This is a genomic window from Streptomyces kanasensis (assembly GCF_043077165.1).
Lineage (GTDB): Bacteria > Actinomycetota > Actinomycetes > Streptomycetales > Streptomycetaceae > Streptomyces > Streptomyces changanensis.
The window spans coordinates 498,111-599,316 of sequence record NZ_JBIBSF010000001.1 but is presented as its reverse complement, the minus strand read 5'-3'; the positions used below and the strand labels follow the sequence as shown (position 1 = coordinate 599,316).

Here is a 101,206-nt window from a genome sequence, read left to right as displayed (position 1 = left end):
GATTGGGGGTTTTGGGGTGGGTCGCGCAATTGTCCCCGCGGCCCCCCCACCCCGGGGGGTACTCGGGCCCCCCGCTACCCCCCCGCCCCCCGGGGGGGGGGGGGGCGCCGGGGGCCCCCCCGCCCCCGTACCCTCCCCCTCACCGGCCCGAACCGGCCGCACCGATCCCCACCGGCCGCACCGATCCCCACCGGCCGTACCGGTCCCCACCGGGTCCGTCCCCCACGCCCGCCGCCGTGCCCCGACACCTGCCGCCGTACTCCGGCACCCGCAGCCCTCCGCCCCCTCGGCCCCCACCCCGCCCGTGCCGCCTCCGTACCCCCGCGGTTCCGTCACGCCGCCCCGCTCGTGAAGGCCACATGCCGCACCTCCCCGCCGACGACTCCCCGGACGCCCCGGCCACCTTCGACGCGGCGCTCCGGCAGGCCCTCCGCCTGCGCGGTCTGCCCCTGCAACGCGTGTGCGACCGCCTGGCCGAGCGCGGCATACGGATCAGCCCCGCCACGCTCAGCCACTGGCAGCGCGGCCGCAGCCTGCCCGAACGCCCCCAGTCCCTCCGGGCCGTGCGGAAGCTGGAGGAGATCCTGGCCGTGCCCCGCGGCCACCTCGTCGGACTCCTCCAGCCCCACCGGCCGCGGGGGAGGGCGCGCACCAGCGGCCAGGACGTCACCGCCTCGCGCCGTGTCTTCGCCCCGGGTTCCGAGGTGGAGCGGGCCCTCGGCGCCGCGTTCGCGCTCTTCAACCGGGACATCGCCCCGCTCTCCATCCACGAGGCGGTCCACGTGGCCGAGGACCGCTGCATCCGCCGCCTGTCCGTCACCCAGGTGCTCCGCGCCATCTGCGACGGCCCGGACCGGCTGACCCTCGTGCACCAGGTCGACGAGGGCGTGCCGCCGGAGCTCGACTTCACCGTCCACTGCGGCACGCTCGGCTCGGTGCGCACGGAAGGGCCCCTGCGGTGCGTGGTCGCCGACATCCTGCTGGGGCGGCCCCTGCGGCGCGGCGAGACCGCCGTCGTCCGCTACGACGTCGACTTCCCGTCGGGGCCCGCCGCCAGCTCGTTCTACGAACGCCGCGTCCGCACCAACCTGCGTGAGTACCTGCTGCACGTCTCCTTCGCCCCCGGAGCGGTGCCGGCGACGTGCCACAAGTACTACCGGCGCCGGACCGACGCCCCGCAGGAGCAGGTCGCCCGCCTCGTCGTCGACGCCTCGCGGGCCGCCCACCTGTATCCGGCGAAGTGCACCCCCGGCGTCCACGGCATGCACTGGACCTGGCCGCCCGGCCCCGACGGCGACACCGGCTGATCCCTGCCCGCCCGGAGCCGGGTCGTGTACGTGCTCGGGCTGTCCGTGCGGACGTCTCCGGGCGCAGCGCGCCCACGGGGGAGCGAGTGGGGGCGGAACTCCCAATTGGTCCAGACCTATTGACCGCATTGGTTCATACCAATAGCCTCCCTGCCGTGTGAGTGTCATGGCACGACCAACAGGGCGGACCACCGGCAGTTCGACGCCGACAGGTCCGACCGCCGACAGGTCGGACCGCCACCGGGTCCGACCGAACAGATTTCCACGAACGACACGGGCGGCCGCCATCGCGGGCCCGCCGCCCGGACCCCTCACGGAACCGACACTCGAAGGGAGACGCCTTGAGATCCCCCACCGCCGGACGCCCGTGGACACGGGCCACGGCGCTGCTCGCCTGCCTGGTCCTCCCGCTCGCCGCCATGGTCGGCCTCGCCGCACCGGCGCAGGCCGCCGACGCCCAGGCGACGTACCGGAAGACCCAGGACTGGGGCGGCGGCTTCACCGGCCAATGGACCGTCAAGAACACCGGCACCACCGCCATCAACGGCTGGACCGTCTCCTGGGACTTCCCTGCCGGCACCTCCGTCACGTCCGCCTGGGACGCCACCGTCGCCGGCTCCGGCACCCGATGGACCGCGAGGAACGCCTCGTACAACGGCACCCTCGCGCCCGGTGCCAGCGTCTCCTTCGGCTTCAACGGCACCGGAAGCGGCGGCGCGGACCCGACGGGCTGCGCCCTGAACGGCGCTTCCTGCGACGGCTCGGGCACCCCCGGCGACGCCCCGCCGTCCGCCCCCGGCACGCCCACCGCCGGGACCGTCACCGACACCGCGGTGACCCTCACGTGGACGGCCGCCACCGACGACAAGGGCGTGAAGAACTACGACGTGTACCGCGGTTCCACCAAGGTGGCCACGGTCACGGCCACCGGCTACACCGACACCGGACTCTCGCCGGGCACCACGTACGGGTACAGCGTCCGCGCCCGCGACACGGCGGACCAGGTCGGTCCCGCGGGCGGCACCCTGACGGTGACCACCACGGGCGGCGGCGACGGCGGCGCCCGCTTCGTCCAGGCCGCGCCCTACCTGTACCTCGGTTGGGGCAACCCGCCGAACGCCACCGAGGTCATGAGGGCCACGGGCACCAAGTGGTTCACTATGGCCTTCATCCTCGCCCAGAACGGCTGCAACCCCGCGTGGGACGGTCAGCGCCCCCTCACCGGCGGCGTCGACGAGTCCACCATCAGGGCGATCCGCGCGGCCGGCGGCGACGTCGTCCCGTCCATCGGCGGCTGGAGCGGCAACAAGCTGGGCCCCAACTGCTCCACCCCCGAGGCCCTGGCCGGCGCCTACCAGAAGGTGATCGACGCCTACGGCCTGAAGGCGATCGACGTCGACATCGAGAACACCGACGAGTTCGAGAACGCCGCCGTCCAGGACCGCATCCTCACCGCCCTGAAGATCGTCAAGCGCGACAACCCCGGCCTGCGGACGATCCTGACCTTCCCGACCCTCGTCAGCGGCCCCGACTCCTGGGGCGACCGCCTCGTCGAGCGCGCCCACGCCCTCGACGCGGACATCGACAACTTCACCATCATGCCGTTCAACTTCGGCGGTGGAGCCGACATGTACGGCAGCACCGTCACCGCCACCGAGGGCCTCAAGGACAAGCTGGTGTCCGTCTTCGGCTGGAACGACGCGGAGGCCTACGCCCACATCGGCATCTCCGGCATGAACGGCAGCAGCGACACCGGAGAGGTGACCACCCCCCGGATCTGGACCCAGATCCGCGACTGGGCGAACGCCCACCACATCGGCCGCCTGGCCTTCTGGTCGGTCAACCGCGACCGGCCGAACTGGGAGTTCACCGCCATCACCGCCGGTTTCACCGGCTGACGGGGACCGCCACCCCCCACCCGCGCGGCGCCCCCGGCCCTGGCCGGGGGCGCCGTCCCCGCTCCGTCCCGTTCCGCGCGTGGTCGCCGTCCGTCCCGCCTGCCCGTCGGTGGCCGATGGCGGCCGGGCGTCACCGGTCCCGCGCCACGGGCCCTCGCCTCACCGGCCCTGTGCCGCCGGCTCCTGTCCGTCGGGTGCCGTCCGGCTCTCCGCCGCCTGGCAGACGACCTCGTCCCGCGGGGTGTAGCGCGTGCGGAACGGCTCGCGCCGGACCTCCCGGCCGTCCTGGACGAACACCCGGTCCACGGTCACGTCGAAGCCCTCCAGCGGGGTCTGCGGTACGCACGCCTCGTCGGCGCTGACCTTCTTCGCCGGCTGCTGCACACGAGTGCGCGGGCCCTTCACCGCCTTGACCTCGTCGTACTTCTTCGTCCCGAGGAAGGTGACGGTCACGGAGGTGTCCGTGGCCTCGGCGCGGATGGCCATCGCGTGCCCGGAGTCGTTGCGGAAGCGGAGGTCGAGGTGGCCCCACGCGACCGTCGCCTCGCGGCCCTCCGGGTAGCGCTCGATGTAGAAGGAGTGCGCGCCGTACTCGACGGGCTCCAGTCCGGCGAAGAACATCGCGTTGAAGACGGTGGTGGCCACGGTGGAGACGCCGCCCCCGGCCGCCTTCGTGTACTTGTCGTCGAGGATGATGACGCCCTCCGTGAACCCGTTGGCCTCGGTGCGCTCGCCGACGGTCCGGTTGAGGCTCCAGGTCTCGCCCGGCAGCACCACCGAGCCGTCGATGAGTTCCGCTGCCCGGCCGATGTTCCTGGTGCGGTACGCGGCCCGCTCGAAGCCCACGGTGAAGGACGACATCTCCTCCTTCAGGCCCAGTTCGGAGGCGTTCTCACGGGTCACGGCCGGCCGCGTGACCCGCGCGGGCAGCTCACCGGTACGGGCGTCGGCACCCGACCGGGTCAGCAGGGGCAGGACCGCCCCGCTCAGCGCCCCGGGCGTCACCCGCCGGCCGACCTTGCCGTCGGCGGCCACGACGACCCGCTCGCCGTCGAGCCGCAGGACGGCGTTCTCGGGAGGGCCGGTCAGGGCGGAGACCGGGCGGGCCACCTCCGGGGCCGCCAGCAGGCCCTTGCCGTCGAGCCGGGGGACCAGCCGGCCGGCGGCGTCCGGCCGCATCTCCAGGTGCGCGCCGACGACGGTCGGGGTGATCGTGACGCGCTCGCCGGCCAGGGTGAGGGTGATCGGCGCCGACATGGCCGGGCGGGCGAACTCGCGCATCGCCCGCCGCGTCTCCTGAGCGGTCACCTTCGGGTCGGTCCGCCGGCTCGGCAGCACCGTCACGGGCCCGGCCTTCTCCGCGGGGAACGCGTCCGTCAGCGGGGCGACCGCCGCGTCGACGTCCAGGGCGTACCCGGTGCGGGCGGGGACCTCCCGGGCCTTGCCCTCGTCGAAGACCACCGCGCCGTCGCGTACCGTCCGGTCCAGCGACCCCGCCAATGTGGTCAGGGCGTCGCGGGCCTGGTCCTCGTCGACCCGCACCACCGGCTCGACCCGCCGACCCGAGCGGAAGAGCCCGCCGATCACCGCGGCCGGATCCGCGCCGGAACGCGCGACCTGATCGACGGAGCGGGGGACATCGAAGGAGAGGCCTGCCCGGCGCGGGTCCACCACGGCGTCGCGGTCACCGACCCGCACGACGAGGGGGCGCGAGGCGGGTGCCGACAGCTGCTGCTCGACCTTGTGGACGGCCTCCGCCCGGGTCAGCCCCCCGACCTCCACCCCGCCGATCGTGGTCCCCCCGTCGATCTCACCGCCGCCGAGGAACAGCCCGGCGGCATACAGCCCGCCGACGCCGACGGCGAGCGCGCCGCCCGTCCAGGCGGCGGGCCGTGCGGGACGTATCGGGCGGCGGTGCATGGGTCTCCCTGGGGTCGGTGGCGGCGCCTGCGCGGTGACACGGGCGGGGCGAGGGGGAGGAGCGGGAGGGGAGGGGGAGGTGGTGGCGGGCCGGCTCCGTCAGGCAAGTCGCCCAAAGTAGCAACAACCGGGCCCGCGCGGTATGCCCTGGATCACGCCGATCCGGCTGGAAACCGACGCCTCTGCTCGCCGTTCGCCCCGCCCGGGCAGTCCCTACCGGCCGCGCCCGCCGCCGTACCCGCCCGCCGCCGTACCCGCCCACGCCGTACCCGCCCACGCCGTACCCGCCCGCCGCCGTACCCGCCCGCCGCCGTACCCGCCCACGCCGTACCCGCCCACGCCGTACCCGCCCACGCCGTGCCCGCCGCCGCGCCGCTGACGCCGTGCACCGCGGGCGGAATGTCGCCCCCACCCGCGGCCCGCCCGCGGGGCGGCGGGTGCGGAGCCGGGGCGGTGCCTCCGGGCGAGGCGGGCGCCGGCCGTGCCGGTAGGGTCCCGCCGGGACGGGGGCGACGACTGCGGGAGGACCCATGGCGAACGGCGCGCCGACCGATGACGGCGACGACGGGCGGCTCGTGGTCCGGCGCGCGCCGGGGGAAGCGGCCGCGGCGGTGCTGTTCCTGCACGGCGGGCGGGCCGACGCGCTCGACGCCCCGCGCCCGCTCGACCTCCCCGCCCTGCGCCTGCGCCCCTTCGCCTCCGCCGTGCTGCGCGCCACGCGCGGGGACGCCGTCGCCGTCGCCGGCGTGCGCTACCGCCACCGCGGCTGGAACGGCTCCCGTGAGGACGCCCTCCTGGACGCCCGCCGCGCCCTGGCGGAGCTGCACCGGCGCGCCGGGCCGGTACCCGTCGTGCTCGTCGGGCACTCCATGGGTGGCCGGGCCGCCCTGCGCCTGGCGGGTGACCGGTACGTGCGCGGCGTCGTCGCCCTCGCTCCCTGGTGTCCGCCCGGCGAGCCGGTGGCCCAGCTGCGAGGTCGGCACGTCGTCGTCCTCCACGACGAGCGGGACCGCGTCACCGCCGCCCGCGGCTCCTGGGAGCTGGTGCGCCGGTCGCGGCAGGCGGGCGCCGGCGCGGTCGGCGTCTCCATGCCGCGGGGCGGACACGCCATGCTGCGCGACGCCGGTGCGTGGCACCGGCTCACCACCGAGGCGGCGCTCGGCATGCTCGGCCTGGGCCCCTGCCCCGGCGGCCTCCTCCGACCGGACCCCGCCGCGGACGTGCCCGTCCCGGCCGACCGGCTCGCGCGCTGAGCGCACCGCACGCGGCACGCGGCCCGGACCGCGCCGGGCGGTCCGGGCCGGGTGGGGCGGGTGTGCGGTCGGGTCACGCGGAGGGGCCCACGTCCAGGTCCTCCGGGGTGCCCCCGGTCGGGGCGTCGGCGTCCCGGGCCGCGCTCTCGCCCCGCTCCCGGGCGGGCTCCCCGCGCCGCTCCTCCTCCGGGGTGACGCCCTCTTCACCGGGGACGCGCTCCCGGGGCGCCGCCTTCTCGTCCCGCGACTTCTCGGGCTGGTTCACGACGGACTCCTCTGGTCTGATGGGCGTCTTGCGACGACGCCTCACGGGCGGATGACGGCACGGACGCAGCCGTCGGTCTTCTTCTTGAACAGGTCGTACGCCGTCGGCGCCTCGTCGAGGGACACGGTGTGCGTGGCCAGGTGGGCCGTGTCCAGCTCCCCGGCCGCCAGGCGGTCCAGGAGCATCGGGATGTACCGCTGGCCGTGCATCTGCGCGCCCCGCACGGTGAGTCCCTTGTTGACGACCGCGCCGAGCGGGAACTTGTCGACCGCGCCCGCGAACACACCGAGGATGAAGACGGTTCCCCCCTTCCGGCAGGCGTGGACGGCCTCCCGGACGGCGGTCGGCCGGTCGGTCTGGAGCCGGAGCTGCTGCTTTACCTGGTCGTACACGTGCAGGGGGCCGGTGCTGTGGGCCTCCATGCCGACCGCCTCGATGCACACGTCGGGCCCTCGGCCACCGGTGCGCTCGCGCAGCTCGGCGGCGACGTCGGTCGTGGAGTAGTCGATCGTCTCCGCGCCGGCGTACCGCTCCGCCATGGCCAGCCGCTCGGGGATCCGGTCGATCGAGATGACGCGTTCGGCGCCCAGCAAGGCCGCCGCCCTGGCCGCCATCTGCCCGACCGCGCCGCACCCCCACACCGCCACCACGTCGCCCGGCTGCACCCCGCCGAGGTGGGCGCCCATCCATCCGGTGGGCACGGAGTCCGACACGAACAGGGCGCTGACGTCGTCGATCGCGTCGGGCACGGGGAACGCCCCGTAGTCGGCGAACGGGACGCGCACGTACTCGGCGTGGCTGCCGCGCAGTCCGCCCATGGCGTGCGAGTAACCGAAGATGCCGGCTGACTCGTAGCCGAACATGGCCTGCCCGATGCCGGGGTTGGTGTTGGTGTTGTCGCACAGGGACCACAGGTCGTTGGCGCAGTACCAGCACCGGCCGCATCCGACGAACGAGCAGACGACGACCCGGTCGCCCACCTTGTGGCGCCGCACCCCGGGCCCCGTCTCCACGACCTCGCCGACGAACTCGTGGCCGATGACGTCCCCGGCCCGCATCGCCGGGATGTACCCGCCGATCAGGTGCAGGTCCGACCCGCACGTCGTCCCGGCGACGAGCCGGACGATCACGTCCTGGTCGTTGCGCAGTTCAGGGTCGGGAACCCGCTCCACCGACAGCTTGTTCACGCCTTCCCAGCACAGCGCCTTCACAGCACGCCCTCCCCGCCCGACCTGCGCGTCACCAGTCCGACCAGGCGGCCGCCCGGTGTGTCCCGCGTGGTGGGCGCGTCGGGCTCCAACACCTCACCCGCCTCCAGCAGTGCCTTCGCGTCGCGCAGCGCCCGGCGCACGTCCTGGCGCGGGTCGTCGCCGGCGAGCCGTGCCACGGGGGACGCGGCCGCGGGCGGCGTGCCCCCGCGCAGGCGCGCGGCCAGCTCCGTGCCCCGCCCGCCGGGAGCCGGGCGGGTGCGCACCTCGATCCGGTCCGCGTACCGCCGCAGGGGCTCCGGCGGGTCACCCGGGTCGATCTCCTCGGGCGGCCGGTTGACGGTGACCGTCAGCCACCGGTCGCCGCCTTCCGTCCGGTCCGCCGACCGGGCGGTAGCCCGGCGCCACAGCGCCACCGAGCCCGCGGTGGCGGCCGTGGCGGCCGTGGCGGTCAGGAGCCGGTGCCGGGTACTGCTCATACGATGCCTCCAGGGGGCGGGAGCCGGGGGCGCGCGGGCCACCGGCCCGGCAAGCCGGATCACCGGCGGGGCCGCGGCCGCGCGCGGCGGGTCGTTCCCGGCGTCGGGTACCCCGGTTCACCGGGGCGCAACGGCCGCGCCCGGCCCGGTTCCGACGGCACCGCGACGGCGTCCGCCGCTGCGGGGGCACGGCCCGCGCGGGCCGCTGTCGGCCCGCGGTGCCCGTCCGTGGTTCCCGTCCGCGAGCCGTCTGCGAGCCGTCCGCGGTGCCCGTCCGCGAAGCGGTCCGAGGGGGGCGTCCCGGCAGGGTCGGGGCGTGACCTGCGTGGCGGGAGTGACGGCGGGGAAAACGGCACCCATGTCCACCACCCATGATCACGGGCAGCCGCTCGAACGCGCCCTGACCACCCCCCTGCTCTACTTCTTCATCCTGGGTGACGTCCTCGGCGCCGGGGTCTACGTCCTGATCGGCCAGGTCGCCGCCGACTCGGGCGGCGCCGTCTGGGTGCCGCTCGCCGTCGCCCTGGGCCTCGCCCTGCTCACCGCCGCCTCGTACGCCGAGCTCGCGACGAAGTACCCGCGGGCCGGCGGGGCGTCGCACTACGTCACCCGCGCCTACGGGCCCTTCGCCGGATTCGTCGCCGGGTTCTGCATGCTGGCCGCGGGGATCGTCTCCGTCGCGGCGCTCGCCCGGGGTTTCGCCGGCGACTACCTCTCGGCCTTCGCCACCGTGCCGGTCGCGGTCGTCGCCGTGCTGTTCCTGGCGGCCCTCGCCCTGCTGAACGCCCGCGGCATCCGCGAGTCCACCCGCGCCAACGTCGTCGCCACCCTCATCGAGGTGGGCGGCCTGGCGATCATCATCGCCCTCGGCGCCTGGCTGCTGCTGCGCGGCGACGGCGATCCGGGCCGGCTCACCCGGCTCGGTACGGCCGGGCAGGGCGCGGTGGCGTCCGTGCTGAGCGGCGCGGTCCTCGCCTACTACTCCTTCGTCGGTTTCGAGACGTCCGTCAACGTCGCCGAGGAGACCCGCGACCCGCGCCGCTCCTACCCGCGCGCCCTCTTCGGCGCACTCGCCACGGCCGGCGCCGTCTACGTCCTCGTCGGCATCGCCGCGTCCGCCGCCGTACCGACCGACACGCTGGCGACGTCCAGCGGCCCCCTGCTCGAAGTGGTCAAGGCAGCGGGCGGCGTGCCGGTGTGGCTGTTCAGCGCCATCGCGCTGGTCGCCGTCGCCAACGGCGCGCTGCTCACCGGCATCATGTCCTCGCGCCTCGCGTACGGCATGGCCCGCGACGGCCTGCTGCCCTCCCCGCTCGGCAGGGTCCTGCCCCGCCGGCGCACACCGTGGGTGGCCATCGCGGTCACCACCGTCCTGTCGATGTTGCTGGCGCTCACGGGCGGTGTCGCCACTCTCGCCTCCACCCTGGTGCTGCTCCTGCTGGTGGTCTTCTTCCTGGTGAACACCGCCGCCCTGGTCCTGCGCCGCGACCCCGGCACGCCGGGCCACTTCCGCGCACCGGTCGTCCTCCCGGCGCTCGGCGCCCTCTCGTGCGTCGTGCTCGCCACCCGCATCGAGGGGGAGGTGTGGGCGCGGGGCCTGCTCGTGCTGGCCGTCGGTGTCGTCCTCGGCGCGTCCGCCTCGCGCCGGCGCGAGGCTCGCGCCCAGGCGGGTCGGTCCGCGACTCCACCGCGGACGACGTGACGCGGACCGGGTGACCTCGATCCACGCGGTGTGACCCGGCCGGGGAAGCGCGGTGCCCCGGGCCGGTCGGCGTGGCCTCGGTTCGGTGGTGCGCCCGGACCGGGGGTGGCCGGCCCGGCCGGGGGTGCACCGGGGGTCGAGGGTGCGCCCCGGCCTGTGATGCGTGGCTGTGGGGCCGGGGGCGTGCCCCGGGGCCGCGGCGTGGCCCCCGGGCCCGTACGGCGTGCGCTCCGGCCCGGGCGGCGGTCCGGCGGGGCCGACGGGTCCCCGTCCACGTCCCCGTCTTCGAGACCGTCCCCGGACGGCCCGGGGGCGGGGATCCACACAGAGAAGTGCGGTGCCGGACGTCCGTCCGCCGGCACCGCACCCCTTCCCGCAACGCGGGCGTTTCCCGTGTGGCGCGATCAGCGCCCCGACTGGTCGCGTACTTCGGCGACCGTGTCCTGGCCCGCCCGGCGCAGCCCCTGGGCGGTGTCCTGCCCGGCCGTCTGCGCCTGCTCCTTGGTCGTCCCCACGGCGTCCTGCGCCGTCGACTTCACGGACTCCACGGCCTGCGTCACGGGCTCGCGCATGTCCTCCTTGACCTCCTGCGCGACCTGGGTGGCCTGCTGCTTCACCGGCCCCAGCAGCTCGTCGGAGTGTTCCCGCAGCTGCTGTCCGACGCGCTCCTCGGCGCTGGTGGCCGGCAGCAGCGCCGCGGCGAGCATGCCGGCGCCGAAGGCGATGAGGCCCGCGGCGAGCGGGCTGCCCTGCGTCTGCCGCCTGGCCTGCTCGGGAGCCTGCTGGAGGGCTTCGCCCGCCCGGCTCGTGGTCTCCTGCACGGACCGCGCGACGCTTCCGGCCGTCTGGCCCGCGCTGTCGGCGATCCCGTGTGCGGACTCCGCCATGCCGCCGGCGGTGTCGCGGGTCGTGCCCATCACACGCTCCTTCACTCCGGTGAACCGGTCGCGGGCCGAGCCCGCCTTGCGCCGTACGACCCTGCCCGGGGTCACCTTGTCGGCCAGCAGGTCCACGCTGCGGGCCAGGTGGGCCCGGCGGTACTCGACGTCGGTCCTCAGTTCCTGGGGTGTCGCGCCCATCGGGCGTCCTCCTTCAGGCTCTCCATGGTCTGCTCGGGCTTGAGGTTGACGGTGCGCATCCGCTTGCGGCCGGTCGTGTAGAGCACGGCGCCCACCACGGCCCACAGGGCGGTGACGATCAGCGCGGCCCACGCCAGGTCCATCACGTTCCCCAGCGCGAAGATCAGCGTGAGGCTGCCCAGGAGGAGCACCAGGTGGCCCGCGTATCCGGCGCCACCGAGCATGCCCATGGCCTTGCCGGCCTTGGTGGACTCCTCCTTGATCTCCGCCTTCGCCAGTTCGATCTCGTCACGGACCAGCTGCGAGACGTCCGCGCTGATGTCGCTGATCAGATCACCGATCGAGGTGTCGCTCGCGGTGGCGGGCGGCGGCTGGAGGTCGCGGACGCGCAACCGGTCGTCGTGCTCGTACAGTGCGGTCATCGCAGGCCCCCCTCACCCGGGTAGGGGGTGTTCGGGGAGGACGGCGGGACCGGGGGCACGACGGGGGGAGCCACGGGCGGAGGGGCGGGTGCGGTCGGCGTCGTCGGTGTCACCGGCGGCGATCCGGTCGGCGTCCCGAGGCCACTGGGCGGCGGCGGGTACGGGGCCGGCGTCTCCTGGAGGGCCCCCGAGGATCCGGTGGTCCCCGTCGGACCGGCCGTCCCCGACGGTCCATCGGAGGCCGAAGAGCCGGCGGCGCTGACGCCCTTGCCGGCGCGGGCGACGACGAAGCCGGCCAGCGCGGCTCCCGCGAGGAACACCCCCGGCCGACGCCGTGCGAAGTCGCGCAGGTCGTCGACGAGCCCGTCGGGCCCGCGGTCCTCCAGACGGGAGGCGACCTGGTGACCGCCGTCGGATATCTGCCGCACCACGCCGCCGACGCCGGAGTCCGGCTTGCCGTGGTCGCTCATCTCACGCAGCTCGTCGGCGAGTCGACGCACGTTGTCGGCGAGCCGCCGGGTCTGGGTGTGCGCCTGCTCCTGGAGCTGGCCCCGCAGTTCTCCGACGACGTCGCGCGCCTGCGTCGTGGCCTCGTGAGCGACACCGGCAGCCTGCTCCTTCGCGGTACCGGCGACCTCTGCGGCCTTCTCGCCGACCAGCCCGGCGCTTTCGGCCGCCTTGTCCTGTGCCGTACGCGCTGCCGCGCGGGGCGCGCTGTCCTCGCGGCGCCCTGGCTCTTCGAAGCCGCTCATGAATCCTCCCGAAATGGAATGGATTGGGTTGCGTTCCACCTCCGCGTACCCGAATCCGGGCGAGCCATCGGTACGAACTGCCACCGGTTCCGCGCACCGGGCGAGAGCCGGGGACAAACCGGGCCGAAACCGAAAGCGGTCCGCCCGGGCCGGGCGGAAACCGCTCGGCGGAAGAGCCGACGTCCCACCGGAGAGCAGGCCGGCGAGGTCTTCGGAGCGGAAACGGAATCCGATCCCGGGCAGTCGGCCTAGCCGTGTTCGCGGGGGGTAATCGGCGAGGTGAACTGAACGCCGGGCGGCGCCGCGCCCCCGCGGAGTCCCGGCAGAGAGGCGGTTCGATCATGATGGCTACGCACCGTGCGCCGATGACGGCTCGCTCCCGCGTCCAGCAGGCCGCGCTCCTGGTGGGGGCGGTGTTCCTGCTGCTGGGCATCCTGGGGTTCATCCCCGGTGTCACCACGGACTACGACTCGCTCAAGTTCGCCTCGCACGACTCCACCGCGAAGCTGTTGGGCGTCTTCCAGGTGTCGATCCTGCACAACATCGTGCACCTGCTGTTCGGCGTCGCGGGCATCCTCATGTCCCGCGCGGCCTCCACCGCCCGCACGTACCTGATCGGCGGAGGGGTGATCTACCTGGTGCTGTGGCTGTACGGGCTGATCATCGACCACGACAGCAGCGCGAACTTCGTGCCGGTCAACAACGCCGACAACTGGCTGCACCTGGTGCTCGGCCTCGCCATGATCGCCCTGGGCGTCGCCCTGACCCGCCGTTCCCGGACCGACCTGTGATGACCGAGGTGACCCGTACATGACCCTGTCGATCGCGGAGCAGAGCGTCGAGCAGCTCGGCGGCGAGGCGAGCGTCCTGGCGCGTCAGCGCCGGGACCACGCCGAACTCGAACGCCTGATGCGACGGTACGAATCGGGCGGCGCATCGTCCGACGAGCGGCAGCGCGTCCTCCGTGACCTCGTCCAGCTCACCTTCAGCCACGCCTTCGCCGAGGAGACCGTGCTGTGGCCCGCGCTGCGCCGCCTCGCACCCGACGGCGAGGCGCTGACCGCGCGGGTCGAGGACGAGCACCAACGGATCAACGACCTCGTCACCGAGATGGAGCGGATCGGCGCGGACGACCCGCTCCACGACGAACTCGCCGCCGAGGCGTTCGCCCTGATCCGGCAGGACATCCGCGACGAGGAGGACCTCCTCCTGCCCCGCCTGCAGGAACTCCTCGACCGGGCCAGGCTGCGCCGGCTCGGCTCGGCCTGGGAGACCGTGCGCCGCACCGCTCCCACCCGGCCGCACCCCGCCGTGCCGCGCAGGCCCCCGGGCAACGCCCTCCTCGGCGTACCGCTGAGCGCCTTCGACCGGGCGCGCGAGCTGCTGCCCGCCGGCGTCGGCTCCCCGGCCGGCAGGAGGTTCGCCGTGGCGGCGGTCTGCCTGGGCGCCGCCTGGGCCCTCACCCGCGCCGCCCGCCGGCGCCACCGCTGATCGCGCCGCCCGTCCGCGCCCGCCGACCCGCCGGACCCGGCTCGCGCGGCACGTACCCGTGCGGCAGGCGCACGTACGGCTCGTCTCCCTACGGCGAGCAGGACGGGCACCGCGATCGGCACCACCCACCCACCAGGCAACAACCCACCAGGCCTACCCGGGGGACACCACCACCCTTGGGGCCTGTCTTGCGGATCGTGCCGGGCTCGCGGCGTCCGGCACCGCGCCTCGCCGCGTCGTCTCGGTCGCCCGTGCTCCGCAGTGACTCCCTCCTCCGCCTTCGCGAGCCACAGCACCGGACGCCGCTCCCTGATCCGGCCCGATCCACACCCGACAGGCTCCAGGCCGGACGCCCGGGGCCGCCACGCACGGGGAGTGCGGGGCGGCCCCGGGCGTCAGGTGCACGGGCCGGCGTGGCGGTCAGCGGGTCCGGTCGTCGTCCGGCTCCACGGCGGGGCCGTCCTCCACGACGTGCATCGCGGCCTCCTCGGCGCCGGCGGCTCCCGCGTCGATGCCCTGGTCCTCAGCGATGAGCTCCTTGGTGGTGTCCGGGCGCGCGCCCTCGTCGGGCGCGGTCAGCCGACCGGCGCGCGCACCGCCCGCCTCGGGGTCCACCAGCTCGCCGTCGCCACCCGGCAGGTCGCCCAGGCCGTCACCCGGCTGCGGCTCCACGTCCGGGACCTCCTGCTCCAGGCGCTGGTCAAGCGTCTCGCCCTCGCGCTGCTCGGCCGCCGTCGTCCCGTGCTTGGTGACGCCGAGCGGCCGCTCCGGGGGTGAGTACCCCTCGTCCAGCATGTCGTCGTACGTCCGCTCGTCCACAGCGTCCTGGAGGTCGAGCGGCGCCCCGTCCTCCTGCTCCTCGTTGGTACCGGTGGGCTGGTAGACGTCGTCCGCCATCTGGTCGTCACCCATGTCGCCTCCTCCTTGCTCGGGTCGCGCAGCGGTGTGCCCGCGTCACCCGGGTTTCCTCGAAAGGCCAGATCAACCCCGTTCCGGGAGGGACGCCCGGGGCCGTACGGCATCAGGGTGGCGGGATCGGGTGGTGGGTCGGGCGGTGGTCCGGGGCGGGTCGGGGCGGTGGTCACGCGGGGCGACCGGGTGGCCGGACCTGCGACACGCGCCACCCTGCCCTCCGGCCCGGCGGCACCGACCTAGGGTGGGCTGCCGCCCGCCCACGCGGCCGCGGCCGCGGCGCCTCGGCCCGGCCGCCCGGCCGCCCGGATGGCTGCGGCGGCGCACGGCGTGGTCGGCGAGGAGGTGGCACGGTGGACCGACGGCAGCTGCCGGGGAGCCGCCCGCCCGTGGGCGCCCTGGTACGGCCGGCGCTGGTGGTGGGCGGGTTCCTGGCCGCGTACTACACGCTGCCGTTGGACGGCGGTTCCGGCGCCGCCGGCGTGGTGGCCCTGGGGGCCGGTCTCGTGGCCGTGGTGGCGCTCTTCGCCTGGCACCTGCGCGCCGCCGCCACCTCGCGGCACCCCGTGCTGCGGGCGGTCGAGGCGGTCGGCAGCACCGTGGCCCTCCTGCTGCTGCTCTTCTCCGCCTCGTACCACGTGATGGAGCTCGCGCGGTCCGGCAGCTTCACGGAGCACCTGAGCCGCACGGACGCGCTCTACTACACGCTGACCGTCTTCAGCACGGTCGGCCTGGGGGACATCACGCCGGTGTCACCCCGGGCCCGGGTGCTCACCATGGTGCAGATGGTGGCCGGTCTGGTCTTCGTCGCCCTCGCGGGACGGCTCGCCGTGCACGCCGCGCGCGGCGGGGTGCGGCGCCGTCCCGGCCCGGCGACCGCCACCCCTCCGGACGGCGTGCCGCGACCACCCGACTGAGGTGGCCGCTTTGCCCTCCCCACCGGCCCCGGGCCGGCGGTGACGGGCCGTTCGACCTGGGCGGGGCCGGCGGGGGGCCTCCTACGATGTCCGGGGCCGTGAGAAGGAGGGCGCATGGGCGTCGGGTGGGACGCGTACGGGCGGGCCGGACGCGCACAGCGGTGGTCGGCGCGGCTCGCGCTGGCCGCCGCCGCGCTGGCGGCGTTGCTGCCTCTGCTCCAGGGGGGCCTCGGCGGGATCCTGTTGCTGCTCTGCGCGGCGGCCGCCACCGCCGTCGGGGCCGCCGCCGTCTGGTGGGCGCTGACGACGCGCGGTACCGCCCGCGCGGCCGCCGCGGCGCTGGCGGTGGCCGCGCCGCTCGCCGTCGTCGGCCTGTTCGCGGTGGCAGGGATGCTGCGGACGGTCGTCGTGTGCCTCGCCCTGTGGTCGCTGGCCGTCTGGGCCGGGCGGTACGCGCTGCGCAGCACCGGGCTGCGGCCGCCGCGGGTCCGGGAGCACCGCACCCCGCCGCCCCGCCGGCCCGTCGTCTTCATGAACCCGCGGTCCGGTGGTGGCAAGGTGGAGCGGCTGGGGCTCCGGGTGACGGCCGAGCGGCTCGGCGCCCGCGTCGTGCTGCTCGACCACGAAGCGCACCAGGACGTCGCCGCGTTGGCGCGCGAGGCCCTGGCACAGGGCGCGGACCTGCTGGGCGTGGCGGGCGGCGACGGCACGCAGGCGCTGGTGGCGGGCGTGGCCGCCGAGCACGGCGTGCCGCTGCTGGTCGTCCCGGCGGGGACCCGCAACCACTTCGCGATGGACCTCGGCCTCGACCGTGACGACCCGGCGGCCTGTCTCGACGCGCTCCGCGACGGCGTCGAACTGCGTGTGGACCTCGGGTTCGCCGGCGACCGGCCCTTCGTCAACAACGTCTCCTTCGGCGTCTACGCGGCGGTCGTGCAGAGCCCCGCGTACCGCGACGACAAGGTCGGTACCGTGCTCGACATGCTGCCCGACCTCCTCACCGGGGAGGGCGGGCCGCGGCTGACCGCCCACGCGGGTGACACCGTCCTGACCGACCCGCAGGCGCTGCTCGTCAGCAACAACCCCTACCGCAGGGACGACCCGTTCGGCCTGGGCCGCCGCGAGCGCCTGGACGCCGGGACGCTCGGTGTCCTCGGCGTGCGGGTGGACGGGCCCGTCGCGGCCGCCGGGCTGCTGCTGGACCCACAGGGCAGCGGCATCACGGTGACCACCGCCCGGGAGGTCGTCGTGCACGCCGGGATCCCGGGCGCCGCGACCGGCGCCGCGAGCGGGACCGGCGCCGCGAGCGAGACCGGGCCCGAGCCCCGGCCCGAGGCCGGGACCGCATCCGGAATCGAGGCGGGGGTCGACGGCGAGGCCCTGGTACTGCCCTCCCCGGTGCGCTGCCGGACCGCGCCCGGCGCGCTGCGGGTCCGCGTACCGCGCCACCGGCCCGGCGTCCCCGAGGCACAGCCCCCGCTCGACTGGCGCCGCCTGCGCAAGCTCGCCGCCGCGGTGGGCCGCACGGCGGCGGGACGCCCCGGCCCCGTCCCGCCACGGTGACGGGGCGCCCGCCCCGGCCCGCGCCCGCCCGAGGTGCGGACGCCGGGGGAGCGGCGGAAGCTGGGGGACGCGGCCCCGGCGCGGCCCGCGCCGAGCGCACCCCGCGGAAGGAAGGCCCATGGCGAAGGACGACGGCCTGAGCAAGGGCGACGAGGTCACCTGGCGCAGCCACGGACAGACCGTCCCCGGCAAGGTCAAGAAGAAGATCACGAAGCGGACGGAGGCGTCGGGCCGCACCGTCGACGCCTCGAAGGACGACCCGCAGTACGAGGTGGAGAGCGAGAAGTCCGGCCGCACCGCGGTGCACCGCCCCGACGCCCTGCACAAGAAGCGCCGCAGGTCCTGACCCACCCGGCACACCGCCCGGAACCCGGTACACCGCCCGGAACCGGCCCCCGGTGCACCGCGCGGCTCCGGCCCGGGGCACCGCCCGGGGGCAGCCCGAGGCGGCACGGCCCGGAACCCACCCGGCACACCGCCCGGAACCCGGTACACCGCCCGGAACCGGCCCCCGGTGCACCGCGCGGCTCCGGCCCGGGGCAGCACCCGAGGTCGGGAGCGGAGCACCGGACCGGAACCGTCCCGGTCCCGCCGGCGTCACTGGTGGGGTCCGCCGCCTCGGGCGGGCCCCACCATCGGGAGGACCGAGATGAACCGGACGCGCGTCGTACGAGCGTGTTCCGCGGCCGCCGCCGTGCTGACCCTCGTGGCGGTGACGGGCTGCCAGGACGAACCGCGCCCGGCGCCCGACACCTCCCGGTCCCGGGCAGCCGCGCCGCCGGCCCCGTCCGCGACGCAGCCGGCGGCCTCCGCCTCCCCGGATGCGCCCCCGTCCCGGGCGGCCCCCTCGTCCCCGGCGTCGGGGGACGGCCGGCGCTCGCTCGTCGACGCGCGCGTGGCGGGCGGCCTGCACAAGCTGACCGGCGCGGGGGCCCTGCGGGACGTCCCCGTCGACCCGGGGGAGATGCGTGACGGGATGACGCTGGTCGCCGGCCACTACCGCGCCCCCGGCGAGCAGGGACCGCCCGTCCTCTTCGAGGGCGTCGACGGCGTGCCCGAGGACACCGCCGTACGCCGCGAGCACCTGTTCCGGGGCATGCTGGAACACCTCCGGTGGGAGCCGGAGTCGGGGCAGCCCCTCGCCGAGCCGCTGGACCCGGGGCCGTTGGGCGGCTCGGTCGAGTGCCTGCTCGCCTCCCTCGGCGAGGACGGCGACGTCGTCTGCGGATGGGCCGACGAGGGCACCGCGGCGGTGGCCCTCTTCCGCGGCAGTACCCCCGCCGCCGCGGGGAAGCTCTTCGTCCGGATGCGCGCCGACCTGGAACGTCGCGGCTGACCACCCGCCGGCCCGGCCGGCCCGTGCGGACACAGCCCTCCCGGCTGACCACCCGCCGGCCCGGCCCCGCGGAGCCGGCCGCCCCCGACGACACCCGCAGCCCGCCGTCGTCACCGACCCACAGGACCCGGCACCCCCGGCCCGTCCCGGCGGGCGGGCCCACATCCCCTGGAGCCGTCGGCACAGCAGCGCACGGACGAGGTCCTGCCCCGTCGCCCCCCGGTGCCCGGCGCCCCGCGGCCACCCGCCGCACGGCTCCGTCCGGCCGAGCGGCTCACCGCCCACCCCCCGCCCCCGAGACGACCGGTCAGTCGCGCGGTGCGTCAGGCCCCTTGAACGTGTCCGGTATCGGGAGGGGGGCCCAGCGGGAGACGGGCCAGGCGACGGCGAAGGCCCGGCCCACCACGTTCTCCACGGGGACGAAACCGCCGCCCGGCTCGTGGACGTGGGCGCGCGAGTCCCGGGAGTCGTCGCGGTGGTCGCCCATCACCCACAGGTGGCCGGCGGGCACGGTGACCGTGCCCACGGGAGCGTCGTCGCACGGCGTGGCACCCGGATGGAGGTACGGCTCGTCGAGGGCGGCGCCGTTGACCCGCAGCGGCCGGCCGCGCTCGCACGTCACGGTGTCACCCGCCACGGCGATCACCCGCTTGATCAGGTTCCGTTCGTCCGGCGGGGCCGTCAGCCCCACGAAGCCCAGGGCCGTCCGTACCCCGTGCACCAGGGCGCCGTCCGTCTCGTGCGGCTCCTCGGGGAGCCAGCCGCCGGGATCGCGGAAGACCACGACCTGCCCCCGCTGCGGCGTCCAGCCGAACCACGGGGTGAACTTGTCCACCAGGACCCGGTCGTCCAGCCGCAGGGTGTTCTCCATCGACCCCGAGGGGATGGAGAAGGGCTGCACCCCGAACGTCTTGATCCCGAGCGACAGGAGGAGGGCGACACCGACCAGGACCGGTAACTCCTTCCACCACGGCCGCCGCGCCCCGCTCCCGCGCCGACGCCGGCCGCCCGGGACACCCCCGGCCGCCGCTCCCGCTCCGCCGCCGGTGCCGCCTCCCTCACCACCGGTACCGCCGGCCCCGCCTGCCGCACCACCGGTACCGCTCTCGCCGCCCTGGGCGTGCGTGCCGCCGCTCCCGTGGTCCGCTGCCTTCTCGTGCTCGGCGGTGGTCATCGCCGGCCCCCCGTCTGGTCGTCTCCGGGGGCCGTGACCAACACCCCGTTCTCTACACGTCCCAGGGCGAACGGGAGTTCCCCTCCGGGCCGTCGACCACTCCGCGGGGTGGCAGGAGGTGTTCCTCACGGTCGTGGGCGCGCCCCGGGGGGGGGGGGGGGGGGCCCGCCCGCCGCGCGGGGGCCCCGCACTGGGCGAGGGCCCGCGGGGGGGGGTGGCGCCCCCCCCCGACGGCGACGACCCCCACCACGCCCCCGCGCGGGGGGGGGCCCCCCCGGGGCCCCCCCCCCCCCCGGGGGGGGGGGGGGGGGGGCCCCCCCGGGGGGGCCCGGCGGGGGGGGGGGGGGGGGGGGCCCACGACCGGAGACCGGGGAACCCGTCAGAGGGCGAGCTCCGGCTTGTAGTGGTCCAGCCACAGCGCGAGGTCCACGACCCGCTCCAGGCGCAGGCGGTGGCCCCACTCCAGCTGTTCGGCCGGGGTGTCGAGGCACGGCTTGACGAGCCGCTCGTCGGCCAGCATGCGGACCTGCTCCAGGGACATGGCGTCGCGGGCCATCGCCTGCAGGCCGCGGTTGTAGTCGGGGTGGTGGGTGGCCGGGTAGTGGTTCTTGGGCCGGTACAGCACCGAGTCCGGCGCGTATCCGGCGCCCGCCGCCCTCAGCAGGCTCTTCTCCCGGCCGTCGAAGCTCTTCAGCGACCAGGGGGTGGTGAACGCGTACTCCACCAGGCGGTGGTCGCAGTACGGGACGCGCACCTCCAGGCCCTGCGCCATGCTCAGCCGGTCCTTGCGGTGCAGGAGCTGGCGCAGCCACCGCGTGAGCGAGACGTGCTGCATCACGCGCTGGCGGTGCTCGGCCGGCGTCTCGTCGCCGAGGTGCGGGACGGCGTCGAGGGCGGCGCGGTAGGTGTTCTCGCGGAACTCCGTGAGTCCCAGGCGCAGGTCCGGGTTCATCGGCATCGCGGCCTCGTCCCCGGTGACGAGCAGCCAGGGGAAGGTCTCCGCGGCCAGCGCCTTCGGGTTGTGGAACCACGGGTAGCCGCCGAAGACCTCGTCGGCCGCCTCACCGGAGAGGGCCACGGTCGAGTGCTTGCGGATCTCGCCGAAGAGCAGGTACAGCGAGGTGTCCATGTCGCCGACGCCGATCGGCGAGTCACGGGCGACGACGACGGCCTTGCGGTGCTCGGGGTCGAGGAGCGCCCGCGGGTCGAGGATCACGGTGCTGTGGTCGGTCCCGATGAACGCGCCCGCCTCGTTGGCGAACGGCGTGTCGTGCCCGGTGCGCAGCACGTCGCCGGTGAACTCCTCCGCCTGGTCGCTGTAGTCGACCGCGTACGAGCGGATGCGGGCGTCCTCGCCCTCGCGCCGGCGCAGCTCGTCGGCGAGGAGGCCGGTGAGGACGGTGGAGTCCAGACCGCCGGACATCAGGCTGCACAGGGGGACGTCGGCCTCCAGCTGGCTGCGGGCGGCCGCGCCGACCAGCTCGCGCACCCGCTCGACGGTGGCGTCCTGGTCGTCGCCGTGCGGGTGGGCCCGCAGTTCCCAGTAGCGGCGCTCGCGGACGCCGCCCCGGTCCAGGACGAGGATCCCGCCCGGCTCGACCTCCCGGACTCCGGACCACACGGTGGGGCCGGTGTTGAACAGCAGGCTGTACGCCTCCCGCAGGCCGTCGGCGTCGACGCGGGGCCGGATCTCGGGGTGGGCGAAGAGGGCCTTGGGCTCGGACCCGAAGGCCAGGCCCCCGTCGACGGCGGCCCAGAACAGCGGCTTGACGCCGAGCCGGTCACGCACCAGGACCAGCCGCTGCTCGCGCTCGTCCCAGATGCCGAAGGCGAACATGCCCTCCAGGTGGTCGGCCATCCCCTCGCCCCACTGGGCGTAGGCGCGGAGCACGACCTCGGTGTCGCTGCGGGTGTGGAAGGTGTGGCCGAGGCCGCGCAGCTCCGCGCGGAGCTCGTGGTGGTTGTAGACCTCGCCGCTGTAGGTGAGGACGGTGGTCGGGTCCTGCGGCCGGTCCAGCATCGGCTGGACGCCGCCGGCGATGTCGATGACGGCCAGGCGCCGGTGTCCGATGGCGGCGTGCTCGCCGGTCCAGACACCTCCCGCGTCGGGCCCGCGGGGGGTGAGGGTGGCGGTCATGGCCTCGATGACGGGCTTCTCACGCCGGGCGTCGCGGTGGAAGGAGACGTAGCCGGTGATTCCACACATGGGGGGTGACTCCTGGTTCTGGGGCGTTCAGGGGTACTCGTGGGGTCGGAGCATCGGGGATCGTGGGCGGAGGCGGGCCTGGCATCAGGGGCCGGGGCACCGGGGGGTCGGGGGCGGCATGCTCAGGGGCGCGCGGCGGGCGCCGCGCCGGAGGCCGGGTCGGCCTCCGACCCTCCCTGGGGACTGGCCTTGGGATCGGGTGAGGAGGCGGATCGGCCTCCCCGTACGGAGATGAGGGGGACGGCGGCGCAGGCGGCGACGGCGGCCAGGACGAGCCCGGCGCGGACGCCGCCCTCCGCGCCGGCCAGGCCCCAGGCCGCGGTGGCCAGGGCCGGCCCCACGGTGAAGCCCGCGCTGCGCGACAGCTGCATCGTCGACGCGATGGTGGCGGTCCGCTCCCGGGGGGCGGAGCTCATGACGAGCGCTTGCGTCGGGCCGCCGTTGAGGCCCATGCCGACGCCCGCCAGCGCCAGCCGCCACGCCATGTCCGGCAGGGTCCAGCCGTCGCCCAGGGGAACGAGGAGGAGCAGCCCGGCGGCGGTGAGGCAGGCGCCGACGACCGCCACGGGCCGGGCACCGTAGCGGTCGGCGAGGCGTCCGCCGACGGGCCCCGCCACGCCCATGCCGAGCGGGAACGCCAGCAGGGCCAGTCCCGTCGCGGTGGCGCTGAAGCCGCTGTCCCGCTGGAGGTGCAGGGCGGTGACGTAGTGCATGGCGGCGAAGGCCGCCGCGAGCGCCAGGACGGCGCCGTGCGCCGGGTAGGAGCGGGACGCGCTGATCGCGGCGGTCACGGGGCGGCCGCTCGGGCCGCGCGCCCACCACCACAGCGGCGGCAACGCGGCGAGGGCGAGCAGCAGCCATGCCCGGTCGTCGTAGGCGAGGGTCAGCGACAGCAGGAGGAACGTCACGCCGGAGGCGACCAGCACCGTGTCGGCGAGCGCCCTGCGGTCGAGCGCGCGCAGCCGCCCGTCCTTCGGCATGGCCCGCCACGCCACGAAGAGCGCGAGCAGACAGAACGGGATCTTGACCAGGAACACGGCCCGCCAGCCCAGGTGGTCCAGGAGCAGTCCGCCCACCGCCGGGCCGGTCACCGCGCCGAGGGGGCCGAGCGTCGCCGGGACGCTCATGGCCCGACCGCGTGCCTCGGGCCGCACGGAGCGGATCGCCAGGACCGGCATGAGCACGAACAGTACGGCGCCGAACGCCCCCTGGGCGATGCGCGCCGCGATCAGCCAGGACGCCCAAGGGGCGAGTGCGGCCAGCGCGCTGCAGAGGGCGAAGCCACCGGCCGACACGAGCAGCGCGGATCGCGTGCCCACGCCGTCGAGCCACCGCCCGACGGGCAGCAGCAGCGCCACCACCGGTAGTTGGTAACCGAGGACGGCCCACTGCGCCGTCGCGGCCGACACGTCCAGGCTCTCCGATATCGCCGCCAGGGCGATGTTGACGATGTTCATGTCGAGCATCGCCACGAACGACAGCATGCCCGCCACGGCCACCAGGAGCCAGCGATCGCCGGGTTCCGGTATGTGACCGGGCGCTTCCGAACCCGCACGGTGCTCTGACACCCTCGGCCCTCCCCCATCTGTCCGGGCCGCCGGACGACGGCCCCATCTCAGGAGTCGGGGGAGAACCGGAGGGAGTTCCCGGCGCTCCACGGAAATTCCGTGACGTCCGAAAACCATGGGTCGGACGGCTCAACTCGAAGGTGGGCCGGGTCGGTTGCCTTCGGTATGGGGGTCAGCAGCGGCGCAGGCCGTGCGCGGACGGGTCGGCGTCGAGAGAGGACGGCGTGTGCACCGCGGAGGCGGGAACGAAACCGGAGGTTCCGCGGTCGTCACCGTTGGTCGTGTACCAGGTGTGGTTGCCGCCCGCGTGCAGGCAGCCCGGCGTCCAGGAGTCGAACCGGCTGTAGGTGGCGCGGAGTGTCCACCCGCCGGCTGTCCGTTCGGTCCGGGTGGCTGCGGATCGAGGCCGTGGCCGGTTCCGTGGCAGGATGATCGCCGCCGCCCGGCCCGCACCCACGCGGGACCGCACCAGCGGACGCACCACCGGCGCGCACGCCGGCCCGCCCCGCGGGCATCGCCGGTGTCCGCCGACGCGGACGGCGGCACGCGCGGACCGTGGCGCGGGGGTGGTGGCGCGCCGGACGGTGGCACGCAGGGTGGACGGACGCGAGCGCCGGCTCGGGGGAAGGACGCGCGGGGACATGGACGACGGCGGCGACGCGTACCGCAAGGCCGGCTACGACCTGAGCCACGGCATGTGGCTGGAGAAGGACGGGGACGCCGAGGGCGCGCGGGTCGCCTACCAACGAGCCGTCGACTCCGGGTGTCCCGGGCCCGCGGCGATGGCCGCGACCAACCTCGGTGCCCTGCTCGCCACCCACGGTGACCCCGACGGCGCCGTCACCGCCTACCGGGCGGCCGTCGACTCCGGCCATCCGGACGCCGCCCCGCTGGCCGCCACCAACCTCGGCTCCCTCCTGCACCGGCGCGGGGACACCGACGGCGCACGGGCCGCCTACCGCGCGGCCGTCGACTCCGGCCACCCCGACGCCGCTCCCCGGGCCGCCGCCCTGCTGGGCAACCTGCTGGTCGGACTGGGCGACATGGACGGCGCCCGTGAGGCGCTGCGCACGGCGATGGACTCCGGCCACCCCGAGGAGGCTCCGGGCGCCGCGTTCGCGCTTGGTTACGTCCTCAAGCGGCAGGGGCACCTGGAGGAGGCGCGGGCGGCGTACCAGCGGGCGATCGACTCCGGCCACCCCGAGGCGGGCTCCATGTCCGCCGCGAACCTCGGCTTCCTGCTGAAGGAGCAGGGCGACGTCGAGGGCGCCCGGGCCGCCTACCGGCGGGCCGTCGACTTCGGCCACCGGGACCTCGCCCCGCGTGCCGCCCTCGACCTCGGTCTCCTGCTGGCCGCGCACGGCGACGTCGAGGGGGCCCGGGCGGCGCTCGGTACGGCTGTCGACTCCGGCCACCCGTACGCCGCCGGGCAGGCGCGCCGGCTCCTGGCGGACCTCGGCTGACGGGCCGCCGCCCGGCTGCCTGTCGGTCCGTCAAGCGGGCTGCCCGAGGCCGCCGACCGGCGCGCGTCCGTCAGGCCCGCCCGCCGCCCGGCGAGGTGAGGGTGGTGAGGTCCTCCGCGGTCCCCACGGCTGCGGACACCGGCTCGGTGAGGCGGTCGGCGGCGGTGGTGCGTGCCGACAGCCCCAGCCCGTCGGGCGAGTCGGCCTGGACCGGGACCACCGGTCCGAGCATGAGCCCGCCGCCCATGGCCAGGACGGCCGCGACCCGCCGTCCACCGACCCGCATACTGCTGCCTGTCACCTGGGGAACTCCTCTCCGGACGCCGCCCGCACGGCGGCTGGTCAGTCGGTGAGGCTCCCACCCGCGGCCCGCCGGCGTCCGCGTTTCCGCACCGCCGTCGCCCGGATGGATGTACGGACGTCGGTACGGGCCCTGCCGCGCGCTCCTCGTGCGCGCCAGTGCCGCCCCGGCGCACGCGCCGGGGCGCGGTGCGCGCGCCCCGGGCTGCCCGAACGGGCGCCGCACGGGTGGCGACCGCTCGGATGACGGACCGTCAGGGAGCGGTGGGTGGTTCGGACGCGTACGCGCGGTGGAGGAGGTCCACGAAGGACGGGGCCGCCGGCAGTTCCACGGCGCCGATCCGGTGGACCGGGACGCCCGGCGTCCACGAGTTCATGACGACGGCCCCGGCCAGCGCGGGCAGGTCGGCGGCGGTGACCTCCTGCCGGCGCTGCGGGACGCCGAGCCGACGCAGGGCGCGCCGCAGCACGCCCATCGTCGTGCCGTGCAGCATGTCGGCCACGGGCCACACCACCGACGTGCCGTCCCAGAACGCCAGGTTCCAGATCGTCGCCTCGCTGAGCCGGCCCCGCCGGTCGAGGAAGAGGGCGTCGTCGAAGCCCTGTGCGGCGGCCCGGCGGAGCAGGTGCGTCTTGGCCGGTTCGCCCACGTGCTTGACCGTCGGCAGGAAGCGCTCGTGCGTCACCGGCACCAGCGACAGCGGGCCGGCGGGTCCGTGTGCCGGCGGCCCGGTACGGACCAGCAGCGCGGGCGTCTCGTCCGGGTCGGCGACGGTGAACTCGCCCGCGGGGGAGTGGACCGTGGCGGTCAGCGAGACGTCCGCGGGCCCCGCCTCCAGGGCGGTCCGCAGGTGGGACCGGACCGTCGCGTCGGGCAGCGCCCTGCCGAACAGCTCCAGGGAAGCCGACCGCAGCCGTTCCAGATGGAGGTCGAGGCCGCGGATCCGACCGCCGCGCACCTGGGCGGCGGTGAAGTGCGCGTACCCGGCGAAGGCGAGCGGCGCCAGCTCCGCGGCGGTCGAGGCGCGGCCGTCGCGGTGCACGGCGAACGCCGTCGTGGACGTCATGGATCACTCCTGGTCTGTGAGGGGTGTGAGGGGTGTGAGGGGTGGGGGAGAGGGGGCGGTGGGGGCAGGGGTGCGGGACCGGCGGTGGAATTCCCGCGGCCCGAGCCGACGTTAGGGCTTCACACTGGTGCGAAGGTCAAGGCGGGGAAGGCAGGGGCCATGCTGATCGGGGAGCTGTCCCGGCGGACCGGAGTGGGCACGCGGCTGTTGCGCTACTACGAGGCGCAGGGGCTGCTCACCTCGGTCCGGCGCGGCAACGGGTACCGCGACTACGACGAGGACGCCGTGCCCACCGTCCGGCAGGTGCGCGCGCTGCTCGCCGCCGGGCTCTCCACGGAGGTGATCCGCACGGTCCTGCCCTGCGCCCGGGGTGAGGGGCCGGGTCTGGGCTTCGACTGGTGCGCCGGGATCCGGGACGTCCTGCACGGCGAGCTGGCGGCCGCGGACGCACGCATCGACGCCCTCCGCCGCAGCCGCGGCACGCTCGCCGGCTACCTGGAGCACCCCTGACGCACCGCGCGGCGTAGCCTGGAGGAGTACTCGGGGACCGATCCTCTCCCGGGGAGGCGGACGACATGACAGCCATCGTCAGCAGGAACTTCGACGCCGCCGATGAGACCCGTCCCTTCGAGGACGGCAAGGGCAGGCTGGACCTGATCACCACCGGGCAGGGACCCGTCGGACGCGCCGTCTTCGAACCCGGCTGGCGGTGGACCGAGCACGTCAGGCCGCTCGCCGGTACCGACAGCTGCCAGGCGTCGCACACCGGCTACGTGGTCAGCGGCCGGATGCGGATCGTCATGGACGGCGGCGGTGAGAGCGCCGAGGTGGGGCCCGGCGACTTCTTCACGGTCGAGCCCGGCCACGACGCCTGGGTGCTGGGGGACGAACCCTGCGTCGCCCTGGACTGGACGGGCTTCGGCGACTACGCCCGGTCCGCCGACTGACCTCCCACCCGCCGGCGCCCACCCGCTGGCACCCACCCGTCGGTGTCCGGCCCGATGGCACCTACCCGTCGGTGTCCGGCCCGATGGCACCTGTCTGCCGCCGTCCGGCCCACTGGACCCGTCTGCCGCCGTCCGGCCCGCTGGCACCTGCCCGTCGGTGTCCGGCCCGCTGAGCGCACCCGCCCGCCGACGCCCGCCCGCCGACGCCCGCCCGCACCCGGATCCGATCCCGCCGTCGCCCGCCGTCGCCCGCCGACGCCCGCCCGCGGATCGCCCATCGTGCCCGCCCGCGCCGGCCCGCGCCCGCCCCCCGCCGGGTCGCGCCGGCGCACGTCGGCCGACGCCCGTCGGCACCCCCGGCCGCGGGCCGGCCCGGTCGGTCCCGCTCTGCGACCACCGTGTTACCTTGCCGTGGCCAGTCGAACTCAGTACCTGCGGTACCTGGGTCAGGGAATCCGGTGTGAATCCGGAACTGACGCGCAGCGGTGAGGGTGACGGGCGCGGCAGCACGAGCCACTGGGCACCGACCGGCCCGGGAAGGCGCCGCGTCCGGTCGACCCCGAGTCCGAAGACCTGCTGGCGCCCGTTACGGACGGCCCCGCGCATGGGCCACGAACCGAGGACGCCCCGTGCCCCTGCCACGCCAGCACCGCCTGCCCGCCGCCCTGCTCTGCGGCGCCCTGCTGCTCACCGGATGCGCCGGCGGCGCATCCGGCCCGTCCGCGTCCGCCTCCGGCGCGGCGGCCCGCTCCCTCGACAACTGCGGGCGTCAGGTGGAGGTCCACGGCGGCGGTCCCCGCCGGGCCGTGTCCCTGAACCAGGGCACCACCGAGACGCTGCTCTCCCTCGGCCTGGCCGACCGCATGGCCGGCACCGCCACCTGGACCGACCCGGTGATGAAGGGGCTGGAGAAGGAGAACGCCCGCGTCCGGCGGCTGGCGGAGAACAACCCCTCGTTCGAGCGGGTCCTCGACACCGAACCGGACTTCGTCGCCGCCTCCTTCGCCTCCACCCTCGGCACCGGCGGCGTCGCGACCCGCGACCAGTTCGAGAAGCTGGGCGTTCCGACGTACCTCTCCCCGGCGGACTGCGCGGGCAAGGACAACTCCGGCGGCGGTGACGGCGTGCGGACCGCGCCGCTCACCATGGAGACCATCCACCGGGAGGTGCGCGACCTCGCCCGCGTCTTCGGCGTCGAGGAACGCGGCGAGCAGCTCGTCGAGCGGCTCGACGCCCGCACCGCCGCGGCGAAGAAGGGCCTCGACGAGTCGGACGTCACCCTCATGTACTGGTTCGCCAACGCCGAGTCCCCGTACATGGCGGGCTGCTGCGGCGCGCCCGGCATCATCACCCGCACGCTCGGCGCGAAGAACGTCCTCGACGACACCACCGAGGAGTGGCCGCAGGTCAGTTGGGAGACCGTGGCCGACCGGGACCCCGACGTGCTCGTCATCGGCGACCTCACCCGCCGGTCGCAGACCGCGGAGAGCGCGAGCAAGAAGATCGCGTTCCTGGAGTCGAACCCGGTCACCAGGAACATGGAGGCCGTCAAGCACAAGCGGTACGTGCTGCTCAGCGGCCAGGCCATGAACCCGACGATCCGCACCGTGGAGGGGATCGAGCAGGTCGCCGCCGCGATCCGCCGGTTCGGGTTGTCCCGGTGACCGCCGCCCTGCTGCGCTCGGCGGCGGGGCTCGCGGTGCTCGCCGTCTCCGTCGCCCTCACCATCACCGTCGGCCCCGCCGACCTCGGCGTCGCCGACGTGTGGTCCGTCGTCGCCTCGCACCTCGGCGGCGCCCCCTCCGGGCTGTCCCCGATCCGCGACGGCATCGTGTGGAACCTGCGGCTGCCCCGCACCCTGCTGGCCGCCGTGTGCGGGGCCGGGCTCGCCGTGTGCGGCGCCGTCATGCAGTCGCTGCTGCGCAACCCGCTCGCCGACCCCTTCGTCCTCGGCGTCTCCTCCGGCGCCTCCACCGGCGCCGTGCTCGTCGTGGTCCTCGGCGCGGGTGGCGGCGCGCTGTCGCTCTCCGCGGGTGCCTTCGCCGGCGCGGTCTGCTCCTTCGCCCTGATGTTGCTGCTGAGCCACGTCCTGGGCGGCACCACCGACCGGGTCGTCCTCTCCGGTGTCGCCGCGATGCAGCTCTTCTCCGCGCTGACCTCCTTCGTCGTCGTCACCTCCGCCGACGCGGAGACCACCCGCGGCGTGCTGTTCTGGCTGCTCGGCTCGCTCGGCGGCGCCGGCTGGGACGACGTGTGGCTGTGCGCGGCCGTCCTCGCCGCGTGCCTCGCCGTCTGTCTGGCCCACGGCAGGACCCTCGACGCGTTCGCCTTCGGGCAGGACGCCGCGGCGTCCCTCGGCGTGCACGTCGGCCGCACCCGCCTCGTCCTGCTGTGCGCCACCGCGCTCCTCACCGCCGCCCTGGTCAGCGCGGCCGGCGCGATCGGCTTCGTCGGCCTGGTGCTGCCCCACGCCGCCCGGGCCATCGTCGGCCCCGGGCACGCCCGGCTGCTGCCCGCCACCGCCCTGGGCGGGGCCGTCTTCCTGGTGTGGATCGACACCCTCGCCCGTACCGTCCTCGAACCCCAGGAGGTGCCGGTGGGCGTCATGACGTCCCTGCTGGGCGTACCGGCCTTCGTCCTCGTGCTGTACCGGACCCGGAGGGCCGCCCGGTGACCCTCGCAGCCGACCGCGTCACCCGCACCGCCGGGGGCCGGCTGATCCTCGACGGCGTCAGCCTCGCCCCCGAGCCCGGCGGCGTCACCGGGCTCCTCGGGCCCAACGGCTCCGGCAAGTCCACGCTGCTGCGGCTGCTCGCCGGGGTCCTCGCGCCCGCATCGGGCGTCGTCACCCTCGACGGGCTGCCGCTGCCCGCCCTGCGCCGCAGGGACGTCGCCCGGCGCGTCGCCGTCGTGGAGCAGCAGTCGGACACCCTCGTCGAGTTGACCGTCGCCGACGTCGTCCGCCTCGGCCGCATCCCGCACCGCCGCGCCTGGACGCCGCCCGTGCCCGCCGACGAGGAAGCCGTGCGGACGGCTCTGGAACGCACCGGCCTCACCGACCGGGCGCACCAGTCGTGGCACACCCTGTCCGGCGGGGAGAGGCAGCGCGTCCAGATCGCCCGGGCACTCGCGCAGGAACCGAGGGAGCTCCTCCTCGACGAGCCGACCAACCACCTCGACATCCAGCACCAGCTCGACCTGCTGGACCTCGTCGCCGCCCTGCCCGTCACCAGCGTCGTCGCCCTGCACGACCTCAACCTCGCGGCGATGTACTGCGACCGGGTCGCCGTCCTCGCCCACGGCCGGGTCGTGGCCGCCGGCACGCCCGGCGAGGTACTGACCGAGGCGCTCGTCGCCGACGTCTACGGGGTGCGCGCCGAGATCACCGTCCCGGCGGACGGCGACCGCCCCCACGTCCGCGTCCTCGGCACCCTCACGCGCGGCCGCTGAGCGGCCCCCGGTGGCGAGCTGCCGCTCATGGGCGGTCGATCACGGGCCGCCGGTCACGAGCGGTGGTCACGAGCGGTGGGTCAGGGGACGTCGGCGGCGGGTGGACGCGGGGGCAGCGCCCAGCGGATCGTCCCGACCACGGCCCGGCCCGAGGCGCGCACGGCGGTCCGCTCCAGCAGCGGCAGGGACGGCAGGCCGAGCGGAGCGCGTGCCCACGGCGGCAGGAGCGACACGGCGTTCACCGCCAGCAGCGCGTACGGCGCCCGGGCGGCCCACGGCAGCGGCGGGTGCAGGAGCAGGAACCGGGCCGCCTCCCGCGCCTCCTCCGAAGCGGTCAGCTCCGGCCGGTACGCGGCCATCCGCTCGGCCAGCGCCGCCCGGCTCCGCGGCGGGTCCGGCACGCCCAGCGCGGCGGCCACGCGCGCCGTGTCGGCGACGTACGCGTCGCAGCCGTCCGGGTCCAGCGGGTGGGCCCCGTAGCACTGGTGCGCGGTGAGGAAGCTGTCCACCTCGGCGACGTGGACCCACTCCAGCAGGTGCGGATCCGCGGCGTGGTAGGCGGCGCCCCCGGTGGTCCGCCCGCGTACCGCCTCGTGCACTGCCCGCACCCGGTCGACCGCCCGCTGGGCGTCCCGCGCGGTGCCGTACGTCGTGACCGCCAGGAAGGTGCTGGTGCGCTGGAGCCGCCCCCACGGGTCCCCCCGGTAGCCGGAGTGGGCCGCCACCGCCGCCATGGCGAGCGGGTGCAGGGACTGGAGCAGCAGCGCCCGCAGCCCGCCGACGAACATCGAGGCGTCGCCGTGGACGGTTCGCACCGGGCGGTCCGGACCGAACCAGCGCGGCCCCGGCGTGCCGTGGATCCGCGCGCGGTTGGCCTCGCCCTCAGGCCCCGCGACGCGGGTGAAGAGGGCGCGACCGAGTCTCTCCCGCCCGCCCACGAGCCCGGGCACGCAGACGTTCATGCGTCAAGTATCCAACTTTCCGCCTCCACCCGAGGTGCGGCGGGGGCTCACCCGAGCGGCGGAGGGGACTCGTCCCAGCAGGTGACGCCGCGCTGCCGCGGTCGATGCGACGGTCGGTGCATGATCGTTGGGGCAGGGAAGACGGGGGCGCCCCGGCGCCCGTGGGGGCCGCGCCGGGTGGCCCGGGCCACGATGGTGTGGGCGGTGCTGTACGCCGGTTTCGGCCTGGCGTGCGCGCTGAGCGGGACGCCGCCGCTCCACCTGGGCAGCGACCCGGGACCCTCGGCGCTGGGCTGGGGGGTCGCGGGGGTGGGGGCGCTGGCGGCCCTGACCTGTGGCGCGGTGACGCGGTACGGACCGCGGCCTGCGACGCGGGTGCTGCTGTGGGTGCTCTGCGTGCCGGCCGGGACGGCCGCCTTCGGCCTGCTGATGGACGTCATCACCCTGGTGTTCGGTCAGGGGGTGGACAACGGCGTGGCCGCGGCGCACCACGCGCTGGCGGCGGCCGGAGTCCTGCTGCTCGCGGCCACTGCCCGGTCCCGGCCCGTCCGCCGCGTGCCCGACGCGGCCGTCGCACGGGCCCCTTCCGCCGCCTCGGGGCCGGTCCAGCTCGCCGCCTGTGCCGGGACGATGGCGTTTCTCCCCTACGCGGCGATGAAGCTCGTCTGGGCGTCCGGCGGCACCTTCGCCGGGATGACCGGCGAGGAGATGCGCGCCGTCTCCCGGCGCAACGGTGCGTCAGGAGCATGGCTCACCCTGGAGTCCTGGGGCCTGGACGCCACCGTGCTGCTGGCCGCGCTCGGCACCTTCCTGCTGTGGGGCCTGGTCCGTCCGTGGGGCCAGGTCTTCCCGCGCTGGACGCTGTGGCTGCGCGACCGCCGCGTCCCCCGCTGGCTCCTCCTGGCCCCGGCCTTGACGGGCGCCGCCACCCTGGCTCCGTACGGGGTCTTCGGTGTCGGCTACGTGGCCCTTGCCACGGCCGGCGTGGTGACGATACGGCGGGGCGACTTCCACTCCTCGAGTGATGCGCTGCTGGTCGCCTGGATCGGCATGACCGCGTTCGCCGTCTACGGAGCCGCACTGACTGTCGCTGCCCGCTCGTACTGGCTCAGGACCCCTTCTCGTCCGACACGATCCACGGCCGCGGTGCACGCTGCCCCGCGACCCGAGCAGTGAGCACACATGCCGACGGTCACCTGATCGACGACTTCCGTCAGGGCGCCCGACGGGGCGGATTGGGTCGGCGCACCACGAGGAACACGAACCCCATGGAATCCACGGACAAGCACGAGCAGCAGCCGCGAACCGCCACCGAGGAGGTCCTGCACGAGTTCGAGGAGGCGGAACTCCGTCTCGACGACGGGCAGGCGGACGAGGACGACGGCGAGGCCGCCGACTCCCTGACCCCCAGCCCGACCGCCCAGGAGTCGGTCCGCCCGGACCACGGGGGTCGCCCCGACGCCGGTTCCTGACCACGCCGGGGCGGGCGCCGGGCACGGTGCCCGCCCCGGCGCCGGCCGGGCGCGCCTTGGACGGGCGGGGGCCGCAGGGCGGAAAGTGGTGGGCGACGCCGGGCGACGGGCCCCGGCACCCGCGGTCACGCCGCTCCCGACCCCGTGGAGGCCCACCCGATGACACCCCGATCCCGCCCGCGCAGGCGCCCGGGCGCCGCCCGGACGGCCGGCCTCCTCGCCCTCGCCGTCCTCCTTCCGGCGTGCGGACCGGGTGCGGCGGGCGATCACGCCCCCGCCGCCACGCCCACCCCCGCCCGCACGTCCGCGGCCCCCGGGTCGCCGGGCGCCGCGGCGGCCACCGCCGACCGCGCGTTCCGCGACCTCCAGCGCCGGTTCGACGCGCGCCTCGGCGTCCACGCGGTCGACACCGGCACCGGGCGCGAGGTCGCCTTCCGGGCCGACGACCGGTTCGCGTACGCCTCGACGTTCAAGGCGCTGGCCGTCGGCGCCCTCCTGCGCGAACGGGGACTCGACGGCCTCGACGAGGTGGTCCGCTACTCGCGGGACGACCTGGTCGGCCACTCGCCCGCCACCGAGGGCGCCGTCGGGACCGGGATGAGCCTGCGCGACCTCTGCGCCGCCGCCCTGCGGTACAGCGACAACACGGCGGCCAACCTCCTCTTCGACGCCCTCGGCGGCCCCGAGGGCCTGGAGCGGAAGCTGAAGGCCCTGGGGGACGACGTGATCGAGATGAACCGTCGCGAGACCGACCTCAGCGAAGGCAGGCCGGGCGACGTCCGCGACACCAGTACCCCGCGCGCCATGGCCCGCGACCTGCGGGCCTTCCTGCTCGGCGACGCGCTGGGGCCCGCCGAACGCGCACAGCTGCGGACGTGGATGGCGACCAACACCACCGGCGCCACCCTCGTGCGCGCCGGGGTGCCCGCCGGCTGGGCGGTCGCCGACAAGAGCGGCACCGCCGGGTACGGCGGGCGCAACGACATCGCGGTGGTGTGGCCGGCCGGCGGCCGCGCCCCCCTGGTCATCGCCGTCATGTCCAGCCGCGACCGGAAGGGCGCGGAACGCCGCGACGAGCTCGTCGCCCAGGCGGCGGCCGCGGCCGTGCGGGCCCTCGGGCGGTGACCGGTGCCCGCACGGCCCCCGCCGGCGACCGCCGTGAGGGGCGGTCCCGGCCGCATACAGGACCGCTCCTTCACACACACGGGGAACCCCGGGCCGGCCACCTCGGGGCGGCGGCCGCCCCGGGCCGGCGGGCACGGCCGGGTACCCCGGACCGACGGGCGCCCGGCCCGGTCACCCCGGACCGGGCGGCGTACGCACCGGGGTGGGTACGCCACCCCTGCCGCCCCCGACGCGTCAGCACCCGCCGCGCCGGTATCCCGCCCGACCCGGTCTCCGGCTGCCCCGTCCCCGCGACCCCGCGACCCCGGTACCCCGCCGACCCGGTGGGACGGCGGCGCGGCGGGTTTGATCACCCGCCTTCCGGGACACCCGGGGTGCGTCCGTTTCGACGCTCTCGGTCACCCGGCCCCACGCGGGTGACCACCGCCCGGAGGAGCCAGGCATGGCCGTACGGCAGCACGTGATCAAGCGCCCGCCGGCAGCGGTGTGGGACGTGCTCAGCGACCGGGACAGGTACTGCGAGTGGGTCGTCGGGACGCACGACACCGAACCGCTGGAGGGCGACTGGCCCGAGGTCGGCTCGTCCCTGCGGTACACCGTCGCGCTCGGCCCCGCCCGCTTCGCGGGCTCCACGGTCGTCCGCAGGGTGGAACCGCCGCGCCGGCTGGAGCTGGAGGTGAAGAGCGAACCCACCGGCACCGCCCGCGTCGCCATCGAGATCGCCCCCTGGGGCGACGAGACCCTGGTCGTCGTCGACGAGCACCCCCTGCGGGGACCCGGCGCGCGCCTGCACAACGCCGTCTTCGACGCGCTCCTCCAGCTCCGCCACCGCCGCATGCTCCGCCGCCTCGCCGAGGTCGTCGAGGGCACCAGCCCCGCACCCGCCTGACCACATCCCGCGCCACCACACCCCGCACCACACCGCCTCACCGCCCCCCGCCCCCGAATCGCCGGACCACCGCGCGGAAGGACCCCTCATGCCCGACGCCGTCGTCATCGGAGCCGGGCCCAACGGGCTTGTCGCCGCCAACCTCCTGGCCGACCGGGGCTGGACGGTCGACGTCCTGGAAGCCCAGGACGCACCCGGCGGCGCCGTCCGCAGCGACCGCGGCGTCCACCCGGACCACGTCAACGACCTGTTCAGCTCCTTCTACCCGCTCGCCGCCGCGTCCCCGGTCATCCGCGGCCTGCGCCTGCACGAGTACGGGCTGACCTGGAGCCACGCACCGGCCGTCGTCGCCCACCCGCTCACGGACGGGCGCTGCGCCGTGCTGGAACGCGACCCGGACCGCACCGCCGAGGACCTGGAGCGCTTCGCCCCCGGCGACGGCGACGCCTGGCGGGAGCTGTGCGCGCTGTGGGACCGGGTGGGCGCCGACGCGCTGGGTGCCCTGTTCACCCCCTTCCCGCCCGTGCGGTCCGGACTGCGCCTCGCCGCCCGGTTGCGCGGTCCCGACGGCCTGCGCCTGCTGCGGACCGCCCTGCTGCCCGCGCGGCGCATGGGCGAGGAGACGTTCGCCGGGGACGGCGGGCGGCTGCTGCTCGCGGGGAACGCCCTGCACGCCGACCTGTCCCCGGAGACGGCGCTCGGCGGCGGCTTCGGCTGGCTCATGTGCATGCTCGGCCAGACGGTGGGCTTCCCCGTCCCCACCGGCGGCGCGGGCGCCCTCACCGACGCCCTGGTCCGCCGCCTGGCCGACCGCGGCGTGACCGTGCGGTGCGGACGGCGCGTCACCGAGGTCGTCGTCCGCGACGGGCGGGCCCACGGCGTGCGCACCGCCGACGGCGAGACCGTCACGGCACGCCGGGGCGTCCTCGCCGACGTGCCCGCGCCCGCCCTCTACGGCGAGCTGGTCGCCTGGGAGCACCTGCCGGACCGCGTCCGCGACGACGTGCGCCGCTTCCAGTGGGACTTCGCGACGGTGAAGGTCGACTGGGCCCTGGACCGGCCCGTGCCCTGGGCCACCGAAGGACCAGCGCGCGCCGGGACGGTCCACCTCGCCGACGGCGTCGACGAACTGACCCGCTTCGCCGCGCAGATCGCCATGGGCCTCGTCCCCGACCGGCCGTTCCTCCTCTTCGGCCAGATGACCACGGCCGACCCCTCCCGTTCGCCCGCCGGTACCGAGTCGGCCTGGGCGTACACCCACGTGCCCCGCACCATCACCGGCGACGCGGGGCCCGACGGGATCACCAGCGCCTGGACACCCGACGACGGGCAGCGCATGGCGGATCGGATCGAGGCGGTGGTGGAGCGGTTCGCGCCCGGCTTCCGCGGCACGGTACGGGCCCGCCGGGTCCTCACCCCGCTCACGCTGGAGGCCCTGGACGCCAACCTGCGCGGGGGCGCCGTCAACGGCGGCACGACCGCGCTCCACCAGCAGCTGGTGTTCCGCCCCGTCCCCGGCACCGGCCGTCCCGAGACCCCCGTGCGGGGCCTGTACCTCGCCTCCGCCTCCGCCCACCCGGGCGGCGGCGTGCACGGCGCGCCGGGCGCGAACGCGGCGCGGGCCGCCCTGCACGCGAGCGGCCCGCCGTTCGCGGCCCTGCTGTCGGCGGGACAACGCCTCCTGACGGGCCGCGGCGGAACGCCTGACGGGCCGTCGCCCGACGCCTGACCGGCCGGTCTGGACGCCGCACCCGTGGCGGGCCGCGCCCTCGCGGGCCGCCCGTGCGCGACTCCCCGAGGAGGGGCCGCGCCTCCCGCCGGCCCGTCCGGGTCCGCCGTGCCCACCGCCGTGGACCGCGCCTACCGCCGCCGCGTCCGGCGCACGGCCCCGGCGGTCGCCGCGGCCAGTACGGTCACCCCGGTGAGCCGCCGCCCCGCGGTGCGTCCCGCGCCGTGCCAGCCGTCCCGCGTGGAGCCGGGCCCGGGCGGCGGCGCGTACAGGGTGCCCGCGCTCTGCGGGGCGCTCCCCCCGCGTACGAAGTGGGTCCGGTCCACCTTGACGGCGAGGGCCCGCCCCAGTGGGCCGGGCGCGACCGTGGCGGCCAGCCGCACCGCGTGCCCGGCCGAGCCCACGACCACCTCGTCCCGTGGCCTGCGCACGGCGCCCCGGACGGCCCGGGCGACCCGTTCCGGCGTGTACACCGGCGGCATCGCGCGCACCTCGCGGCCGCTGCGGTTGGCCACGTGCCGGAAGAACGGCGTGTCCACGGTCGGCGGCAGCACGGTGCAGACGTGCACGTCCCGCACGCCCTCCAAGCGCAGCTCCTGCCGCAGGCAGGCGTCGAACGCCCGCAGGGCGTGCTTCGACATCGTGTAGGCGCTGTTGTACGGCGAACCCGTCAGTCCCAGTACCGACGCCACGTCGACCAGGACGCCGGCGCCCTGCGCCCGCATGAGCGGCAGCGCGGCGCGTGCCGCGTTCACGCACCCGACGACGTTCACGTCCAGGACCCGGCGCACGTCCTCGGGCGGTACGTCCTCCACGGCGCCGAAGACGGCGACCGCGGCGGCGCTCACCCACACGTCGACGCGCCCGAACTCGGCGACCGCGCGCCGGGCGAGCGCCGCCACGGCCGCCGCGTCGGACACGTCCGTCGGCTGGACCACCGCGCGGGTCCCCCGGTGCGCACGGCACTCCCGCGCGGCCGCCTCCAGCGCCTCCGCTCCCCGGGCGGCCAGCACGAGCGAGGCGCCCCGCCGGGCGAAGTCCAGGGCGACCGCGCGGCCGATGCCGCTGGACGCCCCGGTGATCACGACGACCAGACCCTTGGTGTGCACGCGTACCTCCCGTGCCGGCTCTCGACGGTCATGGCCCGTCCCGGAGTACCCGCACCCGTCCGCCCCACTCACCCCGCCTCCCGCGCCCCGTCCCCGGTCCCGCCGGCCGACGCGCTCTCGGCCATGTACGCCGACCACACCCGCACCGCGGGCCCGTCCGCACGCCCGCCGGAACCGTCCGTGCCGGAACCGCCCGCATCCGAAACGCCCGTTTCGGACGGCTCCGTTTCCGCGCTCTCCGCACCGGTGTTCTCCACGGACCCCGGCCCCCCGGAACCATCCGCTCCGGTCAGCGGGAGCAGTCCCCCGCCGTCCGGGCGGGTGCGGAAGACGGTGACCGCCGTCGACAGCTCGTCGCCGTAGCCGACGAACCACGCCGCGGGCGACCGGTCCCCGGCCCCCGTGCGGCCCGCCGCGATCGGCCCGAGGGCGCCCAGCGTGCCCGGGTCCACCGCGTCCACCGCCACGTCACGCAGCCCGCGCGCCACCTCCCGCGCGACGCCCGGGTCGAGCACCTGCCGGGCGGGCGGCCGCTCCAGACCCTCCACAGGCACGCCCCGGTACGTCGCCGCGGTCACCGAGTACGGGTCGGCGCGCCGCCCGCCGGAGGCGAACGTGGCGTACGCCCCGGCCATCCGGATCGCGCTCGGCGTGGACGTGCCGAGCGCGAACGCCGGCTCCAGCGGCGCCATGCTGCGCGGCAGCAGGCCCGCGCCGACCGCGACGTCCCGCACTCCGGCCGGCCCCACCGCCTCCCCGAGCCGCAGGAACACCTCCGGGTCACCCCGGACCAGCGCCCGGCGCAGCGCGAGGGCCCGGCGCGGCGTCTCGTCGCCCACCAGGCCCCGCTGCAGGGCCGCCGCCGCGACGAAGGGCGTGAAGGCGGATCCGGCGGGGACGCCCGCCGTGTCGGCGTTGTTGGAGAAGTGCCGGGTCGCGTCCGGGCCCCCGTACAGCGCCAGCACGGCCCCGTCACCCGGCCGCACCGACGCCGCGCCGAACTGCACCACACCGTTCGCCCCCCGCGCCCCGCCGTCTGCGCCGCCCGCCAGCCCGGCCGTGGCCGGGGCCGCGTCCTCGACGGCCCGCCGCAGCCGCTCCACCGCCGCCCGGTCGAAGGTCGTGCGGATCCGGTACCCGCCGCGCCCGAGCGCCTCGGGGGTGAGCCCCGTCCGGTTGCGCAGGTCCTTGTCGGCCGCGTCGACCAGGTAGCCGACCTGCCCCGCCAGGCCGTTCGCCACCGGCCTGGGCCGCGGCTCGGGGAACACGGTGAGGGCGGCCCGCTCCGCGCGCGTCATCAGCCCGAGCTCCACCTGACGGTCCAGCACGTACCGCCACCGCGCCTCCGCCCGTCGCCGGTGCGCCTCGCCCAGCGCGGGGTCGTACAGGTCACCGCCCTTCAGCAGCGCGGCGAGCAGGGCGCTGCGGGAGGGGTCCAGGTTCCGCGCGTCGGTGCCGTAGTACGCCACGGCGGCGGCCTGCACGCCGTACGCGCCGCGCCCGAACCAGCTGGTGTTGAGGTACCCCTGGAGGATCTCGTCCTTGGACAGTGCCCGCGACAGCTTCACCGACAGGCACAGTTCCCGCAGCTTCCGGGACGCCGTCCGCTCCTGCGTGAGGTACGTGTTCTTCACGTACTGCTGGGTGATCGTCGACCCGCCCTGCAGTTCGCCGCCCCCGGCCGTGGCGACGACGGCGCGGGCCAGGCCGCGCACGGAGAAGCCGGGGTCGCTGTAGAAGGTCGCGTTCTCCGTGGCGATCACGGCGTCGCGCAGCGGTCGCGGGACGTCGGACAGCGGGACGTTCTGCCGGTTGACCGGCCCGACGCTCACCATCTGCGTGCCGTCCGCCCAGTAGTAGACGGTGGCCTCGGACCGCGCCTCGGCGTTGACGTCGGGGATCGGGGTCGTCGCGTACACCCACCCGGCCAGCCCGGCGACCGCCGTCAGGCCCAGCAGCACGAGGCCCAGCCACTGCCGCCACGACGGCACGAACCGTGCGGGGCCGCGGCGCCCCCGGCGCGGGTAGTCGAGACGGACGCGTGTCACGGTGGGGGCCTCCTCGGTGCGGTGGAGCGGCTGCGTCCTCTCCTACGGGGTGCGCCGGCCGCCCGTTCACCAGCACCCGCCGACCCGAGCCGGCCGCCCGTTCACCAGCGCCGCCCCGACCCGAGCCGGCCGCCCATACGGGCGTGGTTCACTCCGCGTCCAGGCCGGCCAGCCACGACGCGACGGTCCGCGCCAGGGGCAGGCCCGTCTCCAGCTCCACGAAGCCGAACTGGCCACCCTGGTTGCACTCCAGGAACCACCACACGCCGTCCTCGTCCTCGGCGAAGTCGAAGGCCCCGTAGGCGAGTCGGGCCGTCGCCGTGTACGCGCGCACGGCGCCCGCGATGCGCTCCGGCACCGCCAAGGGCTCCCAGCCGTGGCCGCTGTCGCCGTACCGCCCGTCCACCTGGCCGGGAGCCGACCGCTTGCGCGCGGCGAACAGCCGCCCGCCCACCGCCGTCAGCCGCACGTCGGCCCGCCGGGGGACGTACCGCTGGAGCAGGGTCGGCGCGGCGGCGACGGCGGAGAAGTCCGCGTCCGGCCCCACCAGCGCGGTCGGCACGAGCAGTCCCGGCTCCTCGCGCGGCGGCCCGGACAGGGTCTTCACCACCACCCGCCGGTGACGGGCGGCGAACTGCTCGGCCGCCCGGGGGAACGTCGTCACCACCGTCGGGGGCACGGCGAAACCGCTCCCGTGCGCCACCCGCAGCTGCCACGGCTTGAGCCGGGCCCGCTCGGCCGCGGCCGGATGGTTCATCCAGCGGGCGGCCGTGGCCGAGAGCATCCCGTACAGGGCCTGGCCGGTCTCGGCGGTGAGCCAGGCGGACGCCCCCGGCGCCCGCGCGGCGGGCGCGCCCGGTCTGCGCACCCACACGCCGCGCACCGCCGCCGTGCCGACCAGGCGCCCGTCCACCGACAGGTGGCCGTGGAAGTCACCGCGCGCGTACTCGGCGCAGAGCGCGACCCGGCCCGGCAGGTCGGCGGGGTCGAACCGCACCAGGGGGACGCCCAGGGCGCCCAGTTCGGCGACCACGAGGTCCGCCGTGACGTCCTCCTCGCAGGTCAGCACCAGTACCGTCATGGCGGACGCCGGCCGGTCAGTCGTCGAAGTGCGTCTGGGAGCCGGCCGTCGACGTCGTCGTGCCGGCCGCCCGCAGCACCTCCGGGTCGGTCACGGCGGGCCGTCCGTCGGGCAGGACGTTCAGCTGGAGCGCGGCGTCGTACGCGTACGGCGGGGCGGTGCCGGCCCCGGCTCCGGCCGGCACGGCGTACCGCAGGGCGAACGGTCGTCCCATGGCTTCTTCCCGATCCCTTCGTCGACCACCGGTGGGTACCGGTGAGTACGGGCCGGGGGCGTGGGAAGCTCACCACGATCCGTGACCCCGGCCCCACCGGATGCGGCGGGGCCGGGGTCACGGGCGTTGCGCGGAACCGGTCAGAACGTGAGGTTCCAGGCGTCGATCCGGCCGGAGTCCTGCGTGGCGACGTCGCGCACGCGCAGCTTCCACGCACCGGCGGCGACCTCCGCCGAGGCGTTCACGGTGTACGTCTTGACGACGTCGTCGCCGCTGTCGCCGTTCGCGAAGTCCTCCAGCAGGTACACCGTGCCGTCCGGGGCGACCAGCGACAGGACGAGGTCGCCGCGGTAGGTGTGCTTGACGTCCACGCCGACCTTGAGGGCGGCCGGGGCGTTGCCGCTCACGCCGGTGACGCTGATCGGGCTCTCCACCGTGCCGTTGTCGGCGATCGCGACGTCGGCGGTGTTCTCGAAGTACGTGCCCGGTGTCGGCGTCGAACCGCCGACGGCCTTCAGCGCGTCGGTCTGGCCCTCGCCGAAGAAGCCGTTCTTCGCGGTCGTGCCCGTGCACCGGCTGTCGGACGGGCAGGCGGTGTCGGTCGCCTGCGAGGCGAGGCGGGCCCGGAGGTCGGCCGGGGTGAACGACGGGTTCACGCTGGCCAGCAGCGCGGCGACGCCGGCCACGTGCGGGGAGGCCATCGACGTGCCGTTCATGTTGCCGTACTTGCCGCCCGGCAGCGTGGAGTAGACGCCGCTGGAGCCGTCGCCGCCCGGCGCCGCGACGTCGATGACGTCACGCCCGAAGTTCGAGTACGAGGCCTTCACGTTGCCGCGGCCCATGGCGGCGACGGTCACGACGCCCGGCAGTTCGGTGGGGATGTCGACGCAGGCGTTGGTGATCCTGCGGCTCACCGGGGTCGAGTCGTTGGGGCTCGACGTGTCGGTGGTCTTGTTGGCGAGGTCGTAGTTCGAGTTGCCCGCCGCGGCGACCTGGAGGGAACCCTTGCCCTCGGCGTACGCCTGGGCGCGCCGGACGCCCTCGATGATGGCGGCCTGGTCGGCGTCGTCCGGGCAGTTGAACATCCACGGGTCGGTGTAGTAGCTGTTGTTCGTGACCCGGAAGCCGTGGTCGCCCGCCCACATGAAGCCGCAGATGGTGTTCTCGGCGAAGAACATCGACGTCGTGGGCTCCGCGATGCGGACGGAGGAGATCCGCACGCCCGGCGCGACGCCGATGACGCCCTTGCCGTTCTTCGCGGCGGCGATGGTGCCCGCCACGTGCGTGCCGTGGGTGCCGACGTCGCGCCACGCACCGGCCCGCGTGTCGGCCCGGCCGTAGGCGCAGGAGACCGAGTCGGCGGCGTTGAAGTTCGGGGCGATGTCCTGGTGCAGGTCGTCGACGCCGGTGTCCAGGACGCCGACCTTCACGGTGGCGGAGCCGGTGGTGACGGCCCAGGCCTGGTCGGCCTTGATCTGGGTCATGTCCCAGCGGTTGGACTCGGTGAGCGTCGTCGCGCTCTGCGTGGGGGCGGGCGGCAGCGCCGGGGCGTACGCGTCGGCGGGCACGTCCGACGTGCGGGTCGCGCCGACCTGCTGGACGCCGCTGACGCCGCGCATCGTCGTGGCGAACGTCGCGGAGGCGGAGTGCGCGACGACGACGCCGATGGCGTCGTAGTGCGCGAAGACCGTGCCGCCGTTGCCGGTGACGGCGGCGCGCACCGCGGAGGTGTCGCCGGGCGCCGTGATCACCAGGTAGGCGCGGGTTCCCGCGGCCCAGGCGCCGGTGGGCGCCGTCACGGCGGTCGGCGTGGCCGCCGCGGCCTGCGGAGCGGCGGCGGCGGGGGCCGCGGGTGTCGCGAGGGCGACGGCCGCGCCGAGGGCGACGGCGGCGGCCGAGCGTCTGAGCCCGGCGGATATGTGGGGAAGCATGTGTCCTCCGAAGGCCCGGCGACACGGGAGGCGTCGGGCGGGCCGGGATGAAGAAGTGGTCGAGCCGCAAGATCTCAGATGTGAGCACGTCAAGGGAAGTACCGTTTCGCCACCGGTTGTTCGCCCTCCGGACGGACATAGTCGACCGAAGTGCGGCAAAGGAGGGCCGAATCGGCACGCGGTCTCACCACACGGCACCCCCGCCGCGGCGGCAGGTCCCCGTCGAGGGGTACGGGCGCGCCCTCGCCGGCCCCGCCGCCCCGACCGACCACCCGCCCGCCGCCCACCTGCCCCGCCCACCGCTCGCCCGACCACCTGCCCCGCCGGCCGCTCTCCCGCCGCCCGCTCGCCCGCCGCCCACCCCCGCCGACAGCCCCCGTCGCCCCGGCCGCCTCAGCCGGCTGACGTCACCTCGGCCGCCAGCGCCGCCCGCAGCCAGTCGTCGGTGGCGCCGAACGTCGGCTCGGGCGACGCGGCCAGCTCCGCGGTCAGCCGCCAGAAGCGGTCGACGCCCGGGTGCGCGAGCTCGTCGAGGTAGACGGTGAGGCGGCGCCGGAACGCGGGTGTGTCACGGAGGCCGCGCGCGCCGGCGTGGGCCGCCACGAAGGCGTCGACCGCCCCGCCGGACGGCTGTCGCGCCGCCCGCAGTTCGGGAGCCGCCGCCGCGTACACCTCGGCGAGGGCCTCGTACAGCACGGCGGGCCGGCAGGCGCCGCCGGGATCACCCGGCACCGTCCGGCACACGGTGACCGCGCCCGCCGCGTCCGCCGCGAGGGCGTTGAGCCGCGCGAGCGCCAGTACCTGGGCGGGCGTCGGTTCCGCGGGCGGCTGCGGGACCGCCGCGTCGGAGATGGCCGAGAACAGTCGCGCGGGCAGCCGCGGCGGGAGGACCCGCCGGAGGAATCGCGCCACCGGCGCCGTGCTGGGCGGAGTGCTCAACGAACCCACCAGGCGCAGCCGTTCGGCCCGCTCCCCGGCGGGGCTCTCCTGGAGCAGCCGCAGCGCCGCCTCCCGCCAGCGCAGCGCCACCATGCGGGAGCCCACGTCCCGCAGGTGCCCCGCGATGACGTCGTCCAGCGCGCCCTCCCGCTCCAGGACCCGGCCGACGTCCGCGACCGGCACGTCGAGGCCGCGCAGCGAGCGGATCAGGCGCAGCCTGTCGAGTGCCCCGGGCCCGTACCGCCGGTGGCCGCCCGCGCTGCGGCCCTCCTCCGGCAGCAGGCCGAGGTCCGAGTAGTAGCGCACGGTCTTCACGGTGACGCCCGCCCGCTCGGCGAGCTCGCCGATGCTCCACGTCCCCTCGACGGACATCTGCGGACCTCCTGACCTGGGGCGTCGGTGTCCCTCACCGTACCGGGGCGGGTCGCCGCGCCACCGGCGTACCGGGGCGCCCGCCCGGCGGCCGGACGGCGGGCCGCGCCGGGCGCGCCGGGGGACGCGCCGGTCCCCGCATCCCTGAAATCGCCACCGAACGGTCGAAATATCGCGCTCGCATATGCCTTTCCGATTACCCGGCCCGCATTTGCCCATAGCACACTTCGGGCTCCGGGTGGGATTATATTGACAGTGCAGTTAGCGGTACGGGTTAATGGAGACGAATGGCTTCAAAGCGCGGCTCGTCGTTCTCGCGCGAGGGGGGATCGAGCCGCTCCGCTACCGGAGTCGGCGAGGTTGCCACGGTGTTGTGACAGCCCGGCCGCGAGCTCGAATCCGGTCGTGGGCCGCACGGCACGTGCGCGGAGAATGGTGGACCGGGATTTCCTTCGGAGGGACATCGATGCCCCATCTCGACTCTTTCACGATTCCGGAATTTCATCTTCCATTTGAGAACTCGAAGGACCCGGCGGCCGACCGCGCCAACGCAGAGGCGACCGCCTGGGCCGTGGACCGGGGGCTGATCGACGGCGCCTGGGAACAGTTCGCCGGCATCGGCTTCGGGCACCTGACGGCCCGGGTCGACCGCGGCGCGCCGTACGAGCGCATCGTGCTGCTCTCCGAGTGGATGGCCTGGTCGTTCGTCCTGGACGACCAACACGACCTGCTCATCAGGGAGGGACGCCTCGACGCCTGGCAGCCGGTCTCCGACGCGATCACCCGCCATGTGCGGGGCGAGCGTTCGAGCCGCCCGGGCGCGGCCCCGCACAGCGCGCTGCTCGACACCTTCGTCGAGCTCTGCGACCGGATCCTGGCCGGAATGCCCCCCTCGATCCAGGACCGCTACCGGCTCCACGTGCCACGCATGCTGCGCTCCCTGGACGAGGAGGCAGCCAACCGGCGCCCCGGCCACCGGCCCACCGTCGAGGAGTACGTCCTCACCCGCCGGCACAGCTCCCAACTCCTGCCCATGATGGACATGGTCGAGGCCGACCAGGGCATCGACGTGCCCGCCGAGATCCGCCGGAGCCCCGCCTTCCGGGAACTCGCCTGGAGCGCCATCGACGTCATCTCCTGGGGCAACGACGTGTTCTCGCTGCCGAAGGAGTACTCCTGCGGGGACACCAACAACCTCGCCGCCCTGCTGGCCGCCTGGCACGACCTGACCCTCACCGACGCCGTGCTGGCCGTGGAGGAGCGCGTCCACGCCCGCGTCGAGGACTTCCTGGCCTCCGCCCGGCGCCTGCCCGGCGCGCTGGACCGGCTCGGCGTGACCGACGCCGCCGCGCGCACCGCCGTCGACCGCTGCGTCCGCAGCTACGAGGACTGGATGGTCGGCGCCGACCTCTGGCAGCGTTACGACTGCACGCGCTACCGGGACGAGCGGTTCGCCGCCGGGCTCGAAGCCGCGTACACCCGACCGGACCTGCTCTCCGCGGCATGAGGGGAAAGCCCGTGGCCCGTACCAGCGACCGCACGTCCAGCGACGGACCCGACCGGTCCGACGGCCCGGCCCGGCCCGGCCCCGGCGGCCCGGGGCCCGCCCGGCCGGGCGCCACCGCCGTGGCCCCCATGGCGCCCGGACGGCTGCCCGTCCTCGGCCACGCCCTCCAACTGTGGCGCGGCCCCATCGCCTTCCTCGAATCGCTGCGCCCCGCCGGGGCCGTCGTCCGCGTCGACCTCGGCGGCTGGCCCCTGCACGTCCTCACGGACCCCGACCTCATCCACACCGTCCTCGTCGGCGAGGCGCAGGACTACGGTCGCGGCCGGATCTTCGAGAAGCTCCGCCCCCTCTTCGGCAACGGCATCGCCACCACCGACGGGGCGTTCCACCGCAAGCAGCGCCGGCTCATGCAGCCGGCGTTCCAACGCAACCGCATCAGCCGGTACGCGGAGCTGATGTGCCGCGAGGCGGACGCCATGGCCTCCTCCTGGTCCGCGGGCACGGAGGTCCGCGTCGACCGCGAGATGCGCCGGTTCGCGCTCTCCGCCGTCGCCGGCATGATCTTCTCCGGGGACGTCGACCAGCCCGCCGTGCGGGAGGTGCACCGGTCGTTCCCGATCATCCTGGAGGGCATGCTCGTCCGCACGGTCATGCCCAAGGCGTTCGACCGGCTCCCCATCCCCCTCAACCGGCGCTTCGACGGGGCCGCCACCCGCCTGCGCGCCATCATCGACGAGGTCGTCGCCGAGTACGGTCCCGAGGACCGCGGCCAGGACGACCTCATCTCGCTGCTGCTCTCCAGCACCGACGCCGAGACGGGCGACACGATGAGCGCCGAGCAGGTGCGCGACGAACTCATCACCATCCTGTTCGGCGGCACGGAGACGGCCTCCACCACCCTGTCGTGGATCTTCCACGAACTGGCCCGCCACCCCGACGTGGAGAAGCGCGTCCACGCCGAGGTCGACGCCGTGGTCGGTGACCGCCCCGTGCGCCCCGACGACCTCGCCGCGCTGACGTACACCCGGAGCGTCTTCGAGGAGTCGCTGCGGCTCCACTCGCCGCTGCTCTTCACCCGCCGCACGCTCACCCCGGTCACCCTCGGGGGCGTGGCCATCCCCGCCGGGGCCGAGATCGCGTACAGCCCCTACGCGCTCCACCGCGACCCCGCGCTGTTCCGCGACCCGACCACGTTCGACGCCGACCGGTGGAGCGGCGCCGACCCCTCGCGGCTGCCGCGCCTCAACAGCTTCATCCCCTTCGGCGCGGGCCAGCACAAGTGCATCGGCGACGCCTTCGCCGTCGCGGAGATCCTCAGCGCGGTCGCGAGCGTGGCCTCGCGATGGCGTCTGACCCCGGTTCCCGGCAGCGTCGTGAAGGAGGTCCCCGCCGGCATCCCCCTGCCCGACGCGCTCCCCATGGTGCCCGTACCGCGGCGCTGAGCGCGTCCCTGAGCGAGGGTCAGCGGAGAATACACCGTCGACCCCGATCGAGTGGCGATGTTTCCGAAAGAACGGTCATCGGCCGTAACAACCCGTCGCCTTGCCCTTACACTCGGCCGCACGTGCTGGAGGGGGCAAGTGATGACAACGGCCGGAGAACAGCAGGAACGGGACACCGCGCCGCTCCTGGAAGCGCCGCTGCTGGAGCGGGATTCGGAGCTCCGCGCGATCCGGCGTGCGCTGGACGGCCTGTGCGGCACGTCGGCCGACGGGGCGCACACCACGCGGCAGGGCGGCGTCCTCGCGTTCGCCGCGCCGGCGGGACTCGGGAAGACCACGCTCCTCACCCAGCTCCGCCACCTCGCCGGCGAACGCGGCTGCACGGTGCTGTCGGCGCGCGGCGGCGAGCAGGAGCGGCAGGTGCCGTTCCACGTGATGCGCCAGCTGATCCAGCCGGTCTTCGCCGCCATGGCGGAGGAGGAGCGGCGCCAGATCCTCGGCGACTGGTACGACATCGTGGCGCCCGCCACCGGCCTGTCCGCGCCGAAGGCCGGCGCCAACCCCGACCCGCAGGGCGTCCGCGACGGACTGGACTGGGTGATCACCAACCTCTCCGTCCGCAGCGGCCCCGTCGTCCTCGTCCTCGACGACGCGCACTGGGCCGACTCCGAGTCGCTGGCCTGGCTCACCGCCTTCGCCGTCCGCGCGGAGGAGCTGGGCATGCTCATCGTCGTCGCCTGCCGCCCCGACGAGCTGCCGCCCGACGCCGTCCCCCTGCACACCCTCGCCGAGCGCCACGGCTCCCGCTCGCACGAACTGGCCCCGCTCACCTCCGGCGCGGTGGCGCGGATCGTCCGCTCCGCCCTCGGGGAGGGCGCGGACGAGCTGTTCTGCCGCGAGTGCTGGGCGATCACCGGCGGCAACCCCTTCGAGGTCGTCGAGCTCGCCGCGAAGGGCCGCGACCGCGGCCTGGCACCGCGGGAGGAGAGCATCCCCCAGCTCCGCGACCTCGCCTCGGCCGTCAAGGGCAGCGGGCTCATAGAACGGCTCGAACAGCTCGGCCCGTCCGCCGTCCGGCTCGCCTGGGCCGCCGCGGTCGTCGGCACCGGAGTGCCGACCACCGTCGTCGGTACCGTCGCCGCGCTCGGCACGGCCCAGCTGGACGACGCCGTCGAGCAGCTCCAGGCGGCCCGCATCCTGACCGTGCTGCCGAGCCTGCGCCACGAGCGGGTCGTGGAGTTCTACCACCCGCTCATCGCCACCGCCGTGTACCGGTCGATTCCGCCGGGCGTCCGCGTCGGCATGCACGGCGTCGCCGCACAGGCCCTCGTCGACGAGGGGCTCGGCGCCGCGGCAGCCGCCCGCCACATGCTGGAGATGCACCCCGAGGGCGACCCGTGGGTGGTCCAGCAGCTGCGCCACGCCGCCCGCGACAGCTTCTCCGCCGGCGCGCCCGACGCCGCACGCCGCTACCTCGCCCGCGCGCTGCGCGAACCGCCGGACGTCGAGGACCGCGCCCTGGTCCTCTTCGAGCTCGGCTCCGCCAACCTCCCGCACGAGCCGGCCACCACCGTCAACCAGCTGCGCGCCGCGCTGGAGGAACCCAAGATCGAGCAGGAGCTGCGCGAGGCCGTCACCTACCGGCTCGCCCAGGCCCTCGCCCACACGGGTCAGATGCAGCAGGCCACCGACCTCCTCACCGAGGAGGCCCGCCGCACCACCAGCTCCCGCACCCGACTGCGCATGCAGGCCGAGCAGTTCAAGTGGAACGCCGTGCACGTCGACGAACACGACTCGACGGGCCGCTCGCGCCTGCTGACCACGTTCGCCAAGCGCCTCACCGGACGCGACCTCGCCGAGCGGCACATCCTGGGCCTGCGCGCCTGGGACGTCGTGATGCGCGCCGAGCCCGCCGCCCATTCCCTGGACTACGCCGAGCAGGCGCTGCGCGGCGGCATGAGCTGGACCGACCAGGACTTCGGGTTCGAGGTACCGGCCGTCGTCGCGCTCACCCTGATGTACTGCGACCAGCCCGGCCGCGCCGAGGAGCTCTTCCACGACGGCATCGCCGAGTTCGAGGCGAAGGGCTGGCGCGGCGCCCACCTCTCCTTCGCCTACACGCTGCTCGGCTACATCCGCTTCCGGCGCGGCCGGCTCGCGGAGGCCGAGGACTTCGTCCGCAGCGGCCTGCAGATCGCCGACCGCGTAGGGCCCGGCATCCCCGCGCAGTGGTACGCCGTCGGCATCCTCATCGAGACGCTCCTCGCCCGGGGCCGCGCCGACGAGGCCCAGCGCGTCGCCGCCCGGTACCGCTTCGGCGCCGACTTCCCCAAGGTCGTGGTCTATCCCGATCCGCAGGCCGTCTGGGGCAAGCTGCTGCTGGCCCGCGGCAGGACCGACGAGGCCGTCCAGCAGCTCACCGCGGCCGGCCGTCGACTGGAACGGCGCGGCACCCGCAACCCCGCGTGGAGCCCCTGGCAGCTCGACCTGGCCCTCGCCCTCGCCGACCGCCACCCGGAGGAGGCCCGGAAGAACGCCGACACGGCGGTGGCCCGCGCCCGCGCCTTCGGCACGGCCAGCGCCGTCGGGCAGGCCCTGCGCGTCGCCGCGGCGATCTCCGAGCCGGCCCGCGGCGTCGCCCTCCTGGGCGAGGCCGTCGACCACCTCGAACAGTCACCCGCGGCCTACGAGCTGGCGCACGCCCTCATCGACCACGGCACCGCGCTGCGTGCCCTCGGCGGCCTCGACCTCGCCGCCCAGCAGCTCTACCGCGGCATGGAGACCGCCGTCGCCTGCGGGGCCGACTCGCTCGCCGCCCGGGCCCGAAGCCAGCTCGCCGCAGCCGGACTGAGGCCCCGGCGTCCGCTCCCCGCCGAACGCGACACCCTCACGATCCTGGAGGAGGCCGCAGCCCGGCACGCCGCCGAGGGACTGGACAACACCGCCATAGCCGACCGGATGGGCAGCGACGAGCAGTCCGTCTCGGAGCTGCTGTCGGCCGTGTTCACCAAGCTCGGCACCGACCGGCTCGGCCTGTGCCGCGCCCTCGGCCACTGACCCCACCCGCCAGGTGGCGGACCGGCCGCCCGGGTCGCGCCCGGGCGGCCGGGCCCGTCAGGGGACGGCCCGATCCGGCTCCGGGCCCGTCACGCGCAGCTTCGACTGGCCGTGCGGCAGGAGCTCCCAGTCGTCCATGAACCGCGCCCGCAGACCGTGCTTGTGGGCCAGGCCGACCAGGGTCTCGGTCCGGTAGTAGAAGTCCTCCCGCAGCACCTGGTGTTCCCTGCCCTCGGTCCGGTCGAAGGTGAAGTCGAAGAAGCCGCCCGGCGCCAGCACCCGCCCCACGTGCGCCAGGCACTCGTCGATGACCTCCAGCGGCGAGTGCGAGAACACGCTGTGCGCGTGCACCACCGTGAAGTGGGCGTCCGGCAGGAAGTCCAGCGTCAGGTCGTCGACCGGCGTCAGGTACGGCACCCGGTCCTGCAGCCCGTACCGCACCAGCGTCCGCTTCGCCTCGATCAGGATGTCCGGGGAGATGTCGATGCCGTAGTAGTGGCCGGGCTCCAGGTGCCGGATGAAGCGCCAGCCCGCCCGGAGGTTGCCGCACCCGATCTCCAGCATCCGGTCCTCGGGCCGCAGGCCGTGCCCGAGCAGGTAGTCGAACTGCATCCGGCCGATCGCCAGCCACCGTTCGCGCGACGGCGCCCCGCCCACGGCCGCCTCCGGGCTGCGGGCCGTGTCGCTCGCCATCACCCCCCGGTAGTAGGCGACGTGATCGCCGCGGCTGCGCAGCCGCAGCCACAGGTCACGCCCGGCGCGCCGCACGTACGGGACGACCCGCTCCGGGTGCCGCACCGCGTAGCGCACCTTGTACCCGGGCCTCGACCGGTCCGTCCACGACCGCGGGAACGGGCTTGGCGGCATGGCGCCCTCCTGATGTGTGCACGTGTGGATGACTGCCGCTCCACCGTGCACCGGGTGCGTGCGGGGCGCCCGGCGCGCCACCCGTCCGGGCGCGAGGGCACCCGCACGGGGGGCGTCGACTACTCCGTCCGTGTCACCGGCGGGCGGCGCGCCCCGGCCGGGCCGTCCAGTGCGCCGGACGGGTCAGCGCGTCGGGGATCCTCGTCGCCCCGTCGCCCCGGGCGGCGTTCAGCTGCGCCTGGGTGAGGAACAGGGCGCCCGTCAGGTCCGCGCCCGACAGATCGGCGTCGCGCAGGTCGGCGCCGATGAGGTCAGCCCGGCGCAGGTCGGCGCCCGTGAGGTCGGCGGCGATCAGGTAGGCGCCGCGCAGGCTCGCACCGCGCAGTCGGGCACCCCGCAAGCGGGCGCCCATCAGGTCCGCGCCCCGGTGGTCCTTGCGCCGCCCCGGCACCTCCGCGCGGGCGAGTTCGCCGGCACGCAGCAGCAGCACGTTGACCTCGGCGCGCAGTGCCCCCACGTCGAGGTCCGACAGCTCGTCGGCGCCGCCGCGGCTCAGCGCGTCGATCCGGTCGTGCAGCCGGCTCAGCTCCGGGTGGACGGGCCGGGCGGCCGGCAGGTCCAGCGCCTCCGCCGCGTACCGCAGCAGCTCGTGCAGCTGCCGCACCACCGGGAACACCGCGAACATCGTGCGGGCCGTGTCCGGTTCGGCGCGCCAGTCACGGCCGCCGAACGTCACCTGCGACACCTTCTGTCCGGCCCCCAGACAGTCGAAGACGGTGCAGCCGGTGTACCCGCTCTCCCGCAGCCGGGTGTGGATGCCGCAGCGGAAGTCGTCCCGGAGGTTCCCGCAGGGCGTGCCGGCGGGCTTGTCGGCGGCGAAGTCGGCGGAGCGGGCGAAGGGCAGGGCCACGCAGCAGAGCCCGAAGCAGTTCGCGCAGTCGGCCTTCAGGTCGGGGCGGTCGGTGTGCGGGATGTGCGGCGGCACGGCGGTGGTTCTCCAACGGGTGTGCGGGGTGCGGGGTTCGGGTGCCGTGGCCCCGGGTGCGGGCCGCGGCGGCGCGGTGGTGGGCGGACGTACGTGCCCATTGTCCCTCCTCGGAGCAGGGGCCCGTTCGGTAACGTAGAGCCATGCCACGGTTACACGGGGGTGAGTGACGTGGGTGTGATCGCCGGCGAGGAGCGCCACCCCGGGACACTGCCCGTCCAGCACATGGGAGCCGGGGACCACGCGTTCCTCTGCTACGACCGGGAGACCCCCGGCTGGGACGTCCTCACGGCCTTCGTGTGGGCGGGACTGGCGCGGGGGGAGAAGGTCATCGTGTTCGGACCCCCGCACCTGAGCGAGACGGAGCTGCGGACGCGGCTGCGCGACGCGCCCGGCCCGCTCGTCGCCACGGGCTTCGAGAGCGCGCAGCTGGAGATGAGCAGCATGCGCGAACTGATCCTGCCCGCCCCGAGGTTCACCGCCGATCGTCAGTGGCAGCGGATCACCGAGGAGGTCGGTGCCGCCCGCGCCGAGGGGTACGGCGGACTGCGCACGTACATCGACATGGGCTGGGTCGCGGACCTCGGGGCGGACCTCGACCTGATGGTGGACCGCGAGCGCAGGGCCGGCCACCTCTTCGCCGACGGGTTCTACAGCGAGGTCTGCGCCTACGAGCGCGACCGCTTCCCCGCGCCGGTCCTGGAGGCGATGTGCCGGGCCCACCCCCGCAACCTCCTCCCGGCGCTGGGCCGGTTGCGCTGCCCGTACGGCGAGGGCGTCCTGCGGGTCATCGGCGACGCTGACACCGCCACGTACGACTGCTTCCGGCGGGCCGTGGACGGCGCCCTGCGCGACCTCCCGCAGGGCCGGCCCGCCACGGTCGACCTGCGGCGCACCGGCTACCTCGGCCCCGAGTGCGCGGCCGAGCTCGTCCGCGCCCTCACCGGCCCGCCGGCGCTCCGGTCCGTCCGGGTCCGCTGCTCGCCGGGGCACGCCCTGCTGCTGCGGCGCCTGGGCGCGGACCCGGCAGTCCTGGACACGACGGGATAGGCAGATGGCGCTGGAAACGGCCGGGAGGGTGCCCGGCAACGGAGAGGGAGCGGACATCCTGTTGCGGTGTCCGTTCGGCGGCTCGGACATCCCCCGGCTGAGGGTGCTCGCGGAGAGCCACGCGGCGCAGGCGGGCCTGCCGGAGCCGCGGCGCGGCGACTTCGTGGTGGCGGTGGACGCCGTCGCGGTCAACGCCGTGCGGCACGCGGGCGGTTCGGGGGTCCTGGTGCTCGCCCGGACCGCGCGGGAGCTGGAGTGCCGGGTCTCGGACCGGGGGCCGGGGTTCACGGAGGACGTCATCCCCGAGCTCGCTCCGGGGATCGGCGGCGCCTGCCCGGGCCGCGGACTGTGGCTGACCCGGCTGATCACCGACCGGCTGACCGTCGCCCCCGGCCCGGCCGGCGGCAGCACCGTCACCTTCGCGATGCGCCTGGACGACGGCCGCTGACGGTCGCTGACGGCCTCCCGGCCGGGGGCCGGGAGGCCGGGGGGCCGGGGGCCGTGTCAGGGGGACAGGCCCGGGGCCGGAGCCAGGGGCTGCGGCCGGGGGATCGGGGGAGCGGACGGTCAGGAGGGCGCGGCGGACCGGGCCCGGTCGATCACCGTGTCGAGGAGGGACAGCAGCGTCGCGCGCACCTCGTCCCGGACGCGCGCGTCCAGCAGCAGGACGGGCGTCTCGGGGTCGCGCAGGCGCAGCGCCGCCCTGATCTCCCCGGCGGTGTACGGCTGCCGGCCGTGGAAGCAGTTCGCGCCGACGACGAACGGCAGACCGCGGCTCTCGAAGAAGTCGACCGCGGGGAAGCCCCGGTCGAGCCGCCGGGTGTCCACGAGGACGATCGCGCCGAGCGCCCCGTGCAGCAGGTCGTCCCACAGGAACCAGAAGCGCTCCTGGCCCGGCGTGCCGAACAGGTACAGGACGACGCCCGCGTCGTCGAGCGTGATGCGGCCGAAGTCCATCGCCACGGTCGTCGCGGACTTGGCCTCGATGCCGTCGAGGTCGTCGACGCCCACGCCGGCGGCGGTGAGGCGCTCCTCCGTGCGCAGCGGCTCGATCTCGGAGACCGCCTCGACCAGGGTGGTCTTGCCGACCCCGAAGCCGCCGGCGACGAGGATCTTGACGGGGGCCGGCTCCTGGCCGCCGGGGGCGGTGTCACATCCGGGCAAGGTTGTCCCTGATTCTCATGAGCAGGTGGACGTCGGTGGTCGCGGACGCCTCCAGGGGCGGCCGGTGGTGGACGAGCCCGCGGTCCGCGAGCTCGCCCAGGAGCAGCGTCATCGGCGTCAGCCGCATCCCCATCCGGGCGGCGATCTCGGCGACCGCCCGCCCGGTCGGTGCCGGGCACAGGGCGAGGACGTGCCGCCACTCCGTGGGCAGCCCGTCGGGGGCGTCGCCGCCGACCGCCGCCGTGATGGTGGTGTCCATCGTCAGGGCGGTCCGCGGCGCGGCCGTACGGCCGTCGGTGACGGCGTACAGCCGCGGCCGGCGGCCGCCCCGGCGGTGCGGCTCGTCGGGCATTACGGGGCGGGCGGTGACGACGGCTGCGCGCGGTCGGGCGTGCCCAGCCACTCGCCGAGCGCCTGCGCTGTCCGCACCGCCTCACCGCCGAGCTCGCCGAGGCGTGCCTTGCGGTTGGTGACGACGACGAGCGTGCTGCCCTCGCCGCACCCGACGAGGCACAGGTACCGCTCGTCCATCTCGACCAGTTGCCGGATCACCCGGCCGCCGTCGACGTCGCGGGATATCGCCCGCATCGTCGCGGCGACACCGGAGGACGCCGCCGCGATGCGTTCGGCCTGCGCGCGGTCCAGCAGGTAGGCGCTGAGCATGATCCCGTCGTTGGACAGGAGCACCGCCCCCTCGATGCCGGCGATCCTGCTCAGGTTGTTGTCCAGGACGCTGTAGATCATGTCGTTCGTCGTTGTCATGGCTGATCCTGTCGGAGCTCTTCTTCCACTTTCCGGGTCCCGTCCTCGTACTCCGCCCAGGCGTCGGCCACTTCTTCGGGGCTCGCCCCGTCGTGGCCGGTGCCCGGGCCCGTCCCGGTCTCCCGGGCTGCCGCGCCGCCGTCGGCGGGGGGCGGCGTGCGCAACTGCTCGACCAGGTGCGTCTGCGGTACGCGCTCCGGCAGGGGCGGGCGGGCGGCGCCGTCCCCGCCGGGAGGCGGTGCGTCCTTGCGCCGCCGCACGGGCAGCGTCGCGCCCTGCCGCGCGGCCGGCCGCGACGTCTCGCCGCGGTCGTCCGGCCGCTGCTCGGCCGTAGCCGTAGCCGTAGCCGTAGCCGTAGCCGTAGCCGGCGCTCGGGCCGGTTCGCGCGCGGGGGGATGGGCCGGGGCCGGCAGTCGGGCGGGGGCCGTGGTGGTCGGGTCCGCCGTCCCGTCCGTCGTCTCGGGGCCGGTCGGGACGAGCAGCCCCCGCGGAACGAGCACCACGGCCGCCGTGCCGCCGTACACCGAGCGGCGCAGCGTCACCGTCGCGCCCAGCTGGTCGGCGAGGTGGCCCACCACGAACAGGCCGAGCCGGTGCGCGTTCCGCGCGAGCACCGCGTACGGCGGGGCCGAGTGGAGGCGGGCGTTCATCTCCGCGTACCGCTCCGCGCTCACGCGCGGGCCGCGGTCCTCGATCTCCACCGACAGACCGTCGGCGACCACCTCCGCCCGGATCACCACCCGGGAGCGGGGCGGGGAGAAGCGGGTGGCGTTGTCCAGCAACTCCGCCAGCAGATGGCTGACCTGGCTGATGACGCGCGCCTCCACGCTGATCTCGTCGAGTGCCTGGCGGTCGATCCGACGGAAGTCCTCGACCTCCGCCGCGGCCTCGCGCAGCAGGTCGGCGATCCGCATCGGCTCGGTGTGGGGGTCGGGGACCTCACCGCCCGCGAGGATCAGCAGGTTCTCGACCTGCCGCCGCATGCCCACCGTCAGCTGGTCGGCGCGCATCAATCCGCCCAGCAGTGCCTCGTCCCCGCCGAACGCGTCCTGCAGCTCCTCCGTCAGGGCCAGCTGGCGACTGACCAGGTTCCCGGTGCGCGAGGCGATGCCCGCGGCGAAGCTGCCGAAGCCGTCGCGTTCCGCGGCGAGCTGGCGCTGCCCGTCGACGGAGACCGCGACGACCCGGGCGAACGCGTCGCTGACCCGCCCGACCTCGTCCCGCTCGCCGCGCACCCGGGGCAGCGCGTCGTCGTCGACCGGCCTGCCCTGCCGCAGCCGCTCCACGACGTCCGGGAGGGTCCGTTCGGCGACGGTCACCGTGCGGTCGTGCAGCAGGCGCAGCCGGCGCAGCACGGAGCGGGTGGTGACCGTGACGACGGTGACGACCGCGATCAGTGCCCCGCCGGTGACGGCGACGAGCCGGGTGACCTCACGCTCCAGGTCCGTCGCCTTGGCGTCGCCGTGGGCCAGCAGGCCGCGCAGGCGGGCGGCGTCGAGGGCGGTCAGGTCGTCGGACCACCCGGCGTGGGCGGCCGTCCAGTCCTTCGCCTCCCGCGGCAGCCGCACGCCGAACGGCAGGTCCTCGTGGCCGGCGAGAACCCGGTTCTCGACACGGGTCTTGGCCTGCCACGCCTCCGAACCGGCGAGCCGGGCGTAGCGGTCGCTCTCCGCGGACGGCAGGTAGGGGACCACCCACCGGTCGTACAGGTACCGGTGCGCGCCGACCGCGTTGACGAACTCCGCGAAGCGCGTCGTCTCCAACTCCCGCGACGGGCCCGCCAGCGCCAGGAGGGTGTCCTCCCGAGCCAGCATCTCGGAGGCGGAGAACATCGTGACGAGGACCTGGCTCTCCTTGGTCAGCTCGCCGTCCTCGGTGTGGCCGAACGCGTCCTGGTAGAAGCGGATCATCTGGCCGATCACGCCGTCGTAGTACGCGACCGTGCTGTCGGGTCCGCCGGTGCGGGAGTCCGCGCGCTCACGCTGTGCACCCAGCGCGTCGAGGGCGTCCACCACCTCCCGGAGCCGGCGGTCGGCCTCCTCGGAACCCCCTCCGGCGGACGCGGCGGCGCTGCGGAACCGGTCCGCGGCGCGGTCCGTGGCTGCGCGGTGGGCGCGCAGTCCGGCGGCGGGCGCGGACGGATCGGCCCAACGGGCGGCGGCGGCCGTGCGCTCCGCCTGCATGCCCGTCATCAGCGCGTGCAGCGGCAGCCCGAGCCGCTCGCCGGCCAGCACGTCGGACCGCAGGTGGGCCGACCGCTCCAACAGCCGGTCGGCGGTCACGGTGACCAGGGTGGCCATCGCGGCGGTGGGCACGACGGCGAGCAGGACGAGCAGGGTGCGCAGGCGCACGGTGCGCCGTCGACGACGGGTCGACGGGCCTCGCGCGCCCTCGGGTCGGGTGGGAGACATCAGCCCTCGGGAGCGGGAGCGGGGACGTTCGGCCGCCGACCCGGTGCGGCCCGCGGAGGGGCTGCGGGACCCACCGGTGCGGCTGCGATGACGCGTGGGGGTGCCGATCATAACCAGCCAGGACCCGTTCAGGTCAGGTTGTCCCCATGATCGGAAAGTGGTAACCCGCGTGCGCAGCGTGGCGGGAAGTAGCCAGGATGTGGCCGATCCGATGCCGATCGGAGCCGGACCCGACCCCGATCGGTGGCCGATCCGACCCCGATCGGAGCCCGACGGAGTCCGATCCGACGCGCGGTGGGCCGGTGCTGCCCGGCGCGGGTCCGCGGCGGTGCCGCCGCGTTCATCCGTCCGGGTGCTCCCCGTTCGGCGCGGCCCGCGCTCCGCCCCCGAGGCTTCGGCGCGAATCGACCGCGCTGCTGGAGCGCGACCTCAGCGGCGCGGGCGCCCCGCGGCCCGAGCCGGTCGTGCGCTGACTCGGGGTCACCGGTCCGCCGGGCGGCACCGGGCCGCCGGGCCGAAGTGCCGGGTGCCGGGGGCCCCGCGGGAGGCCGGGTGGCGGGGCGGCATACTGGCCCGCGGCGCGGCGCGACCCTTTCCAGCCAGAGGAGCACCACATGGCCGACCAGCCCACCGTCGAGGAGAACGCCGGGAAGACCACGGGGAAGACCGCCGCGGGGACCACGGACGTGGCCATGGCGGAGGGCGCCGCCGGGGCCGCGGTGGCCGGCGCCGCCGGGCAGGCGGCCTTCCTGCCCGTCGTCGAGGTCGGTCCCGCCCACATCGCGCAGGCGGAGGCTCTGGCGGACCTGTTCCAGCAGGCCGTCGCCGGTCACCCGGCCGCCACCGGCGCCGGCAGCGACGACGGTGTCGACTTCGGCCGGATCAGCCGTGCGGCGGCCGCCGTCCCCCACGCCGGGGCCGTGCGGACCGTGCGTGGCTGGGGGCTGCGGGAGACCGCTCCCGTCGGCGTCATGGCCCTGTCGCTGCAGGAGGTCGTACGGCAGGCCCTGCCCGCGCCGTCCACCAACCCGGAGTTCTGGCGGAAGGTCGAGCGGGCGCTCACCGGATCCTTCGTCGGCCTGGGCGGACAGAGCGGCGCCCACCTGTCCTTCTCCGGCGGGACGGAGGACAGCACCGGCTACACCTGCCACCTGCTGTTCGTGCTGCAGGACGAGGAGACGGGCGACGCCGTCCACGCCGTCGCCCTCCGCCTCGACGCGACGGTCGGCCTCGACGGGGCGGCGGCGCGCGCCCTGGCGGTGGACGACGTCGTGCCGTTCGCCCTGCGGGTCGACGCCGTCGCCGTACGCCAGCAGTTGCCCGCCGCCGTCTGACGCCCGGACGACACCGGACCGGGGCCGGCGCTCAGGCGGTCCCGGGCCCGGCACCCGAGCCGGTCCCGGGACCGGGCCCTCCCTCGCCCCCGGCGGGGCGGGGGAGCAGCAGTCCGAGGGCGACCATCGTGGCGCCGAACGCGAAGTGCAGCCAGGTGTCGGGGGTGTTGACCGGCACGACGCCGCTCTCGCTGTCCAGGTCGATGATCACCCCGTACACGGACAGCGCGAGGTAGACGAGGCCGCCGACGAGGAGGAACGGACGGGCGTTGCCGGGCGTCCGCGCCGTGACGAGCGCCACGACGCCGAACACCAGGTGGACGACGTTGTGCAGGATCGACACGTGCAGCAGCCCGAGGAGCCGGGCGTCCGACTCGTGGTCGGCGAAGGCCAGCGTGTCGTAGCCGCTGGTGACGCCGGGGACGAAGCCCAGACCGCCGATGAGCAGGAAGACCACCCCCACCCACAGTGCGGCGAGTCGGACGGGGGTGCGGGACGAGGACGCCCCACGGTGTGCGCTGGTCATTGACTGGCCCTTCCCACCGGACGGCCGGCGCGGTCGGGCCGCGTCGCGCGGCGGCCGACGAGTACCCCGCCCCCGTCTCCGGTCACTTGGGCAGCCTATCCAGCGCCCGCCGCCCCCAGGGGCTGCCCCACCGGTCAGGTCGGGCTCGCGGCGGCCGGCGCGGGCTCGCGGAGTCCTCGCCGGTCGTCGACGCTCCGCGTCGACTCCCTCCTCCGCCGTGCGCGCGCACCGGATGGCGCCACCTGATCCCACCCGATCGACAGGACGTCCCCCAGGCGTCCGACCCGCCGCGGACCGGCCCTCCCCCCGCCCCCGCCCGTTTCAGGCCGTCAGCCGGGCCGGAAGCCAGCGCAGTCGGGCGGCCTGCTGGTAGGACTCACCGCCCTCGTGGTCGTTGAAGGCGTACACCTCGATCTCCTTGTCGGCGTGCGCGTACGCGTTGAACGCGGCGAACACCGTCGACGGCGGGCAGGTCAGGTCCTCCAGCGCGGCCGAGAACAGCGCGGGCGCCGTGGCCCGCGGGGCGAAGTGCACGCCGTCGAAGTACGCGAGCGTGCGCGCCACCTGCTCGACCCTGCCCCGGTACGTCTTCAGGTACACGCCTATCTCCCGGTACGGGTTCCGGTCGGTGATCGTCGTCGCCCGGGGGAAGTCGCAGAGGAACGGCACGTCGGGCGCGACCGCCGCCAGGTCCGGCACGAGCCCGGCCACGGCCAGCGCGATGCCGCCGCCCTGGCTCGCCCCGACGACGGCCGTGCGCGCCGCGTCCACCGCCGGGTGCGACCGGGCGGCCGCCACGGCCCGCACCGCGTCCGTGTACAGCCGGCGGTAGTAGTACGTCGACGGGTCCTCGACGCCCCGCGTCATGAAGCCGGGCGCGGCCGGGGCGCTGCCCACCGGGTCCGGGGTGTCCCCGCCCGCCCAGGTGCCGCCCTGCCCGCGGGTGTCCATGACGAAGTGCGCGAATCCGGCGGACGCCCACAGCAGATGGGTGTGGGGCAGGCCGCGCCCACCGCCGTAGCCGATGAACTCCACCACCACCGGCAGCGGTCCGGTGGCCGCGGCGGGGAGGACGAGCCAGCCCTTGACGGGGTGTCCGCCGAAGCCGGCGAAGGTGACGTCGTGCACCTCCACGGTGGTCAGGCCGGTGGCGACCGGCTCGAACCGGGCGTCGAGGGGGTGGCTGCCCGCCTCCGCCAGCGTCCCCGCCCAGAAGGCGTCGAAGTCGGTGGGCTCCCGGGACGAACTCCGGTACGTGCGCAGCTCGTCGAGGGGCAGGTCGAAATGCGCCATGATCGGGCGACCTCCTTGATCATCGGATCGGGACGACGCCACCGTACGTGCTGAGACCACCCGTACGGCAGGCCCTTGCGGCCCCGTCGCGGGAGCTGCTACCCCTGGGTTAGGAAAGTTTCCTTCCAGTCCTCGCTCCCCGCCCCCATCCGCATCGGAGATCCCATGAGATCGGCACGGACCTGGACCCGTGGCACCGGCGCCGCAGCCGGCGCCCTCATCACCGCCCTCCTCCTCGGACTCACCACGGCGCCGACCGCACCCGCCGTCCCCGCCGCCCCCGCCGCACAGCCGGCGCCGGCCGGCGCGACCGTCGCCGCCACCGAGACCGCCCCCGCCGCCCCCGCCGCGGCGGCCACGACCCCCGCCGCGGTCAACGGCCGGCTCACGGTCTGCGGCACGAAGCTGTGCAACCGGTACGGCAAGCCGGTGCAGTTGCGCGGGATGTCCACGCACGGCCTGCAGTGGTACCGCCAGTGCGTCACGTCCGGCTCGCTGGACGCCCTCGCCACCGACTGGAAGGCGGACGTCCTGCGGGTCTCCATGTACGTGCAGGAAGGCGGGTACGAGACCGACCCGCGCGCGTACACCGACCTCGTCCACTCCGTCATCGAGCAGGCCACCGCGCGCGGCATGTACGCCATCGTCGACTGGCACATGCTCGACCCGGGCGACCCGCACCACAACCTCAGCCGCGCCAAGACCTTCTTCACGGAGATCGCCCAGCGCCACCGCGGCAAGACCAACCTGCTGTACGAGATCGCCAACGAGCCCAACGGCGTCAGCTGGTCCCGGATCAAGAGCTACGCGGAGCAGCTGATCCCGGTCATCCGCGCGCACGACCCGAACACGCCCGTCCTCGTCGGCACCCGCGCCTGGTCGTCGTTCGGCGTCTCGGAGGGCGCGAACGAGTCGGAGGTCGTCGCCGCCCCGGTGAACGCCTCCAACATCATGTACACCTTCCACTTCTACGCGTCGTCGCACCGCGACGCGTACCTCGCCACCCTGTCCCGGGTCGCCGACCGACTCCCGGTCTTCGTCACCGAGTTCGGCACCCAGAACTACGCCGGCGAGGGCGACGACGACTTCGCGACGGCCCAGCGCTACCTGGACCTGATGGCCACCAAGAAGATCAGCTGGGTGAACTGGAACTTCTCCGACGACCACCGCACCGGAGCCGTCTTCAAGCCCGGCACCTGCGGCGCCGGCGGCCCCTGGACCGGCACGGCCTCCCTCAAGCCCGCCGGCGTCTGGATCCGCGACCGCATCCGGACCCCGGACGACTTCCCCACCGGCTGATCCGCCCCGCCCCTCCCCGCCCCCGTCCGCCGGGGACCCCTGTGGTCCACTGTGCGGGCGGGGGCGCGCCGCGCCCGCGGCCCGCGACCGGCCGACCGGTGACCGACCGCCTGCCAGGAGGAGCCTTGACCACGTACCGCCAGCCCGGTGTCGTCCTCACCGACCACCGCTTCACCGTCCCCCTCGACCACGCCGACCCGGACGGCGAGCGGATCGAGCTGTACGGGCGCGAGGTCGTCGCGGCCGGGCGGCAGGGCGTCGACGACCTGCCGTGGCTGGTGTACCTGGAGGGCGGCCCGGGCTGCGCGGTCCGGCGCTTCAGCGGCGCCCCGGCCTGGCTGGGCCGCGCCGTCCGCGAGTACCGCGTCCTCCTCCTCGACCAGCGGGGCACCGGCCGCTCCACGCCCGCCGACCGCAGGACGCTCCCGCTGCGCGGCGGCCCGCGCGAACAGGCCGCCTACCTCGCCCACTTCCGCGCCGACGCGATCGTCCGCGACTGCGAACTGGTCCGCCCCCGGCTGACCGGCGGCGCCCCGTGGACCGTGCTCGGGCAGAGCTACGGCGGCTTCTGCGCCACCCACTACCTCTCCACCGCCCCCGAGGGGCTGGCGGCGGTGCTCGTCACCGGCGGCCTGCCCTCCCTGCACGCCACCGCCGACGAGGTATACCGCGCCGCCTACCCGCGCATGCGGCGCAAGGTCCTCGCCCACTACGAGCGCTACCCGCAGGACGTCGAGGCGGCCCGGCGGATCGCCGCCCACCTCGTCGAGCACCCCGTGGCGCTGCCCGGCGGGCACCGGCTCACCGTCGAGGCGTTCCAGTCACTCGGCGCCCTCCTCGGCGTGGGCGACGGCGGCGACCAGCTCCACTACCTGCTGGAGGACGCCTTCGTCCGCACCCCCGCCGGACACGAGCTGTCCGACCCCTTCCTGGAGGCCGTGCGGGGCCACCTCTCCTTCGCGTCCCGGCCGCTGTACGCCGTCCTCCACGAGTCCATCTACGCCGACGGCCGGGCCCCGACCGCCTGGGCCGCCGAACGGGTGCGCGCCGAGTTCCCCGACTTCGACGCCGCGGCGGCGCTCGCCGGCGACGCGCCGCTGCTCCTCACCGGCGAGACGATCCACCCCTGGCACTTCACCACCGACCCCGCCCTCGTCCCGCTGCGCGAGACGGCGGAACTGCTCGCCGCCCGCACCGACTGGCCCGCCCTCCACGACACGCGGCGCCTGGCCGCCAACACCGTCCCGACCGCCGCGGCCGTCTACCACGACGACCTGTACGTCGACACGGCCCACTCCCTGGAGACCGCCCGCACCATCCGCGGCCTGCGCACCTGGGTGACCGACGAGTACGAGCACGACGGCGTGCGGGCCGGCGGCGCCCGGGTCCTGGACCGGCTGCTGGCCCTGGTCCGCGGCGAGGTCTGAGGGCGACTCACGGCGCCGCGTCGTCCCGCCCGCGGACCGTCGGCCCCGGCCCGGGCGGGACGACGTGGGGGCGCCCGGTACCGGCGCGGGGGCCGGACGGCGCCCCCGGGGCGGTGCGGGCGCCGTCCGCGGCGCGCCGCCACGCGGGGTGGCCGGCGCCGCTCGACGGGGGCAGGCCGGGGCCGACGAACCGTCCGCCCGGCGGACCGACGGCGCGTCCGCGCGGGGAGTGCGGGGTGGGCGGGGGAGAGGGCGACCGGCGGGTGACGCGTGCCCGGCCGCCCACGGCGCGCCGCCTTCCGGCAGGGCGCCGTCACGCGCCCGTGCCGCCTCCGCGTCACCGCCCGGCCCTATCCTGCGCCCATGAGTGATCAGGAGAGCGGGCCGACGTCCCGTCAGGAAGCGGGGCCGCTGCGGCCGATGCCCGAGGACTGGCGGCGCGCCCTCGTCGTCGTCGCCCACCCGGACGACCTGGAGTACGGCGGCTCCGCGGCCGTCGCCGCCTGGACCGACGCGGGCCGGGAGGTGGTGTACGTCCTCGCGACGCGCGGCGAGGCGGGGATCGCCACGCTCGCCCCGGACGTCTGCGCACCGCTGCGCGAGGCCGAGCAGCGCGCGAGCGCGCGGGTCGTCGGCGTCTCGCAGGTCGAGTTCCTCGACCACCGGGACGGCGTGGTCGAGTACGGCACCGCGCTGCGCCGCGACATCGCGGCCGCGATCCGCCGCCACCGACCCGAGCTGGTCGTCACCCTCAACCACCGCGACACCTGGGGCGGCGTCGCCTGGAACACCCCCGACCACGTCGCGGTGGGTCGCGCCACCCTGGACGCGGCGGCCGACGCGGGCAACCGCTGGATCTTCCCCGAACTCGTCGAGCAGGGCCTCGAACCGTGGGACGGGGTGCGGTGGGTGGCCGTGGCCAGCTCCCCGGAGCCGACCCACGCGGTCGACGCGACCCCGGGCCTGGAACGCGCGGTCCACTCCCTCCTGGAGCACCGCACCTACATCGAGGCGCTGACGGACGAGGATCCGGAGACGTACTGCCGCGCCTTCCTCACGGGCAACGCGCGGGCCGCGTCCGAGCGGTTCGGCGGCGTCCCGGCCGTCACCTTCGAGCTCTTCCCGCGCTGACGTGCGGGTGGCCGTCCCCGGGCGGCCACCCGGGGCCCGGCCGTCCCCTCGGACCTCGGCCGTCCCCCTCCCGGACGCCCACCCGGCCCTCGCACCGCCCCCGCCGGGCTGTGGTCGTCCCTCGTCGGACCTCGGTGGCCGCCCCTGTCGGGTCGTGGTCGTCCCTCGTCGGACCTCGGTGGCCGCCCCCGTCGGGCCTCGGCCGTCCCACGTCAGGCCCCGACCGCCGCCCCCTCGGCTCCGGGGGATCCCGGGTCCCGGGCGGGTGGCCGGAAATCCGCGGCTCCCTGTTCCCCCGTGGGCAAGCGACCGCTTAGTATGCGAGCCACTGCGGTACTGCCCGACTCTTTGTGGAGGCCCCCATGCAGGCATGGCGCGTGCACCGGAACGGCGAGCCGAGCGAGGTGATGCGACGCGAGGAGACCGACCGGCCCACGCCCGGCCCCGGGCAACTGCTCCTGAGGGTGCGGGCCGCGAACACCAACTTCCCCGACGCGCTCCTGTGCCGCGGCCAGTACCAGGTCCGCCCGCCGCTGCCCTTCACCCCCGGGGTGGAGGTCTGCGCCGACACCGAGGACGGTCGGCGCGTGATCGCCACGGCGGCGCTGCCCCACGGCGGCTTCGCCGAGTACGCCGTCGCCGACGCGTCGGCGGTCCTCCCCGCGCCCGAGGCGCTCGACGACGCCGAGGCCGCCGCGCTGCACATCGGCTACCAGACCGGCTGGTTCGGGCTGCACCGCCGCGCCGGGCTGCGCGAGGGCGAGACGCTCCTCGTCCACGCCGCGGCGGGCGGCGTCGGCAGTGCCGCCGTCCAGCTGGGCAAGGCGGCCGGCGCGCGCGTCATCGGCGTCGTGGGCGGCGCCGAGAAGGCCGCCGTCGCCCGCGAGCTCGGCTGCGACGCCGTCGTCGACCGGCGCGGCGAGGACGTCGTCGCGGCGGTCAAGGACGCCACCGGCGGCCGCGGCGCCGACGTGGTCTACGACCCGGTCGGCGGCGACGCGTACACCGCCTCGGCCCGGTGCGTGGCCTTCGAGGGCCGGATCGTGGTCGTCGGCTTCGCCAGCGGCGACATCCCCGCCCCCGCCCTCAACCACGCCCTGGTCAAGAACTACTCGATCATGGGCCTGCACTGGGGGCTGTACAACCAGAAGGACCCCGAAGCCGTCCGCCGCTGCCACGACACGCTCACCACCCTCGCGGCCAAGGGCCTGATCAGGCCGCTGGTCAGTGACCGGGTCGCCTTCGCCGACGCGCCCGCCGCCGTGCAGCGCGTCGCCGACGGCACGACCACGGGCCGCGTCGTGGTGCTCCCGGAAGGAGCCGACAGGTGACCGACGCCACCGCCCTGCGCGACCGGACGCGCGCGCTGCTCGCCGCGCACCCGCCCGCCACCACCGAACGCACCGCCTTCCTCCGTGCCCGCTTCGACGCCGGTCTCGCCTGGGTCCACTTCCCGGAGGGGCTCGGCGGCCTGGGCGCGCCCCGCTCCCTCCAGGCCGTGGTGGACGCCGAACTCGCGGCGGCCGGCGCCCCCGACAACGACCCGCGGCGCATCGGCATCGGCCTCGGCATGGCCGCGCCGACGATCCTCGCCTACGGCACCGAGGAGCAGAAGCGCCGCTTCCTGCGTCCCCTGTGGGTGGGGGAGGAGGTCTGGTGCCAGCTCTTCAGCGAACCCGGTGCCGGTTCCGACCTCGCCGCCCTCGGCACGCGGGCCGTCCGCGACGGCGACACGTGGGTCGTCGACGGGCAGAAGGTGTGGACGTCCAGCGCCCACGTCGCGCGCTGGGCCATCCTCATCGCCCGCACCGACCCGGACGCGCCCAAGCACCGGGGGATCACGTACTTCCTCTGTGACATGAGCGACCCGGGCGTCGAGGTGCGGCCGCTGCGCCAGATCACCGGCGAGGCCGAGTTCAACGAGGTCTTCCTCACCGGTGTGCGCATCCCGGACGCCCACCGTCTCGGCGGGGTCGGCGAGGGGTGGAAGGTCGCGCAGACCACCCTCATGAACGAGCGGGTCACCATCGGCGGCGCCCGGATCCCCCGCGAGGGCGGCATGATCGGCCCCGTCTCGCGCACCTGGCGCGAGCGCCCCGAGCTGCGCAGCCACGACCTCCACCAGCGCCTGCTGGACCTGTGGGTGGAGTCCGAGGTCGCCCGGCTGACCGGCGAGCGGCTGCGCCAGCAGCTCGCCCTGGGCCAGCCCGGCCCCGAGGGCAGCGCCATGAAGCTCGCCTTCGCCCGCCTCAACCAGGAGATCAGCGGCCTGGAGGTGGAACTCCTCGGCGACGAGGGGCTGCTGTACGGGGAGTGGACGATGCGCCGCCCCGAGCGCGTCGACTTCACGGGCCGCGACGCCGGCTACCGCTACCTCCGCTCCAAGGGCAACTCCATCGAGGGCGGCACGAGCGAGGTACTGCTGAACATCGTCGCGGAACGCGTCCTCGGCCTGCCCTCCGAGCCGCGCACCGACAAGGACGTCGCCTGGAAGGACCTCACCCGATGAAGGACCAGACCGACCGGACGGATCGGAACGAGCGGACGGACCGGGTGGACCTGCTGTACTCCGAGACCGAGTCCGACCTCCGGGCCGCCGTCCGTGCCCTCGTGGCCGACCGCGCCGCCCCGGCGGAGCTGCCCGGCCGCGTCGAGGACGGCGGCGGGGTTCCCGCGCTGTGGAAGGCGCTCGCCGCCGACATGGGCACCGCCGGGCTGCTCGTCCCCGAGGAGTTCGGCGGGCAGGGCGCGTCCCACCGCGAGGCCGCCGTCGTCCTGGAGGAGCTGGGCCGCGCGGTGACGCCGGTCCCGTACCTCACCAGCGCCGTCGTCGCCACCGAGACGCTCCTGGCCGCCGCTGACGGCGACGCCGCCGGCGGCGCCGCCGACCTGCTCGGCGACCTGGCCGCCGGGCGCAAGATCGCCGTGCTCGCCGTACCGCTCTCCGCCGGGCCCGACCACGCGCCGGCGGGCACCGGGACCGTCTCCGGCGTCGCGGACGCCGTCCACGCCGACGTCCTGCTCGTGGTCCGCCCGGACGGGCTGTACGCGGTCGACGCCGCCGACGCCCGGGTCGCCCCGCAGATCCCGTTCGACCTGACCCGCCCGCTCGCCACCGTGACCACCGACGCCGGCGGCACGCGCCTCGCGGACGCGGCCGGCGCGCGCGGGGCCGTGCGCCGCGGGCTGCTCGCGGGCGCCGGGCTGCTCGCCTCCGAGCAGCTGGGCGTGGCGGAATGGTGCCTGGAGGAGACGGTCCGGTACACCCGCGAACGCCACCAGTTCAACCGGCCGGTCGGCTCCTTCCAGGCGCTCAAGCACCGCATGGCCCAGCTGTGGCTGGAGGTGGTCGGCGCCCGCGCCGCCGCCCGCAACGCCGCCGACGCCCTCGCCACGGCGAGCCCCGAGGCGCCGCTCGCCGTGGCCGTCGCCCAGGCGTACTGCTCGCGCGTCGCGGTGCGCGCCACCGAGGAGTGCGTCCAGCTGCACGGCGGCATCGGGATGACCTGGGAGCACCCCGCCCACCTCTATCTGAAGCGGGCCAAGGCCGACGGGATCGCCCTCGGGTCGGCCGGCCGGCACAAGGAGGAGCTGGCCCGACTCGTGGACCTGCCCGGGCCGCAGGTCTCCACGTAAGGACCACAAGAGGAACCCACCCCTCTACGTACTGTTTAATTGCGAGTCGTTCGCAACAACAGTCGATCTTCGCGAGAGCACGAGGGGTGTGGAACCATGACCGCCCGATCCATACGCGGCATGGCCGCCGCCACGCTGGCCGGAACCCTGGCCATCACCGCGGCGGCCTGCTCGAACCCCGGCGCCGGGGGCTCCGGCTCCGCGGCGAAGGACAGCGCGGTCGTCGGCATCGCCTACGAGCCCGAGACGCTCAGCCCGCTCCTCGGCTACGGCAAGGACGGCAACTCCAAGATCTTCGACGGGCTCCTCGCCTTCGACGGCGACATGAAGCTCAGGCCGGCCCTGGCGGTCGCCCTGCCCACGGTCAGCGCGGACGGCCTGACGTACACGTACAAGCTCCGCACCGGGGTGAAGTTCAGCGACGGCACGCCCTTCACGGCCAAGGACGTCGTCTTCACCTACCGCACGATCCTCGACGAGAAGACGAACAACGCCTCCAAGACCGAGCTGGCCGCCCTGAAGGACGTCAGGGCCGTCGGCGACGACACCGTCGTCTTCACCCTCGACCACCCCTACGCGCCCTTCGCCGAGCGGACCGTCCTCGGCATCGCCCCCGAGCACGTCGCCGGCAAGCAGGACGTCAACAGCGGCCCCTTCACCACCAAGCCGATCGGCACCGGCCCCTACGTCCTCGCCGACTGGTCCAAGGGCGAGAAGATCACCTTCAAGGCCAACCCCGCCTACTGGGGCGGCGCGCCGAAGGTGAAGAAGTTCACCATGGCGATCATCAAGGACGACGACGTCCGCGCGACCCGGCTGCGCTCCGGCGACCTCGACGGGGCGATCCTCCCCCCGAACCTCGCCAAGGGCTTCAAGGGCGACGGAGCCAAGAGGACGTACGAGGCCACCACCTACGACTACCGCCTGGTGACCCTCCCCACGCACAACGAGGTGACCGGGGACCTCGCCGTCCGCCGCGCCCTCGACGTCGCCGTCGACCGCGGGGCCATGGTCGACAAGATCCTCGAAGGCGCCGGGAAGCCCGCCTACGGCCCGGTCCCCACCGACAGCGAGTGGTTCACCAAGGGCACCGAGCGCGCCCACGACCTCGCCCGGGCCCGGAAGATCCTCGACGACGCCGGCTGGAAGCCCGGCCCCGACGGCGTCCGCGTCAAGGACGGCGTCCGCGCCACCTTCCCCCTCTGGTACCTCTCCGGCGACAAGCTCCGCCAGGACCACGCCCTGGCCTACGCCTCCGACGCCAAGAAGGCCGGCATCGAGATCAAGACCCAGGCCGGCACCTGGGAGGTCATCGAACCGCGCATGAAGACCGACGCGGTCCTCGCCGGCGGCGGCTCGCCCGGCGACCCGGACTTCGACCAGTACCTGCTGCTCACCTCCTCCCTGGCCGGCGACGGCTTCAACAACATGGGCTGGTACGACAACCCGGTCGTCGACAAGGCCCTCGACGCCGGCCGCACCACCGACGACAAGGCCGCCCGCAAGGCCGCCTACGACACCGTCCAGCGGGAACTGGTGAAGAACCCCGGCTACACCTTCCTCACCCACATCGACCACCTGTACGTGGTGAACGACCGCTGGGACGGCCTGTCCACCCAGGTCGAGCCGCACGACCACGGCCTCGCCTCCGGCCCGTGGTGGAACGTGGAGGACTGGACCCCCAAGGACGCCGGCAAGTGACCCGACGCCTCCCCTGGGGCGCGATGGCACGGATGGCCGGACGGCGGGCCCTGTTCGCCGTCCCCGTCCTGCTCGTCGTGACGTTCGGCGTGTTCGCCGTCGCCGCCGCCTCCCCCTTCGACCCCGTCAAGGCGTACGCCGGCACCGCCGGACTCACCGCCTCCCAGGAGAACCTCGACCAGCTGCGGGCCAACCTCGGCGTCGACCGGCCGCTCGTGCCCCGCTGGTGGGACTGGCTCACTTCCGCCGTCACCGGCGACCTCGGCGACTCCAGCGTCATGCGCCAGCCCGTCGCCGACGTCATCACCGAACGCATCGGCTGGTCCGCGCTCCTCGCCGCCACCGCCTTCGCCGTCGCCGTCCTCCTCGGCACGGCGCTCGGCGTCCTCGCCGCGCGCCGCCGCGGCGGCTGGCTCGACCGGTGCGTCAGCTCCGCCGCGTACACCCTCGAAGCCGCCCCCGCCTTCTGGCTCGGGCTGCTCGCCATCTGGTTCTTCGCGCTGGAGCTGGGCGTCCTGCCCGCCGGAGGGCTCACCGACACCGGCAGCGAGACCGTCACCTTCGGCCAGGTCGCCTCGCACCTGGTCCTGCCCGCCCTCGTCCTCGGCCTCTCGCAACTGCCCTGGTTCTTCCTCTACGTCCGCCAGGGCGTCGCCGACGCGCTCGACGAGGACCCCGTGCGGGGCGCCCGCGCGCGCGGACTCGACGAGCGCACGGTGCTGCTGAAGCACGCCCTGCGCTCCGGCATGCTCCCCATGCTCACGCTCATCGGCTCGCGCGTCCCCGAACTCATCACCGGCGCCCTGCTCGTCGAGTCCGTCTTCAGCTGGCCCGGCATCGCCGCCGCCACCGTGCAGGCCGCCACCTCGGTCGACTTCCCGCTGCTGGCCGCGCTGACCGTGCTCGCCACGGCCGCGGTCCTCCTCGGCAACCTCCTCTCCGACCTGCTGTACGGACTCGCCGACCCGAGAGTGGGCTTCGATGGCTGACACCGTCTGGACGTCCCGCGGGCGCACCCGCCGCTCCACCCGGGCCGTACGCGTCTCCACGTCCGCCGTCATCGTCGCGGCCGTCGTCCTCGCCGTGCTGCTCGTACCGCCCCTGGTCCAGCTCGACCAGCAGGCCGTCGACCTGTCGCTGAAGCTCCGGCCGCCGTCGGCCGCGCACCCGTTCGGCACCGACGACGTCGGCCGCGACCTGCTGCTGCGCTGTGTCTACGGCCTGCGCGTCTCGCTCCTCGTCGGCCTGGTCGCCGCGCTCGTCGCCACCGTCATCGGCACGGCCGTGGGCGCGGCCGCCGCCGCCTTCGGCGGCTGGACCGACCGGCTCGTCATGCGGCTCGTCGACACCTTCTCGTCCGTGCCGCACCTGCTGCTCGGCATCTTCATCGTGGCGATGTTCCGCCCCGGCGTGTGGCCGGTCATCGTGTCCGTCGCGCTCACGCACTGGCTGTCCACCGCCCGGATCGTCCGCTCCGAGGTGCTGTCGCTGCGCTCGCGCCCCTACGTCGACGCGGCCGTCTCCGGCGGCGCCTCCCGGTGGCGGGTGACCGTCCGGCACCTGCTGCCCGCGGTCCTCCCGCAGGCCGGCCTCGCCGCGGTGCTCATGGTGCCCCACGCCATGTGGCACGAGTCCGCCCTGTCCTTCCTCGGCCTGGGGCTCCCCGCCCACCAGGCCAGCCTCGGCAACCTCGTGCAGACGGCGCGCGGCTCGCTGCTCGCCGGCGACTGGTGGCCGACGCTCTTCCCCGGGCTGTTCCTCATCGTCCCCACGCTCGCCATCGCGGGACTCGCCGGTGCCTGGCGCGAGCGGCTCAACCCCCGCCGCCGATCGGAGCTGATGCTGTGAGCCCCGTCCTCTCCGTACGGGACCTCTCCGTACGCTTCCGGATGCGCGGCGGCCGCCACGTCGCCGCCGTCAGCGGCGCGAGCTTCGACCTCGCGGCGGGCGAGTGCCTGGCCCTCGTCGGCGAGAGCGGCTGCGGCAAGTCCGTCCTCGCCTCCGCGCTGCTCGGCCTGCTGCCCGGCAACGCGCAGACCGCCGGCACGGCCGTCGTCGACGGCATCGACCTGCTCGCCGCCGACGAGCGCACCCTCGCCCGGGCCGTCCGCGGCCGGCGCGTCGGCCTCGTCCCGCAGTCACCGGCCGCCCACCTCACCCCCGTACGGACCGTCCGTGCGCAGCTGGAGGAGACCCTGCGCCAACTGGCGGGCACCCCGCGCGCGGAGCTGCGCCCCGCGGCCGTGGCCGCCGCCGGGCGCGCCTCGTTCCCCGCCGACCTGCTCGACCACTACCCGCACCAGCTCTCCGGCGGCCAGGCACAGCGCGCCGCCACCGCCCTCGCCCTCGTCGGCGACGCGCCGCTCCTCCTCGCCGACGAACCCACCACCGGGCTCGACCGCGACCTGGTCGAGCGCACCGCGGACGAACTGCGGCGGCACACCGACACCGGCCGGGGCCTGCTCCTCATCACCCACGACCTGGCGGCGGCCCAGCGGATCGCCGACCGGGTCGCCGTGATGTACGCGGGCCGGGTCGTCGAACTGACCGCCGCGGACCGCTTCTTCGGCTTCCCCGGCCCCCGCCACCCGTACGCCCGCGGCCTGCTCGCCGCCCTCCCGGAACGGGACTTCACCCCGATCCCCGGCATGCCGCCCGAGCTCGACGCCCTGCCCGACGGCTGCGCCTTCGCCCCGCGCTGCCCCTTGCGCGGCGACACCTGCCGGGCGGTTCCGCTCCTGGAGGACGGCGTCGCCTGCCACCACGCCCCCCGCCCCCACGCCGCCGAGGAGGCCCCCCGTGCTTGAACTCACCTCCCTCACCGCCGGGTACGACCGTGACGACCCCGTCTTCCGCGACGTGTCGCTCACCGTGGCCCCCGGCGAGGCCGTCGGGCTGCTCGGGCCCAGCGGCTGCGGCAAGTCGACCCTCGCCCGCGTCGCCGCCCTGCTGCACCGCCCCGACGCCGGCCACGTCACCCTCGACGGCCGGCGGGCGCGCGGCTGGCGCCACCGCGCCCCGCGCGACCTGCGCACCGCCGTGGGCGTCGTCTTCCAGCAGCCGCGCCTTTCCGCCGACCCCCGGCTGCGTCTGCGCGACCTGATCGCCGAACCCCTGCGCGCCACCGGCCGTCGCGCCGAGGCCGCCGCCCGCACGGGTGAACTGGCCCGCCGCGTCGGCCTCACCGAGGACCTGCTCGCCCGCCGCCCCCACGAGGTCAGCGACGGCCAGCTCCAACGCGCCTGCCTCGCCCGAGCCCTGGCGCTCCGGCCGCGCTGGCTCGTCTGCGACGAGATGACCGCCATGCTCGACGCGTCCACGACGGCGGCGCTGGTCGCCGTGGTCGAGGAGTACCGGCGCGAACACGGGGCCGGGCTCCTCGCCGTCGGCCACGACCACGTCCTCCTCGACCGTTGGTGCGACCGGACCGTGCACTGGGACGCGCTGACCGGCGCCACCCGCCACGAGACGGCCGTCCCGGTCGGCGTGTAACGGGCCGCCGCCGATTCCTACCCGTTCGGCCGACGCGCCGTACGGCTGTCCGGCGCCCGGCCTGGGCCAGACTGGCCGCCGAACGCCGTACGCACCGTGCGGCACCTGGCCGAGGAGGGCGACACATGGCCGTATCCATCTCCGTCTTGGTGCTTCTGCTGATCCTGGCGGTGGTCTTCCTGCGCAGCGGCGGCCTGAAGCTCTCCCACGCGGTGGTCTGCGCCCTGCTCGGCTTCTTCCTCGCCGGGACGAGCCTCGCGCCGAGCATCTACGACGGTGTCTCCGCCACCGCCGACGCGGTCAGCAGCGTCAAGCCGTAGGGCCGCCTGCCGGTCCCGCTCCGCACCGGCGCGGGACCGGCCGGGCCGCCTGACATTCCGTCAGGGGCCGACGAACACCCCGATCCCGTTCGGCACCGGCCGCTCCGCGCCCCCGCTGGGGTGGTTCAGCACCCGCACCGCGGTGGCCCCGCCGGTCCGGGCCACCAGAGTGGAGGACCCCCCGCCGTCCAGGTTGACGCCGTCCGACGCGCCCAGGTCGCCCAGCAGCCCCGCCAGTTCCACCACCGTCAGCCCCGAGCGGAACGCCGCGCCGCCGTCCAGCGCGAGGAGCAGCAACCGCCGCCCGCCGTCCCCGACGCCCGCCGCCGAGCGCACCGCGGCCGTCACCGCGTCCATCCCGGCCAGCGGCTTCCCGCCGCGCAGCACCGGGAACCCGCCCACCGCGAACCGGAAGGCGGACCCGGTGTCCGCGCCCGACGGCACCAGCCGGTGCGTCACCGTCACCCGGTCCCCCACCGCCAGCTCCCGCAGCCGCCGCGCGCCCGCCTCCCGCCCGACCAGCACCTGCGTGCCCGCCGCGACCGCGCCCGCACCCGGCGTGTCGGACACCGCCGTGACCTTGCCGCCGCGCAGCCGCACCTCGTACGTCTCCGCGCTGCACGGCGCGCCGCGGTCGGTGTCCGTGCCGCACGTGGCGCGCAGCCGGGACACCGCGCCCCAGTGCCGGGTGAACACCCCGACCGAACCGACCGGCAGCGCGTACTGGTTCAGCCCACCGAGCGGCAGCACCCCGGACGGTGTCCGCACCTCCCCCTCCAACGCCAGCTCGCCGACCCGGGCCAGGCCCCGGGCGTCGACGCCCAGCACCATGCGGGTGTTCGTCCCCGGCGGCAGCGCCGGGCCGAACCGCTGACCGCGCGGCACCGCCCCCTTGAGCGCCACCCCGTCGGCCACCGCGGGGCCGACCGGCGCGCCCGTCGGGGTCACCCCCGGATGCTGACTCTCGGAGAGGTTGAAGAAGTCGCCGTTGAGCCCGGCCACCGCGCCCGCCCCGTCCGCCAGCGCCGACAGCCTCGCCCGGGACGCCACCACGCCCGGGTACAGCAGACCGGCCGACACCCGTGCCACACCCAGGTCCACCGACACCAGGTGGACGCGGGCGGTGCCGCGCGGCGACGGCACGTCCAGCGTCCGGTACGCCACGCCCTCCGCGACGGCCCGCGCCGCCGGCGGGGCCCCCGGCAGCGGGGACGCGCCGGCTCGCGCCGGACCGGTCGCCGCGCCGGCCGCCGGGGGAGTGGCCAGCCCCGCCCCCGTCACCGCACACCCCAGCAACGCGGCGAGCACACCGGACCGCCACCACAGACGTCTCACGATCACGAACCCCCACAGGTAGGGACAACTCACTCGGGTCCCGGAAGAGTTGCCCCCCGCGCACCACGACCAACCGGCCGGCCCCGCGGCGATCCGGTGAACGTACGCCGTCCGCGCGCCCCCGCGACACCCGCGCCGGAGCCCGCGCGTCCGCCACCGCCCCACCGGTGCCCGTGCGGGGAGCGCGCGGTGCCCGCCGAATTCGCTGTCCCCGCACCCCCCGGGCGGGTGAGAATGCGGCATCACCGAAACGGGGGAACCACCATGACCGGCCCGACGCGCCCGACGCTCGACGCCCTGATACCGCCGGAGGACCTGGCAGCGGCCGTCGAGGCCGGCCACGTCACCCGCAAGCGCCACCCCGAACTGCCGCTCTCCCTGTACACCTACACGCGGACGGCGCAGTACGAGCGGGTGTGGAACCGCGTCACCGTCCGCTGCCGCGGCCTCGTCGCCGACGACACCACGGGCGAGGTCGTCGCCCTGCCCCTGCCGAAGTTCTTCAACGTCGGCGAGCACATCGCGGGACAGCCCTACGCGCCGCCGCTGCCGGACGAACCGTTCGAGGTGTACGACAAGGTCGACGGCAGCCTCGCCGTCGTGTTCCACTACGCGGGCCGGTGGCGCGTCGCCTCCAAGGGGTCCTTCGTCAGCACCCAGGCGACCTGGGCGCAGCGCCGCCTCGACGGGTGCGACACCTCAGCCCTCAGCCCCGGGACGACGTACCTCGCGGAGATCGTGTACCCGGAGAACCGCGTCGTCGTCGACTACGGCGACCGCCGTGACCTGGTGCTGCTCGCCGCGTTCGGTCCCGACGGCACCGAGACGCCCCTGGCCGGCGCCGCGCCCGCCTGGCGGCCCGTCGGCTCGGTCGTCACCCTGCGGCCCGCCCTGCCGCTCGCCGAACTCCTCGCCCTCACCGAGTCCTCCACGCACCCCGACGGCACGCCCGCCACCGGCACGGACGCGGAGGGGTTCGTCCTGCGCTTCGCGTCGGGCCTGCGGGCGAAGGCCAAGCTCTCCGAGTACGTACGCCTCCACAAGGTCCTGACCGGCGTGACCGAGCGGGACGTCTGGCGCGGCCACGGCGTCCAGCGCTTCGCCGGCCTCCCGGCCCGGCAGGTCGCACAGGCGCTGGGCTGCCCGCCGGAGTACGTCACCGCCTCCGACGGCCGGCCCCTGGACGCCCTGCTGGAACAGGTCCCGGACGAGTTCGACACGTGGGTCCGCGACGTCGTCGCACGGATCGAGAAGCAGGTCACGGACCGGGAGCGGGCGATCGACGAGGCGTACCGGTCCGTCGCCCACCTCGCCGGCGACCGCGCCGCGTTCGCCCGCGCCGTCAGGTCCGTGCCGGACCCCGCCGTCCGCCCCGCCCTGTTCCAGCGCCTCGACGGTCGGCCCACCGTCCTCATGACGTACCGTTCCGTCCGGCCGGACGCGTCCGACCCGTTCACCACCGACGAGGAGAACTGACCCCGTGTCCGCACCGCCCAGCCCGCCCGTCGTCCACGTCATGACCGGGCTGCCCGCCTCCGGCAAGACGACCGAGGCGCGCCGCATCCAGACCGCGTCCGGCGGCCGGATGCGCCGGGTGAACCTCGACGACCTGCGGACCATGCTCGACGTCCCCGACCCGGAGCGCGGCCGGTCCCGCGCGCACGAGCAGACCGTCCTCGCCGTGCAGGACGCGGCGGTCCGCGCGGCCGTCGAGGACGGCTTCGACGTCGTCGTCGACAACACCCACCTCACGCCCCACATACCCCGGCGGCTCAAGGCAGCCGTCCTCGGACTCGCCACCTTCGTCGTCCACGACCTCACCGACGTGCCGGTGGAGGAGTGCGTCCGGCGCGACGCCGCCCGCGCCCGCCCCGTGGGCGAGGAGATCATCCGCATCCTCGCCGAGAAGCACGCCGCGGCCCGCAGGGGCGGTTGGCGGCTGACCGCGGAGTGGATGAACGACCAGCCGCCCGTCGGGCCCTACACCGCGGACCCCGCGCTGCCGTCGGCCGTCCTGTGCGACATCGACGGCACGCTCGCCCTCCGCGGCGAGCGCGGCCCGTACGACTTCACCCGCTGCGACGAGGACCTGCTGAACGTCCCGGTCCGCCAGGCCCTGTGCTCCTTCCGCCGCGCCGACGGCGACGCCGTCGTGCTGCTGTCGGGCCGCGGCGAGGAGCACCGCGGGAAGACGGAGGCGTGGCTGCGCCACCACGACGTGCCGTACGACGAGCTGTGGATGCGCGCGGCCGGCGACGGCCGCCGCGACGACGTGGTGAAGGCGGAGCTGTTCGACCGTCACGTCCGCGGCCGCTACGCCGTCCGCGTCTCCCTCGACGACCGCGACCGCGTCGTCGCCGTGTGGCGCCGCATGGGCCTGCCGACCTGGCAGGTCAACTACGGCAACTTCTGACCCTCCCCGCGGTCCCGGTGCCCCCCAGGCGGACCCGGCGGCTCCGAAAGGACCCCATGAGCAGCACCCCGGAGACCGACGTCCTCGTCCTCGGCGGCGCGGGCGTCGACACGATCGTGTACGTGCCCGAACTTCCCCTGCCCCTCGCCGACAGCCACCAGATCCGGCCCGGGATCCAGACCCGGGCCGGCCAGACGGGCGACTTCGTCGCGCTCGGGCTGAGCGCGCTGGGCCTGCGCACCCACCACCTCGACGTCCTCGGCGACGACCCCGAGGGCGACCTCGTGCGCGCCCTCCACCGGGACCGGGGCATCCCCCTCACCGCCGTCCCCCTCGCCGCCGGGACGAAGCGCGCCGTGAACCTCGTCGGTCCCGACGGGCGGCGGCTCTCCCTCTACGACGCGACCCGTTGCGGGGAGTCGGACCGGCTGCCGGAGGACACCGTCACCGCCCTCGCCTCGGCGAGCCGCCACGTCCACGTCTCCATCACCCAGCCCTGCGCCCTCGCCCTCCCCGCGCTGCGCCGGACCGGGGTCACGCTCTCCACCGACCTGCACGACTGGGACGGCGAGAACCCGTACCACGAGGCGTTCGCCCTCGCGGCGGACGTCGTCTTCGTCTCCGCCACCGCCCTCGACGACCCCGAACGCACCCTGCGCGACGTCGCCGCGCGCGGCAGGGCCACCGAGGTCGTCGCCACGGCGGGGGCGGACGGCGCCTACCTGCTGGCCGACGGCGAACTGACCCACGTCCCCGCCGTGGCGCCCCCCGCGCCCGTCGTGGACTCCAACGGCGCGGGGGACGCCTTCGCGGCCGGCTACCTCTTCGGCCGGCTGACCGGCGAACCGCCCCGCAGGTGCGCCCTGTACGGCACCGTGGCCGGCGCCCACGCGTGCACGGTGCCGTCGACGCGGACCGACGCCATCGACCGCGCCACGCTGCTGGCCCGCGCGGCGGAGCCGACCGCCGAGCACCCCACCGCCTGAAGGAACGCCGCGCCCACCGCCGGAGAGCCAGGGCGGCGGGCGGGGCGGGCCCCGGCGGAGGATCCAAGATCCACAAGTGGAGAATGGGGCCTATGCCGATGACGAACCGTCCACAGGCGACCACGGCCGACGACGCCCCGCTGGTCAGCCGCGTCCTGGCCCGCGCCTTCGAGGACGACCCGATGATCCGCTGGTTCTTCCCCGACGGCGCGACGCGCGCGGCGGGGCTCGAACGGTACTTCTCCACGCTCCACACCCGCCAGTACGCCCGCCACGGCGTCTGCGAGCACACGGAGGCGGCTGCGGCCTTCTGGGTCCCGCCGAAGGCCCGGGACAAGGCCGTTCCCGACGCGGAGACCGTCCGCGACCTGCTCGACGTCCTGGGCGACCGTGCTCCCGCCTTCCGGGACGCGGTGGAGGCGGCCGGCGAGCACACGCCGCGGGAGCCGCACTGGTACCTCGCGGTGATCGGCGTCGACCCGGCCGCCCAGGGCCGCGGGCAGGGCGCCGCGCTGCTGCGCTCGGGCCTCGCCAGGGCCGACGCGGCGGGAGTGCCCGCCTACCTGGAGTCGTCGAAGCCGGAGAACCTCCCGTTCTACGAGCACTTCGGCTTCCGGGTGTGCGGGGAGGCGCGGCTGCCGGGGGGCGGGCCTGCGCTGTGGGCGATGTGGCGCGAACCGCACCGCGCGACCGGCACGTAGGGCGGCCCGGCCCCGAACGCGGGGCCGGGGTGGTGGCTCACGGCCGGGCGGGGGTCAGGTAGCCCTGGTCGAGCAGCCACCGCACGTTCAGCCGCTGTCCCGGTCCCGGGTCCAGCAGCGCGGGGTCCAGTTTGATCTGCTGTCCGCCGCCGGGCTGCCCGAACCAGGGCGCGATGCCGCCGCGCCACACCGGGAACGGCCGCTCGACCCGGTACACGCGGTAGTCGCAGGGGAAGGCCGCGTCACGGGTGTGCAGGCTCTGCGGCGGCAGGGCCCGCCGGGCGTACGCGTCACCCGCCGGGGCGAGGTAGGCGCCGTACTCGGAGCCGAACCGGTCCAGCCGATCACCCGGGCGGAGCGTCGCCACGCGCCGGTCCACTTCACCGTTGACCTCGGCGAACCCGTCGTTGGGCGGGTACTTCCACCCGGCCGGTCCGTCCGGGCCCTCCTCCTTCCAGTACGTGGCGAGGAACGCCTTCGGCGACATGCCACCGGTCCGCCGGTAGCCGGTGAGCAGCGGACCGACCGGCTTCTCGGGCGGGCGCGGCAGGTACTTCGGGCCGAGACGGGCGTCCCCCTGGAACTCCCCGCTGCACGCGGCGGGACGCTCCTCGCGGGGATCGGCGGGCGGGGGCGCGGCGGCGGCGGGCGACGCCGGTGCCGACAGGGCGGTGAGGCTCAGGGCCAGTGCGGACAGGAATGCGCGCAGTCGGTCCACGTCGCGGTGCTCCTCGGGTGGGGCTGATGGTCCTGACGCACCGTAGTGGCGCGCATACGGCCGCCGTGCCGGATCGGGGGTACGTTTCCGGCCGATCTCCACCCCTCGTCAGGTCGGCCGTCGCCGCGTCAGCCGGCGGCTCCTGACGGGACGTCATCCATGCGGGCGGTGAGGCTCGTGGGTGGTCTCCAGGCGGGCCGCCGCAGTGCCACGGTCCTTGGTGCGTCCGGCCCGTGGAGTGCGGCCGGGCGGTCCGGCGGCCGGGCGGGCCCCACCAAAGGGTCCCCCGTCGCGTACGGCGGCTACCTGACCCACATCCACCTCTCCTCCCCGGACGACCAGGTGCCGGGCGGGCCGGTCTGCTGAACCCGGTCGACCGGCCGGGGTCGGGCGGGGCCGGCCGATGGGTCGATGCCCCACCACGCCGCCGCCGTGACGGCGAGGAGCGCCGTCACGGTGGTGAGCAGCAGGGCCAGCGCCTCGGCGCGGGACGGCACGGACGGCATGGTGGCCTCCGGACGGGTCGCCCGCCCCCGGTGCGCCGTGGAGCGCGGGCGCCCGGTGCGCACCGGGGGTGGGCTCGTGGGGACGGGACAGTCGATGATGTGGACGGGCGGGTGGACGTGGTGGCCGTCGGTGCCGCCGACGCCGTGGGAGTGCTGCTTCCAGCGGGTGCCGAGCGCCATGGAGGCGCAGCCGGAGCAGTCCTGCCGGTGACCGGCCTTCCCGTACGTGTGCTGGGCGTACGGCACCGGGCGGCCGTTGTTCGCGGTCAGCCAGGTCTTGGCGCGCTCCGGTACCTGGGCGCGGGTCAGGGCCGGCGCCACCGCCTCGCCGGCGGCCGTACGGACGGTGGTCCGCTCGGTGGGCGTGGCCGCCGGCGCCTGGGGGGCGTCAGCGCGGTGGACGCCGGGCACGCCAGGGCGGTCAGCGCGACCGCACCCCAGGCGCGGGCTCCGGTCTTGTTCGGGGTCTCGGACACGACTGTCTCCCGTGGTCGCGGCGCGTTCGCCGGGCCGGGCCGCGGTGGCCGGCGATCAGAGCTTTGCGACGGTCCGTCACCCTTCGCAAGAGTGTCCCGTTTGCTTCACTGATGTCGGGATCCCTAGGGTTCTGACCTGCTGGGACGTCCTCGTCCCGGGACCGGGAGCGGAGTGTGGGGCGGCGGTCGGACCGCGTGCGGAGGAGGCGGGCCATGGCGGTGGACGGCGAACGGCCCGAGGGGGCGCCGGCGCGGCGACTGGGCGCGGCCCTGCGTGCCCTGCAGCAGCGGTCCGGGCGCACGCTGCGCTCGCTGGAGGAGGACGTGCCGATCAGCGACTCGTCGCTCTCCCGGTACTTCCGGGGGAGCACGGTCCCGCCGTGGTCGACGGTGCGCGACCTGTGCCGGGCGCTGGGCGCCGACCCGGCGGAGTACCGGGCCCTGTGGGAGGCGGCGGCCCGGGGCCAGGCGGCCGGACCTGACGCCGACGCCGCGCGGGCGGGGACAGCCGGCGCCGGGGCGCCCGGACCCGGGGCGGCCGGCTCCCGAACAGCCGGCTCCGGAGCCTCGGGCGCGGCCCCCGGGCCGGGTGACGGACCGGGCGGCCGCATGCGCCGGTGGTACGGCGCCGCCCGCGCGCGGCTGCCCGGGCGCCGGGCGTGCGCCGCGGGCGGCGCCGTCGTCGGCGTGCTCTTCGGGGCCCTGCTGGCCTCGCTCGCCGTGCCGCAGGCCCCCGCCTCCGCCCCCGGCGCCCCCGGACGGGAGGGGCCGGAGCCGGGGAGCACGGCGGGGCTCCCCCGGCACGCCCGGATCTTCGTCAGCCGGGAGACGGGCCGCTGCCTGGACGACAGCCTCGACGAGCGGCTGCGCACCTACAAGTGCAACGGCATGAGCTACCAGTGGTGGACCGTGCACACCCTCGCCGACGGCTCACGGCGGCTGCGCAACCACGCCACCGGGCGGTGCCTGGACGACGGCGCCGCCGGTCTCCGGGCGGTCCGCTGCGCCGGGGGCCGGACCGGGCCGCAGACGTGGTCGGTGACGACCTGGAGCGACGACTCCGCCGAGGTGAGGAGCCGGGTGACGGGGAAGTGCCTGGACGACAGCGGCACCGGGCTGCGCACCCTGCCGTGCGACCGGACCGACCGCCAGAAGTGGGGTTGAGCGCGCCGACGCGCATCGACGGCGCGGGCGGCCGCACCGCCGTAGCGTCGGACCGCCGTGAAGCCGCACCGCCGTACCGCCGCACCGTCGCTCCCGCCCCGCGCCGCCGTAGCGTCGGACCGCGGCCCCGACCGTCGGGGCCGCCGTACGCCGCTTCGGCCCCGCGCCGCCCTGCCGCAGGCCCGTCCCGGCCGGCCGGGACGGGCCCCGGGACATCAGGTGAGGCCGACCGACTCGCGGTGGTCGTCGCTCCACAGGTCCTCGTCGCCGTCCGGCAGGAGCAGGACCCGGTCCGGGCGGAGCGCGTCCAGGGCCCCCTCGTCGTGCGTGACCATGACGAGCGCTCCGGGGTACGAGCCGACCGCGGCGAGGACCTCGGCCCGCGAGGCGGGGTCGAGGTGGTTCGTCGGCTCGTCGAGCAGCAGCACGTTGGCGCCCGAGTGCACCAGGCCGGCCAGGGCCAGCCGCGTCCGCTCCCCGCCGGACAGCACCCCGGCCGGCTTGTCCGCGTCGTCCCCGGTGAACAGGAACGCGCCCAGTACGCCGCGCACCTCGCCGTCCGTCAGGTGCGGCGCCGCCGCGGCCAGGTTGTCCCGGACGGTGCGTCCCGCCAGGAGCGTGTCGTGCTCCTGCGCGAAGTACCCCAGCCGCAGCCCGTGCCCGCGCACCACCCGGCCTCCGTCCGGCACCTCCACGCCCGCCAGGATCCGCAGCAGCGTGGTCTTCCCGGCGCCGTTCGGGCCGAGGACGACCAGGCGGCTGCCCCGGTCGACGGCGAGGTCCACGCCCCCGAGGACCGTCCGCCCGCCGTACGCCTTCGTCAGGCGGACCGCTCCCAGCGGCGTCCTCCCGCACGGCAGGGGTTCGGGGAGCCGGATCCGGGCGACCTTCTCGGCGCGCCGCGCCGGTTCCAGCGCGGCCAGCATCCGGTCGGCGCGCCGCGCCATGCTCCGCGCCGTGACGGCGGTGGACGACCGGGCCTTCATCCGGTCCGCCTGGGCGTGCAGCGCGGCGGCCTTGCGCTCGGCGTTCGCCCGTTCCCGGGCGCGGCGCCGCGCGTCGGCGTCCCGCTGCGCGAGGTACGCCTCCCAACCGGTGTTGTGGACGTCGACGCGGGCCCGGTCGGCGTCGAGGTGGAACACCCGGTTCACGACGTCCGCGAGGAGCGAGGTGTCGTGGCTGATCAGCACCAGCCCGCCCTGGTGGCCGCGGAGGAAGCCGCGCAGCCAGGCGACGGAGTCGGCGTCGAGGTGGTTGGTCGGCTCGTCCACCAGGAGCGTGCCGCGGTGCCCGCCGAAGAGGACGCGGGCCAGCTCCACCCGGCGGCGCTGCCCGCCGGACAGCGCCCCGACCGGCTCGCCGAGCACCCGGTCGGGCAGCCCCAGCCCGGCCGCGACCCGCGCGGCCTCCGCCTCGGCGGCATAGCCGCCGCCCGCCTGGAACGCCGCCTCGGCGCGGCCGTACGCGCGCATCGCCCGCTCCAGCGCGGCCGGTCCGGTGGCGTCCGTCATGGCGGCCTCGGCGGCGCGCAGTCGGAGCAGGGCCCCGTCGAGGTCGCGGGCGGCAAGGATCCGGTCGGTGACCGTGACGGCCGGGTCGGCGGCGCGGGAGTCCTGGGCGAGGTACCCGACGGGGCCGGTGCGGGTGACGGTCCCGGCGGCGGGAGCGGTCAGACCGGCGAGGGCGGTCATCAGGGTGGTCTTGCCCGCGCCGTTACGGCCGACCAGGCCGACGCGGTCGCCGCGGGAGACGGTGAAGGAGACGTGGGACAGCAGCGTGCGCGCGCCCGCGCGCAGCACGACATCACGAACGGTGATCATGGGGTGGACGCTCCGTGAAGGATCGAGGACACACTTCTGGTGGGGAAGCGGGTCCTCGGCTAGGAGATGCGGGGCGTCGACATGCGGCCAGGGTAGGTGCCGCCCGTACGGGCCGCACGGGATTTTCCGTGCCGCGCGACCGGCGGTCGGGCGTCAGGCCGAGCGGTGCAGGTCCTCCGCCCGTACCGGCTCGGCGAACGGCAGCCCGCGCCCGTACCGCTCCAGCTCGTCCAGCGCCGCGTGCGCGAGGCGGCCGAGCTCGTTGCCGAGGGAGCCGGCGACGTGCGGGGTGAGCAGCACGTTCGGCAGGTCGTACAGGGGGGAGTCGGCCGGCAGCACCTCCGGCTCCGTCACGTCGAGGACGGCGTACAACCGCCCCGACACCAGCTCCGCCGTCAGGGCGGCCGTGTCGACCAGCGCGCCCCGCGCGGTGTTCACGAGTGTCGCCCCGTCCCGCAGCAGCGCCAGCCTGTCCCGGTCGAACAGGTGACGCGTCTCCGGCAGCTCCGGCGCGTGCAGCGTCACCACGTCACTGGAGCGCACCAGCGTGTCCAGGGACACCGGCCGCGCACCGAGCCGGGCGGCCTCACCGGCCGGGAGGTACGGGTCGTGGAGCAGCAGGTCCAGATCGTACGGGCGCAGCAGCTCGATCACGCGCCGCCCGATCCGGGACGCCCCGACGACCCCGACCGTCCGCCGGTGGTTGCCCGCCCCGGAGAGCAGGGCGAGCGCGTCGACCGGACCGCGCCGCTCCCGGTAGGCGCGCCGGGCCTCCAGCACCCGCTTGCCCGCGAAGAGGACGGAGGCGACGGTGTACTCGGCGACGGGCCGGGCGTTGGCCGCGGCCGCCGACGCGACCACGAGGCCCCGCTCCCAGCAGGCGTCCGTGACGTGGTGCTTCACCGATCCCCCCGCATGCACGACCGCGCGCAACCGCGGCATCCGCTCCAGCGCCGCAGCGGTCAGCATCGGGCAGCCCCAACCGGTCAGCAGCGCCTCGGCCCGCTCCAGCGCCTCCGCGTGCGCCGGGTCGGCGAAGTCCCGCACGACGAGCGCCGGATCGGTGTCCGCGACGGCCGCCAGCCGCTCCAGCGTCGCGGCGTCGAACAGGGCGTCCCGCACCGGCGGGTCCATGGCCAGCACGGTCCTGGGCCGCCGGCCGGGGGAGGGTCCGGTCGAGGGTCCGGGCGTCTGCGCGGTGGGCGGGATCGTCGGCATGGCTGCTCCTGTACGAAGCCCCGGCGAGGCACGGGCGGCGGGGCGGCGCCCCCTACCGGGACCGTAACCGCCCGCGGCCCGGCGCGGAATGACGCACCGTCCGGGTGCCGTTGCCGGTGTCGGCTCCGGGGGGTGTCGGCTCCGGGGGGTGCCGGGTCCGGGGCCGGTGTCGGTCCGGAGGTGGTGTCGGTCCGGAGGTGGTGCCGCCGGGGCCGGCGGGTCACGGCCGGCCCGGGTCCGGGGTGTGGCGGACCTCGACCGCCGGGTCGACCGCCCCGTCCAGCTCCAGCACGGCGATCTCGTTGCGCCCGGCCCGCAGCAGCGGCCACGGCAGGTACAGCGTCCGCTGGGGCCCCCGCTCGGGCCAGTACCGCCCCAGGCAGAAGCCGTTCACCCACAGGTACCCCTTGCGCAGCCCCGGCAGGGCCAGATGCGCGTCGGCCGGCGCGGCGACCTCCAGGGACCCGCGCAGGAAGACCGGCCCCACCGCCTCGGGCCCGCCCGCCCGCGCCTCCCACGGCACCCGCTCCGGCGTGCCGTGGCCCAGCTCCACCGCCCGCGCCGTCCAGCCGTGCAGCAGCTGCCGGTCGTGCAGGACCCGGCGGACGCCCTTGCGGTCACCGATCCCCACGCCGTAGTTGACCCGCCCCATCGACTCCACCAGCAGGGCCAGGCGCGCCCCGCGCGCGGGCACGGCCAGGCCGTCGAGCGACTCGGTGGCATCCCGCTCCAGCACCCCGGCGGGCCGCCCGTCGACGAGGACGTGCGCCCGGTCGGCGAGCCCGTGCACCGAGAGCGGGTACGGGCCGCGGGGACCGGGGACACGGGTCTCGTACAGCACGAGCCCGTGCGCGACGCCCAGTTCCTCGAAGGAGGGCGGCTCGGGGGCCGCCACCGGCGCGGCCGCCATCACGTCCAGCACGTCGAGCAGCGCCACGGACCCCGTCAGCGCCACCCGCGACGGCGGCAGCAGTGGGGCGGGCGGCTCCGGCTCGGGCAAGGGACCGTTCGCGTGGGCGGCCAGCACCTCGCGGAAGGCGTGGAACTTCGCCGTCACCGCGCCCCGTTCGTCGACGGGTGCGTCGTAGTCGTAGGAGGTGACGGTCGGTTGGTAGCCGGCGCCCGTGGCAGGGTCGGCGGTGTTTGCCCCCGCCCAGGTGGAGAAGTTCGTCCCGCCGTGCGCCATGTAGAGGTTGACGGAGGCGCCCGACTCCAGGACCGCGGCCAGCTCCGCGGCCGCCTCGGCGGCGTCCCGCGCCACGTGCTCCTCACCCCAGTGGTCGAACCACCCGCACCAGAACTCCATGCAGAACGGCGGGTCGTGCGGTCGCAGCCGCCGCAGTGCGGCGAACGCCTCGTGCGGCCGGCTGCCGAAGTTCACCGCGGCCGGCGTGCCGGGGTGGGTGCCGCCGGTCAGGAAGACGTCGTCGGGCCCGTCGGAGGTGAACAGCGGCACGTCGACGCCGCGCGCCCGCAGGCCCGCCGCGAGGTGCTCCAGGTAGCCGGTGTCGGAGCCGTAGGACCCGTACTCGTTCTCCACCTGCATCATCAGCACGTGCCCGCCGCGCGTCACCTGGTGCGGCGCGAGGACCGGGACCAGCCGGTCGTACCAGCGGTCCACGTGCGCCAGGTAGGCCGGGTCCCGGCAGCGCAGCGCCCGCACCTCGCGGTCGGCCGCCAGCCACCAGGGCAGTCCGCCGTTGTCCCACTCGGCGCAGACGTACGGGGACGGGCGCACGATCGCGTACATGCCCTCCGCGCGCACCGCCCGCAGGAAGCCGTCCAGGTCGGCGGGGCCGCCGAAGTCGTACTCCCCGGGACGCGGCTCGTGCAGGTTCCACGGGACGTACGTCTCCACGGTGTCGAGGCCCATGGCGCGCAGCGCGCGCAGCCGCTGCGGCCACTGGGGCGGCAGGACGCGGAAGTAGTGCAGAGCGCCGGAGAGCACGCGGAAGGGGCGGCCGTCGAGGAGGAACCCCCCGGGGGTCACGGCGAACGGCGGCACGGGCACCTCCGGCGGGACGCGGGCGCCCCGCGGCACCCCGACGGGCGGAGCCTAACGACCACCCGCCACCGACGACAGCCCCCCGAACCCGCCCCGCCGTGTGCGCGCCCGCCCCGAGCCCGCCGTCCCCGGGCGCGCCGCCGAGCCCGCCGCCCCCGGGAGCCCGCCGCCCCGGGGAGCCCGCCGCCCCGGGCGTCCGCCGCCCCCCGATCCTGCCCGCGGAGCCCGTCGCCTCCGGGCCTGCCCCTGGGGAGCCCGTCGCCCCGGGCCCTGCGCCTCACTCCGGCCCGCGGGCCCGCCGGCCGGCCGAACGACCGCACAGCCCCGACCGGCCCCCGACCGCCCCGCCGGCCGCGCCCCGACCACCCCGCCCCGACCACCCCGCCGGCCCGGCCCCGTCTGCGCGGGCGGGGCCGGGCCGACCCCCGCGCCGTCATCGAGCGGCGCCCCTCCGTCACCGGAACCACTCCCACGCGCGTCACCCCGCCGCATCCGGCCACCGGCACCAGGAGTACGCGGGCGGGCAGCTCCTCCCCACCCGACACGCACGACCCACGCGTGTGGGCGGAGGGAGCCCGGGTAAGCGGACGCCCTGACCGTTCGAGAGGAGCCGAGTCGTGCTGATGGCCCACCCCGCCGTGCTGACCAAGCTGATAGAGGAGTACGACGCGCTCAGCAAACTGGACGCCCACAACGGCACCCCGGCCGTCCGGCAGCGGCTGGCCGACGTCGCCTACACGCTGTGCGTCTCCACCGGGACCAAGGACGTCGACGCGGCGCTCGTCGCCGCCCGCCACCAGCTCCCCGGCGCCCGCCCCGAAGACGACTCGCTGCTCACGGCGTGACGCGGCGGGCCCGCCCGGACGTCCCGGGGCGCCGGGGGCGACCCTCGGGACCCCGTACGGTCAGTCGGCCTCGGGCGGGCCGAGGTGGAGCAGGCACACGTCGTCGCGCCGTGTCGGCGACAGGTCGGCGGTGAGCCGCAGGGTCAGGTGCTCGGCGCCCTCCTCGTCGTTCACCGCCCCGGCCGCCACGGCGGCGAGGCGGGCGAGGCCCTCGACGATGTCCTCCGCCGGCCGCTCGACGAGCCCGTCGGTGTACAGCAGCAGGTGGTCCCCGGGCCGGAGCGTGAACCGCTGCTCCTCGTACGAGCACTCCGTGGTCGCGCCCAGGATGATCCCGGCGGGCGGTTCCAGGAAGCGGGCCGTGCCGTCCCGGACGAGCAGCGGCGGCAGGTGGCCGGCCTGCACCCACGTCATGGTCCGGTCCCACGGCTGGTAGCGCGCGAGGATCATCGTGGCGGTGGTGTGGCGGCCCTCGGCCGCGTGCATCAGCAGCGCGTTGAGCCGCACCAGGGCGTCGGGCAGGGGCGAACCCGTCACGATCATGCCCTTGGCGGAGAACCGCAGCTGCGCCATGGTCGCGACGGCGCCGATGCCGTGTCCGGCCACGTCCCCGATGACGAACAGGCCGCTGCCGTCGGGCAGCCCGATCGCGCTGTACCAGTCGCCGCCGACGCTGAGCCCCTCTTCCGACGGCAGGTAGAACACCTCGGTGCGCAGTCCGGCGACCGTGAGCGTCCGCTCCTGCCGGGGGAGCAGCGCCTCCTGCAGGCTCTTCGCCAGCGCGCGCTCGGCCTGGAGCAGGCCCTGCTGCACGAGGAAGGCCCGCTCGGACTCCAGCAGCGCCTGCTCGGCCCTGCGCTGCGCCGTCAGGTCCTGGTAGAGGGCGTGCACCTCGATGGCCGTGCCCGCGGGGTCGGTCACGGCCTCCGCGACGAACCGCACGTGCCGCACGCCTGACCCGGTCGCGATGCGGAACGTCCGGTCCAGCGGGCGGGCCTCCTCGCGCAGGCGCCGGGCGGCCTCCGTCAGGGGCGGGACGTCCTCCGGAACGACGTGCAGGGCCAGCTCCTCCCAGGCCACCGGGCCGTCGGCGGGGTCCCGCCGGAGGATCAGGTACGCCTGCTCCGACCAGGTCGCCGTGCCCGTGAGCAGGTTCCACTCGGCCCAGCCCAGGTCGCCCAGGTGCTCCATCTGGTACAGCCTGCGGGCCTCCCGGACCAGCGGGTCGTGGCAGGCCCAGGAGACGACGAGCCGCCCGCCGAGGCGCACGGCGCGCACCGTGCACGACGACTCGCCGGGCAGTCCGGCGGCGACCTCCTCGTACGTGAACGACCCGCTCTCGTACGGTGTGCCCGTCAGCAGCGCGTCGCGGTAGCCCTGCCACAGGTCGGTGTCCGCGACCGTCGGGTAGGTCTCCAGGACGCGCCGCCCCAGCAGCTCCCGGCCGCGCCGGCCGACGGAGTCCACCGACTCGGGGGCGGCCGCGTCGATGCGGTAGTCCGCGACGTCGCCGTCGGGCGACCACAGGGGCGTGAGCAGGACCGCCGGCATCGGCAGGGTGTCGAGGACCGTCTGCACCACACCGGCGTCCGGAGCGGCGGCACCGGCGTCAGTCGCCTCCGCCGGCCCCGTCCCGTATCCCGGCACCCGTCCGCCGGCCGTGTCCGCCGGTCCGGCCGTGACGTCCCGCCCCTGCGGGAGGGTCCCGAGCGGTGGGGCGGGGGAGGAGCCCCGGCGGGCCCCGCCGCCCAGCACGCTCCAGCACTCGTCGGTGACGGTGCGGCCCCGCTCGCCGGCACGGCGGGCGAGCGCGGCGCCGGCCGCCCCGGCCGACAACCCGTCGCGCCCCATGAGCACGCCCTTGGCACGCTCGTGGACGGCGGCGGTGGCCAGCGTGTCCTCCAGCTCCTCCACGCGGGCGCGCAACCTGGCCACCTTCCGGGCGAGCGCCTCCACGTCGGAGGTGTCGTCGTCCGTCGGCACACGCGGGTCTTCCACCCTCCGAGCATCGCACACGCCCCTGGGCCACGCCCCGGCTCGGGGGCGTACGCCATCCGGCCCCGCGCCCCCGCCGCCACGTGCACCGCAGCGGCCCGCCGCCTGCGCCGTCACGATCCGGCGGCTGCCCCGACCGCGCCCGCGGAGTGCGCGACCGTAGCGGCCGGCGTCGACGCGCGCGGACGTGCGGGGTGGGGACGCCTGCGGTAGACACGGGTGCGTGCAGACCTTCCTGCCGTACCCGTCCTTCGGGGACTCCGCCCGCGCCATGGACCTCCGACGCCTGGGCAAGCAGCGGGTGGAGGCCCTCCAGGTGTTCCGCGGGCTGACCGTCCCCGGGTACGGATGGCGCCGGCACCCGGCCGTGCGGATGTGGATCGGCTACGAGGAGGCCCTGGTCCGGTACGGCCTGGAGGTGTGCGAGGTCTGGACCGCGCGGGGCCACCGCGACACCTGCGCCGACTCGCTCCTCGCCGGGTACGGCGAGCTGCGCCCCGACGCGCCCGTGCGTGGTCAGGACGAGCTGGCGCGGGCGGGGGAGGTGCCGCCCTGGCTCGGCGACCCGCTGTTCCACCGCAGCCACCAGTCGGCGCTCGTCCGCAAGGACCCCGGGTACTACACGGAGTGCTTCCCCGGCGTCCCGGGCGACCTCGACTACGTCTGGCCCGCGTCGGACCGCGACCCGGAGATCCGCCCGGGGACCGCCCCGAGCTGACCCGCCCCGGCGCACGCCCCGTCGGGGCGGGGAGAGACCCGCCGCGGGGGTCAGGGCCGTCTCGCGGAGGCCCTGCGCTCGGGCGACGCCCCGGGAGGCCGCCGGGCGGGAGCGTACGCCGCCGACGGTCACGCGGTGCGCCGGCCCGTCGGGCGGGACCACCGGCGCACCACACTCCCGGGCCGTGCGGGGAGCGGCCCGTCCCGGGCGGGGTGGCCGGGCCGGTCTTCGCTCGCGCCGGCCACGGCCGGGGGTCCGGCGGGCCGACGCGCATCCGCCCGCCGGTACCGCTGGGAGCCGCCGGGCCCGGTGGCGGCCGCCGGGCGGGTGGCGCGGCACGCGCGGTGCGGTGCGGGTCGTGCGGGTCCGCGGATCGTGCCCCGCCCCGGCCCCCTCAGTAGGTGTTGCGTCGGCGCAGCCGTCCCGGGCGGCCGTCCGGGTCGACGAGCAGCCGGTACGCCGGGGTGGACAGCGCCGCCGCGAGCGGTGACAGCCGGGGGGTCCGGTACGTCCGCAGCCGGCCCGGCGGGCGCGGCCCGCGGCGGCCGCCGGCGTGCCAGTCGTCCAGCGCGGCCGCGGACGCGGCGAAGGCGCGGAAGGTCTCGGCGGGGTCGCACAGCGGCTCCGGGTCGTCCGGGGAGGCGGGCTCCGCGCGGTCCAGATGCTCTCGCGCGAGGGTCAGCCGCAGTTCCCGCGCGTAGCGGCGCGCCCCGTCGCCGAGGCCGCCCGGGTCGCGCGGCTCACGGGGGTCGGCCGCCTCGTCCAGGACGGCGCAGCTGAGTTCGGAGTCGTGGGTCCACGAGCGCAGGTTGACGTTGTCGGAGCCGACGACCGCCCACACGTCGTCGATCACGCAGACCTTCGCGTGGACGTACACGGGCGTCCCGGCGTGGTTCTCCAGCCCGTACACGGCCACCCGGTCGCCGCCGGCCCGGCGCAGCCCCTCCAGCGCGGCGATCCGGCCGACGAGGCTCGCCGGCAGCGCCAGCCGCCCGTCGGACTCGGGGAAGGACGGGACCACGGCGACCAGCCGCAGGCCGGGGTGGACGCGGAGGGCGTCGGCGAAGCACCGCACCACGTCCGTGGACCACAGGTACTGGTCCTCCAGGTAGATGAACGACCGTGCGCGGCGCAGCGCCTTGAGGTAGGCGCGCGCGATGCTGCGCTCGCCGTCGGGGGCGAAGTCGTACCCGTGCACCAACCGCCGCGGGTAGGTGCGCAGCACCTGCACGGTGCGGGTGCCGCGGGGCGGGGGGTCGGGCAGTTGCGGGGGCAGCGGGTCGGCCCGGGTGTCCTCGTGGCGCAGGAGCCCGCGCAGCCGGGACAGGGGGCTGCGGGTGAGGGGCGCGGGGTCGTCCCACCGCTCGCGGAAGCACGCCTCCACGTCCCCGACCGCCGGGCCGCGCACCGCCAGCTGGATGTCGTGCCACGGCGGGTGCGGCCCGTACGCGTCGGCGATGGGCAGCGCCTGCGGGTCGCCCAGGTGCTCGGCGTCGTCGCGCCGGTTGTGGCACAGGTCGGTGCTGCCGACGAAGGCGACGTCCCGCTCGGGGCGGTCGGGGTGCCGCAGGACGACGTACTTCTGGTGGTGCGAGCCGCCCGGGCGCACCCGCATGTCGAGGAGGTACTCGCCGCCGGCCGCCTCGATGACCTCGCCCAGGTGCCGGTTCTGCTCCGCGCTGAAGCGGAAGCGGTCCAGGTGCGAGCGCCACACCAGGCCCTTGACGATCACACCGCGGCGCGCCGCGTCGGCGAGGACGGCCCCGATCCCGCTGCCCTCCCCGTCCAGCCGCTCGTCGGGGTCGCCGCGCCAGTCGGTGAAGAGGCACAGGTCACCGGCGCGCTGGGCGCGGACCGCGGCGAGCAGTTCCGCGAAGTACGTCGCGCCGTGGACGAGCGGACGCACGTCGTTGCCGGCGGACCACGCGGCCTCGCCGCGCCGGCTGTCCAGGCGGACGGCCGGATTGCCGCGTTCCGTCGCGGTCAGCAGCCAGTCGGTGGGTTCCACGGTGGGTCCTCGGGCCGTCGGGTCGTACGGGCCTTCCGGGTACCCCGCCACGCCCGGCCCACCCGGCCCCTCCGGCGCACCCCGCCGGCCGCCCGCGCCTCCCGAGGCGCGTCCCGAGGGTGCGCCCACCGGCGCGGGCCCTCCGGAGCGCGGCGCGTGGCCGGGGGCGGGGCGTGGCGGCGGCGGGGCGCGCCGACGGCCGAGGTCCCGCCCGCGGCGCACGGGGCGTCGCGGGCGGGACCTCGGGGGAGCGGAGCGGGAGGCGGGGCGGCGCCGTGCCGGACGGTGCCGCCCCGCCTTCCGTCGATCAGCCGGAGACGGTGATCTGCTGCGCCGAGTCGGTCTTGTCGGTCACCAGGTACTTCGCGGTGAACGACGAGGACGTCGCGCTGGTCGGGCAGCCGAAGCCGCCCACGACCTTGACGGGGACCTGGGCGTTGGAGAACGCCAGCGACGACGGCGCGCCGTTGACCCAGGTGCCGCTGGTGGCGGCGGGTGCCGTCGGGGCGGCGGTGACGGTGCAGCTGGCGATGCCGGAGGTGGTGACCACCAGGCCGCCGGTCGGCACGGTGAACGACGCCACGATCGGCGAGCCGTGCTGCATCGACACGGTCCAGGCGCCGCTGGTGCTGACGGAGGCGCTGACGCCCGGCATGCTCGTCGTACAGGAGGAGAAGGTGGGCGGGGTGATCGCGCTGGTGACCGGCCCGGCCGCGTTGTGGTTGCCCGGGGCGGCGGGGACCGTGCCGCTGGAGGCGGAGACGGAGCAGGTGACGGTCACCGCGCCCGCCTTGAGGGTGGCCTTGCCGCTGAGCGAGGCGGCGAAGCCGTGCCCGGCGGGGGTGACGGTGGTGGAGCCGGCTGCGGCCGGCGCGGCGAGCGCCGCGGCGGAGGTGGTGCCGGCGAGGGCGAGCGCCGTGGCCGTGGCGAGGCCGGTGCCCAGGGCGAGCGCCGTGCGGATCGTGAGGGTTGCCATCTGGCGTGCTCCTTCGGGGATGGTGTGACGGGATGTCACGGGGGTGCGGGTGTGGGGGGCCCGAACAGGGGGTGGAGCCCGTGGGGGACCACGGTGGTGCGGACACACGGAGCGGATGGCCGCCGTGTTCGGTCAGGTGTCGGCGGCGGTGGCCGCGGGTGACGGGGGCGCCGTCCCGGTGGAGTGGCGGGACGGGGCCACGGGCTGCCAGGCGAACGTCATGGCGCCGCCGACGATGCCCAGGATCGTGCCGATGAGGAAGCCGCCCAGGTTGGACATGACGAGGGCGGCCGCGGCGATCAGAGTGGTGACGACGCCCGCGAGCGAGCGGTACTGCGGGGACCACCACACCGACACGCCTAGCATGATCATGACAATTCCGAGCAGTACGGAGGGGACCCCGGCGATGCCCTGGTGGAGCATCACCTCCATCGGCGCCAGCGGGATCGCGCAGATCTCCGCCCCCGCGAGGGCGGTGACCAACCCGCCCCAGAAGGGCCGGCTCCGGCGCCAGCGGCGCCACCTCTGCCTCGGGCCGACGTGCTCCCGGGCGGGCGGCGCGGATGGGGCGGCGGTGTGCTCCGCCCCGTCCGGCCCCGCCGTCCGGTCCACCGGTGACGGCATGTCAGAAGCATTCCTTCTTGCCCTTGGTGACCTTCATGTTGAGCCCGGCGAGCTTGAACGTGCCCGCGTTCGTCGCCCAGGCGACCTGCTTCAGTCCGCTGATGCTGATGTCGTCGGCCTGCTGGCCGAAGAGGTCCTGCATGCCCTGACCGCCGTCGGGCCCCTTGTCGAGGGTGGACGCGTCGCGGCCGATCTCGATGTTGGTGAAGGCCGCGTCGCCCGACAGCTGCGTCGCGTCCACGAACAGGTCGGTGGCCGTGACGGGCGTCGTCTTCCCCGCGGTGAGGTTCAGGGAGATGTCGCCCACCACCGGCAGGGTCGTGACGACCGACTGGCACAGGCTGTGCAGCTTCGCCGAGCGGATGGCGGTGACCGCGACGGGCAGCAGCTCGCCGCGGGCGTTGGTGTCGATGCTCCCGTACTGGGCGAAGCCCTCGCCGGTCAGCCGGTCGGCCGACACCTTGAACTGCTGGCCGGAGACGGCGAACGAGGCCGCGAGGGCCCCGCTCGACAGCGCGACCCCCAGGGCGGCGGTGAGGGCGACGCCCGGTGCGGAGAGGGCGGCGAAGCGCTTCCACTGGATACGGCCGACGACCTCGTCCGTGTCCGTCGGGGGTGCCTTTCTCATGAACGATCCCCTCTGCTGGTGTGCGCGGCCGCACGGGGGTGCGCGGCCGCGGATGTCGGTACGCGCACACGCGGGATGTCGCCGCGGTGGGTGTGACGTGCCGTCAGGCGGCTCCTGGGCCCGGCGCGGAACGGGCCACCGGGGGTACGCGGCGGTGCGCGGGAAAGTGAGCGGAGAGCGGTCGCGGGACGGGGGCGGGACGCCGACCGTACTCGCGGGTGTTACCGACGGGTTGAATGTAAGAGTGCCATTGGCCATTGGCAAGGTTGATGGACGGCGCTTTTCGGCCTACTCGACGGGCGGATCCTCCGCCCCTCCGGCCCCTGCCGCCCCACTTGCCTCGGCAGCCTTCCCCGCCCCTTCCGGCTCCTCGGTCGCCACCGCCCCCTGCGCTCCCGGTGCCACCGGCCCCTGCGCCCCCGGCGTTCCGTGCGCCCCGCGCAGCCAGCCCGACATCTCCGCGTCCATCCGCTCCGCCATCGCGCGGGAGAACTCCGCGGCCACCACGTCCCCGGCGACCGGCCGCAGGGCCGTCACCGCGTCGATGACCCGCTGGACGTCGTCCGGCGTCAGCTCGTCCAGTTCCCGCCCCGCGATGACGTGCCGGCGGAACAGGTCCACGAACCGGCCCGCCACCGCGTCCGCCTGGCTCCGCACGAACGCCGCGACGTCCAGGATCTCCGAGACCGGGACGCCCTCCCGGACCACGGCGGAGGTGGCGTCCAGCAGCCGGCGGCTGACGTGCGTCACCGTCTCCCCGTCGATCCGCAGGTAGCCGAGCTCGACCGCCCGGCGGGTGTCGTCGGCCGTGCCCGCCGTCCCGAAGAGCTCGGCGAGGGCCGACATCGGCAGGCTCACCGGCTCGTCGTTCACCCAGCCGTGCGACATCACCCGCTCCAGCCCCAGCAGCCCCGCGATACCGCTGCCCTGCTCCCACGCCCGCAGCAGCTCGCCGATGCCGTTGACCGAGTACCCCCGGCCCAGCAGGTCGTCGATGAGCCGCAGCCGCGCCAGGTGCTCGTCGGAGTACCAGGCGATCCGGCCCTCCCGCTCGGGCGGCGGCAACAGCCCCCGCTCCTGGTAGTAGCGGAGGTTGCGCTCCTTCACCCCGGCCGCCCGGGCCAACTCGTCGCGCCGGTAGCGCTTCCCCCGCCGCTGCCGCTGCCGCTGGTCGCCGGGGCCGGTATGCCCGTCGCGATCCGGCTGCTGCTTACCCCGTCCGCTCATCCACGGGAGTCTAGGGGGCGCACCACACCCCTGGACCGTTACCCGCGATCGTCCGGTCCCGCACCGCCCCCCGCCCGAGGTCCCGCACCGCCCCCACGCCGCCCCGCACCGGCCCCCGCCCGCACACCGGCTCCCGAGCCCGGGCCCGACCCCGCACACCGGCTCCCGAGCCCGGCCCCGCACGGCGCCGCCGAGCCGGGCCCCGCCCCGCACCCGTCACTCCGGCGGGCCCGTGCCCCGGGGGCCGCACGCGGGCGCCGGTCGGCCGAGGCGGCCGTGACAGGCGGGCCGCGGCGGGGGAGGGTGGGGACGGGCGGCGCCGGCCGCGCCCGCGGCAGGAGAGGAGACCCATGCCCATCCCCGTCATCCTGGACTGCGACCCCGGACACGACGACGCCTTCGCCATCATGCTGGCCGCGGCCCATCCGGCCGTCCGGCTCCTCGGCATCACGACCGTGGCCGGGAACCAGACCGTCGAGAAGACCACCCTCAACGCCCGCCGCGTGTGCACCGCCGCCGGCATCGCCGGCGTGCCCGTCGCCGCGGGCCTGGCCCGCCCGCTGCACGGACCCGGCATCGTGGCACCGGACATCCACGGCGAGTCGGGCCTCGACGGGCCGGGCTTCGGCCCGCCGACCGTGCCCGTCGACGGCCGCGACGCGGTCACGTTCCTCCGCGACACCCTCCTCACCCACCCCGAGCCCGTGACGCTCGTGCCGACCGGCCCGCTCACCAACATCGCCACCCTGCTGCTCACCCACCCGGAGGCGGCGGCCCGGATCGAGCGGATCGTCCTCATGGGAGGCTCGACCGGTCGCGGCAACCGCACGCCCGCCGCGGAGTTCAACGTCCTCGCCGACCCGGAGGCGGCGGACATCGTCCTCGGCAGCGGACTCCACGTCACCATGATCGGACTGAACGTCAGCCACCGGGCCCTGGCCACCCCCGAGGTGGTCGACCGCTTCCGGGCGCTGGGCACGCCTCTCGCCCACCTCTGCACCGAGCTGCTCACCTACTTCGGCGACACCTACCGCGAGGTGTTCGGCTTCCCGGCCCCGCCCCTGCACGACCCGCTCACCGTCGCCCACGTCATCGCCCCGGGGCTCGTCCGGCTGGTCCACGCCCCCGTGGCGGTCGAACTCACCGGCACCCACACGCGCGGGGCCACCGTCGTCGATCTCGACGGCGTGACCGGGGCGCCGCCCAACGTCCACGTCGGCGTCGACGTGGACGTGGCCGCCTACTGGGACCTGCTGGTCGACGCCGTACGCGTCCTGGGCGCGCCCCGCCGGCCGGTACCCGCGGACGGCGACGGAGTCAGTCCGTGAGCGGCCGGTAGACGGTCAGGGCCTCCGGCAGCTTGTCGAGGACGAGCTCGCGCGCCGCGGGCACCACCTCGCCGTCGTACGCCATGGGGGTCTTCGGCGGCAGTCCGCCGATCCGCAGCGACGTCCTGCGCGCGGCCGCGTACAGCCGGGTCCGGGCGAGGCCGCCCGCCGCCGTCGCCAGCAGCCGGGGCCGGGCCAGCCGGCCCGCCTGCGCGATGCGCACGTCGAGCACCCCGTCGGCCAGGTCGTGGCGGCGCAGCGGGGCGAGCCCCACACTGCGGTACGCGCCGTTGCCGGCGAACAGGAACCACATCGGCCGGCGCCGCCCGTTCACCTCGGCCCGCAGGGGCGTCGCCGTGCGCAGCACCCGGGCGGCGCCCAGGAGCGTGGCGGCCGGGCCGCCGATCCGGGGCGACCAGCGCTCCCGCAGCCGTACCAGCTCCGGGTACACGCCCAGACTGAAGGTGTTGAGGAAGTACACCGGCTCGGCCGTGTCCCCGTCGCGCACCACACGCCCGACGTCGACGCGGACCGCGTGCCCCTCGGCCACCGCCTGGCAGCCCTCGGCCACCGTGTCGACGCCGAGGTCGGCGGCGAAGTGGTTGAACGTCCCCCCGGGCAGCACCAGCAGCGGTACGCCGTGCCGCAGCGCGGGGGCCACCGCCGCGTTCACCGTGCCGTCACCGCCGCACACCCCGAAGACCCCGCCCCGCGCGGCCGCCCCGGCCGCGGCGGTCTCCAGCAGGTCGGTGAGGGAGTCCGTACCGGCGCGGCACAGCACGATCTCCGCCTTCGGCAGCTGCCCCCTGATCTGCGCCACCGGGTCCACGAACTGGGGCTGCGCGCCGGACGACGGGTTCACCACGACCACCAGCCCGTCCCCGTCCGGCAGGGCGGGCACCTCGGCGCGCGGGCGCGCCGGCACCGCCACGAGGTCACGTGTCGGGGCCATCCCGCGCACCGCGAAGGCCGCGCCCACCCCGAGCGCCATCCCCACCAGCACGTCGCTGGGGTAGTGCACCCCGGTGTACACCCGTGAGAACGCGACGGACGCGGCGACCGGCACGAGCACGGCGCCCAGGCCGCGCGACTCCAGCGCGACCCCCGCCGTGAAGGCCGCGGCGGACGCCGAGTGTCCGGACGGGAAGGACGTCGTCAACGGCTGGCGGGGCAGCCGGCGTGCGACAGGTACCCGGTCGATCAGCGGGCGCCGGCGCCGCACGGCCCCCTTCGCCAGGGTGTTCACGGTCGCCGACGCGAGCGCGAGCGACGTCACGCCCCGCACCGCGGCCCGGCGCCCGCGCGCCCCGCCCAGGGTCCACATGCCGGCCGCGACGCCGAACCACAGCACCCCGTGGTTGGCGCTCCGGCTGAGCCGGGGGAGGACGGGCTCGGCCGCGGGCCAGGTGCGCTGCGCCACCTGCGCGAACACCGCCCGGTCCAGCCGACTGAGTACGCTCCGGGCCCTCGCCGCCTTCCGCATGGCCTGACTCTCCTCCCGTACGCCGGGACCGGACGTCCCGACCCCGATCAACGTACCCGGAGGGGGGTGTGCGACGCCTGTCGCCCCGGGGGGCGGTCGCGCGCCGGGAACGGACCCCCCTCCTCCGTTCCTGACGAACGGTTGTCCGGATCTTGGTGATCCGCTCTACTTCTGTCGGGCGTTCCGGCACCGGCCGCCCGGAGGGAGAGGTCGCGATGAGGACGGAAGACGGCGGACACGGCGGGGCCCACCGCAGCCGGCACCGGCGGACCCGCCGCCGGGGACGGACCGTCGCCGCGGTCGTCGCCGGCTTACTGCTGGCCGGCACCGGCGCCACGCTCGCCACCGCCTGGGGCCTGCAGCAGGGCGGTGACGCCGTGGACGGCGCCGCCCGCGGGGGTGTCGCCTCCACCGCGCCGCCCGCGCCCCGCCCCGCGCCGCAGCCCCCGACGGCCCCGCCGACCACGGCCCCGACCCGCACCGACCGCGGGCCCGCCACCGGCGGGCCGTCACCCGTCCGCGGCGCCGCGGACGGCACCGACGCCACCGGAGGACCGGGCCGATCCGCCGCCGCGCACCCGACCCCCGCCCTCCCGTTCGACCTGCCGGACCGCGCGGCCCTGCGCGCCCGCGGCAAACTCGTCTTCGCCCACTACTTCACGCCCTACCCGCTCTCCCTCGACAACCAGGAGGCAGGGCGGGACTACTACACCCGCAACTACCTGACCCCGCACGGAGAACGCGGCAAGCACAGCGCCTACGGCGGACTCCTGCGCGACCGGCCCGTACCCGTCCCGCCCAAGACGGGCGACTGGGAACTCGCCAACCTGCGGGAGGAGGTCCGGACGGCGCGGGCCGCAGGGCTCGACGGCTTCACCCTCGACCTGCTCTCCCTCTCCGGCCGGAACTGGGAACGCTGCCGGCTGCTGATGGACGCGGCCCGGTCGGTGGACCCCGACTTCAAGATCATGCTCATGCCGGACATGGCGTCCCTGCGCACCACCGACCCGCGGCGGCTCGCCGACGCCCTCGCCGACCTGGGCAGGCACCCCGCCGCGCACCGACTCGACGACGGCCGCCTCGTCGTCTCGCCGTTCAAGGCCGAGGCCCGCGGCGCCGACTGGTGGGCGGGCGTGCTCGACACCCTGCGGACCCGGCACGGCGTCCGCACCGCGTTCGTCCCGCTCTTCCTCGACTACGGCGCCCACCACGACGCGTTCGCCCCCATCAGCCACGGCTTCTCCGACTGGGGGAGCCGCAGCCACACCGGGCAGGGCGACCCCGGCCGGGACGCCCGGCGCGCGCACGGCATGGGCAAGATCTGGATGGAGCCGGTCTCCGTCCAGGACGCCCGCCCCAACCAGGGCGTCTACGACGAGGCCGGCAACACCGCCACCCTGCGCGCCACCTGGAACCGTGCCATCGAGGGCGACGCGGACTGGGTCCAGCTCACCACCTGGAACGACTACTCCGAAGGCACCCACTTCGCGCCGTCCCTGCACAACGGCCACGCGTACCTGGACCTCAGCGCGTACTACCTGACCCGGTTCAAGACGGGCGCCTGGCCCCGGATCACCCGCGACACCCTGTACGTCTCCTCGCGCACCCAGTTCGCCGGCGCCGCGCCCACGGGCGGCCAGCACCGGCTGATGGCGCCGCGAGGCAGCAGCGCCGCACCCCGCGACACCGTCGAGGTCGTCGCCTTCCTCGCCCGCCCGGCCACCGTCCGCGCCGCCGTCGGTCCCGCCACCTCCGCGCACCGGCTGCCGGCCGGGGTGCGGACCGTGCTGGTGCCGCTGCGCCCGGGCACCGTCTCCGCGGAGGCCGTCCGCGACGGCCGGACCCGGGCCGCGGTGGAGCTGCCGTACCGGGTGAGGCGGCAGGTCGCGGTACAGGACCTCCAGTACTACGCCGCGACGAGCGGCCGCGACACCCCGGGCTGCTGCGACTGACCCGCGTCCACGCGGACGGGGGGGGGGGGGGGGGGGGGGCCCCCCCCGCGCCCCCCCCCCCGCGGCCGCGGCCCCCCGCCCCCCCCCCCCCGGGGGGGCGACATGGGGCTAGAGAGGGGCGGAACC

89 protein-coding genes and 1 riboswitch are annotated in these 101,206 nt (G+C 75.8%); of the genes, 48 read left to right on the top strand and 41 right to left on the bottom strand.

Translation table 11 applies throughout. The annotated features are described in order from the left end of the window. Window positions 1-359: 359 nt before the first annotated feature. Entirely contained in the window at window positions 360-1,307 is a 948-nt protein-coding gene (locus ACF053_RS02610; protein ID WP_391952097.1) for a helix-turn-helix domain-containing protein, read from the top strand. A gap of 341 nt (window positions 1,308-1,648) precedes the next feature. After that, window positions 1,649-3,205 carry a cellulose binding domain-containing protein gene (locus ACF053_RS02605; RefSeq protein WP_391952096.1) on the top strand — a complete coding sequence of 519 codons (1,557 nt, stop codon included), beginning with the start codon at window positions 1,649-1,651 and terminating at the stop codon, window positions 3,203-3,205. A 159-nt stretch (window positions 3,206-3,364) separates the two neighbouring features. Here the strand turns inward: ACF053_RS02605 and ACF053_RS02600 are convergent, their stop codons facing one another. Continuing rightward, window positions 3,365-5,125, bottom strand: coding sequence for a VanW family protein (locus ACF053_RS02600; protein ID WP_391952095.1), 1,761 nt, complete (start codon window positions 5,123-5,125; stop codon window positions 3,365-3,367). 530 nt (window positions 5,126-5,655) lie between these two features. On the opposite strand from ACF053_RS02600, the gene ACF053_RS02595 reads away from it, so the two are divergent. Further along, entirely contained in the window at window positions 5,656-6,378 is a 723-nt protein-coding gene (locus ACF053_RS02595) for an alpha/beta hydrolase (RefSeq protein ID WP_391952094.1), read from the top strand. Window positions 6,379-6,451: 73 nt separating this feature from the next. Here the strand turns inward: ACF053_RS02595 and ACF053_RS02590 are convergent, their stop codons facing one another. From ACF053_RS02590 to ACF053_RS02580, 3 genes are read right to left on the bottom strand one after another with little or no spacing between them, the layout of a single operon-like run. Next, window positions 6,452-6,643, bottom strand: a complete 192-nt coding sequence (locus tag ACF053_RS02590) for a hypothetical protein (protein ID WP_391952093.1) — start codon at window positions 6,641-6,643, stop codon at window positions 6,452-6,454. 41 nt (window positions 6,644-6,684) lie between these two features. Further along, the gene (locus tag ACF053_RS02585; protein WP_391952092.1) at window positions 6,685-7,854 is read right to left on the bottom strand and encodes a zinc-dependent alcohol dehydrogenase; all 1,170 of its coding nucleotides are present in this window, start codon (window positions 7,852-7,854) and stop codon (window positions 6,685-6,687) included. Next, window positions 7,851-8,330 carry a hypothetical protein gene (locus ACF053_RS02580; RefSeq protein WP_391952091.1) on the bottom strand — a complete coding sequence of 160 codons (480 nt, stop codon included), beginning with the start codon at window positions 8,328-8,330 and terminating at the stop codon, window positions 7,851-7,853. Before ACF053_RS02580 ends, ACF053_RS02585 begins: the two co-directional genes overlap by 4 nt. A 358-nt stretch (window positions 8,331-8,688) precedes the next feature. Here ACF053_RS02580 and ACF053_RS02575 point away from each other — a divergent pair, with 358 nt between their 5' ends. Next, window positions 8,689-10,032: an APC family permease gene (locus ACF053_RS02575; RefSeq protein WP_391952090.1), complete on the top strand. Its 1,344-nt coding sequence runs from the start codon at window positions 8,689-8,691 to the stop codon at window positions 10,030-10,032. A 404-nt stretch (window positions 10,033-10,436) separates the two neighbouring features. On the opposite strand, the gene ACF053_RS02570 is transcribed toward ACF053_RS02575, so the two are convergent. From ACF053_RS02570 to ACF053_RS02560, 3 genes are read right to left on the bottom strand one after another with little or no spacing between them, the layout of a single operon-like run. Next, window positions 10,437-11,111, bottom strand: a complete 675-nt coding sequence (locus tag ACF053_RS02570) for a DUF3618 domain-containing protein (RefSeq protein ID WP_391952089.1) — start codon at window positions 11,109-11,111, stop codon at window positions 10,437-10,439. Then, the gene (locus ACF053_RS02565; RefSeq protein ID WP_107114989.1) at window positions 11,087-11,533 is read right to left on the bottom strand and encodes a phage holin family protein; all 447 of its coding nucleotides are present in this window, start codon (window positions 11,531-11,533) and stop codon (window positions 11,087-11,089) included. The genes ACF053_RS02570 and ACF053_RS02565 overlap by 25 nt, the downstream gene beginning before the upstream one ends. Continuing rightward, window positions 11,530-12,285, bottom strand: coding sequence for a hypothetical protein (locus ACF053_RS02560; protein ID WP_391952088.1), 756 nt, complete (start codon window positions 12,283-12,285; stop codon window positions 11,530-11,532). Before ACF053_RS02560 ends, ACF053_RS02565 begins: the two co-directional genes overlap by 4 nt. A 365-nt stretch (window positions 12,286-12,650) precedes the next feature. On the opposite strand from ACF053_RS02560, the gene ACF053_RS02555 reads away from it, so the two are divergent. Together ACF053_RS02555 and ACF053_RS02550 are read left to right on the top strand one after the other, a co-directional pair. Then, entirely contained in the window at window positions 12,651-13,076 is a 426-nt protein-coding gene (locus tag ACF053_RS02555) for a DUF4383 domain-containing protein (protein ID WP_391952087.1), read from the top strand. 19 nt (window positions 13,077-13,095) lie between these two features. Then, complete coding sequence (locus tag ACF053_RS02550; protein ID WP_391952086.1) at window positions 13,096-13,776, top strand: hemerythrin domain-containing protein; 681 nt, start codon at window positions 13,096-13,098, stop codon at window positions 13,774-13,776. A gap of 420 nt (window positions 13,777-14,196) precedes the next feature. Here the strand turns inward: ACF053_RS02550 and ACF053_RS02545 are convergent, their stop codons facing one another. Beyond that, window positions 14,197-14,688 (bottom strand): DUF5709 domain-containing protein, encoded by a 492-nt coding sequence (locus ACF053_RS02545; protein WP_391952085.1) that lies wholly within the window; start codon window positions 14,686-14,688, stop codon window positions 14,197-14,199. 353 nt (window positions 14,689-15,041) lie between these two features. Between ACF053_RS02545 and ACF053_RS02540 the strand changes: the two genes are divergently transcribed. The 4 genes from ACF053_RS02540 (at window position 15,042) to ACF053_RS02525 (ending at window position 18,504) form a co-directional block, all read left to right on the top strand. Continuing rightward, complete coding sequence (locus ACF053_RS02540; protein ID WP_391952084.1) at window positions 15,042-15,605, top strand: potassium channel family protein; 564 nt, start codon at window positions 15,042-15,044, stop codon at window positions 15,603-15,605. 114 nt (window positions 15,606-15,719) lie between these two features. Further along, the gene (locus ACF053_RS02535) at window positions 15,720-17,168 is read left to right on the top strand and encodes a diacylglycerol/lipid kinase family protein (protein ID WP_391952083.1); all 1,449 of its coding nucleotides are present in this window, start codon (window positions 15,720-15,722) and stop codon (window positions 17,166-17,168) included. Between the two features lie 118 nt (window positions 17,169-17,286). Continuing rightward, window positions 17,287-17,514, top strand: coding sequence for a hypervirulence associated TUDOR domain-containing protein (locus ACF053_RS02530; protein WP_391952082.1), 228 nt, complete (start codon window positions 17,287-17,289; stop codon window positions 17,512-17,514). Window positions 17,515-17,817: 303 nt separating this feature from the next. Continuing rightward, complete coding sequence (locus tag ACF053_RS02525) at window positions 17,818-18,504, top strand: hypothetical protein (RefSeq protein WP_391952081.1); 687 nt, start codon at window positions 17,818-17,820, stop codon at window positions 18,502-18,504. A 307-nt stretch (window positions 18,505-18,811) separates the two neighbouring features. On the opposite strand, the gene lepB is transcribed toward ACF053_RS02525, so the two are convergent. The 3 genes from lepB to ACF053_RS02510 all read right to left on the bottom strand — a co-directional run bounded on the left by lepB (window position 18,812) and on the right by ACF053_RS02510 (window position 23,452). Next, window positions 18,812-19,678, bottom strand: a complete 867-nt coding sequence (gene lepB, locus ACF053_RS02520) for a signal peptidase I (RefSeq protein WP_391952080.1) — start codon at window positions 19,676-19,678, stop codon at window positions 18,812-18,814. Between the two features lie 379 nt (window positions 19,679-20,057). Further along, the gene (gene asnB, locus ACF053_RS02515) at window positions 20,058-21,884 is read right to left on the bottom strand and encodes an asparagine synthase (glutamine-hydrolyzing) (RefSeq protein ID WP_391952079.1); all 1,827 of its coding nucleotides are present in this window, start codon (window positions 21,882-21,884) and stop codon (window positions 20,058-20,060) included. Between the two features lie 122 nt (window positions 21,885-22,006). Next, window positions 22,007-23,452, bottom strand: coding sequence for an MFS transporter (locus ACF053_RS02510; RefSeq protein ID WP_391952078.1), 1,446 nt, complete (start codon window positions 23,450-23,452; stop codon window positions 22,007-22,009). Window positions 23,453-24,093: 641 nt separating this feature from the next. Here ACF053_RS02510 and ACF053_RS02505 point away from each other — a divergent pair. Next, complete coding sequence (locus ACF053_RS02505; protein WP_391952077.1) at window positions 24,094-24,915, top strand: tetratricopeptide repeat protein; 822 nt, start codon at window positions 24,094-24,096, stop codon at window positions 24,913-24,915. Window positions 24,916-24,985: 70 nt separating this feature from the next. On the opposite strand, the gene ACF053_RS02500 is transcribed toward ACF053_RS02505, so the two are convergent. Further along, entirely contained in the window at window positions 24,986-25,216 is a 231-nt protein-coding gene (locus ACF053_RS02500; RefSeq protein ID WP_391952076.1) for a hypothetical protein, read from the bottom strand. Window positions 25,217-25,469: 253 nt separating this feature from the next. Next, complete coding sequence (locus ACF053_RS02495) at window positions 25,470-26,282, bottom strand: aminotransferase class IV family protein (protein ID WP_391952075.1); 813 nt, start codon at window positions 26,280-26,282, stop codon at window positions 25,470-25,472. A 159-nt stretch (window positions 26,283-26,441) separates the two neighbouring features. On the opposite strand from ACF053_RS02495, the gene ACF053_RS02490 reads away from it, so the two are divergent. The 5 genes from ACF053_RS02490 to ACF053_RS02470 all read left to right on the top strand — a co-directional run bounded on the left by ACF053_RS02490 (window position 26,442) and on the right by ACF053_RS02470 (window position 30,679). Next, window positions 26,442-26,792 carry a MerR family transcriptional regulator gene (locus tag ACF053_RS02490; RefSeq protein WP_391952074.1) on the top strand — a complete coding sequence of 117 codons (351 nt, stop codon included), beginning with the start codon at window positions 26,442-26,444 and terminating at the stop codon, window positions 26,790-26,792. Window positions 26,793-26,857: 65 nt separating this feature from the next. Next, window positions 26,858-27,229 (top strand): cupin domain-containing protein, encoded by a 372-nt coding sequence (locus ACF053_RS02485; RefSeq protein WP_391952073.1) that lies wholly within the window; start codon window positions 26,858-26,860, stop codon window positions 27,227-27,229. A 399-nt stretch (window positions 27,230-27,628) separates the two neighbouring features. Then, a riboswitch (cobalamin riboswitch) is annotated at window positions 27,629-27,824 on the top strand. 34 nt (window positions 27,825-27,858) lie between these two features. Further along, window positions 27,859-28,893, top strand: a complete 1,035-nt coding sequence (locus ACF053_RS02480) for an ABC transporter substrate-binding protein (RefSeq protein WP_391952072.1) — start codon at window positions 27,859-27,861, stop codon at window positions 28,891-28,893. Then, window positions 28,890-29,903: a FecCD family ABC transporter permease gene (locus tag ACF053_RS02475; protein ID WP_391952071.1), complete on the top strand. Its 1,014-nt coding sequence runs from the start codon at window positions 28,890-28,892 to the stop codon at window positions 29,901-29,903. Before ACF053_RS02480 ends, ACF053_RS02475 begins: the two co-directional genes overlap by 4 nt. Then, the gene (locus ACF053_RS02470; RefSeq protein WP_391952070.1) at window positions 29,900-30,679 is read left to right on the top strand and encodes an ABC transporter ATP-binding protein; all 780 of its coding nucleotides are present in this window, start codon (window positions 29,900-29,902) and stop codon (window positions 30,677-30,679) included. Before ACF053_RS02475 ends, ACF053_RS02470 begins: the two co-directional genes overlap by 4 nt. Before the next feature lie 80 nt (window positions 30,680-30,759). On the opposite strand, the gene ACF053_RS02465 is transcribed toward ACF053_RS02470, so the two are convergent. Then, window positions 30,760-31,641, bottom strand: a complete 882-nt coding sequence (locus ACF053_RS02465; protein WP_391952069.1) for an oxygenase MpaB family protein — start codon at window positions 31,639-31,641, stop codon at window positions 30,760-30,762. Between the two features lie 120 nt (window positions 31,642-31,761). Here ACF053_RS02465 and ACF053_RS02460 point away from each other — a divergent pair, with 120 nt between their 5' ends. The 5 genes from ACF053_RS02460 to ACF053_RS02440 all read left to right on the top strand — a co-directional run bounded on the left by ACF053_RS02460 (window position 31,762) and on the right by ACF053_RS02440 (window position 36,856). Further along, complete coding sequence (locus ACF053_RS02460) at window positions 31,762-32,817, top strand: hypothetical protein (RefSeq protein WP_391952068.1); 1,056 nt, start codon at window positions 31,762-31,764, stop codon at window positions 32,815-32,817. Window positions 32,818-32,909: 92 nt separating this feature from the next. Next, complete coding sequence (locus tag ACF053_RS02455) at window positions 32,910-33,113, top strand: hypothetical protein (protein WP_391952067.1); 204 nt, start codon at window positions 32,910-32,912, stop codon at window positions 33,111-33,113. A 159-nt stretch (window positions 33,114-33,272) separates the two neighbouring features. Next, complete coding sequence (gene bla / locus ACF053_RS02450) at window positions 33,273-34,238, top strand: class A beta-lactamase (RefSeq protein WP_391952066.1); 966 nt, start codon at window positions 33,273-33,275, stop codon at window positions 34,236-34,238. A gap of 442 nt (window positions 34,239-34,680) precedes the next feature. After that, complete coding sequence (locus ACF053_RS02445; RefSeq protein ID WP_391952065.1) at window positions 34,681-35,127, top strand: SRPBCC family protein; 447 nt, start codon at window positions 34,681-34,683, stop codon at window positions 35,125-35,127. Window positions 35,128-35,215: 88 nt separating this feature from the next. Further along, window positions 35,216-36,856, top strand: a complete 1,641-nt coding sequence (locus ACF053_RS02440; RefSeq protein ID WP_391952064.1) for a phytoene desaturase family protein — start codon at window positions 35,216-35,218, stop codon at window positions 36,854-36,856. 131 nt (window positions 36,857-36,987) lie between these two features. Here ACF053_RS02440 and ACF053_RS02435 read toward each other — a convergent pair whose 3' ends face one another. From ACF053_RS02435 to ACF053_RS02410, 6 genes are all read right to left on the bottom strand, one after another. Beyond that, the gene (locus ACF053_RS02435; RefSeq protein ID WP_391952063.1) at window positions 36,988-37,965 is read right to left on the bottom strand and encodes an SDR family oxidoreductase; all 978 of its coding nucleotides are present in this window, start codon (window positions 37,963-37,965) and stop codon (window positions 36,988-36,990) included. A gap of 68 nt (window positions 37,966-38,033) precedes the next feature. Continuing rightward, complete coding sequence (locus tag ACF053_RS02430; protein WP_391952062.1) at window positions 38,034-40,013, bottom strand: transglycosylase domain-containing protein; 1,980 nt, start codon at window positions 40,011-40,013, stop codon at window positions 38,034-38,036. 148 nt (window positions 40,014-40,161) lie between these two features. Then, window positions 40,162-41,094: an ATP-grasp ribosomal peptide maturase gene (gene tgmB, locus ACF053_RS02425; RefSeq protein ID WP_391952061.1), complete on the bottom strand. Its 933-nt coding sequence runs from the start codon at window positions 41,092-41,094 to the stop codon at window positions 40,162-40,164. Between the two features lie 16 nt (window positions 41,095-41,110). Further along, entirely contained in the window at window positions 41,111-41,308 is a 198-nt protein-coding gene (gene tgmA, locus ACF053_RS02420; RefSeq protein ID WP_391952060.1) for a putative ATP-grasp-modified RiPP, read from the bottom strand. A gap of 140 nt (window positions 41,309-41,448) precedes the next feature. Next, window positions 41,449-43,239, bottom strand: a complete 1,791-nt coding sequence (locus ACF053_RS02415; RefSeq protein ID WP_391952059.1) for a S8 family serine peptidase — start codon at window positions 43,237-43,239, stop codon at window positions 41,449-41,451. A gap of 393 nt (window positions 43,240-43,632) precedes the next feature. Continuing rightward, window positions 43,633-44,550: a MerR family transcriptional regulator gene (locus tag ACF053_RS02410; RefSeq protein WP_391952058.1), complete on the bottom strand. Its 918-nt coding sequence runs from the start codon at window positions 44,548-44,550 to the stop codon at window positions 43,633-43,635. A 466-nt stretch (window positions 44,551-45,016) separates the two neighbouring features. On the opposite strand from ACF053_RS02410, the gene ACF053_RS02405 reads away from it, so the two are divergent. The 3 genes from ACF053_RS02405 (at window position 45,017) to ACF053_RS02395 (ending at window position 50,556) form a co-directional block, all read left to right on the top strand. Beyond that, complete coding sequence (locus tag ACF053_RS02405; RefSeq protein ID WP_391952057.1) at window positions 45,017-46,057, top strand: terpene synthase family protein; 1,041 nt, start codon at window positions 45,017-45,019, stop codon at window positions 46,055-46,057. Next, window positions 46,054-47,499 carry a cytochrome P450 gene (locus ACF053_RS02400; protein WP_391952056.1) on the top strand — a complete coding sequence of 482 codons (1,446 nt, stop codon included), beginning with the start codon at window positions 46,054-46,056 and terminating at the stop codon, window positions 47,497-47,499. The genes ACF053_RS02405 and ACF053_RS02400 overlap by 4 nt, the downstream gene beginning before the upstream one ends. A 141-nt stretch (window positions 47,500-47,640) precedes the next feature. Next, window positions 47,641-50,556 (top strand): ATP-binding protein, encoded by a 2,916-nt coding sequence (locus ACF053_RS02395; protein WP_391952055.1) that lies wholly within the window; start codon window positions 47,641-47,643, stop codon window positions 50,554-50,556. 57 nt (window positions 50,557-50,613) lie between these two features. Here the strand turns inward: ACF053_RS02395 and ACF053_RS02390 are convergent, their stop codons facing one another. Both ACF053_RS02390 and ACF053_RS02385 read right to left on the bottom strand, forming a co-directional pair. Then, window positions 50,614-51,423, bottom strand: a complete 810-nt coding sequence (locus ACF053_RS02390) for a class I SAM-dependent methyltransferase (protein ID WP_391952054.1) — start codon at window positions 51,421-51,423, stop codon at window positions 50,614-50,616. A 133-nt stretch (window positions 51,424-51,556) separates the two neighbouring features. Continuing rightward, on the bottom strand, window positions 51,557-52,408 hold the full coding sequence (locus ACF053_RS02385; RefSeq protein ID WP_391952053.1) for a pentapeptide repeat-containing protein: 852 nt from the start codon (window positions 52,406-52,408) through the stop codon (window positions 51,557-51,559). Between the two features lie 162 nt (window positions 52,409-52,570). On the opposite strand from ACF053_RS02385, the gene ACF053_RS02380 reads away from it, so the two are divergent. Further along, window positions 52,571-53,458, top strand: coding sequence for an MEDS domain-containing protein (locus ACF053_RS02380; RefSeq protein WP_391952052.1), 888 nt, complete (start codon window positions 52,571-52,573; stop codon window positions 53,456-53,458). 4 nt (window positions 53,459-53,462) lie between these two features. Beyond that, entirely contained in the window at window positions 53,463-53,906 is a 444-nt protein-coding gene (locus tag ACF053_RS02375; protein WP_391952051.1) for an ATP-binding protein, read from the top strand. A 119-nt stretch (window positions 53,907-54,025) separates the two neighbouring features. Here the strand turns inward: ACF053_RS02375 and ACF053_RS02370 are convergent, their stop codons facing one another. Genes ACF053_RS02370 through ACF053_RS02355 form a run of 4 tightly spaced genes read right to left on the bottom strand, consistent with a single transcriptional unit; the run spans window position 54,026 to window position 57,795 of the window. Then, window positions 54,026-54,622 (bottom strand): GTP-binding protein, encoded by a 597-nt coding sequence (locus tag ACF053_RS02370; RefSeq protein WP_058940479.1) that lies wholly within the window; start codon window positions 54,620-54,622, stop codon window positions 54,026-54,028. Further along, window positions 54,609-54,974 carry a DUF742 domain-containing protein gene (locus ACF053_RS02365; protein ID WP_391952050.1) on the bottom strand — a complete coding sequence of 122 codons (366 nt, stop codon included), beginning with the start codon at window positions 54,972-54,974 and terminating at the stop codon, window positions 54,609-54,611. Before ACF053_RS02365 ends, ACF053_RS02370 begins: the two co-directional genes overlap by 14 nt. Continuing rightward, a complete protein-coding gene (locus tag ACF053_RS02360; protein ID WP_391952049.1) occupies window positions 54,974-55,384 on the bottom strand; it encodes a roadblock/LC7 domain-containing protein in 411 nt (136 codons plus the stop codon). The genes ACF053_RS02365 and ACF053_RS02360 overlap by 1 nt, the downstream gene beginning before the upstream one ends. Beyond that, window positions 55,381-57,795: a sensor histidine kinase gene (locus ACF053_RS02355; protein ID WP_391952048.1), complete on the bottom strand. Its 2,415-nt coding sequence runs from the start codon at window positions 57,793-57,795 to the stop codon at window positions 55,381-55,383. Before ACF053_RS02355 ends, ACF053_RS02360 begins: the two co-directional genes overlap by 4 nt. Window positions 57,796-58,409: 614 nt before the next feature. On the opposite strand from ACF053_RS02355, the gene ACF053_RS02350 reads away from it, so the two are divergent. Then, window positions 58,410-59,129: a Type-2Aa cytolytic delta-endotoxin gene (locus ACF053_RS02350; protein WP_391952047.1), complete on the top strand. Its 720-nt coding sequence runs from the start codon at window positions 58,410-58,412 to the stop codon at window positions 59,127-59,129. A 31-nt stretch (window positions 59,130-59,160) separates the two neighbouring features. Here ACF053_RS02350 and ACF053_RS02345 read toward each other — a convergent pair whose 3' ends face one another. Both ACF053_RS02345 and ACF053_RS02340 read right to left on the bottom strand, forming a co-directional pair. Beyond that, window positions 59,161-59,655 carry a DUF4383 domain-containing protein gene (locus tag ACF053_RS02345; protein WP_391952046.1) on the bottom strand — a complete coding sequence of 165 codons (495 nt, stop codon included), beginning with the start codon at window positions 59,653-59,655 and terminating at the stop codon, window positions 59,161-59,163. Window positions 59,656-59,976: 321 nt separating this feature from the next. After that, window positions 59,977-60,948 (bottom strand): acetylxylan esterase, encoded by a 972-nt coding sequence (locus ACF053_RS02340; RefSeq protein ID WP_391952045.1) that lies wholly within the window; start codon window positions 60,946-60,948, stop codon window positions 59,977-59,979. A gap of 165 nt (window positions 60,949-61,113) precedes the next feature. Between ACF053_RS02340 and ACF053_RS02335 the strand changes: the two genes are divergently transcribed. The 12 genes from ACF053_RS02335 to ACF053_RS02280 all read left to right on the top strand — a co-directional run bounded on the left by ACF053_RS02335 (window position 61,114) and on the right by ACF053_RS02280 (window position 73,954). Beyond that, window positions 61,114-62,247 carry a glycoside hydrolase family 5 protein gene (locus ACF053_RS02335; protein WP_391952044.1) on the top strand — a complete coding sequence of 378 codons (1,134 nt, stop codon included), beginning with the start codon at window positions 61,114-61,116 and terminating at the stop codon, window positions 62,245-62,247. A 125-nt stretch (window positions 62,248-62,372) separates the two neighbouring features. Then, window positions 62,373-63,674 carry an alpha/beta fold hydrolase gene (locus ACF053_RS02330; protein ID WP_391952043.1) on the top strand — a complete coding sequence of 434 codons (1,302 nt, stop codon included), beginning with the start codon at window positions 62,373-62,375 and terminating at the stop codon, window positions 63,672-63,674. A gap of 363 nt (window positions 63,675-64,037) precedes the next feature. Then, on the top strand, window positions 64,038-64,805 hold the full coding sequence (locus ACF053_RS02325; protein WP_391952042.1) for a PIG-L deacetylase family protein: 768 nt from the start codon (window positions 64,038-64,040) through the stop codon (window positions 64,803-64,805). Between the two features lie 362 nt (window positions 64,806-65,167). Further along, a complete protein-coding gene (locus tag ACF053_RS02320) occupies window positions 65,168-66,136 on the top strand; it encodes an NADPH:quinone oxidoreductase family protein (RefSeq protein ID WP_391952041.1) in 969 nt (322 codons plus the stop codon). Continuing rightward, window positions 66,133-67,314 carry an acyl-CoA dehydrogenase family protein gene (locus tag ACF053_RS02315; protein WP_391952040.1) on the top strand — a complete coding sequence of 394 codons (1,182 nt, stop codon included), beginning with the start codon at window positions 66,133-66,135 and terminating at the stop codon, window positions 67,312-67,314. Before ACF053_RS02320 ends, ACF053_RS02315 begins: the two co-directional genes overlap by 4 nt. Next, entirely contained in the window at window positions 67,311-68,441 is a 1,131-nt protein-coding gene (locus ACF053_RS02310; RefSeq protein ID WP_391952039.1) for an acyl-CoA dehydrogenase family protein, read from the top strand. The genes ACF053_RS02315 and ACF053_RS02310 overlap by 4 nt, the downstream gene beginning before the upstream one ends. 96 nt (window positions 68,442-68,537) lie before the next feature. Beyond that, window positions 68,538-70,142: an ABC transporter substrate-binding protein gene (locus ACF053_RS02305; RefSeq protein ID WP_391952038.1), complete on the top strand. Its 1,605-nt coding sequence runs from the start codon at window positions 68,538-68,540 to the stop codon at window positions 70,140-70,142. Between the two features lie 23 nt (window positions 70,143-70,165). Further along, window positions 70,166-71,131, top strand: coding sequence for an ABC transporter permease (locus tag ACF053_RS02300; RefSeq protein ID WP_391952627.1), 966 nt, complete (start codon window positions 70,166-70,168; stop codon window positions 71,129-71,131). Beyond that, window positions 71,124-71,990, top strand: coding sequence for an ABC transporter permease (locus ACF053_RS02295; RefSeq protein ID WP_391952037.1), 867 nt, complete (start codon window positions 71,124-71,126; stop codon window positions 71,988-71,990). The genes ACF053_RS02300 and ACF053_RS02295 overlap by 8 nt, the downstream gene beginning before the upstream one ends. A 41-nt stretch (window positions 71,991-72,031) precedes the next feature. After that, window positions 72,032-72,949, top strand: a complete 918-nt coding sequence (locus ACF053_RS02290) for an ABC transporter ATP-binding protein (protein ID WP_391952626.1) — start codon at window positions 72,032-72,034, stop codon at window positions 72,947-72,949. Beyond that, window positions 72,942-73,634 (top strand): ABC transporter ATP-binding protein, encoded by a 693-nt coding sequence (locus tag ACF053_RS02285; RefSeq protein ID WP_391952036.1) that lies wholly within the window; start codon window positions 72,942-72,944, stop codon window positions 73,632-73,634. Before ACF053_RS02290 ends, ACF053_RS02285 begins: the two co-directional genes overlap by 8 nt. A gap of 125 nt (window positions 73,635-73,759) precedes the next feature. Beyond that, window positions 73,760-73,954 (top strand): hypothetical protein, encoded by a 195-nt coding sequence (locus ACF053_RS02280; protein WP_058940496.1) that lies wholly within the window; start codon window positions 73,760-73,762, stop codon window positions 73,952-73,954. A gap of 60 nt (window positions 73,955-74,014) precedes the next feature. Here ACF053_RS02280 and ACF053_RS02275 read toward each other — a convergent pair whose 3' ends face one another. Next, on the bottom strand, window positions 74,015-75,220 hold the full coding sequence (locus ACF053_RS02275; RefSeq protein ID WP_391952625.1) for a phosphodiester glycosidase family protein: 1,206 nt from the start codon (window positions 75,218-75,220) through the stop codon (window positions 74,015-74,017). Between the two features lie 333 nt (window positions 75,221-75,553). Here ACF053_RS02275 and ACF053_RS02270 point away from each other — a divergent pair, with 333 nt between their 5' ends. The 4 genes from ACF053_RS02270 to ACF053_RS02255 all read left to right on the top strand — a co-directional run bounded on the left by ACF053_RS02270 (window position 75,554) and on the right by ACF053_RS02255 (window position 79,389). Continuing rightward, window positions 75,554-76,765 (top strand): RNA ligase, encoded by a 1,212-nt coding sequence (locus ACF053_RS02270; protein WP_391952035.1) that lies wholly within the window; start codon window positions 75,554-75,556, stop codon window positions 76,763-76,765. Between the two features lie 4 nt (window positions 76,766-76,769). Next, complete coding sequence (locus ACF053_RS02265) at window positions 76,770-77,702, top strand: phosphatase domain-containing protein (protein ID WP_391952034.1); 933 nt, start codon at window positions 76,770-76,772, stop codon at window positions 77,700-77,702. Window positions 77,703-77,758: 56 nt separating this feature from the next. After that, entirely contained in the window at window positions 77,759-78,688 is a 930-nt protein-coding gene (locus ACF053_RS02260) for an adenosine kinase (RefSeq protein WP_391952033.1), read from the top strand. Between the two features lie 92 nt (window positions 78,689-78,780). After that, complete coding sequence (locus tag ACF053_RS02255) at window positions 78,781-79,389, top strand: GNAT family N-acetyltransferase (protein ID WP_391952032.1); 609 nt, start codon at window positions 78,781-78,783, stop codon at window positions 79,387-79,389. A 37-nt stretch (window positions 79,390-79,426) separates the two neighbouring features. Here the strand turns inward: ACF053_RS02255 and ACF053_RS02250 are convergent, their stop codons facing one another. Next, window positions 79,427-80,107, bottom strand: coding sequence for a TNT domain-containing protein (locus ACF053_RS02250; protein ID WP_391952031.1), 681 nt, complete (start codon window positions 80,105-80,107; stop codon window positions 79,427-79,429). Window positions 80,108-80,409: 302 nt separating this feature from the next. Then, window positions 80,410-81,024 carry a hypothetical protein gene (locus ACF053_RS02245; RefSeq protein ID WP_391952030.1) on the bottom strand — a complete coding sequence of 205 codons (615 nt, stop codon included), beginning with the start codon at window positions 81,022-81,024 and terminating at the stop codon, window positions 80,410-80,412. 278 nt (window positions 81,025-81,302) lie between these two features. Here ACF053_RS02245 and ACF053_RS02240 point away from each other — a divergent pair, with 278 nt between their 5' ends. Then, window positions 81,303-82,253, top strand: a complete 951-nt coding sequence (locus ACF053_RS02240; protein WP_391952029.1) for a helix-turn-helix domain-containing protein — start codon at window positions 81,303-81,305, stop codon at window positions 82,251-82,253. 215 nt (window positions 82,254-82,468) lie between these two features. On the opposite strand, the gene ACF053_RS02235 is transcribed toward ACF053_RS02240, so the two are convergent. The 3 genes from ACF053_RS02235 to ACF053_RS02225 form a co-directional block, all read right to left on the bottom strand. Continuing rightward, window positions 82,469-84,073, bottom strand: a complete 1,605-nt coding sequence (locus ACF053_RS02235; protein WP_391952028.1) for an ABC-F family ATP-binding cassette domain-containing protein — start codon at window positions 84,071-84,073, stop codon at window positions 82,469-82,471. 153 nt (window positions 84,074-84,226) lie between these two features. Continuing rightward, window positions 84,227-85,291 (bottom strand): hydroxyacid dehydrogenase, encoded by a 1,065-nt coding sequence (locus ACF053_RS02230; RefSeq protein ID WP_391952027.1) that lies wholly within the window; start codon window positions 85,289-85,291, stop codon window positions 84,227-84,229. Window positions 85,292-85,511: 220 nt separating this feature from the next. Then, window positions 85,512-87,296, bottom strand: coding sequence for a glycoside hydrolase family 35 protein (locus ACF053_RS02225; RefSeq protein ID WP_391952026.1), 1,785 nt, complete (start codon window positions 87,294-87,296; stop codon window positions 85,512-85,514). Window positions 87,297-87,913: 617 nt separating this feature from the next. On the opposite strand from ACF053_RS02225, the gene ACF053_RS02220 reads away from it, so the two are divergent. After that, a complete protein-coding gene (locus tag ACF053_RS02220; RefSeq protein WP_058940505.1) occupies window positions 87,914-88,141 on the top strand; it encodes a DUF5133 domain-containing protein in 228 nt (75 codons plus the stop codon). Between the two features lie 60 nt (window positions 88,142-88,201). Here ACF053_RS02220 and ACF053_RS02215 read toward each other — a convergent pair whose 3' ends face one another. Continuing rightward, window positions 88,202-90,139: a PP2C family protein-serine/threonine phosphatase gene (locus tag ACF053_RS02215; RefSeq protein WP_391952025.1), complete on the bottom strand. Its 1,938-nt coding sequence runs from the start codon at window positions 90,137-90,139 to the stop codon at window positions 88,202-88,204. Between the two features lie 220 nt (window positions 90,140-90,359). Here ACF053_RS02215 and ACF053_RS02210 point away from each other — a divergent pair, with 220 nt between their 5' ends. Further along, window positions 90,360-90,854, top strand: a complete 495-nt coding sequence (locus ACF053_RS02210) for an MSMEG_6728 family protein (protein ID WP_391952024.1) — start codon at window positions 90,360-90,362, stop codon at window positions 90,852-90,854. 394 nt (window positions 90,855-91,248) lie between these two features. On the opposite strand, the gene ACF053_RS02205 is transcribed toward ACF053_RS02210, so the two are convergent. The 5 genes from ACF053_RS02205 to ACF053_RS02185 form a co-directional block, all read right to left on the bottom strand. Continuing rightward, on the bottom strand, window positions 91,249-92,862 hold the full coding sequence (locus tag ACF053_RS02205) for a phospholipase D family protein (RefSeq protein WP_391952023.1): 1,614 nt from the start codon (window positions 92,860-92,862) through the stop codon (window positions 91,249-91,251). A 307-nt stretch (window positions 92,863-93,169) separates the two neighbouring features. Beyond that, window positions 93,170-93,838 (bottom strand): hypothetical protein, encoded by a 669-nt coding sequence (locus tag ACF053_RS02200; protein WP_391952022.1) that lies wholly within the window; start codon window positions 93,836-93,838, stop codon window positions 93,170-93,172. Window positions 93,839-93,970: 132 nt separating this feature from the next. Beyond that, entirely contained in the window at window positions 93,971-94,462 is a 492-nt protein-coding gene (locus tag ACF053_RS02195; RefSeq protein WP_391952021.1) for a DUF6114 domain-containing protein, read from the bottom strand. Window position 94,463: 1 nt separating this feature from the next. Then, window positions 94,464-95,090 carry a DUF6230 family protein gene (locus ACF053_RS02190; protein WP_391952020.1) on the bottom strand — a complete coding sequence of 209 codons (627 nt, stop codon included), beginning with the start codon at window positions 95,088-95,090 and terminating at the stop codon, window positions 94,464-94,466. Window positions 95,091-95,378: 288 nt separating this feature from the next. After that, the gene (locus ACF053_RS02185; RefSeq protein ID WP_391952019.1) at window positions 95,379-96,317 is read right to left on the bottom strand and encodes a MerR family transcriptional regulator; all 939 of its coding nucleotides are present in this window, start codon (window positions 96,315-96,317) and stop codon (window positions 95,379-95,381) included. 350 nt (window positions 96,318-96,667) lie between these two features. Here ACF053_RS02185 and ACF053_RS02180 point away from each other — a divergent pair, with 350 nt between their 5' ends. Then, window positions 96,668-97,645, top strand: coding sequence for a nucleoside hydrolase (locus ACF053_RS02180; RefSeq protein ID WP_391952018.1), 978 nt, complete (start codon window positions 96,668-96,670; stop codon window positions 97,643-97,645). Here ACF053_RS02180 and ACF053_RS02175 read toward each other — a convergent pair. Continuing rightward, window positions 97,635-99,128 (bottom strand): bifunctional phosphatase PAP2/diacylglycerol kinase family protein, encoded by a 1,494-nt coding sequence (locus ACF053_RS02175; RefSeq protein ID WP_391952017.1) that lies wholly within the window; start codon window positions 99,126-99,128, stop codon window positions 97,635-97,637. The two genes, ACF053_RS02180 and ACF053_RS02175, sit on opposite strands and share 11 nt — an antisense overlap. Window positions 99,129-99,343: 215 nt before the next feature. Between ACF053_RS02175 and ACF053_RS02170 the strand changes: the two genes are divergently transcribed. Further along, window positions 99,344-101,080, top strand: coding sequence for a glycoside hydrolase family 71 protein (locus tag ACF053_RS02170; protein WP_391952016.1), 1,737 nt, complete (start codon window positions 99,344-99,346; stop codon window positions 101,078-101,080). Window positions 101,081-101,206: the final 126 nt, after the last annotated feature.

Bases quoted from the DNA above. Each gene is read 5' to 3' on its own strand.
- ACF053_RS02610 (WP_391952097.1), top strand. From the start codon at position 360: ATGCCGCACCTCCCCGCCGACGACTCCCCGGACGCCCCGGCCACCTTC.
- ACF053_RS02600 (WP_391952095.1), bottom strand. From the start codon at position 5,125: ATGCACCGCCGCCCGATACGTCCCGCACGGCCCGCCGCCTGGACGGGC.
- ACF053_RS02595 (WP_391952094.1), top strand. From the start codon at position 5,656: ATGGCGAACGGCGCGCCGACCGATGACGGCGACGACGGGCGGCTCGTG.
- ACF053_RS02580 (WP_391952091.1), bottom strand. From the start codon at position 8,330: ATGAGCAGTACCCGGCACCGGCTCCTGACCGCCACGGCCGCCACGGCC.
- ACF053_RS02575 (WP_391952090.1), top strand. From the start codon at position 8,689: ATGTCCACCACCCATGATCACGGGCAGCCGCTCGAACGCGCCCTGACC.
- ACF053_RS02570 (WP_391952089.1), bottom strand. From the start codon at position 11,111: ATGGGCGCGACACCCCAGGAACTGAGGACCGACGTCGAGTACCGCCGG.
- ACF053_RS02565 (WP_107114989.1), bottom strand. From the start codon at position 11,533: ATGACCGCACTGTACGAGCACGACGACCGGTTGCGCGTCCGCGACCTC.
- ACF053_RS02560 (WP_391952088.1), bottom strand. From the start codon at position 12,285: ATGAGCGGCTTCGAAGAGCCAGGGCGCCGCGAGGACAGCGCGCCCCGC.
- ACF053_RS02555 (WP_391952087.1), top strand. From the start codon at position 12,651: ATGACGGCTCGCTCCCGCGTCCAGCAGGCCGCGCTCCTGGTGGGGGCG.
- ACF053_RS02550 (WP_391952086.1), top strand. From the start codon at position 13,096: ATGACCCTGTCGATCGCGGAGCAGAGCGTCGAGCAGCTCGGCGGCGAG.
- ACF053_RS02545 (WP_391952085.1), bottom strand. From the start codon at position 14,688: ATGGGTGACGACCAGATGGCGGACGACGTCTACCAGCCCACCGGTACC.
- ACF053_RS02535 (WP_391952083.1), top strand. From the start codon at position 15,720: ATGGGCGTCGGGTGGGACGCGTACGGGCGGGCCGGACGCGCACAGCGG.
- ACF053_RS02530 (WP_391952082.1), top strand. From the start codon at position 17,287: ATGGCGAAGGACGACGGCCTGAGCAAGGGCGACGAGGTCACCTGGCGC.
- ACF053_RS02525 (WP_391952081.1), top strand. From the start codon at position 17,818: ATGAACCGGACGCGCGTCGTACGAGCGTGTTCCGCGGCCGCCGCCGTG.
- lepB (WP_391952080.1), bottom strand. From the start codon at position 19,678: ATGACCACCGCCGAGCACGAGAAGGCAGCGGACCACGGGAGCGGCGGC.
- asnB (WP_391952079.1), bottom strand. From the start codon at position 21,884: ATGTGTGGAATCACCGGCTACGTCTCCTTCCACCGCGACGCCCGGCGT.
- ACF053_RS02505 (WP_391952077.1), top strand. From the start codon at position 24,094: ATGGACGACGGCGGCGACGCGTACCGCAAGGCCGGCTACGACCTGAGC.
- ACF053_RS02495 (WP_391952075.1), bottom strand. From the start codon at position 26,282: ATGACGTCCACGACGGCGTTCGCCGTGCACCGCGACGGCCGCGCCTCG.
- ACF053_RS02490 (WP_391952074.1), top strand. From the start codon at position 26,442: ATGCTGATCGGGGAGCTGTCCCGGCGGACCGGAGTGGGCACGCGGCTG.
- ACF053_RS02485 (WP_391952073.1), top strand. From the start codon at position 26,858: ATGACAGCCATCGTCAGCAGGAACTTCGACGCCGCCGATGAGACCCGT.
- ACF053_RS02465 (WP_391952069.1), bottom strand. From the start codon at position 31,641: ATGAACGTCTGCGTGCCCGGGCTCGTGGGCGGGCGGGAGAGACTCGGT.
- ACF053_RS02460 (WP_391952068.1), top strand. From the start codon at position 31,762: ATGATCGTTGGGGCAGGGAAGACGGGGGCGCCCCGGCGCCCGTGGGGG.
- ACF053_RS02455 (WP_391952067.1), top strand. From the start codon at position 32,910: ATGGAATCCACGGACAAGCACGAGCAGCAGCCGCGAACCGCCACCGAG.
- bla (WP_391952066.1), top strand. From the start codon at position 33,273: ATGACACCCCGATCCCGCCCGCGCAGGCGCCCGGGCGCCGCCCGGACG.
- ACF053_RS02445 (WP_391952065.1), top strand. From the start codon at position 34,681: ATGGCCGTACGGCAGCACGTGATCAAGCGCCCGCCGGCAGCGGTGTGG.
- ACF053_RS02440 (WP_391952064.1), top strand. From the start codon at position 35,216: ATGCCCGACGCCGTCGTCATCGGAGCCGGGCCCAACGGGCTTGTCGCC.
- tgmB (WP_391952061.1), bottom strand. From the start codon at position 41,094: ATGACGGTACTGGTGCTGACCTGCGAGGAGGACGTCACGGCGGACCTC.
- tgmA (WP_391952060.1), bottom strand. From the start codon at position 41,308: ATGGGACGACCGTTCGCCCTGCGGTACGCCGTGCCGGCCGGAGCCGGG.
- ACF053_RS02415 (WP_391952059.1), bottom strand. From the start codon at position 43,239: ATGCTTCCCCACATATCCGCCGGGCTCAGACGCTCGGCCGCCGCCGTC.
- ACF053_RS02410 (WP_391952058.1), bottom strand. From the start codon at position 44,550: ATGTCCGTCGAGGGGACGTGGAGCATCGGCGAGCTCGCCGAGCGGGCG.
- ACF053_RS02405 (WP_391952057.1), top strand. From the start codon at position 45,017: ATGCCCCATCTCGACTCTTTCACGATTCCGGAATTTCATCTTCCATTT.
- ACF053_RS02400 (WP_391952056.1), top strand. From the start codon at position 46,054: ATGAGGGGAAAGCCCGTGGCCCGTACCAGCGACCGCACGTCCAGCGAC.
- ACF053_RS02395 (WP_391952055.1), top strand. From the start codon at position 47,641: ATGACAACGGCCGGAGAACAGCAGGAACGGGACACCGCGCCGCTCCTG.
- ACF053_RS02390 (WP_391952054.1), bottom strand. From the start codon at position 51,423: ATGCCGCCAAGCCCGTTCCCGCGGTCGTGGACGGACCGGTCGAGGCCC.
- ACF053_RS02375 (WP_391952051.1), top strand. From the start codon at position 53,463: ATGGCGCTGGAAACGGCCGGGAGGGTGCCCGGCAACGGAGAGGGAGCG.
- ACF053_RS02365 (WP_391952050.1), bottom strand. From the start codon at position 54,974: ATGCCCGACGAGCCGCACCGCCGGGGCGGCCGCCGGCCGCGGCTGTAC.
- ACF053_RS02360 (WP_391952049.1), bottom strand. From the start codon at position 55,384: ATGACAACGACGAACGACATGATCTACAGCGTCCTGGACAACAACCTG.
- ACF053_RS02355 (WP_391952048.1), bottom strand. From the start codon at position 57,795: ATGTCTCCCACCCGACCCGAGGGCGCGCGAGGCCCGTCGACCCGTCGT.
- ACF053_RS02350 (WP_391952047.1), top strand. From the start codon at position 58,410: ATGGCCGACCAGCCCACCGTCGAGGAGAACGCCGGGAAGACCACGGGG.
- ACF053_RS02345 (WP_391952046.1), bottom strand. From the start codon at position 59,655: ATGACCAGCGCACACCGTGGGGCGTCCTCGTCCCGCACCCCCGTCCGA.
- ACF053_RS02340 (WP_391952045.1), bottom strand. From the start codon at position 60,948: ATGGCGCATTTCGACCTGCCCCTCGACGAGCTGCGCACGTACCGGAGT.
- ACF053_RS02335 (WP_391952044.1), top strand. From the start codon at position 61,114: ATGAGATCGGCACGGACCTGGACCCGTGGCACCGGCGCCGCAGCCGGC.
- ACF053_RS02325 (WP_391952042.1), top strand. From the start codon at position 64,038: ATGAGTGATCAGGAGAGCGGGCCGACGTCCCGTCAGGAAGCGGGGCCG.
- ACF053_RS02320 (WP_391952041.1), top strand. From the start codon at position 65,168: ATGCAGGCATGGCGCGTGCACCGGAACGGCGAGCCGAGCGAGGTGATG.
- ACF053_RS02310 (WP_391952039.1), top strand. From the start codon at position 67,311: ATGAAGGACCAGACCGACCGGACGGATCGGAACGAGCGGACGGACCGG.
- ACF053_RS02305 (WP_391952038.1), top strand. From the start codon at position 68,538: ATGACCGCCCGATCCATACGCGGCATGGCCGCCGCCACGCTGGCCGGA.
- ACF053_RS02300 (WP_391952627.1), top strand. From the start codon at position 70,166: ATGGCACGGATGGCCGGACGGCGGGCCCTGTTCGCCGTCCCCGTCCTG.
- ACF053_RS02295 (WP_391952037.1), top strand. From the start codon at position 71,124: ATGGCTGACACCGTCTGGACGTCCCGCGGGCGCACCCGCCGCTCCACC.
- ACF053_RS02290 (WP_391952626.1), top strand. From the start codon at position 72,032: ATGCGCGGCGGCCGCCACGTCGCCGCCGTCAGCGGCGCGAGCTTCGAC.
- ACF053_RS02280 (WP_058940496.1), top strand. From the start codon at position 73,760: ATGGCCGTATCCATCTCCGTCTTGGTGCTTCTGCTGATCCTGGCGGTG.
- ACF053_RS02270 (WP_391952035.1), top strand. From the start codon at position 75,554: ATGACCGGCCCGACGCGCCCGACGCTCGACGCCCTGATACCGCCGGAG.
- ACF053_RS02260 (WP_391952033.1), top strand. From the start codon at position 77,759: ATGAGCAGCACCCCGGAGACCGACGTCCTCGTCCTCGGCGGCGCGGGC.
- ACF053_RS02255 (WP_391952032.1), top strand. From the start codon at position 78,781: ATGCCGATGACGAACCGTCCACAGGCGACCACGGCCGACGACGCCCCG.
- ACF053_RS02240 (WP_391952029.1), top strand. From the start codon at position 81,303: ATGGCGGTGGACGGCGAACGGCCCGAGGGGGCGCCGGCGCGGCGACTG.
- ACF053_RS02235 (WP_391952028.1), bottom strand. From the start codon at position 84,073: ATGATCACCGTTCGTGATGTCGTGCTGCGCGCGGGCGCGCGCACGCTG.
- ACF053_RS02230 (WP_391952027.1), bottom strand. From the start codon at position 85,291: ATGCCGACGATCCCGCCCACCGCGCAGACGCCCGGACCCTCGACCGGA.
- ACF053_RS02200 (WP_391952022.1), bottom strand. From the start codon at position 93,838: ATGGCAACCCTCACGATCCGCACGGCGCTCGCCCTGGGCACCGGCCTC.
- ACF053_RS02195 (WP_391952021.1), bottom strand. From the start codon at position 94,462: ATGCCGTCACCGGTGGACCGGACGGCGGGGCCGGACGGGGCGGAGCAC.
- ACF053_RS02190 (WP_391952020.1), bottom strand. From the start codon at position 95,090: ATGAGAAAGGCACCCCCGACGGACACGGACGAGGTCGTCGGCCGTATC.
- ACF053_RS02185 (WP_391952019.1), bottom strand. From the start codon at position 96,317: ATGAGCGGACGGGGTAAGCAGCAGCCGGATCGCGACGGGCATACCGGC.
- ACF053_RS02180 (WP_391952018.1), top strand. From the start codon at position 96,668: ATGCCCATCCCCGTCATCCTGGACTGCGACCCCGGACACGACGACGCC.
- ACF053_RS02175 (WP_391952017.1), bottom strand. From the start codon at position 99,128: ATGCGGAAGGCGGCGAGGGCCCGGAGCGTACTCAGTCGGCTGGACCGG.
- ACF053_RS02170 (WP_391952016.1), top strand. From the start codon at position 99,344: ATGAGGACGGAAGACGGCGGACACGGCGGGGCCCACCGCAGCCGGCAC.